Origin of the sequence: Halobacterium hubeiense (assembly GCF_001488575.1) — an archaeon.
Lineage (GTDB): Archaea > Halobacteriota > Halobacteria > Halobacteriales > Halobacteriaceae > Halobacterium > Halobacterium hubeiense.
On the sequence record NZ_LN831302.1, the window covers coordinates 165,312 to 280,654 of the forward strand.

A 115,343-nucleotide genomic window follows, 5' to 3' on the forward strand; every position below is an offset into this window, starting at 1 on the left:
CGGACCAGTCTGGATCCAAGATCAGCCACATGATCCAGGAGAACATTCACTTGTTCAATATGCACTGGCGGAGCACGGTATCCATGCTATTAACCCACGCTACCCTGAAGGATTAGTTACATTCAGTGCATTCAACGATGGCCAACCACGATTTCAGTTCTTAGTCAGCAACCAGAAGGTGACCAATCAAAAGATATCGCTACATCCACTATTCATGTCCGGGTCCGGTGGAGAAATAGACCGCGAATCACTTACATTACATAAGAAGGTCACATCCTCAGATACAGATTGGTACATTTACCGTGTCTCACAGAATGATACGAATTAAATAGCGTATCCCCTTACCAACCGGGTGCATCACCATAAATAGTACCTGAATGATAGAATTTTAACAGAGCCAGTTTGCAGTGTTTCAACGACCCTTTGGGCGAAGTAGAATTGAAACAGGGATGAGGTGTCGGCGCAGGGAGGGAGTGCCTCGATTCCAATCAAGCTATACTGCACCCACTATGCTGCCCGACGGAGGTTTGGCGGGCGGTTCGGTTTATTAGGAGACTGAGATGAGTTCACTATGTTCGCCTTCGTAGCCACAGTGATGGCATTTGTACGAGTGGTCAGCGAGTTCATCGTAATCGGTGTTATTGAAATGGGCAGGTTGGTTTCGGCATACCAGTGGGTCATGGGACGTTGCTAATACTTGAGCCTGCTTCAAGCTTCCAACTATTCACTCACTATCTCTGAATTGAATAGAGTGTTATCCACAGCCAATACGTCATATTCCACCCCACTTACGTCGAATTGCCGCTTGATATGCTTCTTCGGCGTCGGTAGCAACGTTACCCCAGTCGAACTGCTGAGCAACCATTTTCGGATCCGAAGGCGGAGCTGCTCCGTGAAGGGCTCGCATGAGTGTTGTCGCAAGCGCATCGGCGTTCGGGGCCACGAGAAAACCACCGTCCTGAATGACTTCATCGGCCGCCGAATCTGGATGCTCCGCACCAATAACAGTACAGCCGGCGGCCATCGCCTCCGCGTACGTGATGCCGAACCCCTCGCGGGTCGAGGGTGACGCGAACACGCGGGCGCCGCGCATGTGCGCGAGCACGTCCTCGTAGTCGTCGAGGAAGCCGAGGAAGGTGACGCGGTCGGCGCTGTCGAGCGCGGCGGCCTGCCGTTCGAGACCGTCGCGCTGGGGGCCGTCGCCGATGATGCCGAGCGTCGCGTCGGTGTCGACGGCGTCGAAGGCGTCGAGGAGTACGTCGACGCGCTTGTCCTCGATGAGCCGGCCCGCGAACAGCACGTCGAAGGCGTCGGGGGCCGGTTCGACGCGTCGAATCTGGTCGTAGTCGATGCCGTTGGGTACCGTCCGAATGCGTTCGCGGGGCTGTCCGCGGGCCGCGAGCCGGTCCGCGGTGACGCCCGAGACCGCAATCGGATACTGGGGGACGCGAGCAGTCGCGTGTTCGACGGCCTTCCCGAACGGCCCCAGCGTGCCGAGGTACTCGTTCCAGTAGTCGCCCCAGACCTCGTGCCACGTCGTCACGAGCGGCGTTCCGGTCCCCGCGAGTGCGAGCTTCGCGGCGAGCACGGGGAAGTACGGGAACACGGAGGCGACGACAACGTCGTGGTTGGCGGCGTTCCGCCGCAGCGGGCGAACGATGTCTTTCGCGAACTCCAGCGCCTCGCCGATGGAGCGCTGGCCGTCCTCGCCGTAGAGGTCGCGTTCGGGGCTGACCGCGCGCAGCGTCATTCCCTCGTGGGTGGTTTCGCGTGGGCCGTCCCAGAAGTGCCGGCCGTAGACAGTCACGTCGTGGTCGCGCTCGACGAGTCGCGTCCCGATTTCGTGGATGCGCTTCTCGGCCCCGCCGGTCACGAACGGGTAGACGACATTCGAGACGAACGCGACGTCCATTATGGAACCATACAGACTGAACGAGTAACTCCCTTGCGGTAGCCCGTTCAAATCGGATAACATAAAGTCATAACTTTGCTCGTGCCATCCGGACACTCAATGAGTGACTGGGAACACATCATACTCCTTTCTGCCGACGCACTCCGAGCTGACCATCTCTCTTGTTATGGATATCATCGAAACACATCGCCGGAGATTGACGAGTTAGCAGCTGACAGTATCCAGTTCTCTAATGCGTATAGTGCGAGCTCTCATACGCGCGAAGCAGTCCCGTCGTTGCTTACCGGCCGCTATCCGGAAAATGCCGTAGACGAGAACTATCACTTAGCTGCGAAGCCCATCTCCTCGATTGCTTCCCAAGCTGGCTTCGAGACAGCTGGCTTCCACTCGAACCCCTTCCTATCACGCTCCTACGGTTTCGGTCGGGGATTCGATGAGTTCGACGATGATCTTCATCTCGGGCAGCACAAGTTGGTTGCGCTGGCGCAACGAGCTATCGACAAGCTTCGAAACCGGCACTATGCTCGCGCCGACGAAATCAACAAACGCGCGCTCAATTGGATTGACTCTCTGAACGAAGGGGAGTCATTCTTCCTCTGGAACCACTATATGGACACACACGGGCCGTACGAGCCCCCGGGCGAATATGGGACTGTATTTCGCGAAGAACGTGTCTCCGATAGTGAGGCGCAGGCACTATACCAGCGTGCGATAGACGATCCGCAATCCATCACCGAAGGCGAACGACAACTGCTCGTTGACTATTACGACGGCGAGATTCGATATAACGACGAGAAAATCGGGTCGTTCCTCGATGCACTCGCGGAGCGAGGGCTCTTGGAGGATTCGCTCGTCATATTCACAGCAGACCACGGGGACGCGTTCGGTGAACGTGGCTACTATGAGCACCCGCGGTTTCTACATGAAGAACTAACACATGTCCCACTACTGGTGCGGTCGCCGGGTGGCACGACAGGAGAAGTCACGACTCCGGTAAGTACGCTCGACATCACTGCAACGATCGAGGCCGAAATCAGTCCGAAGGAGTGGTCTACTGGCAAATCTCTGCTCACTATCTCCGAGGGTGACCGAGCTGTCTTCTCTCAAGCACAAGGAGAGAACGATGAAAGCCACCTCCGTCGGTACGGAGTACAAACCAAACAGAACACCTGTTTCTGTGAATACAACCGTGAAACAGGTGACATTGACTTTGGCGAATGTACTGACCGTTCGCTCCGTGATGAATTACGAACTCATATTGATGAAGATCGCGGCCATGGTGAAGATGAAGACGGAATAGAATCGGAAGATGTCGACCCTGAGATAGAGCGACGACTAGACGCCTTGGGGTACAAGGACTAGTAGCTACTAATGGTGGAACGAATATCAGCCGTCGTCGTTCAAGACCGGCTCAATACATACGGTGGTGGTGAACGTGTTGTTCACCAACTCACAGAAACGATACCAGGAAACGTTGACATTGTTACGGGCGAATACGAACCGGAATCGACGTACGACTTCGATGACTCTTCCGTCACAGAGATACGGTCGAATTCGTTCGGTTCGTTTATCGCGTCACGATTGACCATCGACTGGAACGAGTACGACGTGGCGATCCTAAGCGGGAATCGTCCACAGTTTATACAATGGCTGAATCTCCCAATTCCGGTTATCAGGTACTGTCATTCCCCGACGCGCACATTCTGGTCGTTACGAGATCGTTCTTTCCGAGAATCTAATTTGGCTGAGAAGGTTGTTCGAGCGGGAATTGCACCGGCCTATCGGAGAATCGATACAGTCCTAAACCGAAGACATAGTCACATTGTCGCGAATAGTCACAATATTCGATCCCAGGTAGACCGATTCTATGGCTTAGATGCGACAGTAGCGTATCCACCAGTTGATGTTGAGAGCTTCGAATACGCGGCACACGAGGATTACTGGTTGAGCGTGAACAGGTTAGTCCCGAAGAAACGAGTTGATTTGCAGATTGATGCGTTCGCTGGGACTGACGAGAACCTCGTAATAGTTGGATCAGTAGACGAGCACTTCGACGAGTTTGGGTCCCAAATGAAGTCGCGAATCGACTCGACGCCGAACGTGGAACTCGAAGAATTTGCTACTGAAGACCACCTTCGTTCTCTCTACTCGCGCGCGAAGGGCGTCGTATACACTCCGTATTACGAGGACTTCGGTATCGTTCCTGTCGAAGCGATGGCTAGCGGAAAGCCCGTAGTAGCGGTAGCTGAGGGTGGACCAATTGAGACGGTGCACGACGAACGAACCGGATGGCACGTTTCGCCGGACGTAGTAGAGATACGGGAACGCGTCACGTCGGACTTCGACCCTGACGAATTCCGAGCGCAGTGCCTTGAGCGCGTTCGCCGGTTCGATAGACGAGAATTCAAGGACACTATTAACGAGGTCATCTCCGAATACGCTGTGTGATGGGGTCCCTCGGAGACGACCGGGTTTAGCGTTCAGCTACGCCGTCTCGCTACTGTTGCAGGCTGTAACCTCATACAGCGCCATGTCCGCGTTCTCATACTCAACTTCGAGGTACGGTTGGTCGAAGTGCTGCGGGACGCGGACGTTCTCAGGATTATTCCAGTACTGCCCGAAGTAATCACGCTTGTCGACGAAAACCCAGTCAACGCCCAACTCACGTAACTGTTGACAGTTGGCTGGATCTTCCCACCATGCCCACGCTTTCGCTTGCGTCTGTCTTTCTCTGTCGGGAATCGTGAAGTCCCGCGGGTACGTCCGCAATACTTCACCGTCGTGATAGTAGTTAACCAACTCGTTAGTTAACGGCGGCGCTAGTATTTTCCCATCAACATTTATCTTCTCCATGCCATCGGTGAGTTCGGAGTCAGGATGAACAACGTATCCTGCACCACCGAACGGTGCTACTTGATACGCTAACATTGGAATAGAGAGAACGACGGCGATGGCGAGGAGGACTCCTCGAATATCTAGATCATCAAGAATGCGTGGCAGCTCCAGCCGCTGCTTTGCTGTAGATACCACGACTTCGAACCCTACTCCAAAAACCATCGCGAACGGAATGAATAGGTGCCTGATGGCCCGCTCTGTTCCTTGAGGCTGGACGAAATGCGTAAATAATATCATCGAGAGCTGTGCGAGCACCCATGCGAGAAGGATGCGTAGGGCAATATTCCCTCTCTCACGTGGCTTGGTCAAACCATATATGAATCCGATACTCCCCGTCAGAATTACAAATGGATTCAACATCGACAATTGTGAAACGAGGTTGATGAATGTGGAGTCGGAAAACTGCTCTATTGACCCAGAATTGCCGTTATTTGATTGAGGGGGTGGACTACTCCCTGTAGATGATGGAGGGTCGGAACTAGTAGGCGACGACGTACCCTGGTCGAGGGATAGGAATTCTAAGACCCGATCTGTTATTGAACCTAGGAGACCGACTCCACGCTCGAACAGATACTGACCGTAGTTTTGCCACATTAACCCGATATTGAGAACGATGGCTGGTGCATACAATATGACGCGAATATCAACTAGGAAAAATGCGAAACCGAGGAGTGCGATTACCTCCAGGAAGACTAGGTGATGGAACCCGCCGATGAGTAATAGTAGGATAGATCCAGTCAGTAAATGAGTTAGATCCTCAGTGCGCTTCCACTGGAACAATGTAAGTAAAAATAGCGGGAGGAAGACATAGGCGCTAATGTAGCTATTTATCGTCCAACTATACGTCGCCTTGAATGGAATAGTAGACATTACGACTAGTGCAAAAGCAGCGTATAACCCCGCTTTCTGCCCAAAGAATTCCGCAGTAACGTAGCAGACTGTAGTAATTCCGAGAGCGGCAACGAATATTGTCGCAATACTAAAAAACCAAAGTGGGTCAACGGGTAGGTGGAAAGCTAGGCTACCGAGCTGGTAGAATAACTCCGGATTCAAGCTCTGTATGTATGGTCGTCCAGCTGCAATGTCCTTCATTACCGACACACGCTGGAAGAAGTCCGGACGAAGAGGAAAGCCGTTGACAACCTGGAATAGGAGGCGATAGGAGAGTGTTACGAGAAATACTATGACGAGATTTTTTCGGGACACACTCATCTACGCCCGTCCCTGCGCCGTGAGTTTATAGCTACCTATTCCGACGAGAATGAGATAATGGCCAATGGCCAGAATCCAGATGATTTGGGACAACGTAGACGCTATTGCCGTCGACAAATAAAGCACAGAGACGACTACAAAGAGAATAGTACCTTGTCGGGGATTCCCGGAGCCAAATGAATGAATTCCGAAAAGCGCAATTGCAGGGTAAGGGAGCATCATCAGCATGTACTCTGGTAGAAGCCCAACCATAGACGAATACTTCTGCCCGAAGAGAGTTACAATCCAGAAGTCGGAAAAAAGAATCCCTATGGCGGCTCCACCGATGCCAAGTACAGAACAGAGTATTACCGATTCAATAATAGAATCCTCACTCTCTGTCGTCGAGTCCGGGAACATTACTCGACTCACCGCTCGGGTAATGATTGTATACGCCTTCCCAAACACGGTTAGAACTCCCCAGAAACCGACAATTGCGCCCGTGAACCTCGCAGAAACTATCAACATGTCGAAGGTTGTCGGGATGAGCAGGAGACTGTTGATGCCGATAGAGTTTGGAAGGTCGGAGAAGGTTCGCTTGATACCCGAAAGAGTGGGCTGGAGTTTCGGGCGTGGTGAGTTCGGTAGTATTGCGATTGTACTGACTAGGCTGGCGAGAGGGAACAACAGGACCGCGATAAGAAGCGATACATCCCCCTGGAGAAAGATTATCCCTGAGACGGCCAACAGAAATACTGCTTCAAATATCTCTGAAACTGCAACCTTTCGAAAGTTCCTGGCCTTCTGATGGAACCCAAGTATTGGCTGATATATTGATAGGATTGGCACTCTCATTAAGATTGGAACGAGAAGAACGATGGCCGTTAGTTCGAGGTGCGTTAACAATATTGGCTGGAGTAGGAGTACGGTACACGCGAAGCCAGCGGCGAGGATCAAACACGCGACAGTAAGGTCAATGAGATTGACCTCTTCAAGAATTTTTGTGGCAGTATAGCCGATTGCTCCGACCAGAAACCCCATAATCATTAGTATGGATGCAACTGTCGAAAATTGCCCATACTGTGTCGGGCTTAATGTCCTCCCGAGTACGATACGAAGTAGGTAGAGCCCGGCGCCGCCAAGTACTGATGCGGTTAGAATTAATATATTATCCTGTATAAATTCCAAGCTTGGCCATAACGAGGATATACCTTGTTCCGATATCCTGCCCATATTATCGAATTCGATTATCCATGTCTACGATTAGTTAGAGTTATCTCTCAATTAGAATACCGGCGAAGAACGCGCCGAACATCGTCTGCAAGCCGAGCACGATGGCGGTGAACGCGACGATATCACCCGTAATCGAGGGAAGCGTCGTAAACCCGCTGGCGGCCCACTGATAGAGCAGGCCGAGCGCAGTCAGCGACCCGAACGCGAACAGGCCGAGGCCGAGGAGGACGCCGCGTTCGAGCGTGAAGTGCTCGTTGAGCCACTGCGTTATCACCCCATCAGGCCGCTGGATGGGGTCGCTGGCGACGTCCGTGAGGAACCCGAAGCTCCCAACTTGGTAGCCGGCTAGCGTCAGCAGACTGCCCGCGATGAGGGAATGGACGCCAATGCTTTGCCCCATCACTTCGACGTTGAACACGCTAAGCGCCATTACGACGACGCCGACCGCGCCCATGATGGAGCCGGGGAGCGAGAACAAGTATCCCGGCGCGTTCACGAGCATGAATTTGACGTGGCGCCACCCGTCGTGGAAACTCTCTAATTTTGCCTCGCCCTCACGCTCATGGTACGTAATCGGGACCTCCTCAATGGTGAGGTCTTTCGCGCCAGCGTCCATGATCATCTCGCTGGCGAACTCCATCCCATCCGACCCCAACTCTAGCGCTTCTAGCGCTTCTTGGGAGAACACGCGGAACCCGCTGTGGGCGTCACTAACTCCTGCGTCGTAGAACGCGTTGAGGAACTTCGTCAGGAGCGGGTTGCCGATGTGTTCGTGCAGCGGCGGCATCGCCCCATCCTTGATTTCGCCCTCTAGCCGGCTGCCCATCACAATGTCGGCATCACCGTACGCGACGAGTTCGAGGAGCTTCGGAATCTCCTCGAAGTCGTAGGTTGTGTCAGCGTCGCCCATAACGATGTAGCTGCCGCGGGCGTGGTCGAACGCGTACCGGTACGCATACCCGTAGCCTGGCTTGTCAGGTTCGACGACGATCGCACCCATCGACTCAGCGATGTCCGGGGTGCGATCTGTTGAGGCGTCACTGATGATGATCTCGCCGGTGACTCCCAGCTCTTCGAGTGCGTTCGTCGCGCGCTCGATGCACTCGCGGATCCCTTCCTCCTCGTTCATCGTCGGCATGACGATGCTGATCGCCGGCGTCGACTCACTGTCTGCGGGCAACAGCTGGCCTGCCTGGGGCGTGGTCATATCGAGTGACTCCGAGAGCGTCGAGTTGACCGGCTCGCCCTCATGCCCTCCATCGGGTGGTTTCGAAGACGTAGTTTCAGACGACATATATTTGGTGGCCCATTCGGTTGTTACGTAGCTATCTGACGTTACAACATTATAAAGACTGTGAGGCGGGTTCGTGACCTGTGACAGGCAGCGAACGTTCAAAAGCCTCACCACAGCAGGTATTTTGAACGTGGCTGCCAGACTACCTAGTTCGACCCCGTAGTTCAGAAAGATACGCTGTAGTCACGCGGACGCCCGGCGCACCACACTCAAATCCCCCGTCAACAGCCCAAGGAAAACCTCAGGTCCAAGGTCGGCAATCGTGTGTGTGTGTGTGAGATAGCCGATGCCAAACGCTACCCACGCCTGGGGACGATCGAACCGACGACTGAGCCACGCCACGCCAGCGATAAGAACGAAGGCAGTGAACAGCGAGTGTGCGAACAACCGTCCTGACGGCAACACTGTGACGGTCCACGCAAGTGGTTTATCGATGAGGTCTGGGAGCTGGCTACCGATTACCCAAGGAACTCGTTGCAGCACTCACAGAGTTGGGGTACCAGCCGGTCGACCGGGCCGGCAGCCATCTCAAACTTCGATATGTGCATCCGGAGACCGACGAGATTCGAAATGTGACGGTTCCGATGGGCAAAGAGATCAGCGGCGATACACTCCGCAATATTGCCAGCCAGTGTGGCGCGGACGATTTCCAAGCGTGGTGCAACTGGATCGACGACCTTCTGTCCTGCTTCAGTTGCAACAGTGGTGTGTCTCGTCACCTGAACCATTGACATCCTCCTGCGCCTGAAGGCGCGGGTATTCTTCTTGATTTCCCTTCCATTCCACGGACAAGAGTACGTTACAGCGGCCGTGACAACGACCGCCAGGCCGCCAGCGGTCGAGCTCACCAGCGACCGAATCGAGAAGGGCGGCTTGCCGAGGATGTCGTATATCTCACCGTGGACAGTTGTGACACTGAAGGACTCGATGATTAGCCGCCAGCCCGCGAAGGTCACTGACGCGACGGTAGACACGGTTTGGAACGAACTGAACGGCTATCTTCAGACGTGGAGAAATTGACACCATTCCACTCCTGAAGGGGTGGGCTTCCGCTCGCTACGTGTCAAAGCATGCTGGGAGCGCGCTTCGGTCAGCTACCCGTTTCCGGAGTCAGTCCGACCGGTCTCACTACGTTCTTCGTCGGCGCCGGGCAGCGACGACCGTTCCTGCTCAGTCGGGTCGAAGTCAATCACTTGCTTCTCCTTCGGCATCGCCTCCACTGTAATCCCACGCCACTCCCCGTCAACACCAACTAACGCCTCCGCAAATCCAGCATCCTCGTTCCCCGGCACTGCATCCTGCACGAACCGCATCTGGGCGTAGTTCAACCCGAACTCCTCAGCCCACTGTTCGTCCATCCCGTCCAACCGGTGGAACTGCTTGACCGCACACTGATCCAGAATCGCCTCACTCTCAGCGTGCTCGAAGAACTCATCAACCGTCTGCGTCACCAACCGAATCGAGAGGTCGTGGTGGCGATGATGGCGAAACACCGTCTCGAGGAACGCGAGACTCGCGGCGTCCTGCATGAGATAGCGGGCCTCGTCGATGTAGAACACGACCTCCTGCTCTGAGACTTTCGCGCGCTCGTACACCAGCGAGATCAACAACTGCATCGTTAACGCCGTCGAGCTATCCACGCTCCCCTCCTGCTGGGCGAGATCAAGATAGATCACTTTCTCGTTGCGAATGTCGAACGCCGAGGGCTGCCCGAGATTCGAATGCCGCCCACTCTCTTCGAACGGCCGGAGCTGGTCGAGCAGCCACGTCGCATCCCCAGCGAGCTTCCCAGCCTCCTCATCAGTACGCACAACAAATTCCTCAGGCTCCTCGACCATCTCCTCGAGCACGTCCATCACGTCCCGGATCGTCGGGCTGGGATTGTCGTGGGTCGAAATATCATCAGTAATCCCACGTTCGTTGTACGCTCGCGTGAGCGCGAGCTCCAGCGTCGTCCGCCGATCGCCAAGCGAAACCCCGCGTAACGCGAAGAAGTTAGTAAGAAAGCTCATCGCGTCATCGAGCTTCTCGTTGAACGGACTGGCGTCCTCGCCCATCGCTCGCTGGACGCGCGCCGGCGTTTCCCGCAGCTCCAGGGGATTCAACCCGAGCGTCCCACCGACCGTGATGCGTTTCGCGTCCAACGCCTCAGCAACGCCTGCCCAGTCGTTCAACGGCTCGAGAATCACGCCAATCCGATCACTGCTCTGTTCGATCGAGCGGATGAAGTTCTGCTTGGAGCTGAACGACTTCCCCGAACCTGGGTCCCCAATTGTGAACATCGCGTAGCCGTTCTCCCTGCTGAACGGGTCGATGACGACCGGACTGCGCGTGTCCTTGTGGATCCCGAACTCCACCCCGCCTTCCTCGAGAATCGTCGCCTGCTGTGGAGACGCCAACAACGCACCCACGGCACCCCCGAGGGCAATCGACGCCCGCCCGAATTCGTTGCTCCCGATGGGGGCGGCCGACTGGACGGCGAGGTCCTGCCGACAGATCGCGGTCTTCGGTGTGAGGTTCGCAGGGTCGTCCCGGAGCGCACTCTTCACCGTCTGGACGGCATCCCGCAGCTCGTCTTTGTCGTCGGCGCGCACCGTCACAAAGAGGCTCTGGTCGAACACCTGGGCGCCGTTTTCGACGGCCGTGTACGTCGCCGCCGCCTCGTTGGCGCGCTCCTGCAAGTACGCGCCCCGCACGCTCTGCTCGAGATCCGCATCCACCTGGAGGTCGTCCGCGATATCCTGCAACTCGTCGCGGGCACGCTCCTGATTCCGCGGCGTGACGTGCGCCGTTACGTCGAACTGCACGTCGGTGAGTTCGAACAGCTCGCTGAGATACCCGTCACTCGGATAATCTGGATAATCAGCGATGTACAGCGTCGACGTCCACTGTTCGCCAACGCGGGCGGCACGCGTCTCCCACTCGATCGCATCTGGGGCCGTCACGGTCTGCTGGGACTCCGCCACGTCATCCAGCAGCTCTCCCTCCACGCGTCCCTTCTCAAGCGTCGCCTCGTCGAGGACAGCCGCGAACGCGACCTGCTCCTCGTCGTCCTCGGTGTACCACCGCCAGAGCCCGACTCCGACGAGGACGGCTCCCACGGCAAGGGCTGCGTACAGGACAGCGCCCGCGAGCGACGCCGGGTCAGGTAGCCACTGGCCGAGCTGGCGATCGAGCCCGCTGGCCTGAAAAAGAGCATTATGTATCATGGTCGCCCTCCCGACGCGAGCGGCCCATGATTGGGTGGTCGCGGACGACGCGCCCCGCGTCGCCGTAGTCGTGCTCGCGGCCGTTCCAGAACGCCAGATTCAGGACGAACAGCTCGACCGTGCTGAGTCGCCGCGCGGACCACCCGGAGGCCTGCTGGATGAACTCCGCGCGAACGTCGTTGATTCGCTCATCGAGTTTCTCGAACATCTTGGCGCGACGCTCAACCTCGGTCAGATCCTCACGGCGCGTCACGAACGGCCGGAACAGGAACCCAACAATCGGGAACTGCGTCAGCTTCTCCGCTGGCGTCGCTTCGTCGCGGTAGCGGTCGTAGATCTCCAGTGGCGCGACTTCGACGCCGATGTAGTAGTGCAGCTGCTGGCTGCCCCGGTCGCGCATCTCCTGCGGGCGGGTCTCCCGGTATTCCTCGAGGAGTGCCCGGAAGATTGGGTTCTGTTTGACGTCCTCGTCGTTCAGCCGGTCTTCGATGGTCTCGGTGATCTGTTCCACGGGAAACGACCGGGTCGTCGCGTGGAACTTCAGGGGCCAGTCTAGCTCCCGGTTGGCGAACGCTGCGCCCGCTTCCTGGAGCTGCGCCCAGTCGTCTGACATCGCGAAATCCATGTTCCCCGGCTGCACCTCGACGAACGCCGCCATCGCACCATCCTGGCGCTGGATCGCACCTGCGCCTGGCCACGCGCGTTCGACGTTCGTGAGGTCTTGCGTGCGTTCGTCGGGTTTGAACGGCGTGTAGTTCGCGAGCCCGCCCTCGTTACGTGTCGTTTCAGTGGCTCCATCCTCGTCTGCGGGCGCGTTGAACGTGACTCGCGGTCGCTTGGCGTATCGGTAGACGTCTTTGGTCCACGTCCACGCGTTCAGGTGATCCGGTGACACGTAGAGGACCGCGACGCCAAACCCGAAGCCGCCAGCAACGAGCGGGAGCGCCAGCGACTCGACACCCGTGAATCCCGCAATCAGTAGACCAACGATGGGGAAGGCGATGAGGACGCCAACGTCGCCCTCGTCGATGTTGAGGACGGGGATGCGGCCTTCCTCGCCGAACTGGTCCATAATGCGCCGTGCCGCCGCGTTCTGGTCGACCATCAGTGGATCCCCCGGTCGAAGTCCATCCCATGGTCGTCACTCGACGCCGTCTCCTCACTGGGGTCGTTTTCGGTCCGCCGATACGACGGGGATGAATCGCCATCATCGGTGTGTCCGCCACGCGCTGCGGCTTTCTGCGCGACGGCGTGGCCAGCCGCCGCTTTCGGCCCCCAACGTGCGGCTGTCGTTGCGAGGCCAGCCCCACCAATGTACGCGCCAGCAGCGACGCCACCGATGAGGGCGGCGCTTTTCGTCGCCCCGCCAAGCACTTTTGCCGTGAGTGGCGTCGCGAACGCGAACGTCTTCCACGTGACGTAGAGTGCGATTAGCGGGAGGGAAGCAGCAACCAAGTATCGGAGAAACGGGCTACTTGGTGAGAGCGAGTTCTGTGCGGAAAGAAGACTGTAGCCTTTGAATACGACTGCAGCAGGTAGTGGAAGGATCGCCAGAGGCACGAATCGCTTACTAAATCCTATCGCGATATCAGAAAGAACTGGGACGTTACCGTACGCGACCGCGAATGAGATAGGCATCCCGTATACGTAGACGAGGAGCAGGACCTCGCGGATATAGTAGAGAGCTTCGAGTGCCCACATGGAAATTCCGCCAATAAGAGCGAAAACCAAGGACAGTCCGGGATTCATCACAGAGACATTTAGGAGGTTTAGCATCGTGTCACCGAGAGAGTTCAGACTGGGTATCAACGCAATTGTGAACCCGTCAATGAGGTAGAGGGCGAGAATACTAACCCAATACCAGGTAATTATCAGAACAGCCCCGACCCAGGCCGTCTTCTTCGCCCGTCGAGCTTCATACGCGCTTCCAATATTGAAGATTCGAATAGTGTGTCTGGCTTGAACGCACAGCACTAGAATGAGAAGCGAGATTAGCATGATCTCGCCACCAACAAGTGCATCTTGGATAGCCGGCCATGGATCATTCGTAGGGGTGCCAAAGACAAACGCACCATCGGTTTCCGGCGTGGGAGTCCCAAACATCTCCTCCGCGAGCGATTCATAGCCAGAACGAAGGCCGTTGAGGAAGAGCTCGATAATCCAGTCAACGACGTCTTTGAACCCCTCCAAAACGACATCAATTAGGTCAACCATCGTTACACCTCACTGATAGTGATGGCACAGTCTTCCTGCTCATTCGACGCTGAATACCGAATATTGTAAGATTTCGAAACGCGGTCTCCGCCGACCCGCGTTTCGAGAATCAGGTCGAACTTGCCGGTCTGTTCCTCGTTAGTACAGGAAGTTCCACCACCGGGAACGAAGGCAAATGGCGAGCGCGAGCTGTAAATCGTGAGCTGCTCGTCTGCGGGAAGCAAGACTTCACCAACTTCCGAGTCTGTTTCTGAATCGTATATCCCACTAACGTCCTCAGCACCCGCGTAGTTTGTCCCTTGTTCGTCGGAGGGATACGGAACATCGCCGATGAACAGTAGTTTTGTGATTGCCTCTGGCCCAGTTCCTTGATTGCTAACGGTGATGAACGCCTCCTCACTGATTTCGTCTTCCGCTCCGGTCCACATCTCCTCAGGCTGATTTCTCCCAATACCCATCTCCACAATTTCCAGAGTTGGTTCGATTGGGATCGTCGTCTCGACAATAGTTTCATCTTCACGAAGTGCAACGATGTCGTACTCGCCTGGCGGGTAGGTCGTGCCAATCTCGAACGAGACCTGCTGGACGCCAGCCGCGACCGATTGCTGCGCGAAGAGTTCGCCGTTCGGCTGGATGAGATTGAGGCGGTCGACGTCCGCCTCCGAGACGAGAGCAACAATAACTGTGGTCCCATCCACGGCGACTCGCTGGAGCGGGCCACCAGCAGCAGTCGTGCCATCGCTGGCAGGCGAATTCTGGGAGAGGCAGCCCGCGAGACTCGCGACTGCAGCACTGGCAACTGTTTGGAGGGCGGTGCGGCGATCGATACGTTGGACGTTTCTGGGCATGGGTTACTGGAAGCGGGTGTTGAAGCCGAGCAGTCGGAGCAGTCGCGTGCCGGCGTAGAACACGACGGCGAACGGGAGTAGCCGCCAGCCGACGCCGACAAGCAGCGCAAACCAGCCATCGATCGAGCCGAGTGGATGCCACCGTGCCGTCGCCGTTGCGGGGGCGTACGCGGGGTCGTGGCTGAGCCACGAGCCAGGCTGATAGCGCGCCGTGTACACGCCGGGCTCGTCGACGGTGACGGTCGCAACCCCAGAGCGATTCGTTTCGATGCGCTGGCCGTTGATGGTGATTGTGCCGGTTCGCGTCTCGCCACCAATCAGATGCAGGCGGTCACGGTCGGCCAACTGAATTGGCGCACCCGTTCGCGCATCGCGGAGTTCGACGCGGAGCACGGCCGCCGTTTGGTTCTGCCGCAGGACGGCAACGGAGAGCGCACTCCGGCGCAGCTGTCGGTCGGCGCCATCCCCCAACGCGACAGTCTCGTTGACGCCGCGTACGATTCCGGTGACGTGGAGTGACTCCCGCTCAATACGATCGGTGCGAGCAGCGAGCCCGTACGTCGCCTGATAGGATTGGTTCACGACGTCGACGGAGACGTTCTCCCCGATCGTCCCGGCGGGCGTTGCTTGGTCGCCACCCCACGTCGAGAGCAACTCGGGGCCATCCTGGACTGGCTCGACGCGCGGCCCGATCCGGGACGGATAGGCGTGGACGCCCACCGGGAGCGCGGGTGAGTCAACCACCGACCGCCCCGTCGCGGTCGCAGTGACGAGCGTATCCCAGTCCGGGTTCCGGGCGGTGTAGAACCGCCAGATGCCACGCACTCGTGCGCCGCGTTCGGGGAGCGTAAAGCCCTGCCAGGGCCGCGTCTGGAAGACTGCGACGCCAGCATCCCCGTTCGGATACGACGCTGAGTGAGCGGTCGCCGACAGATTGTACACCGCCACGGGGAGCGTGTCCGACACGTTCACGGACTCCTCGTGATAGGTGACGTCGACGCTGGTCGTGTTGCCGCGATCGATACGCGTCGTCTGCCGCAAGCGAACGTCGATCTCGGCGGTGAACGTGAGCGTCGCACTGCCATTCCGCCCCATCTGGTAGGCAAGAATGGGCGTGTGGGCGCCGTCCCGTTCGACGAGCGACTCACCGTCGGCCTGCAGCTCGACGGTATCGATCTCGTGGCTGACCAGCGACCAGTCGACAGTCGTCGATCCCGAGGCGTCTCCGGGAGGGACGCGAACGCGGTAATCGACGAACCCACGCAGCGTGCCGTTCGGCGCAATATACAGTGGTGTCGTCCCAGCTGCGAGGTGGGCGCGCGTCGACGGCTGCACCGCAAATATCGTCGCGTGGGCGTCCGCGATGAACGCGCCATCTGTGAGCTTTGCGTGCGGTGGGTGGATGGACGTGTTCGGGCCGCCACCGTCCAAATCCTGGAAGTCGTTGCGCGTCCACGTCGCGGCCGTCGAGGGCGGCCGCGTGAACGTGACGTCCGTCCCGTTGGCGACCTGCTGGACGGCCGTCCGATTCTCGCCGTACCGCTCCCGGTACGCCGACTGGTTGATGTAGGTGTCCGGGTCGCGCGACCACAGCGTTGCCGACTCGTTCTCCGTGAGTCCATTATCCTCGGTGCCGGGCCGTGGCGGGTCGGCGGCGACGACGCTGGTGATGCCGCCGGCGACGACCAGCGCAGCCACGACGACGCGCGCTCGCTGCATGACGGCTACCAGGGGACGAGGTCGACGCACGTCGCTAGTGGCAGGTTCATCATTGAGCCGGCGACCGTGTACAGCGGGCCGAGGACGACGAGGACGACCGCGGACTTCATCGCGGAGCGCTTGTGCACTTTCAACCCCTTCTTGCGGTCGGGGCTGAGCGTGAACATCTCCATGAGGGAGTCGGCCTGCCAGACGACGGCAAGCCCGACGATGCCCAGCGCGGTGGTGAGCTGGAAGAACCCCTCGATCATACTCGGGAGGTTGTCCGCGCTACAGACTGCGCTGCTCTGGGCGGCCGCTGGCTGCACCAGAAGCAAACTGGCGAGGACGATGGTGGTGGCGGCCGTGCGCGGGAGATGGCTGGCTAATGGTGCGTCTGGACTAGTGGACTCGGAGGGCGTGTGGTGAGCCATGGTGCGGTGGTGGCGTGCTAGCTGGGGGACGGTACCGAGAGCGCGACTGTATGTTATATGTCAACACATAGTAGGAATGTAATTGGGGAGTGTGTATATATTTTCTCCTAGTATACAGAAAATAACCTAGAACCGACCAGTCAGTCTCTAAGGTAGTTGTAGCAACCTCCCTTCACAGCAGGTCCACCGCCGCCCGTCCGTCGACCTGACAGGCAGCGAACGCACCGACAATATGTTATATTGTTGGCTGGTCTGAGCGGGCGGCTTAACAAGAATTATACAATATGGCGGTTTCATTCGGAATATGCACGATCTCACTGGCTTCCAGCGAGACTTGCTGTACGTAGTTGCTGGCCTCGATGAGCCACACGGCCTCGCCGTCAAAGACGAACTCGAGGAGTACTACGAGTCCGAAATCCATCATGGACGCCTCTACCCCAACCTCGACACGCTCGTCGACAAGGGCCTCGTCGACAAAGGCCAGCTCGACCAGCGCACCAACTACTACACGCTCACGAGTCGTGGCAGTCGGGAAATCGCCGCGCGACGGGAATGGGAACAGCAGTACGTCGACCTCGAAGCGTAAGCAGAATAGCCGTCTCCGAGTGAGCGAGCAGGCGTTAGCCGTCCGGGGTGACCGGTCCTTTGTACGCGGAATGGACGTGCTCGCCGTCCCGCCACTGCCAGTAGTAGTAGCGGTTGTCGTTGATCTCCTTGACCGTGATTGTCGCCTTCGCAGGGACTGCATCCGGCCGGTCGTCAGCTTCCGGTTCCGCAACCGTCTCCGTGGGTTCTTCGTCTCGATACGTCGCGAGTTCATCGGCGTACGTCGCAACCTGCCGTAGCTGTTCGGGCGAGCACGCCTCCAACGAATCGACGAGCTCGTCGGGCAGTCCTGTCGGTGGCGTTGGTGGCTCTGGCATGGGAAGGTCAGTTTAACCAACAGCAGCTCGCTCACGGGGAGCGTTGTTGGTTAAGGCTCGTGCGCGCCTGGTCCGGGAGTCGACCATCGGGCCGCGGAACCCGGCCAAGTTTGAGTTCGACGTCCACGCGCCGCAGATGCTTACAGCCGCCCTCCGGTGTGCGATACTCCCAATCCGGGCACGTGCACGTCTCCTCGGCGACGTCGACTTCGTACCAGTTTCCGGACGCGGACTGCACCTCGTAGCAGCCGCCTTTTTCAAGGAGGGAGACGGCCATCGCCTCCTCAAGCGCTCGCTTCGTCCGTGGTTCGAGATCCGCTCGTGCGATGCCCTGTGGAACCGTTTCAGGAACCGCGCTGAGTTGCTGGGAAGACATGATTCAGTAGCGGCGCGAGTGCGCCGCCACCGCTCCGCGGGCGCAGACAAACACGACCGCGGTTGCGGGGTTTGCACAAGAATTTGACGAGGTAGTCGTTATTCCGGCAGCTCACGGCTGCTTCGCCACTATCTACGTATACTACAGCCCCGCTTTGCACGAGCCAAACGGGTATGTGTACTCCCTCAGTACATGATAGATATGAGCCCAGGACGAGATGAAGCAGGGCGGTTTGAGGAAACCATCACAGAACAGGATGTTCTCAAGGTATTTGACTACGAAGACGATCGCGTTCTCACGGCGACAGAGGTGGCAGAGGGGCTACGGCGGTTCGGAAAGCAAATCACTGCGGAGGGAGTTCGAAACCGGCTCGAAAAGATGAGTGACGAGGGCCTCGTCTCACGCAAAAAGCTTGGAGCAAGAGCGGTCGGTTGGTGGGCCGAAGTTGCGCCAGAACTTGAAGCCAAGACCGCCAAGACGGTCGAGAAGCGGAACACGACCAGCAACTGGGATCCACTCTAAGGCCACGGGCCTCCGCGTGGCACCGACGTGATTAGTCGTCAGCTGTGTAGGCGCCGCTTCGATGTTCGATTCGGTGGATTTCGAGTGCAAGCTCGTCGTAATCAAGAATGCATGCGAGTCGATACTGTCCAACGCGGAGCTTCTCGAATGGACCGCCAGTAAGGGGCTCAAGGTAGTCGCTGGGCTCTCGCCATGGGTCATCGACGATTTCATCGAGCTTCGAGACAATCCGATCCTGCACGTGGTGTGTCAGCAATCCACCGCTGAAGCGGTGGGCTTGTCGGTGGACTCCCGTTCAAACTCCAAGCTGGAGTGGACACTAGATGTGTCGCTTACGTTCAACGTCCCCGACTTCAGGGCAAGCTGACCGTTGCCCAACCCATCGGGGCGTTTGCCCGGTGGTAAAGCTAACAACCGAAGGCCGACGTTCTTCGCCGCGTTGTAATCACCGTCCACCTCGTACCCACACTCGTTGCACACGAACCAGCCCGTCTCGCTGTCGCGATTCGTGCTGGACTGGTGGCCACACTTCGAGCACGTCTGCGAGGAAAACGCCGGATTGACCGACTCGACTCGAATCCCATACTCGGCGGCCTTGTATTCGATTTGCTCCTGTAGCTCGCGGAACGCCCAGTTGTGCATCTGCCGCTTCAGACGGTCGTCGTGGGCGTCCATCCGCGAGCGGATGTGGGTCAGATCTTCGACGGCGATGTACGAGCAGTCGTGTCGCAGGGCTTCTTCCACAATTCCGCGCGAGATGGTGTGCAGGCGGTTCAGGACGAAGCGATTTTCACGCCCCGACAGTCGCCGTAACACCTGCTTGGCGGAGCGTGTGCCTTTGTTCTGAAGGCTCCGTCGCACGCGGAAGTAGTGGTTCTGCCCCCACAGCAGCTCGCCGCCGTCAAAGAACCGTCCCGTGCTGGTCACGGCGACGTTCTTGAGGTTCAAATCCACGCCAAGCACGCGCTCGCCGTCGCGCTGGTCTACCTCTTTCTGGATGACGACGTGAAGGTAGAACGCCTCCTCGTCGGGACGGTAATGGAGCGTTCCCATCCGGCGCTCGTAGTCGTCGTCTTCAAGGTACGACCGCTGGTACTCACCAAGCACGAAGTCGGCTTCGACGCGCCCGTTGACCGTCGAGAGTGTGGCGTACTCGTCCTTGATAGTCAGGGTGCGTTTATCGTAGACGGCAGACGGTTCATCGAACGAGGGGAGCGGTCTGCTGTTGCCGTTCTCCCAGTCCGCGACGGTGGATTTCATCGCTTCGACGGCTTTCGAGTAGGCGCGTACCACGAGGTTTGCGGGCAGGTCGGTTCTGTCCCGCAAGTCGTGGTACACTTCGTCGTGGATGGTGGACTTGTTGAGAATCAGGTCGCCGTCGTCGTCTCTGCCGTGGTCGATGGTGTAGTTGGCGGCAGTGTTGAACTGCTGGATGGTCTGATGGAGGTCGTCGCGCCGCTCCTCGGGTACGCCGAGTTTGATGGGAACGGTACGTTTGACCTCCATCGCAGTCTCACATGCGGCCGCTTTGTTTATGTATTCTGTGTCTGTGTTGGGGAGTCGGCCCCGCCATCATCGGTGGGTTGGCCCACGGAGCTTACGCGCTTCCTCCCACCCCTAAAGGGGTGGGCTTCCGCGCTGTCCCGCTGTGAGATCCTCGAACTGCGTGGCCGCACGAGGCGCGAACATCCACTCCCACTCGTCGTTGTTACTCGCCATCCGTGTCGTCGTCCATCATCGTCAGAACGTCTTCACGGGAGACAAGTTCGGCCTCACCGGTCCGGAGGTCGTGTTCACTCGCAGCAATCTGCTTCCAGCCCTCGCGTGAGAATTCGGGGTGCTTGATCGCGTCCCGTGCCGCGTACCGCAGGAACTCACTGCGCGAGTTGAACCCCTGTTCCTCCCAGGTCGTGTCGATATCGTCGAGGAACGCCTGTGTGAGTCGGAGATTGATCTGGACGGTTTCCGGGCCGTCGTCACCCGTCGAGGTCTCGGCGTCGGACATGATATACTAATGCTTTACGCGTGCATAGCAAATAAATGTTCGCCGCGGAGCCGTGTTGTCGTGTATTCTACAGGCTGAGCAGGCCGAGTGCCTCGGGGCTTGACCCCGAGGGTGAAGGCCGTACGCTCTGCCCAGAACAGGCCACACCTCGTGCCATCACTGCCGTAGCCGACAGTTACAGAATTTCAACGATGAATGCCCACCGGCTTTCCCGTGGGAGACAGTCCATCTTGGCGGTGTTGAGTTGCCTTTTGAGGCGACAGCTTGGCGACCACGGAGAACTACGAGTTCCGGTCGATCCACGCTTTGAATTCTTGAACGTTCTTCATCCCTAACTTCAGCGGTTTTACCATCCTTCTCGATACCTGCGGTGGGCGAAGTGAGCCAGACAACGATTTCATAACACATTCGAGGCGAAAACCCACGGCTGTAGTCGTTGGAGGAAGCCGACCATGGGGAGCTAAACCACACTGGGGCAGACCCATTCCCAATCATCGCAGGTATCGCCGCCGTTGCCATCGCTGCCATCGCGCTCCGTCGTCGGCGAGCAGACGACACCCTCCCCGAGAACTGAACGACCTGACGGACGCACGACAGCCTCGACTCGTTGCTGGACTCTTGTTGCCTTCCAGTCTGCGCGTCGCACCGGCTAGATCTTGTGCGAGACCTGGCGCGTCCCGGTCAGCACACAACTGAACCCGCCGACAAATTACGCATCTGTTGTAATTAGGCCGTATAATGATGTAGAATATGGACAATCGTCGATATTAAGGCGGTTCGCACGAATAGAACGAGTATGAGTACCAGACACATGGATGAGGCGACCGCTGAGGCGATCGAAGATCTGCCGCCGAGCGCGAAGCTCGTCGCGAAAGTCCTCGAACACAATGACGGCCTCACGCAGCGCGAACTTGCGGAAGAAACGCTGCTCCCCGACCGTACCGTCCGGTACGCGCTCACTCGTCTCGAAGAGCAGGACGCCGTCACCGCCCGCTTCTCCTTCACTGACGCTCGGAAACGCGTCTACTCGCTTAACTGAGCGCTGGTCGTACGTCGCGGGAGGCGAAGCGCGTGTAGCAGGCCGCCCGCGACACGTTGATGGCGATTGGCTGTCTCTCCATTCGGCCGCTACGCCGTGTCGTCCTGCTCCGCGAGGCTGTCCGCCGCGACATTCGTGCCGTGCTGTTGGTGAGTCCCTGCCACGCCAGCGGTCTGTACTGCTTTGGGGGGACGTTCGACGACTGTGTTGGGGACGGACTCACGCTAGTGAGCTGGTATCCAATCCAACTGGTCTGCCCTGCTCCCACTTGACCGCGCGGACGGCGTCTCCAAGTGAGGCGAGTCTGTGCTCGACAACAGCCAGCGGGTGTGCGTCGATGAACTGCGCAGACTGGTGGACAACAGTTGTCGTGCCGTTGTTCACCTGCAGGTGGACTGGCCCGAGAGCATCGTGTGTCTCGTCCTGATGCCAGCCCACCAGCAGACTCCGGTCTGGCTCGACCCAATTGATCCAGTAATACTCGTGGGCTGCCTCCGTCTGCAGCTGTACCCCGATCTCAACCCGTGCACTCGGCACCGGATACGCGGCGTCCTCCAGGAACTGCCGCGGGTTCACGTCCCCAACGACACGATACGGGCCGGCTTCGCGTGGTTCGGCACGTCGCCGCCGAACGTCGTCAAACGAACCACTGAGGCGGTTCCGAATGCGGTCGTGGAGCCGCTTGCTCTGCAAGTTCGCCCGGTTTGCGAGAAAGACAACCATCCTTAAACAGCGAGGGAATCCCCGGCCTTTAGGCCGGGAGGGAATCGCGTAAGCGCTACTACACAGTCCAACGCTCAATCGCCATTATCGGAATCCAACTCCCGTTGCGCGTGGAGTAGCATCCCCTTCCACGTTAGACCGTGACGCTTCTTCGTCTCTTTCAGCGACTCGTACTGTTCTTCGTCTACCTCGAAGTTGATGTGGGGCATATCTCATTCTTTCTCCCCGTTACACTTAAGTTTATCTACGTTGTATCTACGGGTGTGTCCGAGACGGTGACGAAGACGCTACAGGCCACGCTCGCAACGCCCACCACGGGCAAAGAGCAACGCCTACAGCGCCTCTTGGACACCTACCGCGAAGCACTCCACGACGCCTTCGACAACAGGGCGGATACAATGTCTGCCGTCAACGATGTTGTGACGCCCTACGACTTGCCGTATCAGGCCAAGGACGCGCTCAAGTCCTACGTCCCGAAGCTTCGGGATACGTACAACGCCGAGGAGTTGGACGACGAACATCCAGCTCGGCTCGTCAATCGAGCGGCCACATTCGACCACTCGGCGGAGCGCGACCACGGCTTCGTCTGGCAGGTTCCGCAACCCGGTCGCGGGACGAACTTCTGGATTCCGCTTCAGATCAACCCCGAACAGGAATCACTCTGGTTCGACCTGCTGAATGGGGACGTGACGGCGGGCGAACTACGCCTTCAGCGACACCGCACGTCGTGGGAGTTGCACGTCACCGTCGAATACTCGGTCGAAGAACCGACCGAGTCGGACGACCCGACGTACATCGGCTTCGACGTCGGCGAGAGCGCGTTGATTACGGGCTGTGCCCTCAAACGCGACGTGCCACGGAAGCCGATGCTCGTCAGCGGCAGTCGAGCGCGACACCTTCGCAAAGAGATGCATACCACGCTCAAGCGACTGCAAGAGCGTAACGCCGCTCAGTGGCGTGTGGACGAACGATTCGACCACTACCAGAACGCCCTGACAGATATTGTCGAGAAGGCGTCTCGGGAGGCCGTCGAATATGCCCGACAGTTCGAGGACGCGGTTATCGTCCTCGAAGACTTGTCGTACATCCGCGAGCATCTCGACTACGGGAAGTGGATGAATCGCCGCCTCCACAACTGGGCGTTCGCCCGGCTACAGGGCCGCATCGAAGACAAAGCGGCCGAGGCAGGGATTCGCGTTGAGTACGTCAACGCGGCATATACCTCGCAGACCTGCCACGCCTGCGGTCGTCTCGGTCGGCGAGATGAACAAGCGGAGTTTGTGTGTCCGCACGACGATTGCCACGTCTCGAAGTTCCAAGCAGATATTAACGCGGCGGCGAACATCGCCGGTCGCGCTAACCCGTGGGGAGAGAGCGTCCGTTGGGAACCCGGACGCGATGACTCGCCTCGGGATGGGAGCGCCTGTGACAGCGCCACAGTCCTCCGAGAGACGAGTCCGAAACCCGGACAGATGACGCTCTCGGCGTACTCGGACTGAAACCTGCCAGCCCGGATTTCCCCTCGTAGGGGAAGCCCCGCCGTTTACGGCGGGGAGGATGTCACTAGGCGAATGTCGAGGGGGAGTCAGTCCGCGGTGACGAGAGTTCGAGAACGTCGTCATACAGCTGGAGGGCGTGTTTCACGAGCCCGAGTTCCGTATCGATTGCCTCCCACGTGGCAACCACATTCCGTCGCTCACGAAGCTCTGCAGCCGAGAGCTCCTCGGTAGCGAGTTGTTCCCGGAACTCGTCGAGTGAGCTGACGTTGTACTCCGTCGCTACTCCCTCCTGCTCGGCCTTCAGCTCCGTGAGCTGCTGCTCTAGTTCGTCGCGTGAGTGCGCCTCAATCAGGTCCGTCACTTCGTCGAAGAGCAGTCGCACGGGATTCAGGTCGTAGGCCTTCGTCCCGTCGACGGTCGTTTCCGTGACCCAGTCGTCACTCTGCAGTCGCTGAAGCTCATCGTCAGCTGTCGCGCGCGACACGTCTGCCCGGTCCGCGATCTCCTGGACTGGCGTTGGTTCATCCAGCAGTTCTACGACGTGCCGGACGCGCTCACGCCCGCTCATGTCCTCCCACGACTCCGGATTCGGTTCGGCCATTCGTCTAGCACTTGTCTCGTGCAACTCAAATAATTTCCCCCCCACTCAAATATTCAAAGACTGCATCGGATCGACAGCTGACGCTATCTGCAACCGAGTAGCTACGCCGAGTCGTCCTGCTCCGCAAGGATGTCCGCCGCGACATCCTCGACGTGCTGTTGGTGAGCGGCCGACACGCCAGCGGCCTGTGCAGCCTCGAGTTGGCCATTAACAACCGCGTTCTGCTGGGGTCCCCACACGCCGACGGGCTCGGACTGGATGTATTCGACCCAGCGCTTGACTCCCTCGATGCGCTGCTCGCGGACGCGTTCGTGCTTCTCGTCGAGTTGCTCACGCACGTTTGAGTCGTTCATACTCATCTTCGACACCGAGCCGAGTTACGGAAAGTCAAGGAGAAAGCCCCGCGCTTCAGGGCGGGGATGAATCCGACACTACCTTTCACTAACCACGTTCGAGGGCCGGGCCGGATATTCCACGCCAATCCATACTATTAACTAATCTTATCGACATAGGTTACGTATGGCGAAACAGGTCGTCACCCGCACCTATACTGCTTCCATACGGAACCAGCAACAGGTGTCCGACGACCTTGATTCGCTTGGGTTCGCAGCCTCGAAACTCTGGAACGTCGGACGGTGGGTCTGTGACAGAGTGTGGTCTGAGATCGGCCACATCCCCAGTCACACCGAACTCACCGCGTACCTCAAAACCCACGACCGCTATGATGACCTGCATTCGCAGTCAAGTCAGCGAGTCCTCCAAGAACTCGCTGAGGCGTTCACCGGCTGGTACGGTAAACGACGCAACGGAGACACGAGAGCGAATCCGCCGAAGTACCGCAAGCACGGCGACGACCACCCACGAAGTACGGTCACGTTCAAACAGAAAGGCTTCAAGCTCGACACCCAGTACAACCGCGTCCGACTCAGTAAAGGGTCGAACCTAAAGGAGTATTGGTCGGACTTCGTCCTCTGCGAGTACCAGACCCGGCCTGATGTTGACTTCTCTACGGTGGAGAGCGTCCAACAAGTCCGAGCCGTTTGGACAGGGAATGAATGGGAACTGCAGTTCGTCTGCAAGGTCGAAGTCGAAGTGAGCGAATCGCCCGGCGAGAAGACAGTAGGTGTTGACCTCGGCATCAACAACTTCGCCGCCCTCGCCTACGAAGACGGTCACAGCGAACTGTATCCGTTGAACTGCTTGAAGCAGGATGACTACTACTTCAGCAAGCGACTCGCCCAGTGTGACGATTCGGACTCCGAGCAGGCCACGCGGTTAAACCAGAAGAAGTCGGCTCGCCGTACCCACTACTTCCACACTCTTTCAAAACACATCGTCCAGCGGTGTGTTGACGAGGGTGTTGGAACGATTGCCGTGGGTGATCTATCCGGTGTCCGTGAGGATGAGGAGAACGGTGAGTCGAAGAACTGGGGCAAGCACGGCAACCTTGACCTGCACTCGTGGGCGTTCGACCGCTTCACCGACCTGCTCGAATACAAGGCCGAGATGGAAGGCATCTCGGTTGAAGAAGTGTCTGAGCGAGATACGTCGAAGTCGTGTTCGTGCTGTGGTCGGAAGCGTGATACAAACCGTGTTGAGCGTGGGCTGTACGTCTGCGATTCGTGTGATGCGGTGGCGAATGCGGACGTGAACGGTGCTGAGAACATTCGACAGAAAGTATCTCCGAGTCTCGCCTGTGATGGGGGAGATAGGAGTAACGGCTGGTTGGCACAGCCATCGACGTTCCTGTTTGACAAGGAAACTGGTGCGTTCGTACCTCAAGAACAGGCTACGTCGTAAACCATAATATCCCAACGCGGTCGGGAATCCTCGCCCTTCAGGGCGGGGAGGATGTCAACCATGTTTCGAGCCGCGACCCACTACGTGTTTCTTCGAACAGCGTGTACAGGTGGACTGCATCCTCGATGTCCTTCTGCGTGCCGAGGTGGAGTTTGTAGGCGACCTGTAGTTCGAGCGGGCCGATCGGGATTATTCTGCCGCCGGTATGAGCGGTGATCGCATTGTTAAGCGAGGCGGTATCGAACTCGTCACAGACCGTCTCCTGGCTGTTCGTTGTGGCCCGGCCACCGCACTCCGGCACTGGTTATCAGTTCGTACGTCCTCGCCGAAGGTCGGTATTCGCGATGTATCGCTGGACGCCGTCCATCACCCACGAGCCGGGACGCACGGAGAGTTTGCGTGGCGGCGCGAGTTCCTAGCTCTCGTCGGTTGCAGCGTCGACGGTTCTGTAGAAGGCCGCAACGAGCAACAGATCCTGGCGTAGGTCGGTAAGTACAACCAGCTGTCTGATTTTCCACGCAACTCTACCGATCACCGTAAACCCGAACGTGGATCGCTGAAGGCCCACTCCCAAGGGTAAGCAGGTTAAGAACCGTTCAGCGCCGCCAAATACGGAAAAGTTTGCGCGGGGTTTAGGCCGACTGGTCTTCCAGCGTGACTTCTTCCTGCGTGATAACCGTTCGCGTGCCTTCGCCACCGATTCCGGTAACAGTCACTTGTACATCTCCCTCACTACCTACGCTAATGGTGTTTGCAGTATCATCTACACTATCCCCGCCGCTATCGTATTCGATTGATGCGGATTCACCGACCTGTTCGAGAGTGACATTCCCCTCGACACCCTCTACCGACACTTCCAGCTCAGATGCGGTGCCTTCGCTAATCCAGGTCGCAGTTGCAGTCCCGTCGTCATTTTGGCTCACGTCCGCGCCCGCTTGGACGGTCTCGTTGACGGAGTCACCGAAGCCGAGCACGAAGCTGGCGATGACAGCAGCCAGAATAACGGTGATAGCAACCATGAGGATGACCCCAATGACTGGCGACACACCGCGTTCGTCGCGATCTGGGATCTCAAGTGTAATTTTCTTCATATGTTTGGTATGCACGCAACCCAAAGGGATACGGTGGCACTCCACGAACAAATTCGCGGAGCTAGCCCCCTCCGTTCCCCGGTTGGATTCGCGCGTAGCGTCCCGTATCAACCGCACATACTTAAAGCACACCACCACTTAACGAGTTACTAACCAAAACTATCGCACCTGATTCCTCGCATGCCCCTCCCTACACCGCAAGCGCTCGCCCGAACGTACCGTACACCTGGATACGAAGACCCGTGGGAGTGCGTTACAGACTACCAGCGCGTGCTCGAATACACGGCCGAGCATCCAGACCGTGGGAGCAGTGCAGTAGCCACTCGACTCAACTTACCGCGTAGTCGCATCCGGCCATGGATGAACGATAGTCGCCCCGACGTCGTGCGGGGCATTCAAACAGCAGAAGCGAACGGCTGGCTTGCCGACCACGCCACCCCCGACACAACAACGGCACTCGTTGCGCTCGCTGCGTGGGCACTCAGCGGCGGCAGCATCAACCACGGTGAGGGTGGCGCGCACGTTTACTTCTCGCTCGACCATGACGACGATGACTACTTTGCCACGCTCGCCTCGACTGCTGGCTTCGAATACCATGTCGTCAACGAAACGACGTCTGAGCGAGCGACTGAAGCACGGCCGGCCACAGATGGCTCCGTGCTCGCGCGTGTGTTGATCGCTATGGGTGTGCCGCGTACGGCGACGGAGAAGCAGGACACAACCAGTCTGCCAACGTTTGTCGACACGCTAAGTGCGGCGTTGCGACTGACCTTCGCTCGGGTGTACGTGTTGAATCGCGGCGCGAAGCATCCGGATAAAGATACGTTGACGATTCGTGTGAAGCGGCCTGACGCGTATCTCGATGAACTCGTAGAGGTACTGCGGGCTGCGTCGGATGAGCCAGTGACGCGAACAGGGAAGACAGTGACAGTATCGGCAGCAGCGGCACGGGTTTTGCTTCCTGCGCAGCGGCTGTAGTGTACCTACTCGCATAGAACGGGTGGAGTGGTTCTCGACTTCGTTTTCGACAGCTTCCCAAGCGATATTTCCGCAGATTTACCGACCAGCCGTTTCAGCGAGGTTGTGGCTGCGCGCGCAGCGACCCCTGGGAGCGAGCACGGAGCGGTGGGTGGGGCGGCGGGGCGTCCACGGGCGGCGGTCACCACGAAAAAGGAGGGCCGTGCCTGCTCAGCGCAGGGTGTCCCGTGCGTGCTCGACGCCGACACCCGGCTCGGTGGTGCCGTGTTCGGCCTCGTAGGCGTCGACGAGCTCCCGACTGTACCGCGCAATCCGATTCTGAGACGTCTCGACCACCGCGCTTGCCGCCGTCGCGACCTGCGACTGCGTGAGGTGTTTCTCGGAGAGCAGCCGGTCCGCCGCGTACACCGAGGCCCCGGCCACTGTCGACCGCGGCGTCCCCGGCCCAACCGGCACCGCATCACCGAGCGCCAGCAGGTGGTGGGCCAACAGCCACGTCCGCACCGCCCGCGCCCCCGGCATCGCATCGTCATCGAGCGCCTCGATGACCGCCATCACGGCCTCCGGCCTGATCGCCGGCGCATCGACCCCGCATTTACACCGGATCTTCCGCCCGGCCGCACACACCCGCTCGTGGGGTGCCTTCGTGTACCGGGCCACCGCGACATCGATCTTCTCCCGGTCGACTGATGAGGCCCGCACCGCCAGCAGGACGGCGCCGCCGGCGAGTGCCTCCCAGGCCATCCGCCCGCCCGGCAGCCGTGCTTCCGACGCCCGCCGAAGGAACCGTGCCGCCTGCCTGATGACGTGCTCGGGCAGGCCCAGATTCCCGCCGATCATCTCGACGTCCCGCAGCCCCTCGTTGAGCCGCTTCGTCCGCTTGCGCTGCCGGCCGAACTGCATCCGCTTGTGCCACTTGCGCAACCGCTGGACCGTCTCCCACTGCTCGTCGCTCAGGGGATTGCCGTGCCCGTCAGTGTTCCGCCCGATCTTCGTGTGCAGACCCTTGTCCGTCCGCAGCGGGTCTACCGTCTCGATGCTCTGCTCGGCATTCCCGATCATGCCCAGGTCCGTCAACGTGGGGCTCCGGTCAACCCACTCCGCGGCGACAACCAGCCCGCAGTCCGTGCAGAACGACTGCTCGTCTTCGGTGACCACCTGCCCTTCGCACTCTGGGCACGCCGCCCGCGCCGACGGCTCGTGTTCGACCGCCCGTTCCGGGCGCTGCGCGTCACTGTTTGAAGTCTGTGCCGCCAAAACCGTTTTCGCGCTTGCATTCGTAGTCGACATTGCTGTATTCCGAAGGCGCTCGCGACAGCGCCCGACACCGCGGCCCCTAACCGCGGTTTCCTCGACGACGACGCCCGACAGCGTCGGCTGCGCGCTCTCGCTCGCGCCTTCGCGAGCGCCCCCACTGGGGCGCGAGCGAGAGCGCGCCCGCACGAAGAGAGCCAACCAGCCGCGCGCGGCGTCCTGCCGAGCGCTGCGTGGCCGACCAGCGGGAGGCCACGAGCTAGCGAGCGGGGAGTGCGTGCTCGACCAGCGGGAGAGCACGGAACGGCGAACGGCGACCACCGGGAGCCGTGAGCAAAGCGACCCGCGAGCAGCGAGGCAGGGCTTGGAAGACGAACGGAGTGAGTCTTCCAGCGACCCGCCCGGAGCGAGCGACCAGCGGAGAAAGCGTGGGGGTGAGCAGCCACGCCGCGCAGCCCCCGCGCTTTCCCGCTGGCGTCGGGGGCACATGCACTTTAGCCCGGAACGGGCGCGGGTGGTGCGGAGAGCGCCCGCACGCCCGGAATGGTCGGTCGCGAGCGACGCGGAGGGCGGAACGCGGCGAGCGGGGCGGGCCGCTACGTGCACACCTGTCCAGCCGACCGCGACACGCGGCGTTCCAGCTACCGGCCTGACGGACGCAGAAAGGGCGAGGCCGCCTCGGCAACCGGGAGACTGCGTCTCCCGAGCTCGCGGCGAAAAGCGCCGCGAACGTCCCCCGCCCCCGCAAGCACCGCAGCCACGAGGCGCTACGCGCCTCGCTTTGTGAGCACAACATCGAGCCGGCCGCATGCCAGGGGCCGCATGTATTTCATCGTGCCGCGAGCGCTCACCGTCGACGACCGTGCTCGGCTACCAGCTCTCTGAGTGCTCGAATACCGTACTGTTCAGCCCGCACGACCGCCTCAAGATATCGGACTGCGCGTTGCAAGTGCTCGTCCGAGGTGCCGAACGAGGGTAGCGGCGGCCTGTACGGCAGGACGGCGTCGACGACGGCCGCGTTCGACAACGACGGTTCGTCATGGTTCACGAACTGGTTGACGATCCCCGCGAAAACTGAGCGACAATTCTTTGAGTACCACCCGCGTACCACGAATTATGAGCACGGATACGGGCGACAACGGCGACGGGGACATGGTCAAATTGAACGTCAAAGTCCCGAAACGGCTTCTGGAGGAGATCGACGAACTGGCCGAAGAACTAGAGTACACCAACCGCTCGGAGTTCATCCGTGAGGTGCTGCGCGACACCACGGAGCCGATTCTGACGCCCGGCGCGCAGGACGGCGTCTCGGAGGGCTACGCGGACGTTGCAGCGGGGCGGACGATGTCCACGGACGAGGCCCGCGAACGCCTCGATATCGACGACTGAGGGCTGAACGGTGACTCACGAGGTCGTTCTGACGGAGACGTTGGTCGAAACGCTGGAACAGTTCGAAACCGATGACGTCGAGCGGATCATCAACAAGCTGGAGGACATCGGCGACTTCCCGGACCATTTCCTCGACCGGTTGAAGAACCATCCCGGCTACAAGCTTCGCGTCGGCGACTTCCGAGTCCTGATTGATTGGGACAAGGACAACGAGACGCTGTACGCCATCGACGCCTTCGAGCGGAAGAAGGAGTACCGCGAACTCGGCACGTACCGAGAAGTGTGGGGGAGCTGGAGAGACGACGAGTAGGAGTCAGCGACCCACCGCTGAAGCGGTGGGCTTGTCGGTGGACTCCCGTTCTGCCGACACTGGGGTGTCGGACGCCACGTGACCCGCCTCGGGGGCAAACCCCGAGACACGCGGCCTGCTCCGCCTGTAGAGTCCGCAAAACAAGCCGGTTACTGCAGGGCACAACTCTATCGATCGGAGTATTTTCGGTTATTCGTCATGTGCAAGCTGAAGTGTGAACCACCACGAAACCGATTCGGTAGTAGGGCTTGCTGCCGCGTCTTCGCTGGAAAATCGAACCGTTTCCTCCCACCGATATGTTCCCGGTTGGAGGTAGCCCGACACTTGATAATCGTCCCAAATCTCGTACGCCTTGCTGACAGACTCTCCCGCCTCGTACTGCTTCATAGAGATTGCAAGGCGGATACCCCGACCCTTGAGGTCGGGGAGGAAGCCGACACTCGATGACGCAAATCACACGCAATGGCAAGGCCGACTCCCCACGCTTTAAGAAATACTTTCAAGTATCTCTAATAGCACTAATGAAGTATGGAGGTCGTCCGCAACATCCAGATAAAGCTCGACGTTCCCGAGGACGTTCACAGCGTTCTCGATGAGACGTTCGAGCAATTCCGTCAAGCGGCGCAACACGTCGCTGACGCTGGATGGAGCGGCGACCCCACGGAAATCGAGGACACGAAGAACACGCTCCACGACCAAACCTATTCAGAGGTTCGGGAGCAGACAAGTCTGCAAGCCAGCCTCGCCCAATCCGCTCGCAATCTCGCCGCCGACGCACTCGGCAACTGTAAAGACCGCATCCTCGACGACGGCAAGAAGGCAAGCAAACCAGAGTTTCGAGGTAGTGTCGTCGTGTATAACGAGCGCACCATCACCTACAATGACGACCACGTGACCCTCGCAACCGTGGGCGACCGCGTGACCGCCGAGTTCGTCACGCCCGACGACGAATCAGGGACACCGTTTGCGGAGTACTGGACGGAGGACTGGGAGAAAACCGAGGCCACGCTTCACAAGCGTGACGGGACGTACTACCTCCACGTCGCAGTCGAGAAAGACGTCGAACCCGCTGATTCTGGCAACGATTCGACCGAGAACGGAGTGGTTCTCGGCGTTGACTTGAACGTGGACGGCTCCCTCGCCGTCACCAGCACGGGAGCGTTCCTCGGAAACGCAGACTACCTCAACCACAAGCGTGACGAGTACGAGCGTCGGCGCGGCAATCTCCAACAGACGGGAACTCGCTCCGCACACCTCACCATCAAAAGCATCGGATCACGGTTTGCTCGGTGGAGTGCGGACTATCTCCACTGCGTGTCGAAAGCGATTGTGCAGGAAGCCGTGGAGAACGACTGTACGGCGATTGCGTTCGAGAACCTGACGCATATCCGCGAGCGTATCTCCAACGCCAGTAAGTTCCAGCAGTGGGCGTTCCGCGAACTCCAACGCCACGTCGAATACAAAGCCGAAGAGTACGGAATCGACGTAGACGATGTTGCCCCTGCGTACACATCGCAGCGGTGTAGTCACGGCGAGTGCGGCTTCACGCATGAGGACAACCGTGATGGTGACGAGTTTGAGTGCCTGAAGTGTGGAAAGGAACTGCACGCGGATTACAACGCCGCTCGGAATATCGGGTGGCGGCTTGTCCAGCACTGGCTCAAGTCTGGTGCTGGACGGGCCACCAGTCAACTGGCCCTCAAGTCAGGGACGCTGAACGCGAATGGCGATTACACGCCTTCCGCCTTGCGCGGATAGAGCGGGAGTCCACTGACAAGCCTCGGGGCTTGACCCCGAGGCGGTTGACACGTGGTCAACTGTTCAGCCATCTATGAACCTTCTGCGGGGACAAAGACTGACTTTACGGAAAATTCGAGGCGAAAGCCTCGCCCTTCAGGGCGGGGATGAAGCCGACAAACTCTCTACAACGGACATTATCAAGTAGACCGGCGTCGTACCGTGCGGTAAGACAACTCGCGTAAACTTTCAACAGGAAGACTCGGGGCCGCTTCCCGCTGATACGGACGGTTCCACGCCCACCACCGGTAAACCCGGTGGGGAGTACGTGGTTGAGATTCGTTCGCCGTCCTCATACTACCCCTACCTGTCACTGGAGACGGTCGGCAACGACCGCGCAAACGAGGGGGCGACAGCATACCAAAACACGCCCCGTTCGCGGTTGCACTCCGCCCTCGTCGGCGGAGTACGGTCGATGGCACGACCCGTGTCCGCCCACCGTCCAAAGGTGGGTGGTTGCCCGGTATTCGGACGCCTCGGTTTAGGCGGTATCGGGTACGGCACAAGCGGATACCGCGTCCCTCTCGGACGCTGAATACGCCATACCCTCGTTTCGGGGGCCGACGTGTAGCGCACGAACCCGGTACTCATCCGCCGTGGATGGGGAAGTTGCCTTCGGGGTAGCGTTGGACGGCCCGACGCCCCACGAAGGAATCCTCGCGCTTTAGCGCGGGGAGGATGTCAATGACAGCGGGAGACGCACGTCTACTTACCAGCTCGTTTATCTAGACCGACGGTGAAACGAACCGCTGACTGGACAGATCTGTGACACCCGCAGTTAGCACGCTCCCAGTCGGGGGTGAGCAGCGGCGCCGCGCAACCCCCGTGCTTTCCCGCTGGCACCGAGGGAATATGCACGGTAGCCCGGAATGGCGAGCTTGCTCGCCGCATGCCCGGACTGGGCGGTCGCGAGCGACGCGCGACGCGACCGCTGCGTGGTCGACCCCGGAAGATCACGACAGTGAGCGGGGAGTACCGTGACCCGCAAGCAGGGAGCGCCGCGATGCGAACGGCGACCGTAGGGAGCCGTGAACAAGCGGCGGGCGGCAGCGGCGAGCGGGGCGGGCCGTCACGTACGTACCCGTTCAGCCGGCTACGTCGCTCGGTGAGCCATCGACCGGCCTGGCGGATTCAGAAAGGGGCGAGTCGCCTCAGCCGCCCCCAAGCACCGCAGGCACGAGGCGCACAGCGGCGTTCTCGTGAGCGCAGTGAACGAGAGCCAGCGAGACGTAGTCTCGTGCGGTCGCGGGATGTCGAGCGGCCGAGGGCTTTCGAGGGTCCTCTCCCACCGAATCAGCCTAGCACTCAGTCAGCTGTCGCCGGCGACTAGGTCCTCGATGAACCGGAAGCCGTTCACGAACGTCACCGAGTCACCGTACCCCTCACTCGCGAGCACGGTTTCGGCTCCCTCGCCGGCCGCGATGTCGGTCGTGTAGATGTACACCTCGGTCGCCGTCCCCGCGCTGAGATGCTGGGCAGCCAGGGCGGCGAGGGCGGCGTCTGCACGCTCGACTTCGTCGGCGGGTCGGTCGTCGGCGTTCGCGATGTACCTCTGGACGCCATCCATCACCCGCGAGACGACCGGCTCGGAGAACTCGAGCGGCGCCGCAACCGTCGCCCAGCCCTCGTCGATCGCGGCGTCGACGGTTCTATGGCACTCCTCAACGGGTAACAGGTTCTGGCGCACATCGGTCAGGACAAACAAACTAATTTTCGCTTGATAGTTCTACGTTAGTAGACTTGATATTGGATAATGTTCCGTGCCGCCATCTCTGAAGGCGATACGAGAATTTGGGCTGGTCTGGTTCGTGGTCCGCCTCAGTAACGCTCAGTCTGTAGGTGATAGACTGTCTGTCCGCCTCTTGGTCATCAAGAACAACGTTTGTCCCGTCCGCTGCGAGACCGACAACTAATACGAGGCTGTGTGTATCAAAGTTTGTCTGCCTGTATGCTGCCGGATCTAACAGCATATCCCAGTTGAGGACAGAAACCTGGTCTTTACTATTGAAAATGTAGGCCCGCGCAAGCGGTTTTTCTGCTTGAATATCTGGTTGCTCAGGATAGAATACAGTCTCCCTTCGGAACCCGATTCCTCTGTCAATCTTTGGCCGGACCCGAACGACACTCGTACATCCCGAGAAGAGGAGAGTAGACGTTGACGCTCCTGCAAGTATGGCCCGGCGAGAAGGCATCTTGCGAGAATTTACAGATTCATGATGTAAGTATCTAATCTTTTCCCTTGTGGGAACTGCCTCACGACCCCACATTTTCACTCTGTCTCCAGGGGAAGATGTGGAAAGTGTTGTCGTGATCCAGCGCTTGCCGGATTTGGACTCGTCATCACTTGGATCGGAACTATACCATACGAACTCCGCGTGCAAGTGGATTCGTCTGGATTGAATAGCTTCGTGCCACCACCCCTTCCCACGTGATAAATTCGCATACCGACTAACCAGTCGTTTCACCAGGAGTAGTACCTGATTAATAGGTATTCAACGGGGCCGCGTCGACGGGCGGGTTTTCGACATCCAGATCGTCGACGGTCAACTCTTCGTACACTCGTTCAGGGAGGAGGTAGGTGACGTCGTTCCGGCGAGCGAACCGCCGAACAGCCTTGTACCGGTTGTTCGAGGGGTGCCCCATCGCGACGAACAGGCCGGTGTCGGCGATGTGGAGCCGGCTCACGCGTCGTCAGCGCCGTCGCCGTCGTCGATATCCAACTCGTCGAGTCCCGCCCCTGCTTCCTCGATGTCGTAGTGTTCGTGGACGACGGGCCGGAGCGCCTGGAGGATCATCTCCGCAGCCAGCGGCGAGATGTCGAGGTCCTCCGCCATCAGTCGGTGGGTCACCTCGCCGCGCTCCCGAGCAACCGCGTAGGTGAGCGCCGTCGCGAGGCCGGCGACGCCATGTCGGTCGATGTAGGTGTCGATGTCGGCGTCCGTCTCGCGGCGGCCAACGGCGTCGATCAGTGCCGGCGTGATCGTGTACTCGCGGTCGCCCGCGGCGGTCGTCACGGTTAGGTCGATCTCTCGGCCGGTATACTTGCGTGGTTGCTCGTCGTCGGTGACGGTGAGGACGCCGGCGTCGACGAGCCGGTTGACGTAGCTGTAGGCGGTTCCCTGTGCGAGCTCGAGGTCATCCATCACGTCCTGGACAGTCGCCTCCCCCTCCCGAGTGAGGTACGCGTATAGCTGGGCGAGCTGTGGCTCCTCCAGGAGATCGGCGACCGCGAGGAAGTCCTGGACGATGTCGCCGTCGGCGCGATTTGAAGTGCGTGACACGGTGGTTCTTGATTACAGTTTACAGCGAAACAGTAAATAGTGTTTGGGTCACTCCGCCGGCGTCGCAACGAGATGCTCCTCCCGGTCGCGCGTCCAGTACGTTGCGAGTCCGACTAAACTATCGCGGGCGCACAACGTTGACCGGGACCGGACAGCGACAGCCTCGGCGTCACTCCTCCGCAAGTAACGACCGGGCCCGCTGCACGTAGCTGTTCGCGCCCCAACTGCGAGCGTCGCTTATCTCGTCGAGACGTGTCCGGGCATCGGCCGCTGACAACTGCCCGGTTCGAACGAGGATTGAGAGCAGCGTTGGCGTCGTGACGAGTCGGGTATCGACGAGCGAGGCATGAATCAGGCCGAGCTGGGTGAATCCATCACACAGCAACAGCGAGACGTCGAGGTCGTTCGCGAGGGTGACAGCGGCGTTCTCGCCATCGTCGAGTGGAAATTCGCCGTCGAGGTCGACCGCTCGTGTTGTAAACGCATCAGTTCGGTCGAGGACAGCGGTTGCAGCACGTCCATGCTCGTCCTCGTAGGAGGCGATCTCCTGGAGTTCCTTGATGACCGCCGTCGGAACGATGACGTCGTAGCGGGACAGACAGCATCCGAGTGGGTCGGGATCGTTCTCAGCGACAATCCCGAGGCTCACGAGCGCGGAGGCGTCTGCGACAAGCTGGGCCATCTATGCGTCGGCGACCTCGTCGAGAAAGTCGTCGTCTAGCTGCTGTTTCAACACGCGGAGGTTCGCGGCTTCCTCGGCGCCGACGAGCGCTTTCAGTTGCTCGAAGGAGATCTCGTTGTCGTAGTAGGCGGCCGCGATCTCCTGCGTGAGTGCGTCGTCGTGGGCTGCCTCCTGGAGATACTCGCGGAGCGCGGTCACGAGAATGTCCGTCCGGTCTTCCCCGAGCACGTCCGCGAGCGCATCGGCTCGGTCAATCAGTCGGTGTGGGGCCCGAAACTGGACGCGTTTCTTCTCGCTACTCATTATGTGTACAGTGTGAGCCAACTCACTTAGTCGTTGCCGTGTGTACGATGTGAACATCATGAAGAACTGGCCGACGCACATGCCGCTGCAGGCGGGCACCACTCGTCTCCCAGCTATGAAACGTCGAGCAACCCAAGCGTTCGACACCGCCAACACGCACGAGCAGTCTTAACCAACAGTCGCCGGACAACACGGATATTGTTGGTTAACACGCTAAATTCCACCTAGCCCAAACGTACAACTACCTGCGTGCCACATACCCACACACCACGTATCGCCCACCAAACAAGTCCCCCTGTTCGCAACGCATGCCCCCCGAGCAGTTCACGACCGACCGCCAGTACCTCCACGTCCAGCCCAGCACCGACCCGCTCCAACCAGCTGCTGTCGCCCGCTCGATCACGCGGCTGCATCGAACCACGAACGAGACGCCGACCTACGAGTGGCTGTTCGTCGCGACCGGCGACACCGGCCCGACCGGCGACCGCCACATCGACTGGTACGTCGGCGGCGACGACCTCCAGCCGGTCAAACGCACGCTCCGCCAGTCCCTTCCGACGTCCGTCGACCTCGTCGAAACCACGACTTCCTACCAGCAGGCACTCGGCCTCGACAGTCCACCCGAACTGAACGCTGACGACGCTACAGATGACGACGCGGTCGCGGGCATTGAGTGGCAGGGCGTCGGCGACCGCCCCGACGACTGGCAGACGCCACTCCCAGCGCTCGAAACCTTTGCCGGCGACCACGAGGGTGATTGGCCGCTCGCAGACCTCGTTGATGGCCTCGCAACGACCGACGCCCCCGTACTCGTCCAGATCTTGGTCACGCCAAAGGCCGATTGGACACAGCGGAAAGAAGACCGCATCATCGATCTGGAGTTGAACGGTGACTTGCGCCGTCACGCACTCGGCCAGGCGATTTTCGGCGGGATCGCGGACACGATTACGGAGGCTACCGACCACGACACAACCCGGTCTCCCTCGTATCGACGCCATGATTCGGAGACCGGCCAGCACGCCGGTCGTCGGGACGCCGCTACGCCCGCCGGCCGGGACGCGCGCCGCCGCGTTGAGGACTCGACGGTGGCGCCGTCGAACGCGCGCCGCATCGAAGCGCTCCAGACCGTCGACACGCGGCAGTCGTTCGTCGTCAACGCCCGCGCTGTGGCCATCGCGCCTGAGTCGGCGACTACTGATACGACCATCGACGCGATCTCCTCGGGCTTCCAGGCTCTGCGGGGCGACCACTACCGCGTCACACCCACGACGCACCCACCAAATAGCGACGGTGCTCGCGACCTCCTCGACACCATCTCTACCCGAACCACAAGGACGAGTCCGAGCCGGCGCAAACACATGCTGCCGTGGGTCGAGAACGCGAGTCCAGCCATCGTCGCCGACCCCGCCGCCGTCGGGGCGTTCTGCGTCATCGACGGGCCCACGCTTAGCCCGGCTGCGAGTCGCGCGCTTGAACCGACGCCCGAGGATCGTACGGGCATCGAACTCCCGCCTCGGACCATTCTCGACCGGTATCTCGACGAACCCGGCATGACCGTCGGTCACCCCAAGACCGCCGACCGCACGACGTTGGACGCGATGCTGTCGCTCCCACCAGCCGTGCAGCCGCTCCACACCGCACTCTTCGGGTCCACAGGCGCCGGCAAAACCGCCGTCGGCCAGCGCATGCAGCTCGCGAACCACGCCGCCACCGACGGCGCCACCGTCTACATCGACGCGAAAGGCGACGACGCCCCCGAAGCATACACCAAAACCCACTACGAACGCTACAATACGCTGGAGGACGTCCACTATTTCGACTGCACGGAGTATCTGCCCGCACTCCCGTTCCTGACAATCAAGCCACTCCTCGACGCTGGGTTGGACCGCGAGTGGGCCGTCAATACGATTGCCGAACATTATATTGACTTGCTCGCCGCCGCCATGGGCCCCGAGCAGTTCTACAGTGCTGAGGCGGCTGTGGAGGTCATCCAGCAGTTGGTGCGTGCGCTGTTCGACCCCGTGCATGGCAGTGAGAGCATCAGCCAGCAGGAGTTGCTGGCGGCGGCCACACAGTTCCACGAGACGAGGAATCCACCGCCAGTCTCGGATGGCACGCTCCACCAGAAACTCGCGAGCACGGCCGCAAACAACCCCAACACGTTCGACAGCATCATGAGCGCTGCCACCCGCCGGATTGGGACTGCGACGAACGACGCTCGCCTCGCCCCCCTCTTCGAAGCGCACGCTGACGAGCAGTTTGATCTCCGGCGCGTGCTCGACGAGGACTGCGTCATCATCGTCGACCTCCAGGGGTATGGGGAGCGCTCCCGGACGCTGCTCGCCGTCGCCATCCTCTCGCAGTTGTGGCGTGCGCTTCAGCGCCGGCAGGCAACGACGGAGCGAGCGAATCTCCCGCTCGTGAACTGTTACATCGAGGAAGCCGCCGACCTCGCGACGACTGGCATCCTGGATACGCTGCTCTCGCAGGGTCGCGGCTTCGATCTCGGGGTGACGCTGGCGATGCAGTTCCCCGAACAGTTGCGCGACTCCCACCCCCGCGTGTACGCCGAACTGTTGAACGATGTCGGCACGATCATCACGGGTCAGATCGGCGTTGACCGCCGCCTCACGGAGCGCCTCGCCACCAGCGAGTACAGCGCCGACCGCATCGAGACGCGACTCCACGACCTCCAGCGCGGCGACTGGCTCGTCAGCCCCGCGGCGCCGTTCGCCGAACGCCAACCTCAGCCCTTCCACGTGACGTCGCCGCCGCTCCCCGCCGGCCACCCCGAGGGCAGCCAGCCGCTGACGGGGCGCGCCAGCCGCGCCTTCGAGCGCGCCGTCCAGACGGCCAAAACCCGCACTCGCGACGAGTACGGCGTTCCTGTCGGGCGTGCCGCCAGCGGGAGTACCGAGCCCGCGGCCGTCGACGACGGCGACGCGACCGGGTCGACGCGCCCGGCCGCCACCGCCACCATCCCCCACACCGAGCGCTTTCCCGAGTGTCTCACGTACATCGACGAATCTCCATACCCGATTGTCTGTGAGACCTGCGGGGACGACGGCACGAAATACCCCTCGACACCCGAGGGGCTGCGCCGTGCCATCGACTGTCACCATTCGCTCGAAGAAGTTGACCGCGCGAACATTCCGATCTGTTCGCTGGATCTGACGCTCACGAGCGGCGAACGCGCCGCCAGCGACTACAATGATGCCCAACTGCGCTTCCTCACGGCGGTCTACATGGCCCACCAGCAGCGCTTCGACCGCGAACTGGAGTACGACATCGTCTGGGACTCAATGACCAACCTCGAGGCGTACGTCGGGATTGACGCCGACGACGTCCAGGCACTGGTCGACGACGGCCTCCTCCGCGTGGACTGTCGCCGCCCCCACAAACTGTACACCGTCACCCCCGACGGCCGGGACGTGATTGACGTCGGCCACCGCGAAGGCATCGCCCACGGCGACGGCACGGGCGACCTCTCCGAATCCAGTCTCCACGTCGCCATGGTCGACGTCGGCGCCCGCCTCCTCGCCCAAGAGCTGGTCGGCCCCGACAAACCTGGGGCCCGCGTCCAGCGCTACTACGGCCTCGAGGACGGCCGCCTCGACGCTGCCGTCCTCGCCGCCGATGGGACGGTTGTGGCGACGCTGGAAGCCGAACGCATCAACAACGATCGTGGTGAGGCCATCCCCCGCGACTTCGACCAGATGGCCGCCTGCGACCCCCAGCAGGCGTGGTGGCTCGTCAAAACCCGCAGCGACGCCGCCGCCCTCCTCCGCGCGCTCCACGACCCCCCAGATGGTGCCCCTCGTGTGCCCCGCACGTACAGCGAAAACATGGCCCCCCGCAGATACAGCCTTGCGACGCCCGGATTGACCGACGTCTACACGTTCGAATACGCCCGCGACACACTCCTCGACGAAACTCGTCCCGGCTAACCCATCCGCCATTCGGATGGGGGGCGCTCGACTGGCTCCGACGACGGCTGGTGGCTGTGGCAGGCTACAGAGACGCGCTCGTCCGCAAGAACAGCCCTAGATAGTGTGCGGACCACCACAGTTCGAGCGGGGAGTGCTGGCGGGCTGGATTCGGTGACTGATTGGCTGGCGAGTCAGTACTTCAGGGGGTGTAACGGCGGGTTAGAAATGTCTGGCGAGTTTTTCTTAGTGAACGAAGACGTTTTGCTGAAGCGTGCGAATCGCCCGATGGGCTGGCTCTGTACAGTCGCTGTGGAGGGCTCTTCTACCGGTATGTGTCTGTGTAGTATCATTTCCGTCGCGCTTCGTGGGGTGACCGCTGAGTGCCGAAAGTCGGGGACGGCGAGTTGATTCGAGGGAGAACACGGTTGTCGACGACGTCTCGACGACTCGGGAGCGGCGACTCGAAAATCCCCAGACGGCGTGGTTCTGTACAACACTTCGAGGGGGAAACACGTCGTCCTCGCGGTTGAGGCCACCAGCTTGCACTCCGGGTTGGTTGACTGTGCGGCCGCAGCGAAAGGGACGTCGCTGTACAATCAACGCGGACGGCCCGACACGGACTGGCGGTATCCCCGCTGTCAGCGTCGCTCACAGCCAGCTTCGACTGCAGCATCCGCGATACCGTCCACCTGTCCATCCCACTACGCACTGTGTCCCTCCCAAGCTGACCCGCTCCGACCACATCTCAACTGACATGAATGCCGACCAGCGACTCTGTTGTCCACCCCAGCAGAACTACAGACGATTCAATGAGGGGTTCTTTGCGGAGGGCGTGGTCTCTGTAGTCGCCAGAACAGCGCGTTCAGGGGGCGTATTACGGAAAATTCAAGGCGAAAGCCTCGCCCTTCAGGGCGGGGATGAAGCCGACCAACAGTATTCAACCGCCGTCGATGGCATAGACGCGGTTCCAACACAATTTTTAACCGGTCCGACCATGATAGTATACATAGATGGTAAAGAGTACCCGTCACGCGAAATACGAACTCTATTACCACATAGTGTTCGTGCCGAAGTATCGGCGTTCGCCCCTGACGGGGAAGACGAAGGACCGTCTCGAAACCATCTTCACGGAAATCTGTGAGGACAAAGACCTCGAACTGGCCGAGTCCGAGGTCATGCCCGACCACGTACACCTGTTCATCGGGAGTCCACCGAAGAACGCCCCGTCACTCATCGTCAACTGGGTCAAGGGCATCTCGGCGCGGAAGTATAACCAGCGATACGACGACCGCGTGAAGTGGACTCGTTCGTACTACGTCGGTACGGCGGGTAGTTCCTCGAAGGGCGCTGTCGAACAGTACATCGCTGAACAGGAAGGTGGTGACGAATGAAGCGCGTCAACACCTTCGAGGTCGTGCCACAGACCGAGAACGACAAAGAGTGCCTTCTACGGCTACTCGACGCCTCCGCCTCCCTGTGGAACGAACTCACCTACGAACGCCGTCAGAACTACTTCGGTGACGGCGACGTGTGGGACACCTCCGAGTACCGAGGACGCTACAACGGTGTCGTCGGAAGCGCGACCGTTCAACAGGTCACGCGCAAGAACAGCGAAGCGTGGCGGTCGTTCTTCGCGCTCAAAGAGAACGGAGAGCATGCGAACCCACCGTCGTACTGGGGCAACGAGGAGGATGGACGAGAACTCCGTACCTACATCCGAAACAACCAGTACACGATTCAGTGGGGCAAGCGTAGCCGTCTCGAACTCCCCGTTGGGCAAGAGTTGAAAGACGAATACGGACTCGGCTACCACGAACGCCTCCGTCTCGAAGTCCGAGGCAACCCGAAGTGGGACGGCGAACAGGGTCGTCTGGAACTTGAGTACGACGGGGTGAGCGACACGTTCAGGGCTTTCCAACCAGTCACAGTCCCTGATTCTCGACTGGATTCACCACTGGCTTCGGAAGAAGCCGCCCTCGACGTTGGCGCAAACAACCTCGTCGCCTGTTCTACGACTACTGGGAACCAGTACCTCTACGACGGTCGGGAGTTGTTCGGACGGTTCCGTGAGACGACTGACGAAATCGCCCGCCTGCAGTCGAAACTCCGCGAGGGACGCTACAGTTCCAAGCGGATTCGACGGCTGTATCGACAGCGGACGAAGCGCCGTGACCACGCACAGAACGCGCTGGTGCGCGACCTCGTTGAACGGCTGTACGACGAGGGCGTGGCGACGGTGTACGTGGGCGATTTGACCGACGTGCTGGAAACGCACTGGTCGGTCAGGGTGAACGAGAAGACGCACAACTTCTGGGCGTTCAAGAAGTTCATCCACCGTCTCGCGTGTGTCTGTGAGGAATACGGCATCAGCCTCGAAGTCGAGTCGGAAGCGTGGACAAGTCAGACGTGTCCCGAGTGTGGCGACCACGAGGAGACGGTTCGCCATGAGGATACGCTGACGTGTCCGTGTGGGTTCGAGGGACACGCAGACCTCACGGCGTCAGAGACGTTCCTTCGGGAAAACAGCGGTACGGAAGTCAGGCCGATGGCACGGCCCGTGCGATTCGAGTGGGACGACCACGATTGGTCGGGGAAACCACACCCTCACGAAAGTCCTAAAGAAGTGCGCACAAACCCGCAAGTTGCCTCCGTGGGTCGGTAGCCGAACCCCCAACGGAGGAATCCTCGCGCTTTAGCGCGGGGAGGATGTCAATGGGTGTCGTTCTGTGGGGCGGGCGTGGGCCCGTCACAATCGGTCTTGAACCTCCTGTAGGTCGTTCCGATTCACCATGACAAAATATAATTCAAGTATAGAGGAAATATAAATAATATATATTGGCCAGAGAGCATTTCCCGGGTCGCTCCGACAATCCCAGGTGCCCCTACCCGAACGGCGGCCGCAGAAGCCACCAACCCACCTGGTTCGGTGGCGGCGGTCGTCGGGTCCGGCTGGAACCAGTCCAGTCACAACCGACAACAACTATGGAACATCCAACAGACAAACTCCGCGCAGTCCTCCTCACTGCGCTAATGATCGGCTCCGTATTCACGGCCGGCATCGCGTTCACGGGAACGGCTGTTGCCGCCGGCGATATTACTGGCGGCGCCAACGACTCAGGCACGGTTACAGGTGCTGCCGTGGATCCTGCACAGGTCGCTACAGGCGAGACAACAAACGGACACAACTTCAGATTCACCGTCGCAAACGTTAATGGGTCCGGCGATACGGACACAATCCGCGTTAACTTCCCTAATGAGTTCGCGGAGGGACTTTCGTACAATTACGCCGACCTCGAGTTTACCAACGACGATGACCTTCAGATCGATGGCGGCGAAAATCTTGTTGACGGCCCTGATAATGACGGCGTTGACGATACTCTCCCCATCGAAACCTCACCGGAAACGGACGGTGACGTCGAGGTTGTCCTGAACATGAATACGGACGCCCCGGCTGAGGCCGGCTACTACGATATCGCGGCTAGTTACGAGGAAAACGACGGAACAACCTCCTCGAATGACGCATTCGCGACTGTCACCGTCGGGGACCCAACGACAACTACCTCAGACCCAGGGACGACTACTAACCCAACCACTTCAGACCCCACCACGACTACTAACCCAACCACTTCAGACCCCACCACGACCACTAACCCAACCACCTCGGATCCGGGTGGAGAGACCTACGAGGGCCGGCTCGACTTCGGAGACAACCCGTGGGACACCTCTACTGGTGAAGGGGATGTCAGTACTGGGGCGACGGTCTTTCAGGGCGAGGATGACATCCAGTTCGTTGACGAGAACGGGAACGACGTGAGTGCCACGTCACTCGAACGGGCCAGCGGCGCCGACGAGGGGGTCCCGCTCGCGATGCCGATCCCCCAGGACCAGACAACTGGGTCCTACGATCTGAACGGGCCGGCAGCGGGTGACGGTGGCCTTCGCGTGACCGTCCAAACCCCGCGCGTGACGACGCTCGAAGTCCAGAACAACGCCGAGTCAGACGTCAGCGGTGGCATCCTCACCACGAATCAGGACGACGCCTCGGTCTACGTGGAGTACAACTACGAGAACGCCGAAGACATCGAGCTGATCGTCGAAAATGAGGACGGCCTCGACGTCACCGACGAAATCGTCGAGGGCACCGACACGATGAACGGCGACGGTCGCATCGACATCAACCCGAATGCTGTGGACGCCGGTGACTACACGTTCACCGTCGAGGGCGTTGACGACCTCGACTTCGGGGACGCCACGGAGACAGTTCCCGTGACGATTTCGTCGTCGCAGACGGCGTCGCTGAACCTGGCGGCCGACGAGGTCGTGCAGGGTGAGAACCTGCAGTACACGGTTGAGAACAGTCCGGAAGGCAACTTCCACGCGGTCACCATCGACGCTGACGACTTCCGTAACGGGATCTCCGCGAGCAACGCGGCGAACATCCTGCGGAACGTCGGTGACACCAGCGAAACCGGCGTGGTCACCGACGGGGGCCCGACCACGGCTGGCAACGCTGGTGACGTCGACATCGACGACGTCAACTACGCGTACGCGATCGTCGAGATTGACGGCGGCAACGGTGTCGGTTCCATCAACTCACAGCACCTCGACGACGCGTCCGTTGACGTTGACCTCTACCCGGCGTCCACTACTGAGGACACGTACGTGAACGACGACGGCGAGCTCAGCAACGCGACCGAGCTCGAGAGCCTGGAGACGGACGACGACGAGTCGTTCGACGTGACCCAGGGCACCGTCTCTCTGGACAGTCCGACTGGTGCGTACGTTGTGGGCTCCGAGAGGACTGTGAACGGGACGGCGAGCGCTGGGATCGACGAGGTCTCCCTCTACGCACGCAGCAACAACGACTTCCAGCTCGTCGAAATTGACGGCGATCGCTCGATCGAAGTTGAGAGCGACGACACGTTCACCGAGGATGGCGTCGTCCTTACAGAGGACGGCGACGAGGGTAACGATCTCCTTTCGCTGCCGGGTTCGTACCGGCTCGGCGTCATCAGCTCGGAAGACGCTGACATCGACGGGAACGGGGCCATTGACTCGACTCTCACCACGTCCGAGTTCAACAGTGGTGTGAGCAGCATCTCCTCGCTGACGGTGACGGACACCGAGCTCAACGGCTCGTTCCAGACCTACAACGGCCAGGTCGCAGTTGAAGACGGTGAGGTCGGCGTTGAGGGCACCGCGCCTGGCAAGGACAACCTCGTTGTTGCGTTCGTCGACGAGCGCGGGCAGGCAGTCGCGCACACGATCTCCGTCGACAACGACGGCATGTTTGACAACGACGGTCTCAGCCTCGGCAACCTGAATGAGGGCACGGTCTCCGCCCATATTCTGTCGTCCGGCCGTGACGGTACGTTCGGTGAGAGCGGGACCTATGAGTCTGCTTCCGCTCTCGAAACCCAGATTGAGGGCGAAGACGGCTGGGCGAGTGGTTCCAGCAGCGGGGAGCAGGTTCGCGAGCAGATTCTCGCGAACACGGTTGACGACACGGCAAGCGACGACCTGATCGTCACCGAAGAGCTCCGCCTCGCGAGCGCGCTCACGACCATCGAGTCTGTCGACGGCGTTGAAGCCGGCGGCACGCTCACGGTCGAGGGCCAGACGAACCGCCAGCCTGACGACAACACCATCACCGTCGAACTGCTCGACCAGGATGGTGACTCGGTGACGCTCGCTAGTACCGACGAGTGGGGCAGCAACGGGCAGTGGTCCGTTGAGATGAGCCTCGCGAACGTCGAGCCTGGCGAGTACACGCTCGAGTCCGACGACGGTGACAACACCGACCGTCAGGACATCGAGATCGTCGAGGAAGTCGAAGAGACCACCCAGCAGCCGACGACGGAAGTGACCGAAACCGCAACGGCGACGGAAACCGCTACGGCGACGGAAACCGCTACGGAAACCGCAACTGCAACGGCAACGGCCACGGAAACGTCTGAAGACGGATCCGGTAGCGGCATCCCCGGCTTCGGCATGGGCATCGCGCTCGTTGCCGTGCTCGGCGCCGCGCTGCTGGCGCTCCGCCAGAACTAACGAATCACGACCTGACCGCCCGTAAGGCGGTCACCGCAGTCCCACCCACCACACCTTTTTCGTTCACGTACGACGCTTCCAGCCGAGCACAGCCCTCGCTAACCGCCGCAGCATGAACCCAGGCACTCCGGTGAACCTGGCCGTCTCGGCTGAACAGGCGCAATCTCACGCCGTTCACGGTATGGATGCGTGCCGTCATTCCGTGGAACAACCGGCCATTCAACTGCCTATGGACCTCCCTGAGTCCGAAAGAACTAGAAGTCCGATAAGTAGACTACAAACCTGAAACGCCCACTGCTCCGGATTCCACCGCCTTCAGCCCGAGGAGGATAGAAATCTCTTGTGAGGGATCGGTCAGAATGGGCGTCCACGCTGAATCCTCCCTGTTTACGGGTGGGTAGTTCGGGTTCACACACGAGCCGATGCAGGCTATCGGTATCGCTGCCAGGCAGGGGACACGCATGGGGCCGTTAACAGATGGGCGACCGAAGCCGTTGCTGCCGGTCGCTGGGAAACCGATTCGCGAGCACGTGCTTGACGCCGCCGCGCCGTACGTCGACGGCTACGTCGTGGTCGTCGGCTATGAAGGCGACCAGATTCGGGCCCGCGTCGGCGACACGTATCAAGGGTTCCTGGTTGAGTACGTCGAACAGGCCGACCAACTGGGGACCGCACACGCCGTTGGCCAGGCCGAACCGTTCGTCGACGAGGACGCACTCGTGCTGAACGGGGACGTCTACGTCACGGACGCGCTCGTCGAGCGTCTCGCAACACAGCCGGGAACGATGGCGGTGATGTCTGTCGAGAACCCGCGCTCGTACGGCGTCGTCGAACTCGACGGCGAACGCGTGACCGGCATCGAGGAGCAGCCGCTTCCCGAACTCGCGAAGTCACAGTTCATCAACGCGGGCGTGTACACGTTCGACCCGAGCATCTTCGCGACCCGCTAGACCGAGAGTCACGGCGAGCAGGCGTTGACGGACACGCTCTCGCTGCGCTTAGACGACCAGCCGATTCGCGCCGTTCAGTACCGTGGCCGCTGGCTCGACGTCTCGGAACCGTGGGGCCTCCTCACTGTCAACGACGCGCTCATTGCTGACCGCGAGCCCGAACAGCCACAGCACGCAGCTATCGACGACTCAGCCGTCATCGCTGACGAGACCGTGGTCGGGGACGACGTGGTCGTCCACTCGCAGGCGGCAGTGATCAGCGGGGTGACCGTGGGTGACAACGTGAGCGTTGGCGCCGGCGCCGGCATCCAGCATCGAGAGAACGAGATACCGGTAGTAGTAGGGGTTGTTGCCGAGCAGGACAACGTGCTCGCCGCGGAACACGCGCGGGTAGACGAAGACGCGGAACGCGACGACGACGAGCAAGCAGGCTGTGATAGCTCCCAGTACGTGCCGGGGAACGTCCAGTCGCGACATGTGGGGCCCGGAACCGGCCTGCGGTGTCGTCGCTGTCTGTGGGTTCGATATCCCCGAGCGCCACGCGGACGGCGTGCCGGTCCGCAAGGCGGTACCCAGCGGCCGTCTCAACGATGATGTCGTGAGCGACGAGTTCGCCAAACGTCCCCGACCCAAGTGGGCTGTCGTCGAATGTCGCCTTCTCCTGTTTGTGGTCGGTCTCGACGGGTGTCGGAAGCGCACCGGCCAGCTCGGAGTCGTTGTTGAGGCGGGCCGTAGTCTCCTCGCGGACATCGGTCATTGGCTTGACGGACGCTAATCTGCAGGCTACTGTGTTTGACTGTGAGTAGCCTCAGGCAACGCAGGCCAAGTGTCTCGTTGACTACCGCGGTTCCCCTCTCCCCTCTTCTTGTCCGTGGACTGCGCTCGTATTTGACCCGAATCAGTCCGCTTTGCAGTTGGCTCAGGGGGAGAGCAGGTTGGTGCCGCCGTCGTCAGTGGGTGGAGCGCGGTCGGCGTCATCCAGCTGGTCGTCGAGTGCCGCTGGATCGACGGCCGTGGTTACGGCGTCGAGGATGCGTTCGCGGCGTCGAACAGCGGCCGCATCCGCATCGTAGAACCGGACGTACTCCGCGCGCGTGTGCTTATGAAATGCATGCTTGATCGCGAAGTACCCCTCCGGGACGTGGCCGCCACAGATCTCACACTCGTGGCTCGCGTGGTCGGTGACCTGATGTGCCAGCAGCGCCTCAACGGTGTCGAATACGATCCCGCAGTCAACGATTCCACACTCCCACGCAGACATAGCGAATCCTATCGTGATAACGTAGATTAAAGCTTTGCTTGGGCGGCTCTCCGGGCTCGTGCTCGGTGGCTTCGTTGTTCCTCGATTGTGTTTCCGGTGTGAGCCGCTCAGCTCTGGCGCCTGGCGTCGGAGTACCCCTTGCGTTTCGCTGCGGCGTGGGACGCAATCTGTTCCATACGCAATACCGTGGTAATTTGTGTCATGGTGGCTTGTAGCGGCCGATACAGACAGAAAGCATTTACCAACGGATGCTCATAGTTGCGGGTACCCCTACCCGAACGGCGGCTGTGAAAACCCCGATTCACCGTTTCGGCGGAATCAGGTGGAAGCGGTCGTCTGGTCCGACTGGAACCGATCCAGTCACGAAGACAACACATGACTGATACAACAAATAAGCTCCGCGCGGTCTTCCTGACTGCGCTGATGATCGGCTCCGTATTCACGGCCGGCATCGCGTTCACAGGAACTGCCGCCGCGGCAAATGCATCCAGCCCAAACAACATCCAGGTTGGTGGGCAGGACAGCATTGAGCTGAGCGAACCGACTACGCAAACAGAAGATGTCACGTTCGACATCAGCAACCTGAACCCGGACAACTCCGGTCAGACCGTCGAATTCACGGTGTCCCTTGACGCCGCTAACTTCGAATTCAGTGACGCTAACCAGGTTCAGGTTAGTAACGATGTTTCGATTAGCCAGAATGAGCAGGTGAACGGTAACGGCGAAATCACGTTCAACCTGGAGCCCAGCAGTAGCGGCGTTGATGCTGGCACGATCACCGTTGATGGTGCCGTCATCGACGCGACCGCTGCTAGCGCTGGTGCTTCCTCCGACGTGACGGTTACCGTCGACGACTCTGGCGCAAACGATGACACTACGGCCTCTACCACCCTCAGCAGCGCGGTGACGGTTGCTGAGTCGACTGGTCCGGCAGACGGTCGCTCCGACTCGGACGGCGACGGTAAGTACGAGACCGTCGGTCCGAACTCGGTTGTCTACCAGGGTGAAGGCGACCTCGACTTCGCCAATGACCTGAGCGCAAGCAGCTTCGAGCGCGCAAGCGGGTCCAACGAGGGCGTCCCGCTCGAGATGCCGATCCCGTCCGACCAGACGACCGGTACCTATGACGGTCCGTCCCCCTTCGGTAACGGCGGCCTGACCGTCTCGACGCCGCGTGTCACGACCCTTGAAGTTCAGAACAACGCCGGTTCTGACGTCAGCGGCGGTATCCTGAACACGAATCAGGACAACGCCGTTGTTGAGGTCGAGTACAACTACGACAACGCTGAAGACATCGAGCTGACCGTCGAAGATGAAGACGGTCTCGATGTCACCGACGAAATCGTTGACAGCGCCGCTACGCGTAACGGCGACGGTTCGATCGCGATTAACCCGTCCGCTGTTGACGCTGGCGAATACACCTTCGAGGTTGCTGGTGTTGATGACCTCGACTTCGGTGATGCTTCCGAGAGCGTCTCCGTGACGATTTCGTCCTCGCAGACGGCTTCCCTCAGCCTCGCTGAGGACGAAGTCGTGCAGGGCGCAAACCTCCAGTACACGGTTGAAAACAGCCCGGAAGGTAACTTCCACGCAGTCACAGTCGACTCCAGCGACTTCCGCGACGGCGTCTCCACCGAGAACGTCGCGAACCTCCTCCGCAACGTCGGTGACACCACCGAAACGGGTGTCGTTAACGACAACGGCGCAGTCGAGACCGACCTCGAAAACGCGGACATCGACAACGTTGACTACGCGTACGCAATCGTCGAGATCGACGGCGGGAACGGCGTCGGCTCGATCGAAACGCAGTACCTCGACGATTCGTCCGTCGACGTTGACCTCTACCCGGCATCCGCTGACGCAGCTGATGATGGGTACGCACCGGACGGTAGCCTCGACAACGTGACGACGCTGAACGGCCTCGAGACTGACGACGACGAATCCTTCGAAGTCACTGAAGGTGAAGTCTCGCTCGACAGCCCGACCGGCACGTACGTTGTTGGCTCCGAAGTTGACATCAACGGGACGGCCAACGAGGGCACCGACGAGGTCGCTCTCTACGCCCGTGACAACAACGACTTCGAACTCGTTACCATCGACGACGATCGCACGATCGAAGTCGACAGCGACGATACCTTCGAAGAAACGGACGTCGTGATCTCGGGTGACACTGACGGTAACAACCTCCTCTCGCTGCCGGGCACGTACCGCCTCGGCATCATTGACGCGACCGACGCTGACACGAACAGCGACGGGACCGTCGAAGACACGCTCACCACGTCCGACTTCAACAGCGGTATCAGCAGCACGTCCTCGCTGACGGTGACTGATACCGAGCTTAACGGTTCGTTCGTTACGTACAACGGCCAGATCGCCAGCGACGACGCGCAGGTCGACGTTGAGGGCACCGCGCCCGGCAAGGACGAACTGGCTGTTGCGTTCGTGGACTCCCGCGGGAACGCGGAAGCCTACGACATTACGGTTGACAGCGACGGGACCTTCACCGAGGAGGACCTCGACATTAGCACCCTGAACGAGGGTAGCGTCTCCGCGCACATCATCTCGTCCGGTCGCGACGGCGTCTTCGGTGACGGCGTCGAGAACTCTGCATCCGCGTTCGCGGACACCATTATGGGTGACTACGCGAGTGGCGCAAGCACCGGCAACCAGGTTCGCGACCGCATCCTCGCGAACTCGGTTGACGACACGGCAAGCGACGACCTGATCGTCACTGAGACCTTCCGCCTGTCGGACGGCCTCACGACGATCGAGTCCGTCAGCGGTGTCGAATCCGGTGGCACCCTTACGGTTGAGGGTCAGACCAACCGCGTCCCCGACGACAACACCATCACGGTCGAGCTGCTCGACCAGGATGACGAGTCCGTAACCATCGCGAGTACGGACGAATGGGGTACGGATGGTCAGTGGTCCGTTGAGATGGACCTGGCGAACGTCGAGCCTGGTGAGTACACACTCGAGTCCGACGACGGTGACAACACCGACCGTCAGGACATCGAGATCGTCGAAGAATCCCAGGAGACCACCCAGCAGCCGACCACGCAGACTACCGAGGAGCCGACCACGCAGGAGCCGACGACCACCGAGGAGTCGACGACTGCAGCGCCGACGACCACCGAGGAGTCGGCCGGCACCACGGAAGACACTAGTGGCGAATCCGGTAGCGGCATCCCCGGCTTCGGCATGGGCATCGCGCTCGTTGCCGTGCTCGGCGCCGCGCTGCTGGCGCTCCGCCAGAACTAACGAATCACGACCTGACCGCCCGTAAGGTGGTCTCCCGACTCAACGCGGATTCTTTCTTTTGCGCGCTACGCCCCGTAGCGACGGCGCTATCGCTACAACTGTCGGCCAAGTAATTTGCTACGCATACTCCCCGCCCGCTCCACAGCCTCGCTGTATCGCCACCAACACGCCTAGTGTCGCTTGAGCTGTCTCACCCCGTAGCGTCCACCGTTCTCCTCGCTAGAACTCACGGCTATCCACGGCGTGCGAGACGCCCGTGGATGCATCAACCGAACTGGCGGCAGTCAACCGCCGGCAGGACCGCGACGTGGATTTCGGGCTGCTCGACGACACCCTCCTTTCGGGTGGCAAAAAGATAACCCGTTGCCACCCATATAGCCTGACACGACCGCCCAACCCTAACTCATGGCCCACCACACCGCAACGTCGACGACCTGCAGCATCTACCCGGTCGCACTCGGCCCAACCGGAGACAAATGAGCGCAGTCACTCGCTCTGCTGCGACGATTGTAGCCGCGCTCGTCGTGCTCTCGCTGGTGACTGCAGCACCCGTCACCGCCCAAACGGCGGACGAGACTGCCTCCGTCACCATCGGCCAAATCAATGTCGAGCCGGCCAACCCCACGACCGACTCGCGAACCGTGCTCACGCCCACGATCACGAACTCCGAGACGGCGACCGGCAGCGCGAAGCTCACGGAAGTGAGCATTCGCAGCGGCTCGGTCCTCAACACCGCGGACAACCTCGGCCGACTCGGCGCCGGGGATTCGACCGAAGTCCCGCTCGCTCACACCTTCGACACGCCCGGCGAGCGCCGCATCACCGTCTCCGCGCGTGGCACCAACCCCGACGGCAGCGTCTTTGTCGTCCAGAAATCCGTCTATCTCACCGTCGACGACCGTTCAACGGATGTCGACATCTCCGCGCGCGCCCAATCCGTGAACGGCTCGACGGGCGTCGCTGCGACGCTCACGCAGTACGGCACCGTCCCCGTCGAATCCGGCGAGATCCAGCTCCGATCACAGGGCGAGACCGTCGACCGCGCCCCTCTCTCGAACGTCTCCGGCAGCCAATCACAGACCGTCACGTTCGACGGCGACACCATCCCCGCGGGCGAACTCACCGTCCGCGCCCAGTACACGCTCACCGACGAATACCAGAGCCGAAGCACGGCGACGACGCTCCAGTACAACCCACAGCGTGCCGCCGACATGGCGCTGACCGCCATCGAAACCACCGCCCGAGGAACGACGTACACGATCAGCGGTGATGCGTCGAACCTCGGCGGCGCCGACGCCAACGCCGTGCTCATCGACGTTGCCGCGGCTGAGGGGCTCTCTGCGAACGGCGGTTACTTTGTCGGCACCGTCGAAACCAGCGAGTTCGCTACCTTCGACCTCACCGTCACCGCCGACTCCCCAGTTGAGACGGTGCCCGTCCGCGTCAACTACTCGGCCGACGGCGAGCAGTTCTCCGAAACCGTCACCGTCGACGTGAGCGACACGAATGCGGGCCTAACTGTCGACCGCGATCCCCGCCCACAGTCCGGCGGCTCGCCACTCGGCGGCCTCCCGGTGACCGCACTCGCGGTCGGCGTCCTCGTTCTGGTCGGCATTGGAATCGTTGCCTACCGCTGGCGTCGCTCATGAGCATCATCGAACTCGACGACGTGGTGAAACGCTACGAGAGCGGTGCTGAGACCGTCGAAGCGCTAAAAGGCGTGGATTTCCACGCCGACCGTGGCGAGATGGTCACGATCGTCGGCCCCTCCGGCTCCGGCAAGAGCACGATGCTCAACATGATCGGGCTGCTCGACTCTCCCACCGAAGGGACCGTCTCCCTCGACGGCCGGAACGTGACCGACCTCACGGAAGACGAGCGCACTGAAGAGCGCCGCTCCAAGCTCGGCTTCGTCTTCCAGTCATTTCACCTGCTGCCGATGCTGACCGCCGTCGAGAACGTCGAACTCCCGTCGATGTGGGACACCACCGTTGACCGCCACGACCGCGCCATCGACCTCCTTGAGCGGGTCGGCCTTGGCGACCGCCTCCAACACACCCCCAAACAGCTCTCGGGCGGCCAGCAACAACGCGTCGCTATCGCCCGCGCACTCATCAACAAACCCGATATTTTGTTGGCTGACGAACCAACCGGGAATCTCGACCAGGAGACTGGCGGCACGATTCTCGAGGAGATGCAGCGGCTCAAAGACGAGGAGAACATCGCCGTCGTCTCGATCACCCACGACGAACAGCTCGAACAGTTCTCCGACCGCGTCGTCCGCCTCGTTGACGGGGTGGTCCGCTCGTGAGCATCCTCGCCCGATTCCCTAGCGTGTTGATGGCGTGGCGGAATCTCGGCCGCAACCGCGTCCGCACTGCACTCGCGGCACTCGGCATCGTCATCGGCGTGATGTCGATCGCGTCGCTCGGCATGGCCGGCGTCGCCATCAACCAGCAGGCGACCGCCCAGCTCGGCACTATCGCCAACGAGGTGACGATTACGCCCGGCGAAGACAACCCCGACGACGGCGTCACACAGGAACAACTCGAGGAGATCGAGGCGCTCGTCACGGACGCAGCCGTTGTCGAGCAGAAAACCAACAATACGGACGTTTCCGCCCGTGGCCAAGACGCCCGCGTCAGCGTTACGGGCGTTACCGAAGCCGACGAACTCTACACCGTCTCGGCTGGTGAGGCGCCACCGCGACTGCAGTCCGGAGCGTTACTCTCGAATACGACGGCCCAGGAACTCGGGCTTGAACTCGGTGACCCGGTCGAATACGACGGCCAACTCTACCGCATTCGAGGATTACTCGAGTCCGAGAACAGCTTCGGAGCGGGTGGTGGTGGCGAGCTGGTGTTGCCGCTGTCAGCGCTCTCGGAGCAAGACCACTATGATTCGGTGACCATTATCACCGCGGGGAGCGACGACACGGCGGCGATCGCTGACCGGATCGACGCCGCGTTCAACAGCTACGGCCGCACCGAGGACGTGCAGTTGAGCATCTTCACCAGCGCCGACATCCAGAGCGGCATCAGCGGGTTCATGAACACCCTCGAGTTGGCGCTGCTCGGAATTGGGTCGATCTCGCTCATCGTCGCTAGCGTCGCCATCCTGAACGTCATGCTGATGAGTACGGTCGAACGCCGCGGGGAGATCGGCGTGCTGCGCGCCGTCGGCATCCGGCGCGGTGAGGTACTGCGCATGATTCTCACGGAGGCGGCGTTCCTCGGGACGCTTGGCGGCCTGGTCGGCGCGCTCGCGTCGCTGGCGATCGGCTTTCTCATGTTCGGCGCGCTCACGGGCGACCCGATGGGCGTTCTGGCATGGGCCAGCGCCCGCTATCTCGTCTACGGGTTCGCGTTTGCGGTCGGCGCGAGCGTCCTGAGCGGGCTGTACCCCGCGTGGAAGGCCGCAAACGAATCCCCCGTTGAGGCTCTCCGTGGTTGATTTGGGGCCGTCAGCCACGGCGTTCCCACGATAGGTTTGCACTCCGAGTGACCCATCGGCGGTAGTTCTTCCACATCGGACTCGGGCCGTTTCGGTGGCGAGAGCGCTTTTGCCTGCTACTCTTGGGCTGGCGTCTGCCTGAATGGACGCTCGAATCCAAACACTTAGAACGCGAGCGTCGCTACAGTCTGTTGCCCCGCCTGCCCGACGACCGGCCGTGTGTCCTGTGACTGGCCTGTCGCGCTCACGCGGCCTCCGGGTGGGCGGTGGCTCCCATCACCAGGCTGATGGGTGTTCGCCCTCCATCCCCAGCAGGCGCCGCCTGGTGTGCCGCTACGCTGCGGGCGAACACCTATCGCTACGCTCCGGAACAGCCGTGCCGCTTCGGTCCGGTGTCTGCTGACCGAGGCCACGGCTGTCGCTGGCCAGACCGACGGTGCGTCCGAGTGCGTCGTCGCAGACAACTCGACGTATCCTTTGCCGTCCGGCCGGCAACCACCGGCTTCGCTCACGCGGTAGCGATACGCTTCGCTACATCTTCGACGAAGTCGATATTGTCGCTGGCTGCATCGAACGTTGCGAGCAACACTCCACTGGCTAGCTCTGTAGTGGTTTCCACGTGCGTGGCGTCTTCGCCAACAAAAACATAGTTTCAATGTGCAGCAGCCTCAACTAGGCCGCTAATGAACCGCTCCCGTCGCTTCGGTGCGCTTTTCGTCAGTCTTCTCTGCGTCGCTGCCATCGCAGTCCCAGCCGTTAGCGCGTCCATTTCGGAGCCGGAGACTGTCGCTGAACCGGCCGCCGACGACACACACAGCTACAGCCAGCAGGCAGCCGCTCCGAACATCTCAGTCACGGTCGGGGACACACTCCTCCCTGCCGGCGAGACGATCACTACGACGAACGACCCGACGCTGACCCTGGCTATCGCCGCTGACGCAACGATCGAGATTATCTCCGTCCGTGTCGACGACGAAACCCGCCGTTCGTACGTCCCTAATTCGAGCACGTTCTCCGAGACGACGACGCTCGACCTTGACGCTGGAACTCACCAACTCTCGGTCGTTGTTCGGACAACCGAGGGAACGACCACGTATGACGCGACCGTCATCGAGGATTCGGGGGCCCCACTGATGACATTCGAATCACCGATCTCCGCTGGATTCGTCGGGCCGAATGGAACATACGAGCAACTTAACGACACGTACACACTGAACAAATCAAGCGTCGAGCTTCGGGGGCGCATCCACGACCAGTCGAACGTCGAGCAGGTCATCATCGAACACGAGTACCGCTATCAGTACGGCAACGAACCCCGGGACACGGACACCCGAATTGAGATCACGGAGCCCAATCAGACGATCTCACGCACCCTCCGCCTCGGGCCGACACAACCCGATGTCGGTAGCGGCGTGAACACGCTCAACATCGAGCTCCGCGACGAGTTCGGTCACATTCGCGAATACGAGACCACGCTTCGCGTCGAGGACTCGGACCCCCCGAATATCAGCGTCCTCGAACAGTATCCTGTCGCGACGCGTTCGGCCGTCCGCATTGACGCAGAGGCAACTGACCGCGTCGGACTGGCATCCGTCGGCCTCCGCATCGGCCCGGCCAACGGATCGGGCCAGCAGTATCTCTACACCGAGCGCCAGCCGACCAAACAGGCAATCAGCAAAGTCATCTCCCCGACTGTCGACGTCTTTGATGGGACACGCAACATCACGCTCGTTGCGACCGACCAGGCCGGTCAGACAACAACCAGAGAACTATCGGTTAACTACACGGAGCTCGTCACGCCCAAAATCCAGTTCAACCGCTCGCTGTCCGGCTCAGTCGACGAGCGCACGGTCCAGGCAGCCGGCACGGTTTCTGACGGCCAGATCACTCGTGTTCGGGTTGAAACACTCTCCCCGGATGGGGAGACGATCGATATTAACTCCGTCTACAGCGGCGGTGTCACTGAAAACCTCACCTTCAGAGAGCGCCTCGACGCCGGGAGCTATCCCGCTGCGGTCCGCGTCCGTGTTCTCGACGTGACGGGAACCGAACACATCCAGCGGCTCGAGCTGTCTCAGTCTGAGCCCGCTGACCCTCTGACTCGCTCCACCGAACAGTCCGCCGACCGTAGCACGGATTCGCCGAGCGGTACCACGCTGGGCGCCGTCGAATCCAGTGACCCGATCCAGCCGAGCAGCTCGACCCAGTCTTCGTTGCTTGGCGGCCTGCTCTCGTTCATCGGTCAGCATGCGCTCGCTATCGGAGCGCTCACCGCGGTCGGTATCGGTGGCGCAGTCTACCAACAACGCCGCGGCTAACGAGGTCGTTGGTAGCGCTCTCGCTCTCATCCACGCGGAGCCATACCCGCCAGTTCCCGACGTGACATCGGCCACCACAGCAACAGCCACGGCACGTGGCCGCACGCTTCTCGGGCGAGACACTCTACTAGGTAGTCACGAGGCCAACGCTCCGGATCGCCGCCTAATCGAAAGTACAAGCTCTTTTCTCCCCGGCGCCTCGACTGCACGTATGCGTCGTCGTCCACTCCTTACTGTCGCAGTACTCGGTATGCTACTGTTCGCCGGTTGCGCCGGCCTGGGTAACTCACCCGCAACGACATCCGAGTATCCGGAAACCGTGTCGATTACTGATGACCGGATTGACCGCCACGCGGCTGCGTTGAACGACACGAGCTTCACGTCCGTCGTTGCGATCACACAGGCTGGCGAGACTTCCTCTCGCATCGAATATCGGATCGACCCCGACGCCCAGCGGTATCTCCAGCATTCGATGAACTCGTTCGCTAACACGACCGTGTACACGGACCGGACCCGGACCCAACAGCGGTTCCAGTACGGCAATCAAACGCGTGTTACACAGTCTGACCAGGCTGTCAACGTCACGTCCGCACGTCGCGGCGTGCAACCGATCGCCACGTACGTGTCGCCAAATGCCACGTTCGAACGCAACGGAACCCACACGTTTGACGGCGATGAGGTGATGGCGTATGAGACCGCGGGCACCGACGCACTTCGGCACTCGTTCCGTAACTCGACGGGTGCAAACACCACGGTTACGGACTTTTCGGGTACCGTTGCCGTTGACGACCGCGGCCGAATTCGTCAGTTTACTGGCGAATTCGAGTACACGCAGGGCGAACAGACGATGCAAACGACGCTCACTGCGACCGTTCGCCAGCTCAACGACACCGATATCGAAGAACCCGACTGGATATCGAAGTGAACTACCCTACCCTACTCACTCGCCGCTGACGCGGCTCGTTCCTTGAAGATAGGGCTTCCTGCTTCAACGACGCGCTTTGCAGACACCGAACGGGTGTCCATAGGGAGCGCAGTCTCCACAGGCGTTCGTTCGGAGTGTCCCACCCCTACATCTTGTAGACCCCGAGAAAGAATGTTCCATGCCGCGTTCGCATCCCTGTCCGCCTCAAACCCACAGTCCGGACACGAGTGTTCACGGCCCCACAACGGCTTCTCCGTCGAGACGCCGCACGCCGCGCACTTCTTGGTCGTCCCTCTCGAATCAACTGCGACGAAGTGCGTCCCTTCGCGTTCGCACTTGTACTCAAGTAACGAGAGGAACGTTCGCCACGCAGCAGACGCGGTGTTGCGGCTGTTCGACGGCGATTCTATCATTTCTTTGACGTTCAGGTCTTCGACCGCCACGAGGTCGTACTCCCGGGACTTTCGCCTCGTATCTCCGTCATCGTGGTGAGTTGGCCTCGCCGTCGTCGGTGGGTTGTTTCACTGACCGGTGGTTCGCAGGGCTTCGATCCGTGGTGCGTCCCGGACCCCTGCGAACACCACGAGGACGCCCAGGCTATCGCTGTTCGGCAGCGGATTGTCGCCGGTGCGGAGCTGCACCGACCCGATCTCCTCGGCTAGCCAGCTTTGCCCGTCCGAGATCGCTGACTGATGCAGCCATGCCGGTGGCCCGGCGACGATTAGCAATGCGCTTGCTGCTCCATCCAGCGGGCAGTCGAAGGTTAAGCGTCCCCGCGTCGCCCGCCGAAGCGTGGTTTCGACGCCCTTGATCGCTGTAATCTCGTCGACGGCCCCGTCAGCCGACCCGACGAGGCCACGAATGCGGTCGAGCATCGACTCCAGACCGGACTGTTGCTCGCTCTGCAGGCGCTGTTCGGCGTACCCGATCGTCGCTAATCCGCCTTCGTTCAGTGTGGCGATGATCTCGCTGGCATCGACGACGCGCTGACCCACAGTATCGGCGGCTGCAACTTCACCAGCGCTGAAGAGGGCGCCGAGTCGCTCCACAAGCACCTGATTTAGCTCTCCAGCGACAGCTGTGATGTCGTCGTCCGGATCGAGCCACACGTCGTTGTCAAAGACGATCTGTGCGTCGACCGCGCTGTCGACTGCTTGGAGCGCCCGTGCCGGGTTCTTATCGGGAATCGCCTCATGGGACGCAGGGAGGATGGTGACCGCATAGATGGGGTGGTCGTACAGCTCCTGAAGTGCACCCGCGAGTTTGGCGGTGACGCCAGCGCCGGTGCCACCGCCAAGCGATGCAATGAGCACGGTCGCGGCGGCCTCGGAACTGACGGCGTCTTCGGCGGCGCGTCGGCTTTCGAGACGGTCGGCTTCGAATGCCGCTGTAGCGCGCTCTGGATCGCCGTCCGCCCCGCTCCCACCGGTTTTGACTTGGCCGAACAGCTGCCGTGCGTCCTCGGGGACGGTATTGAGGTTGGCGAGAGCCGCTTGATCGGTGTCTAAGGCACATACACCGTCGAGATACGACACGTCTCGCGAGTCGTCATCTTCGAGGAGGGCGTCGACGATGCGTCCGCCTGCACCGCCGACACCGATGGCTGCGACGCGCATAGATGGTGTTTCGCGCGAGCGCGTAAACAGTTGACTCCCCGGTGTTCCCGTACTCATCTCTTATGGTGTCACCCCCGCACTGATTAGGCCGACCTAAAACAAAGCGCTTATACTGTTTTAGGCAAGCCTAAATGATGATGTTGGACCTCAGCATTCCACCGTCACGAAACGCATACTCGGTGATCGTGGTTGCGCTTCTCTGCACCTCGTTGGCCGTTGGCACGGGAGCCGCTGCCGGAAGCTCGGACCTCTTCGTCACGATTTCGGACACCACCATCTCCGATGATGAACCTGAGACCGGCGACACAATTACGATCACGCCCACGATTCACCACTCGAGCGCGAGTGAAGGCGGGTTTCGAATCACCGAGGTGGTGGTAACCGCATCGACTGGCGAGACGCTCTCGAGTGTCGACAACCTCGGCACGATCGGGGCTGACGAGTCGATCGATGTGCCGCTTCGGGCGACATTCGATACAGCCGGCGAAAAACACCTGACGATCACCGTTCGTGGTGTTCAAACAAACTCCAGCGGCGCCGTCGAAGTGATCGACACTATCGACTACCCGGTTTACGTGAGTGTCTCCGAGCCAACGAGCGACGACCCAGAGCCTGCACCCCAGCTCGACATCGACGCCGATACTGCCGTTGCTAACACAGCCGTCCCGGTCAACGTCACCGTTTCGAACGGCCGCGAATCTGACCTCTCGGACCTATCTGTCCGGCTGAACGCCGTTAACCAGTCGCTTGACACGGAGACGCGGTTGAAGCCGACCCTTGCAGCCGGGAACCTGACGACGTTCTCCTTCGAAATTCAGCCAGCTGCGGCCGGTAACCTCACACTCCGAGCGGTCCTCGACGCCGAGGAAGAGACAGTTGAGACCACCCGCTCGATCCCCGTGCGGGAACTCCGCTCGGAAATCGCCGTGGATGCGACAGTTCTTACGCAAAACGACTCCCGCTACCTGCAATACCGAGTCACCAACCTGGGGAACGCACCCGCACACGACGTCACGATCGTCGGCCAAGCGGGTGAGACACAGCTCCCCGCTGCCGGTATCGGTACTGTTGCCCCTGCCACGTCGCAGACCGCGCTCATCCCCGCGGATGTTCCACCAAACACGTCGGTCACTCTCCAGAGTAGTTACACGGTCGGCACCGAAACGAACCAGCACAGCCGCACTATCGACAGCGTGTCGGCTGTGAACGCGCAAACCGCAGACGACGGTGGAGTTCAGGCAGCACAACAGTTCCCGCTCATCGGCGGTCTCGCCGGCGGTTTCCCCGGTTCACTCGTCGGATTCGTCCTCTTTAGTGCCTGCGTTGGCGTTGGCTGGGTTGGCTATCGCCGCTTCCGGACCGCCGACTGATTGCGGGCAGCTGTTACTGCTCGGCGCTGTTCCACGCTGCAAGCTATAAACCACGATTTTTAGCCGTCTCGCTCCCGAAGCGACGTTATGGACGACACCACCCTGACGGAGTCGCTCAAGGAGCTGGGATTATCGACGTACGCCGCGGAAACCTTCCTCGGATTACAGCGGGTTGGCCCTGCAACGGCCAGCGACATCGCCGCCATTACTGATGTTCCGCGTTCGCAGGTGTACGGGGCAGCCGATGAGTTAGAAGAGCTTGGATTGGTGAACGTTCAATCCTCGAACCCCAAAGAGTTCCGGGCTGTCTCCCCGAGTACAGCCGGTGAACTGCTACGCTCTCGGATTGCTCAACAGACGACGGAGATGGTGAGCCAACTAGAAGCGATTCGGGCGGCAGATGGTCGGCCTGAACAGGGGGAATCGGATTCAATCTGGCGGGTGCAAGGACTGCAGAACACCAATCAGAAGGCTATTGACTTCCTCGAATCCGCGGACAGCCGAGTGCATTACTACGTCACTGCTGCTGCGTTTCTCCCGAGCGCCGCGGTTGACGCTCTTGAGGCGACCGCCACAGACGGCTGCACCGTCTCAGTATTTGCTCCGGCTGATACTGCCGTTGCTGAGCGTCGACCGGGACTGGTCGCGGACACGATCGGTTTCGAGCATATTGATCCTCCGGCCGCGTTTGCGGACAACTGCACCCGGCTTCTGGTCGTCGATGACAGCGCAGTCCTGATCGGCGTCACAACGCCACAGGCCCCTCGCGAGGAGCTATGCTTCTGGAGTGCCGGTGAACAGGTCGCCCCGCCACTTGCAGCGGCTTTTCGCGCCGTGCTGCGTCAGTAGTGGGCCATCGCACACGTAGGGTCGGCGGGCGCTAATCTCGGAATCGACCACACCCACCACGAGTTGAGTCTGTAGCGGGCCCTCTCCCGGTGCGTGAGCATACCGTGACCGGGGCTGGTCTCGGCAGGAGAAGCCCCCGATCGATGACGTCAATGTCTCATCGGCTGCCCGAACACGCGTACTGTCGGCCCCTTGAATGGGGGCGAGCAGCCGTCTAGGTGTCCGAACGGCGGCCTGAATTCCCTGTCTCCAGTCTGACCGGGCGAGCGGTTAGGTAAAGGACAGCGTGATCAGGGGAGCTGTCGCCACTTCGTTCCGCACTCCGGGCAGGCTCGAACTGTGCCAACCTCGTCGGGCTCGTTCTTCGTGACCAACTGTTCCTCGCACTCCACACATTCCAAGCGCTCGTACATGTCTTTCGAAATTTCACCCTCGCGAAGGGCCCGTCGAACGGAATCCATACATCCGACTCCGCGCTCGCGGGGAAAAACTCTGCTGGTCATCTTTGCGGTAGCGAGGAAACCCCGCCGCTTGCGGTGGGGAGGAATCGCAGTGGTACCAGCGCGGAAGCTCCCCTCGTCATCGGTGGGCGGATATCAATCTGCCGGCGACTCAGTTCACCAGAACCGTCTCCAGATAGGCGTGGATCGCCTCGCGGACCGGTTCCACGTCTGCGTTCGTCGTAACTCGTCGTGAGAAAATACCGTTCAAAAGCGTTGAGACAACCGCCGCCACGCGTTCCGCATCGACATCAGCGAACTGGCCACGGTCGATCCCCGCTTGAATGACGTCCGCAATGTGGTCCTGCTGGAGACGCGTAATCTCCGTAATCTTCTCTCGGTAGGCGTCATCGTGGGTTGCCCGTGCCCGAATCTGAATGAACACTCGGAGTGTCTCCTCCGATGGTGGCGAGAATCCTGCTAGCTCTCCCTCCATCTGTCGCCCAAATGCGACTTGATCGATGAAGCACTGTAGTTGCTGAAGAGAGTCACCATCTTCCTGTTGAACCATTCGGTATTTCATTTCCTCGATGACGTAATCAACGAGTGCGAGCAGGAGACTGTCTTTATCTGAATAGTGGTGGTAGACAGACGCTTTTTGGAGTCCCACTTCGTCGGCGATACGGCTCATTGACAGACCACTGTAGCCGTGTTCTTGGAGAACAAGAAAGGCTGCTCGGAGGATCTCCTCACGAGTGTCTTCGGGGGGTCCTTCGAAAGGGCTATCTATATCCATAGTTGAATTCTGCGCTACGTAATCTTTGAACTTGCGGGTCTTGGTAGGTAAACCGGAACAATAATTTGCGCTTCGAACCGTTCACTCTTTAGTAATGTCGGTGAGGGCTGGCTTGAGGTGTTGATTTCGATGTCTATACTATTTAATACAGTGAACAGGTCTGTGTCACCTCACTTAGGGCGTGCTTGACTAAACAGCTGAAAGATCATTTAGTTGCGGCCAAGAAAGGAAAGATTGAATACCTGCCGACCGTTCGGTAGGCACAAGTTGAGGAGCAAGAGAGGGCGTCCCGAGAAGTATGTACTGGGGATGAGCGTGCCCATACGTCATGGGTCATGCTATCGACAGATAGTGTGATATATGACTTAAATTGAACGCTCATCAATCAAAAAATAACACACCGAAATACGCTAGTAACTAGATGATTGACAAACCGCACGCTCAGAAATACGTTTCCGGAATAACCGTTACCGCTCTCGCACTAATGGTCGTGCTTACGGCAGTCCCGATGCCAGTACAGGCCGCCGAAAGCACAGTTACTGGGAAACCAGATATTAGTGTCTCATCACCGAACGGGCCGGTTGAAGCTAGTTCTACACAAACGCTCACAGTTACGCTCTCAAATACGGGGACGATCCTTCAGGGTGGTCAAGCCAGCTATGAACAAGAAGTACAGACTGCTGAGGGGCTGCAAGTTCAGGTTTTAGAAGACCGGATTAGTGAACCAATCAATGTAAATACCGGTACACATACTGTTAGTAGTCTCCCAAGCGGGACCGCTGCCCGGTCACAGTTCCAACTTGAACTCGGCCAAGTGGAGCCTGGTACGTACCGGATTCCTATCGAAGTATCGTACGAACACACGCGCTCCGTTTCGTATGGTCCATATCAGGAGACGTTCCGAAAGACGAGCGAAGAAAACGACATCCGGTATATTGAGCTGACAGTCGAAGAGAAACCACAGTTCAAACTCGTCGCTGAAGGTGAGAACAACGTCTTCGGCGGTGATACTGGCCAGCTTGCATTCACCGTGAAAAACACGGGGACGCAAACCGCCACTGATGCGTCCGTACAGCTGCGCAGTCAATCGCCGGCACTCTATTTCGGGTCCCAATCCAGCCCGCAGTCCTCGACGAGCCTCTACATCCCGTCGATTGCACCCGGCGAAACCAGAAATCTCTCCGCTCAAGTTGGCGCCGAAGCGAACACTGAAGCTGGTCACTACCCCATTGAGACGACACTTGCGTACACCAACGAGAACGGCGTGACCGAGCAATCTGATACGTTAACAACCGGGGTCTTAGTTCAGCCTGAGCGCCGCTTTGCACTGACAAACATCCAAACGGAACGCTTCCGCGTGGATGAATCCGAGGCAACGATTCAAGCCGAGGTCGTTAACACCGGCACTGGCAACGCAAATAATGTTGCTGTTCGCCTTACCTCGCTGCCAGGTATCACTGCAACTAACGGGGAGGCCGCGGTAGGGAATCTCGCGCCGGGTGAATCAAAACCGGTGTCGTTCACCGTGTCAATTCCCGAGTCGGCAGAACCAGGCACGAACTCCTTCCCGTTCGCTGTCGAATACGAGAACCCGGACGGTGACCTCCGAACGACAACGTCCCCGATTCGGAAAGCACTCGAAATTGGTGCCGAACAGAATCCGTTCAAGGTCGTCAACGTCAGCACCGATGTGTCCCCGGGTGGAAGTGACACGGTCGCCGTTCGAGTGCAATACCAAGGTGACGACCCTGTGTCGGCGACGAATGCAAAACTGTTCGTCAGTGACCCACTATCGACCTCTGACGACGGCGCGTATCTCGGTTCCATGGAACCCGGTGAGACGAAGGTGGCAACGTTTACAGCGAGTGCCGGCTCCGATGCGCTCGTCAAAGACTACGACGCGTCAGTCGAGATTCGATACGACGAACAGGATGGGGATACGAAGTACACTGACGGTCTCCCGATCGGCGTCGCGATCTCTCCGGCTTCAGGCGGGCTACCGGTGCCGCTCCCGGTGATCGGCGCCATCGTTGTTGTGGTTCTCGGAGCCGGCTACCTCCTGTATCGGCGCCGTTAATCGCCCCACTAATCGACTAACTAATCTATGGCTAAGTTACGTGGCATATTCGCCTCGATCGGTGATCGAATCCAGGCCCGCCCAGTAGCGACACTTCTGATTGCGGCGTTGTTAATTCTCGTCGCAGTCGGTGGCGCCGCACAGATCACGAGTGTCACTGGGGATGCAGCCTTCGTTGGCAGTGACCCCACGTACGAGGCGTTCTCTGAATCGTTCGACCGTGGCACAATTGCGGTCCTAGTCCGGGGTGATATCACTGAGCCGTCGACAATCGAGGCGATCGACAGATATGACCGGCAAATGGCGAAGACCGACGATGTCTACATGGTCCAGAGTCCGGCCGATCAAATCCGTGCGGAATACGGCCGGATTCCGGAATCGCAGGCAAAAATCGAAGCCGTCATCGGTTCTCCCGACTACACGACAGTCCAGATCGTCACTGACACTGGCCTGTCACAACAAGCGGAACGCCCAATTTACTCGAAAGCAGTCAGTACCAGCGAATGGGCGCGGTTCCCCGCCAGTGCAACGGTGACAGTCACCGGGAGCGCAGCGTTCTCTGCGCAGCTCTCGACGCTCATCCAGCAGAGCACCCAGCAGTTACTCGGCCTGGCAGTCGGGCTGATGATTCTCGCCCTGTTCTTCCTCTTTCGTGGTGTACGATTACGCTTGTTGCCGATCGTCGCCGTCTTCACGGGTGTCATTTATACCTTCGGGGCGATCGGCTATGGTGGCATTCCGAACTCGACGATGACGAGTGCGGTGTTCCCGATTCTCATCGGTTTGGGAATCGACTATTCCGTGCAGTTCCACGAACGGTATGAGGAGGAACTGGAAACGTATCCGCCCAGGACCGCGCTTCCGAAGGCGCTCGGCGGGGTTGGGCCACCAGTCCTGATTGCGATGCTCGCCGCGGCACTTGGATTCGGCGCAACCTGGGTGTCCGCGACTTCCCCGGCGATTATTTGGTTTGCTCAGACTTCGATTCTAGGTGTCCTGCTAACGTTTCTCGCAGGAATTCTCGTCCTGCTGTCGGGACTTACCCTCTACGTTCGCTGGAAAGCTGACCCGGCCGAAACGCAGCCCGATGGTGGTGAGAGTGCAGAGCCGGCCCAAGATGGTGATGCAGACATCGGGTTTGTCGGACGGACGCTTGGCCGCGGCTCACGTGTACTTGCGACCCACCCCGTTGCCGTGCTACTGCTCGCGCTCGTCCTGACGGGCGTCGGCTTCCAGATCGGAGGGTCACTAGACACGATGGCTGACACTGAAGAGTTCATCCCGCAAGATCTCCCCGCATACGTTGACCTCCAGCAGTTCCGGGCTGAGACTGGTGGTGGCGGCTCCACCAGCTACGACGTGCTCGTTACGGGGTCGGAGTTGAAGCATCCGGAGACGTTGCGGTGGATGACTGACCTAGAACACGTTGCAACACAGGCGCCACTGATAGAGGGTGTCGATACTCCGGCAACGCTGGTGAAACAGTACAATGGTGGCGAGATCCCCCAGACGGAGGCTGGCGTCAGCCGCGTGCTCGAACAGATTCCCGAACAGCAGCGCCAGCAGTATTACAACGATGGCCGAGCACATATTACGATCGTGTCGCCACAGGATATGACCACCGCTGAAGTGTTGTCGTTCCTGGAGAACGCACGCGGCTCAATCTCGTACAGTTCTCCACCACCGGGAGTTACTGCAGAGCTTACCGGAACAGCCGCGATCTCTACGCCCGCGATCATGGAGCAGATCGAGTCACGAAACACCACCACAGGGTTGGGTGTGCTCTTTGTGTTCGCACTCCTCTTGCTGTACTACCGTGATCTCGTGAAAGCAGTTGCCCCACTCGTGCCAATGGTGTTCGTGATCGGGTGGCAGAACATCTATATGTTCGCGCTTGATCTACCGGTCTCTCCACTCGGAGCAAGCCTCGGAGCTATGACCGTCGGGATCGGCGCTGAGTACACGATCATCGTGATGGAGCGTTATTATGAGGAAAAACGGCGGGACGGCGTGAGCCGACTTGATGCTGTCCAAGTGGCCGCCGGCCGCGTCGGGAAAGCAATCAGTGTCTCCGGGATGACCACGGTTTTCGGCTTTTCCGCGCTCATTCTCTCTCCATTCCCGGTTCTCAGTAGCTTCGGCTTCCTCACTGTCGGCGTGATCTTCCTCACGCTGATCGCGTCGCTCGCAACGCTCCCGCCAACCCTGATCGTCTTAGATACAGTCGCTGAGCGAGTGACCACATATTGGGGGACTAGTGCAGAACACACCGGAACTTAATCTGTCTCGTTCGTCTCTTTTCCTGTTTCGAGCCGAGTTACTGTGTTGCCACTGTTGTACCCGACACCAGTAACTTGATAACCAAGCATACGGTTGTGACTAAATAGTCAGTCAGCTACGAGCGGGTTTGTGTACGCCCATAACTACCAAAACACAATCATCCACAAGTGACCACTAATGAACGCCAATCACAACAGCGGTGTTAGTCCATGAACTCGAACTATTCCACAACTATCCTTGTCGTTGCGCTCGTCCTGGCCTCGGTCGCCATTGCCGGCGTTCCTGGCGCGGTTAGCGCCCAAGAATCTGGGGAAGTGATCGGTCAACCGGATATTTCCTTCGCCACGGCAACCGGCGAAGTCTCAGCTGGGACGGCCGACGAGCTCAGCATCGCGATCACAAACCGCGGCTCCATCGATAAGGGCGGCCCATCCCAATACGAAAACCGAGTAACGACTGCCCGCGGGATGACGATGAGCCTCGATGACAGCAACGTGCCGATTGACGTTCAAGCCGGTGAACTCTCCATCGGGAACGTCCCAACTGGCTCTAGCCAAACGACAGTCCCAATTGAGATCGCTGAAGATGCTGCATCGGGGACGTACAAGATTCCCGTCGAATACGAGTATCAGTTCTCGCGAGTCGTTGACTACGACGCGTACGGAACTGATTACAGTGACTTCACGCGCACGCGCACCGGATCTATCACGGTGGCGGTAACTGACGACGCCCGCTTCGAAGTAGTGGACATTACCGGCACGGCCCAGATCGGCGATGATAGTGATGTCTCGATGACGCTGCGCAATACGGGCGCGGAAATCGCTCGTGGAGCAACAGTCGGTGCGACTTCCCGCAGCAACGCATTGACCTTTGATTCCGGTGGCCCGAGCGCAACGTCGTACGTGGGTGACTGGGAGTCCGGTGAGACTCGGAACGTGTCGTATGGCATCTCCCTTGCGCCTGATGCGACACAGCGTGGGTACACGCTCGATCTCACGGTCGAATACCAGGATGCGAACGGAATCAGCCAGTCATCTGAGCCAATGACAGCCGGCGTTGAGGCCATCGATGAACAAGCGTTCGCGTTCAGCGATGTGGACACCTCACTACGCGTGGGAGAGGACGGCGAAATTACGGGCACCGTCACGAATCAGGGCCCACAGTCCGCAAAGAGCGTCGTCGTTCGCTACGCCGATGAATCCGCGACAATGGTGCCGATCGAAGAATCCGTCGCCGTCGGCTCGCTCGACGCGGGCGAGTCCGCATCGTTCCGACTGCCGATTGAAGTCACGAGTAGCGCCGAGGCGAGTCCGAATCTGATCGACTTCGCGGTTAACTACCGGAACGCCGATGGTGACCGACGGGCGTACGATAAGCTCGACGTCCGCGCTGATGTCGCCCCCGAACGCGACCAGTTTACTGTTGAGCTCGCCGAACAGACGATCGAGACGGGCGGCTCACGCACGATCGCTGTCGACGTGACGAACAATCTGAATGAAACCGTCACGGACATCGAAGCGCGGCTGTTCGCTGACGACCCCCTCGATACTGGTGATGCAGACACCGGCTACGTCGAGTCTATGGAGCCAGGGGAAACCGTCACGGTGTCCTTCGAGCTGACGGCGGCGTCATCGGCAACGCCGGATAAGACCTACCCGATTTCGTTCGACTTCCGGTACGACGATCAGCGGGGGAACAGCCAGTTGACGGACACCATGCGCGTCCCGATCAACGTCGTGGAGAGTAGTGGTGGCGGCCTCCCGATGCCGCTAATCATCGGCGCAGTCGTCCTCATCGGGGGGGCTGCAGCAGTGCTCTGGTATCGGAGGCAGTAACTGATGGGAATCGGAGACCGGATTGAGGCGGCGACGAGACGACTCAACGACACGATCGTCTCTCGTCCGCGTGCGGTCGTGTTGGCGTTTCTTGTCGTTACAGCCATGTTTGTCGGTGGCTTCGGGCTGATCTCGACTGAAACCGACTCGACCGAATCATTCACCGATGGTCTTGAAGCTCAACAGGCTCTCGATTCGGTCAACGCGGAGTTCGAGGACCCATTCCGCCCGGAGATGGAGTCCACGCAGCTCATCCACACGGGGGATAACGTCCTCACGAAGGAGGCGCTTGTTCGAAACATCCGCCTCATCGAAGAGATCGAAAGCCGCGACGACCTTCGAATGGCGTCGGCTTCCGGCCCGGCGCCGGTTGTCGCGCAAGCGATCGACCCCTCAGCGACAACGGTCGCTGAACAGCGCCGCGTGCTCGAAGCTGCGTCGGCAACCGAAATCCGACAAACGATCCGCAGCTTATCGGACAACGCCCAGTTCACCGGCGTTATTTCGGAGGATTTCAACCCGACGTCCGTTTCTGCGACGGCGTCGATCACGTCCGTCTCTCACGATGTTCCTCAGGGATTCACGGATGATGACCTGACCGCGGTCCAGACGTCCATTCAGTCGCTTGCGAGTAGTGAGCCCGGCGATATCCGTGCGTTCGGTGCTGGGATCACGAACGCGGAGATGAGCAACGTCATCGGCGACTCGCTGGTCATCGTGATGCCGGTCGTCGTCATTCTCCTGTTGATCTTCCTGGTGGTCGCATACCGGGACCCGATCGACCTGCTGTTGGGGTTGTTTGCCCTCTTGATGACGATCATCTGGACGTTTGGGTTCCTCGGCTACTCCGGGATCCCGTTCAATCAACAGATGATCTCCGTCCCCGTATTGCTGCTGGCAGTCGGGGTTGACTTCGGGATTCACATCATCAATCGCTATCGGGAGGAGACAGTCCAGGGCTTCGAACCGGTCAAGGCGATGCGGACAGCGAACAACCAGTTGATGATCGCGTTCGTGATCGTCACTGTGACGACCGTGTTCGGGTTCGGCGCGAACGTGATTTCGGACCTCACCCCGATTCGCAACATGGGGATTGCGTCGAGCGCAGGGATCATCTTCACGTTCCTCATCTTCGGCCTGTTCCTCCCCGCGGCAAAGCTCGAAGTGGATAAACTCCGGGCCCGATTTGGCGTTCCCGAGTTCAACTCGGAGCCAATTGCATCCGAAGACTCTGCCCTGGGTCGTGCACTATCGCTGCCCGCCGTTGTAAGTCGGTACGCACCGACTGTCTTTGTGCTGGTCTTACTGCTTACGGGCGGTGTCGCCGCCGCCTACGGTTCTGGAGTTGACACGTCCTTCGAGACGGAGGACTTCCTCCCACCCGAACAACAACCAGGGTACGTGACGGGGCTGCCGGAGCCGTTTGCGCCCAGTGACTACACCGTCACGGAGACGACGAACTTACTCGAAGACAAATTCGCAACGAACCAAGACCAATCGGTGACAATATACTTTGAAGGATCGTTTGAGGAAGCTCATGCGCTCGAAGCGCTTGCCAGCCCGAATGATGACCCACCTGAGGAGCTCGCGGTCGGCGCTGGTGGTGGGGCGCAAGCTCAAAGCATTCTCACGGTCATACAGTCGCACGCCCAGCAGAACCCCGAATTCGCTGAACTTATCGCACGAAACGACCAGAATGACAACGGCATTCCGGACCGGAATCTCGACCGCATCTATGATGTGCTGTTCGCGTCCAGCGCAAGCGACCAAGCATCCCAGTATCTGACTGAGGACCGGCAGGCCGCCCAAGTCGTCTATTCCATAGATTCAGACGCCTCACAGTCAGCAGCTGCCGACGCAACCCGGCAGTTCACTGAGGACTTCCGGTACACCGCGACGGCGACAGGCCAAGTCGTGGTGTTCGACGCCGTGACGGGGATTATCTTCACGTCCGCGATTGAGGGACTGGTGCTTGCCATCGGCTTGACCGCCATCTTCCTCGTGATTGCTTACGGGGTGTTGGAGCGGAAACCGATGCTCGGCGTTGTGAACGTGTTCCCCATCCTCATCTCGATTGCGTACCTGATCGGAACGATGCGATATCTCGGGATGGCATTAAACGCGTTGACAGCAACCATCCTCTCGATCTCGATCGGACTCGGGATCGCCTACTCCGTTCACACAACGCATCGATTTATCGACGAGTTCAACGAGAGCGGCGATGCACACATGGCGATGGTGCGCACGCTTTCGGGAACTGGTGGGGCGCTGTTAGGCAGCATGCTAACCACCTCTCTCGGGACGGGTGCACTTGCACTCGCCATCACCCCCGTTCTTGGCGACTTCGGGCTTCTGATGGCGATTAGTGTGGTGTACTCGTTCATCTTCTCCATCGTCGCATTACCACCCGCAGTATTGCTGTGGTCGCGGTACCGTAACAGCGAACCACTCGCGATAGTACGCTCCCGTTGACATCCACCTACGGCTGAAGCTGTGGGGCCCCCCACTGGGTTGAACCCACGGACACAGAGAGGTTCGCAGGTTCGTCGTCACGATGGACGACGAACCTGCGACTCGGGCCGTGCCAGTACAACTCCCGTCTCGGACAGCGGTCTCTCAAACTTGCCTAACAGTTGTTATAAATACGATTTCTTTATTCGTCGTGGACGGCATCATATGCCGTTCCACGCCTACTTACTCGGCAATCACTGAATAGAAGATCCCGTGTTTTCAACTACTGCTAAGGCTCGTTTCCCAACATTCAGCGCCGCGCTCTTGTCTGCATCGTCGTCCAACCCACATTCAGGCTGTAGAACACCGCGCACCCGAGCGCACGCTCCCCTCTTAGTTCAACGCCGGTGAGACACGCGTCGGCTGCATTCCATTCGTTTATGGCTGTGCTCGAGAACCCAGGGTTTGCGGTAATGTCTCGCGGTGAAACTGTGACTAGCCCGCCCATAAGAATATCATTCCCAGCGTTCACTCTACTCATATATGCGTGTTCAGACGCTTCACGCTGCTCTCGCCGCGCTCGTTGTTATTGGAACAGCGATCGCCGGGACGGGTCTACTGACGGTGCAGGCGACCGCAGGCCCACCAACGCCGCAGGTGATGGATGGCACGGCACAGTCAACGAACATCGCTGCTGAAGCGCCGCGTGGCCGGTGGGATCCCACCACAGGGACGGGAGAACTGATACTGGATAACCGGAGCTATTATACCGTATTTCAGGGTGAAGATGATATCGAGGCATGGCGGAATACGGATGGTGATGTGGTCTCCGGGACGCTGCTCGAGGGGGAGTCCGGAGCAAGCGAAGGCGACCTGCTTGACCTCACTAGCTCCATTCCAGCTGACCAGGCCACCGGGCGTTACTCCTCGGCGGAACTCACCGCTCGTGTTCTGGAACCCCGCATCTCGCAAGTTACACTCCGCAACCAGAATGGCGTCGAGATGGGTGCTGACGCTGCGATCCCGACGAATAATCCAGTGTTGGTGACGGCTGATTGGAATTACGTGCAGGCTGAAGATATCCAGATTGCCGTGGTTGACCAGAGTGAGGGGATTACGATCGAGAAGGAAGTGCTTGCGGCTTCGCCTTCAGACGCCCAAGCGGCGCAGTTGCCTGCGGACTTCTCGACGACGAATCTTAGTCGGGTGACCCAAGGTCTCGGAACGACGGGCCACAATACCGCCTACTGGCTCTTAGATTTCACCGAGGTTGACGAGGGAGCCTACACCCTTCGGATCAAGGGGTCGGATAGCCTGACTGCTAACGATGCCGCGTGGACAACCGAACTGAGTGTTGGTGAACCGACGGCCCCAACCGAAACCACGACCGCTCTGACGTCGACGACGCCACAGACGGAAACGACGGCTCCAGCCACTCCATCGACCGAGCGACCGTCCGAAACGCCGACCACAGAGGCGGTGTCTCCACGGACACCAACGAGGAGTCAGACATCGACGGTATCGCCCACGCAAACCACGACAGAAGTGGATGGGGCAGGGTTCGGACTAGCTACGGGACTGCTAGCTGGACTCGTAGTCGCTGCCGTCGTGACCCTACGTCGGCTGTAAGCCGACCGCGCCGACCGACACAAAATAAGATATCTCGAAGCCCCACGCGGGGTACGAGTCCCGGCTTCGTGGCGGAGCCAGTGCTGTCGGTCACAAAGCTTAGATTCCCAACCGTCAGGGTTGCCATGCCCGGCTAACACCGGGTGGGAGCACGTCACTGTTCGGCCTCAACTTAACACGGTCCCGCAGTTGCCCAAAGTATTTATCCGGACAATCACTTCGTTTAGACAACCAAGTGTCTCCCGGGGAATGTTGGAGGACGTATGACGGCGAGTCGACCACTACTGCGTTCGGTCTCTCAGGGGGCCGTCTCGACACCCCGGTTGATACGCCACTAGCCGCTTAACTCATGATGTATACTCTTTCCCAAGGTAGGCTGATCCGTCAGTTGCTCGTCGTGGTGGTGGTTACAGCAGCGGTCTGCGCACCGGTTGTCGGAGCTGCCAGCCCTGGCCCGGCATCGGTCTCCCACGAGTCCACTACGACCACCCCGAACTCGGAGAATCTCACAGCCATGAACGGCACCATACTGCGGTCCACGCAGTCGACCGCTGGAGCTTCCTCTTCCGATGGCTGGAGCCAGACGAGCTACGAACAGCCAGCTGGCGACATCGTCACCGTCTCGCTGAATCTGTCCACGATGACAGCGACCGACGGTGTTACTGCTGAACGTGGCTCGGCCCGCGATCACGCCTATATTCAACTTGGGGGGGTTTCAAGCGGCTTTCTCGACGTGCTCCGTGTCGAGGACGCTGACAGCGATGGAGATGTTACGTTTTCGATCAATACGCGGACGCTTGGGACGAGCGACAGTATCAGCGCCACAGCTAGCGACCTCGTTTACCACAGTGACGGTGACGTCATTCGGAGCAGCGTTCACGGCCGGCTTTCAACCGCTGACGACAGCCCCACCTTTCTCGGGCCGGACGGCTCCGAACTGACCGGATTTGGCGAATACCTCGCTGCATTAGGGCTCATCGACTCGGCATCGGCCGATCGTGGCATTGACCAACTTCGGCGGCCGTTGCAGCCGGGGAACTACTCTCTCCTCGCCAGTACAGCCGGTGAGTTCCGCGCCAATGCCACATCCGATTCTCGTGGCTCCGCTGAGTACACATCCAAACCGACGTCGCCCACCATCGAGGCAACAACGATCGAACTGACGAAGCCAGGCCTCGGCGAAATGTCCATCCAAGCTGCGCCGGCAGGGCCGGCAAATGCCGCTCCCAACCACACGGCATTGGTAGACTCCGCGACGGAGAGCCGGACAGTCACGGCGACCGACCGGATCGTGATTACCGCCGAGGCGACCGGCATTTATGGCCATCTCGTCGCGATTGAGGGAGGGTTCGAAGCGCTCTCAACAGGGTTCGATCCCGGAACTCTCTCGCAGTTGGAAACTAGAACCGGGGAGGGAGTTGAGTTTGCGGTTGAGTCGACTGACGGGCCGGTGCTACGCGGTCCCGGTCCTTCGGACGGACTTGAATCTCCACTTGAGGTGTTGGACCTCTCCACGCTTGACGCAACCGCTGTCACTGTGTATGCGGACAATACGGCGGGGAAACTCTACATTGTCGTCGATCCGCGGGCAACAGATACCTTCGCGTTGACCGACGACGCTAGCCGAAATTTCTCCGCTGCCCTCGAGTACCGCACCGACGCAACGTCGCCATTCCTCTTTGACCGTGAGGACCAGCACATCCAGTCGTACTATCGCGGCTTGGTGGGCGGTGCTGGCGGCGATGTCGATACACCCGCCTTCCCGTACTTTGAACCTGGTGAGAACACCACCGCGACGACCCAGTTCTCGCTCGTCGAACCACGCGTCCGGTTCGAGGGCACGGATGGGTGGGTGGAGTCGGGTTCCCCGGTTGTCGTCGACCGACAGTCTCCGACCCATATCCGCGGGAAAACGAACATCGCGCCCGGGACGGACGCGGAACTTCAACTGACATCCCGAGCGGCAAACACGTCATTCACGTCGTTGCAGCGGTCACCTGTCTCGATCGCCCCAAATGGAACGTTCTCTGGCACGCTCGACCTCTCCGAGGCAGCGGTCCGTGGGACATCGACTCTCTCGCTTCTGATTGATGGTACGGAGGTTGCTCGCACGGAGTTGGTGGTCGTTTCGGAGGTTCAGCAGACGGCGAACCAGTCTGTGCAAACGACTGTCGTTTCCGCTGAATCCGAGACGGACGCAGAGGAATCAGGCGGGACTACACCTAGCCTCACCCCGCTCACCGCCCTCATTGTGGTAGCCGCCGCGTTCGCGTGGCTGTTTATATCCCGGCGGTAGCACGCACCCGTCACCCCCCGATCGGGCCCAGCTGTGCGGAAGCGCGAGAGCTCGGGTGCCCGGGAGTTCCACCCGTTATATCCCAACGTTCGGGAATCCTCGCGCTTTAGCGCGGGGAGGATGTCAAGATGGCTGTCACGCCAGCTAATTCCCCTCTTCAGCCCGAGAAGCGACTGTAATCTACCGACGCACTAACTCGGGACTGAGGTCTTACCAACACGCCTATACTCGGGACGCCCGTCGCGTCGTACAATGGTATCCGCGTTAACTGACGCGCTCGCGTGGATCGTCGTCGCGGCGTTCGCCACGAGCGCAGTTCTCCAGGTGGACTACCGCCAGTACAGCAGGTACACGGCGGTTGCCGCGTGGACGCTGTTCGCGGTGTTCTGGGGGCTACTCGCGCCGTACTACTTCTTCGAGCACTTGAGCATCATCGAGGGTGCGTTGAGCGCGGTCGCCGTCCCCGCGTGTCTCTACACCGCGTACCTCGTCGGCACCGGGAAACGCCAGCTGGAGACGCTGACGCGCTCGATCGCCATCATGGGACTGTTGTTCCTGCCGTTCGAGACCATCGAGCCGGCGCGCCGGTTCGCCATCGAGACGGTCGCCCAGCAGGCCGAATGGCTGATGGCACAGTTCGGCTACTACCCGCCGGTCGTGGAAGGCGAACACGGCTACATGGCGAAGTTCGTGTTCACCGGCGAGCACGTCGTCACGGGCGAGTCGTGGAAGTTCCCGACGACCGTCCTGATGGCGTGTACGGGCATCGGCAGTATGTCCATCGTCGGCGGGCTCGCGCTCGCGGTGAAAGCGCCGTGGAAGCGCCGCGCCCAGGCACTCGCAATCGCGCTCCCGGTCATCTACGGGCTGAACGTGATTCGCGTGGCGTTCATCGCCGTCGCCCACGGCGAACAGTGGTTCCGCAACCCAACGATGCAGGACATCGTCTTCGCGGTGTTCCCGAGCGACGACCCGAACATGGTGTCGTACCTGTTCGCCGACCGTATGCTCGCGCAGTCCGCGTCGGTCGTCGCACTCGTCGTCCTGACGTTCGTGCTGCTGCGCATCGTCCCGGAGCTCGGCGGCGTCGTCGAAGACGTCGCGTACATCGCGACCGGCAACGAGTACGACATCACCGAGCAGTTCGCGGAGTAACGCCGCTCGAACTGATTCTCGGGGGCTGTGGCGGTCTCGTGACGAACTGCTCACGCTCGCCGCGTTACATCAGATTACATACTGTCGCGTATGCCGATCGACATCCAGTCCTTCGAGGAGGGCGACGAAGCCGACCTCCGAGCGGGCGGCCGAACGAACGCCGAGGAGGTGCTGGCGTTCCTCGCCTCGTCGCCGGACCAGGCGTACACGCCGAGCGAAATCCACGACGGAACGACCGTCGCACGCGGCAGCCTCGGCGTCGTCCTCTCCCGACTGGAAGACCGCGGCCTCGTTCGCCACCGCGGCGACTACTGGGCTATCGGTGACGTCGAAGCCCTCGACGTGACGCTCAGTTCGATGGCGACGGCGCGAGCTGCGACCGAACGGCTCGGTGCCGAAGACCCCGACGAGTGGGGCCCGGGCGTCGACGACGGTGACGAGAGCGAATAGCTGCCGGTCGAAGGCAGAGGTCACTTCGTAGCCGAGGATGACGGCAGTGTCACCGGTGTCGACGAAGAGACTGTACTCGCTCGCGCCAGCGACACGAGGTCCTACGCACGCTCTCAGTTCGCGGCGCCCCTCGCATTCCACGAGGACCGCTGCGCCCCATCGAAGCTTCCGACTCGCTTCTCCACAACGGGTTCGGCGTCGAACTCACCGAGGAAAGCGAGTCGCGTTGAGGCACGAGGCAGCGTCGCGGACGAAACAGTGAGCGGCGACGTGTGAATGCAGCGAGTATCGCCTACGAATCAGGGCGAGACGATATCGACGGGATGGTACCGTCGAACTCGTAGTCGCTCGCCCAGTTGATTGCTGGGTGGTCGATTTCGGCCGAGAAGCGGAGCTCCATCTTCTGGTCGGTCGCTTCCGCGACGTCAATCCAGTAGAGGTCGTCCGTTTCGGGGTAGCGAACGACGAAGGCATCGACCGCATCGTGGTACGTACTCTCGTGGTACTCGCCGTCTCTGGTGGTCTGGGAATGCGTGTTGAATCGAATTGTCCCCGTCTTCGTTTCCCAGGCTGTTTTGCACTGGATGCGGAGGAGCCGTCCATCGTCGTCGACGATGAGGTCGTACTTGTCGTTGTCCCCAAGGGGATGGAGACGCTATACCCGTTGGAGATGAGCGTGTGGAGGATCTTGGACTCGGTTGTGTCACCGACGGCCTTCGAGTTCGGACACATGGGCACGCAGCGCAATTTTCGTCGCTTTGGCAGATGAACCTCCGGACGGCCATGAAGCGACAGCGAACACTCAGTCGTGCGGGAACGAGGAAATAGACTGGACGAACCAACTGCTGTTCGATTGGGAAACAGAGAAGCGCCCGGAGCGGGATTTGAACCCGCGTCACGGCCGTGACAGGGCCGTATGATGGGCCACTACACCATCCGGGCTTGCTGCACTCATTCGTAGCCGGCTTGTATTCTTAAGACTTTCCAAACGGTGGGCGGTGTGCGTCGTGGTGGCGCGGGCCGCGACCGGAATCGTAGTTGACAAGACCTAAGTGCGCCGCGGATGAATTGGCCTGTAGTATCTCGTGAGAGGTAGTTCTCCCCCCATCCAGGCACATCCATGGTAGACGTAAGCCAACACGAACTCGTCCCCGAGCACACCGTCCTCGACGAGGAGGAACTCGAGGACGTGCTCGTGGACTACGACATCGACCGGACGGACCTGCCGAAGATCAAACGGAAGGACCCTGCCCTGCCGGACGACGCGGAGGTCGGCGACGTCGTCAAAATCGTGCGGGACTCGCGGACCACGGACAAAGCTATCGTGTACCGACTGGTGATCGAATAAATGCAAATCGAAGACCGACGTGAACTGTCGCGGGCGTATTTCTCGAAAGAACGACTCGCAGAGCACCACTTCAGGTCGTTCAACTCGTTCCTGAAGCGCGGCATGCAGGACGTCGTCACCGAGAAGGAGCGCATCGAGACGGACATCGGTGACAAGGAAGACGAGGAGCCGGTGTGGGTCGAACTCGGCGACGTCCGCATCACCACCCCGCGCGTGCGGGAGGCGGACGGCTCCGAGGAGCTGCTGTACCCACAGGAAGCCCGGCTGCGCAACATCACGTACTCCGCGCCGGTGTTCATGGAGATGAGCATCGTGCGCGGCGGCGAAGAGGAAGAAGAGCGCGTGCTGGACACGACGGAGACGAAGGTCGGCCGGATGCCGATCATGGTCGGCTCCGACAAGTGCAACATCGCGGGCTTCTCCGAGGAGGAGCTCATCGAGATCGGCGAAGACCCCGCCGACCCCGGTGGCTACTTCATCGTGAACGGCAGCGAGCGCGTGCTGATGACCAGCGAGGACCTCGCGCCGAACAAGATTCTCGCGGAGTACGACTCCAAGTACGGCGACGAGATTCAGGTCGCGAAGACGTTCAGCCAGCGCCGCGGCTACCGCGCGCTGGTGCTCGTCGAACGCAACCGCGAGGGGCTACTCGAAGTGTCGTTCCCCTCGGTCTCGGGTTCGATCAACTTCGTGACGCTGGTGCGGGCGCTGGGCCTCGAATCCGACGAGGAGATCGTCCACCGCGTCAGCGAGGACCCCGAGATTGTGAAGTTCATGCTGGAGAACCTCGAGGAGGCCGACGTCCAGACTCAGGAGGAGGCCATCGAGGAGCTCGGGAAGCGCGTCGCCTCCGGGCAGGGGAAAAACTACCAGCTGAAGCGCGCGAACTACGTCATCGACCGCTACCTCCTGCCGCACCTCCACGAGGAGGGTATCGAGGACGAGGAGACGCGCATCAACAAGGCGTACTACCTCTGCCGGATGGCCGAGGCGTGCTTCGAGCTCGCGCTCGACCGCCGCGAATCCGACGACAAGGACCACTACGCGAACAAGCGCCTCAAGGTCTCGGGCGACCTGATGAAGGACCTGTTCCGGACGGCGCTGAACAAGCTGGCGCGCGACGTGAAGTACCAGCTCGAGCGCGCGAACATGCGGAACCGCGAACTTACCGTCAACACGGTGGTTCGCTCGGACGTCCTCACGGAACGGCTCGAACACCCGATCGCGACCGGGAACTGGGTGGGCGGCCGTTCGGGCGTCAGCCAGCTCGTGGACCGGACGGACTTCATGGGCGTGCTTAGCCACCTGCGCCGCCTGCGCAGCCCGCTGAGCCGCTCGCAGCCCCATTTCGAGGCGCGTGACCTGCACGCCACCCAGTGGGGGCGCATCTGTCCCTCCGAGACGCCGGAGGGACCGAACTGTGGCCTGGTGAAGAACTTCGCGCAGGCGATGGAGCTCTCCCAGAACGTCGAGGACGAACGCGAACTCAAACGCGAACTCTCGTCGATGGGCGTCGAGGGCATCCCCGGAATCAGCACGGAAGCGACACCAGCGGACGACTAACATGAGCACGGAACGAGAAGCGAAAGTCTACGTCAACGGCAGTCTCGTCGGGACCCACGAGGACCCCGAGGAGCTGGCAGCACAGATCCGGGAGGCGCGCCGACGGGGAGAGGTCTCCGAGATGGTGAACGTCTCCGTGAGAGACCGCACGAACGAAGTCATCGTCAACGCGGACGCGGGCCGGGCGCGCCGCCCGCTGCTCGTCGTCGAGGACGGCGAGCCGCTCGTCACTGACGACGAGATGGACGCCATCGAGAACGGCGACATCGACTTCGAGGACCTCGTTCACGCGGGGAAAGTCGAGTTCATCGACGCCGAGGAAGAGGAAGACATCCTCGTCGGCGTCGACGAGGACGAACTCACCGAGAAGCACACCCACCTCGAAATCGACCCGCAGCTCATCTTCGGCATCGGCGCGGGGATGATTCCGTACCCCGAGCACAACGCCAGCCCCCGCATTACGATGGGCGCGGGGATGATGAAGCAGAGTCTGGGCCTGCCAGCGGCGAACTACCGCATCCGGCCGGACACCCGCCAGCACCTCCTGCACTACCCGCAGAAGGCAATGGTGAACACCCAGACCACCGAACAGATCGGCTACGACGACCGGCCGGCCGGGCAGAACTTCGTCGTCGCCGTCATGTCCTACGAGGGCTTCAACATCGAGGACGCCCTCGTCATGAATCAGGGCTCCGTGGACCGCGCGCTCTCGCGCTCGCACTTCTTCCGCACGTACGAGGGCGAGGAACGGCGCTACCCCGGCGGTCAGGAGGACCGCTTCGAGATTCCGAGCGACGACGTGCGTGGCGGCCGCGGTGAGGACGCGTACACGCATCTCGACGACGACGGCCTCGTCAATCCCGAGACGCAGGTCGACGACTCTTCGGTGCTGCTCGGGAAGACGAGCCCGCCGCGGTTCCTTGAGGAACCCGAGGACATGGGCGGGCTCAGCCCGCAGAAGCGCCGCGAGACGAGCGTCACGATGCGCTCCGGCGAGGACGGCGTCGTGGACACGGTCACCCTCATGGAAGGCGAGGACGGCTCGAAGCTCGCGAAAGTCTCCGTGCGTGACGAACGCATCCCCGAGCTCGGGGACAAGTTCGCGTCCCGCCACGGTCAGAAGGGCGTTGTTGGCCACCTCGCGCCCCACGAGGACATGCCGTTCACGCAGGAGGGCGTCGTGCCCGACCTCGTGCTGAACCCGCACGCGCTGCCGTCCCGGATGACGGTCGGCCACGTGTTGGAGATGCTCGGCGGGAAAGCCGGCAGCCTCGACGGGCGCTCCGTCGACGGCACGGCGTTCACCGGCGAGAACGAGGAGGAACTGCGCTCGACGCTGGAGGAGCGCGGCTTCAAGTCCTCCGGCAAGGAAGTGCTGTACTCCGGCGTTTCCGGGGAGAAAATCGAGGCCGAGATCTTCGTCGGCACGATTTTCTACCACAAGCTCTACCACATGGTGTCGAACAAGCTCCACGCCCGCTCGAAGGGGCCGGTCCAAGTCCTCACGCGGCAGCCGACGGAGGGGCGCGCCCGCGAGGGCGGCCTCCGCGTCGGGGAGATGGAGCGCGACACCGTCATCGGCCACGGCGCCGCGATGGTGCTCAAAGAGCGCCTGCTTGACTCCTCGGACCGCGAGGAGATTCACGTCTGCGGCAACTGTGGCATGACCGCCGTGGAGAACTACGAGCAGCGCCGCGTCTACTGTCCGAACTGTGAGGAGGAGACGGACGTGCACAGCCTCGAGATGAGTTACGCGTTCAAGCTCCTGCTCGACGAGATGAAAGCGCTCGGCATCGCGCCGCGACTCGAACTGGAGGACGCAGTATGAGCACAGGACAATCACCCATGGAAATCGGGGAAATCAGCTTCGGGCTGATGGACCCGGAGGAGTACCGGGACATGTCCGCGACGAAAGTCATCACCGCGGACACGTACGACGACGACGGCTTCCCTATCGACATGGGGCTGATGGACCCCCGCTTGGGCGTCATCGACCCCGGGCTGGAGTGCAAGACGTGCGGCCAGCGCTCCGGGAGCTGTAACGGCCACTTCGGCCACATCGAGCTCGCTGCGCCCGTCATCCACGTCGGATTCGCGAAGCTCATCCGCCGGCTGCTGCGCGGGACGTGTCGGGACTGCGCGCGCCTCCTGCTCACCGAGGAGGAGAAAGAGGAGTACCGCGAGGACCTCGACCGCACGCGCAGCCTCCGCGAGGACGTCTCCGACGTCACGAAGGCCGCCATCCGGGAGGCCCGCAAGAAGGACCACTGCCCGCACTGCGGGGAAGTCCAGTACGACGTCAAGCACGAGAAGCCGACGACGTACTACGAAGTCCAGCAGGTCCTCGCCAGCGACTACAGCGAGCGCATCGCGGCCGCGATGCAGCCCGACCCCGACGAGGACGACTCGGGCATCAGCCCGCAGGAGCTCGCCGAGCAGACGGACATCGAGATCAGCCGCATCAACGACATCCTCTCCGGGGAGTTCCGGCCGCGCCGCGAGGACCGCGAGGCCATCGAGGCCGCCATCGGCGCGGACCTCACTACCGAGGACATGAACAAGCTGATGCCCTCGGACATCCGCGACTGGTTCGAGGACATCCCCGGAGAGGACCTCGCCGTGCTCGGCATCGACCCCGACAAGAGCCGGCCCGAGTGGATGATTCTCACAGTGCTGCCGGTCCCCCCGGTGACCGCTCGGCCGTCCATTACGCTGGACAACGGCCAGCGCAGCGAGGACGACCTCACGCACAAGCTGGTGGACATCATCCGCATCAACCAGCGGTTCATGGAGAACCGCGAGGCGGGCGCGCCCCAGCTCATCATCGAGGACCTCTGGGAGCTGCTGCAGTACCACGTCACGACGTTCATGGACAACGAGATTTCGGGAACGCCGCCCGCCCGCCACCGTTCGGGGCGCCCGCTGAAGACGCTCAGCCAGCGCCTCAAGGGCAAGGAGGGGCGGTTCCGCGGCTCGCTGTCCGGGAAGCGCGTGAACTTCTCCGCGCGGACCGTCATCAGTCCGGACCCGACGCTGTCGCTGAACGAGGTCGGCGTGCCCGACCGCGTGGCGACCGAGATGACCCAGACGATGGTCGTCAACGAGCAGAACGTCGAACGCGCCCGCACGTACGTCCGCAACGGCCCCGAGGGCCACCCGGGCGCGAACTACGTCACGCGACCCGACGGCCGCCGCGTGCGCGTCACCGAGAAGGTCTGCGAGGAGCTCGCCGAGCGCGTCGAGCCCGGCTGGGAGGTCCAGCGCCACCTCATCGACGGCGACATCATCATCTTCAACCGGCAGCCGTCGCTGCACCGGATGTCCATCATGGCCCACGAGGTCGTGGTGATGCCGTACAAGACGTTCCGCCTGAACACCGTCGTCTGTCCGCCGTACAACGCCGACTTCGACGGCGACGAGATGAATATGCACGCCCTCCAGAACGAGGAGGCGCGGGCGGAGGCGCGCGTGCTGATGCGCGTCCAGGAGCAGATTCTCTCGCCGCGCTTCGGTGAGAACATCATCGGCGCGATTCAGGACCACATCAGCGGGACGTACCTGCTCACGCACGACAACCCCCGCTTCAACGAGACGCAGGCCTCCGACCTGCTGCGCCAGACCAGCATCGACGAGCTCCCCGAGCCCGCCGGCACCGAGGACGGCGAGCCCTACTGGGAGGGCCGACAGATCTTCAGCGAACTACTGCCCGACGACCTCAACCTCGACTTCACGGGGACGGTCGGCGAGCCGGTCGTCATCGAGAACGGCCAGCTCCTCGAAGGCACCATCGCCGAGGACGAAATCGGTGGGTTCGGCGGCGAAATCGTCGACACCATCGCGAAGGTCCACGGGAAGACCCGCGCGCGCATCTTCATCAACGAAGTCGCGTCGCTGGCGATGCGCTCGATCATGCACTTCGGGTTCTCCATCGGCATCGACGACGAGACCGTCTCCACGGAGGCCCGCGAGCGCATCGACGAGGCCATCGGGTCGGCGTACGACCGCGTGCAGGAACTCATCGAGACCTACGAGAACGGCGACCTCGAGTCCCTGCCCGGCCGCACCGTCGACGAGACCCTCGAGATGAAGATCATGCAGACGCTCGGGAAGGCCCGCGACTCCGCCGGCGACGTCGCCGCGGAGAACTTCGACTCGGACAACCCCGCAGTCGTCATGGCCGACTCCGGCGCGCGTGGGTCGATGCTGAACCTCACGCAGATGGCCGGCTGCGTCGGCCAACAGGCAGTCCGCGGCGAGCGCATCAACCGCGGCTACGAGGACCGCACGCTCAGCCACTTCGAGCCGAACGACCTCTCCAGTGAAGCCCACGGCTTCGTGGAGAACTCCTACACGAGCGGGCTCACGCCCAAGGAGTTCTTCTTCCACGCGATGGGCGGCCGCGAGGGGCTGGTGGACACGGCAGTCCGCACCTCGAAGTCCGGCTACCTCCAGCGCCGCCTCATCAACGCGCTCTCCGAGCTGGAGACCCAGTACGACGGCACGGTCCGCGACACCAGCGACACCATCGTCCAGTTCGAGTTCGGCGAGGACGGCACCTCGCCCGTCGAGGTGTCCTCCAACGAGGAGGTCGATGTCGACGTCGAACACATCGCCGACCGCATCATCGAATCCGAGTTCGACTCCACGGAGGAGAAAGAGGCCTTCCTCGGCGTGCAGGAGCCGCCGACGAACCTCTCCGAACACGGCGCGTCCTGGGAGGTGGAATCCGATGACTGACATCACTCCTGCCATCCGCGAGCACGTCGAGGGCACGGAACTCCCGCGACGGCTCAAGGAGCGCGTCTACGACACCATCGAGGACCGCGACGACGTCACCATCCCGGAAGCCAAGGACATCGCGACCGCGGTCGAGTCCCAGTACATCGACACGCGCGTGGACCCACTGGAGCCGGTCGGGACCGTCTCCGCGCAGTCCATCGGGGAGCCGGGGACGCAGATGACGATGAACACGTTCCACTACGCGGGCGTCGCGGAGATGGACGTGACACAGGGCCTGCCGCGGCTCATCGAGCTCGTGGACGCCCGGAAGACCCCGGACACGCCCATCATGACGGTGTACCTCGAGGACGAGTACGCCGAGCAGCGCGAGCGCGCCCACGAGGTCGTCTGGAACATCGAGGCGACGAAGATTCTCGCGCTCGGTGACATCTCCACGAACGTCGCCGACATGGTCGTCCAGATCGACCTCAACGAGGACACCCTCCAGGAGCGGTGGCCGCTGATGGACTCCACCACCGAGATTGCGGGCGAAATCGCGGAAACCATCGAGGGGAGCCTCGGCGTGCAGGTCACCCAGCAGGGGACCGTCCTGGAGTTCGGGCCGAGCGAGCCGTCGTACCGCGAGCTGCTCCAGCTCGTCGAACAGCTCCGCGACATCGTCTTCAAGGGCATCGAGGACGTCTCCCGCGTCGTCATTCGCCGCGAGGAGACCGACGAGGGCGAGGAGTTCGTCCTCTACACGGAGGGCTCGGCGTTCAAGAAAGCCCTCAGCATCGAGGGCGTCGACGCCTCCCGCACGTCGTGTAACAACATCCACGAGGTCCACAAGACGCTGGGCATCGAGGCCGCCCGCGAGGCCATCATTGAGGAGACGATGACCACGCTCGAAGAGCAGGGTCTCGACGACGTGAACATCCGCCACCTGATGCTGGTCGCGGACATCATGACCAACGACGGCACCATCCAGTCCATCGGCCGGCACGGTATCTCCGGGAACAAGGACTCCGTGCTCGCGCGCGCCGCCTTCGAGGTCACCGTCAGCCACCTGCTGGACGCCGCCATCTACGGCGAGTCCGACGACCTCGACGGCGTCATCGAGAATGTCATCGTCGGGAAGCCGGTCCAGCTCGGCACCGGCGACGTCGACCTCCGGATGGGCGCCAGCAACTCCGACTGATGACAGTCAGGCTCTCCGACGAGGCGCGCCGCCTCATCGCCGCGTTCGAGGACGAGACCGACGCCAGCGCTGTCGACTGCGTCGTCGACGACGAACAGGACCGCGTCATCTTCGTCGTCGCCGCCGGCGAGATGGGGTCGGCCATCGGCCCCGGCGGCAGCCGCGTCGAAGAGCTCGAAGAGAAGCTCGGCCGCGACGTGATGCTCGTCGAGGACGCGCCCACGCCGGAGGGGTTCGTCGCGAACGCGCTCTCCCCCGCGGCCGTCTACAACGTCACCATCAGCGAGAACGACACCACGGTCGCGTACGCCGAAGTCGCCCACGAGGACAAGGGCGTCGCCATCGGCACCGGCGGGAAGAACATCGAAGCCGCCAAACAGCTCGCGAAACGGCACTTCGACATCGACGATATCCAGCTCACGTAGTACTTTTTGCGCTGCGCTCGGCGGCTTCGCCCCCTCGCTCGGCAAAAGCTACGCTAAAAACACTCCTCCTTCGTGGTTCGAGAGAGCGGAGCTCTCTCGTCATCACGAAAGAGCGCTATGCGCTCTTTCGAACGACTTCGTTTCACTCCGCTCAGTCGTCGGCCCGAGCGCTTACTGCTCACGGCTCGCTGCGCTCGCCGCTCGCGCCGTTCGCGCTCGGTGAATCGCGGCCCTTCCGGGTCCTCCGGACCGCTCGAGCCGCGAATGCAAAACAGTCAGCTGTCCCTCTGCTGCAAGCATCGGCGAGCGAACGGTTCGGAGTTCTCGTGAGCGAAGCCGCTCGCCACGCGACCGTCGGGAGTGCGGGCGCCGAGGGCCCCCGAAGCGGGGTTCGACGGCGCGTTTGGCCGAGGTTTTGCCGAGCGAGCGGCCAGCGGCGGCTCCCGTAGCGTAAAAGGTCGAAGCGAAAGGCCGAGTTTAAGTGCCTCCGCTGGGTAAACGGCTGTATGTCGAACGGCAAGTACGCCGCTCGGAAACTGAAGAAGGACCGCCAGCAGCACCGGTGGTCCGACTCGGAGTACGCGCGGCGAGAACGGGGGCTCGGCAAAGAGTCCGACCCCCTCGAGGGTGCACCGCAGGGTCGCGGGATCGTCCTCGAGAAGGTAGGTATCGAAGCGAAACAGCCGAACTCCGCGATTCGGAAGTGCGTGCGGGTGCAGCTCATCAAGAACGGGAAGCAGGTCACCGCGTTCTGTCCCGGTGACGGCGCTATCTCGTTCATCGACGAGCACGACGAAGTCACCATCGCCGGCATCGGCGGTGCGAAGGGTCGTGCGATGGGCGACCTCTCGGGCGTGAACTACAAGGTCGAGAAGGTCAACGGCGTGAGCCTCATCGAACTGGTCCGCGGGAACGCTGAGAAGCCGGTGCGATAATCATGAGCGAGGAAGAAGCCCCCGAACCCGAGGCGCCCGCTGGTACCGACGAGGACGACGTCAACGCGAAGCTCTTCGGCAAGTGGGAGGTCTCGGACATCCAGTACCGCGACCCGAGCACGCGGCGCTACCTCTCCGTGACGCCCATCGCGCACACGATGGGGCGCCACGCCCAGAAGCAGTTCAAGAAGAGCGAAATCAGCATCGTCGAGCGGCTCGCGAACCGCCTGATGAAGACCGGCGCGAACGCGGGCAAGAAGCAGCAGGCGCTCGGCATCGTCCGTGACGCCTTCGACATCGTCCACGAGCGCACCGAGGAGAACCCGATTCAGGTGCTCGTGCGCGCCGTCGAGAACTCCGCGCCCCGCGAGGAGACCGTCCGCCTGAAGTACGGTGGCATCTCCGTCCCGAAGGCCGTCGACGTCGCGCCCCAGCGCCGCGTCGACCAGGCGCTGAAGTTCATCGCCGACGGCGCTCACTCGTCGTCGTTCAAGACGCCCGTCGACGCCGCCGAAGCGCTGGCGAACCAGCTCATCGGCGCCGCCGACTACGACGTGCAGACGTACGCGGTCGGGCAGAAAGAAGAGAAGGAACGCGTCGCGGCCGCAGCCCGCTAACGCGGTCCCGTTCGGTTCTGCGAATCTTTCTCCAGTTTCCAGCGGCGGCGTTTCGCTGGCCTGCGGCGATACCTGAAAACAGTTAACCCTGCGTTCCACAAGCGTCAGGTATGCGATGTAACCGCCGTTCGTTCCTCGCTGCTGCGGGCCTGGCCGGCGTCGCCGGGCTGGCCGGCTGCACGTCGCCCGACGAACCGAGCGACACGCCGACCTCCACCGAATCGCCACCGGTCACGACCGTCGACGACCCCTCCTACGACCTCGGTGTGACCCACGACGTCGAGAACTGGAGCGAGTACGACCCCGACTGGTCGCATCCCACCGAAGCGCCGAACCTCGACGTCGAAGTCGAGACCGTCATCGAGGGGCTGGAGATTCCGTGGGACCTCTCCTTTGCGCCGAACGGCGACCTGTTCATCAGCGAGCGCGTCGGCCGGATATCGCGGTACACTGCCTCCGACCTGGAAACCGTCGCAACCCCGGACGTGATCGACCACGCCGCCTCGATCGCTCCCGGCGAGGAGGGCGGCTGGTGGGAGGCCGGCAGCGAGGGCGGCCTGATGGGGCTGGCAGTCCACCCGAACTATCCCGACGTGCCCCTCGTGTACGCCATCTACACGTACGCGGGTGGGGCCGCAGTCTCCGGAGGCGACCGGTTCGTCAATCGGCTCTCGTACTTCGACGTTTCCGCGGACAACCCCGGGGAGACCGAGACGGTCGTCATTGACGACATCCCCGGCAACGAGATCATCCACAACGGCGCGCGGCTCACCTTCGGCCCGGAGAACTACCTGTGGGTGACGACGGGTGACGCGGCGTCGGTCAACCCCGACCTCGGGACGACCCAGCCGCTCCCACAGGACCCCTCTTCGCTGGCAGGGAAGGTGCTCCGAATCGGCCCGGACGGGAGCGCGCCGGAAGCCAACCCCGACATCGACGGCGGCGACCCCCGGGTGTACACCTACGGCCACCGGAACCCGCAGGGAATCACGTTCATGCCGGACGCGACGCCCGTGGAGACCGAACACGGGCCGGGCGCCCACGACGAGGTGAACGTGCTTGAAGCTGGGGGGAACTACGGCTGGGGGCCCGAGGGTGAGCGCGCACGTACGGCCGATGAGTACCGGGGCACCGACTACGCGCGCCCGGTTGTGAACACCGAGGAGACGTGGGCGCCGCCGGGCGCGGTGTTCTACACGGCGGACACGGTGCCGTCGTGGCAGAACCGCCTCCTCGTCGGCGGGCTCATCTCCCAGCGCATCAACCTTGTCACCGTCTACCCGACGGACGGCGAGCCGGCGTCCGCGGAGAACGGCGGCACACGCTTCGATGCGGACTGGATGAACTCCGAGTACAGCGCGGTCCACCACACGGTGCTGGAAGACGAGCTCGGGCGCATCCGGCACGTCGAACAAGGGCCGGACGGCACGCTGTACGCGGTGACGTCGAACCGCGACGGGCGCGCGCAGGGCGACCAGTTCCCCCGCGAGGGCGACGACCGCCTCGTGCGCATCACGCCCGCTTAGTCCGCTGCAGGTCCAGTTGTCGTCTCTTGGGCGTCGACGTACGTGCGGATTGCGTCGACGAGCCCGCGGCGACAGTCGCTCTCGTCGGGGTCGGCCGCGAGGTCGACGAACCGCTCGCGGAACGCCTCCACGTCGATTTCGGGAGCGTCCTCGGCGGCCGCGTGCGCGAGGTCGTAGATGCGGTGGTCGTCGGCGACGGCGTCGTGGCGTTCGAGCAGCGCGAGCGCGAACGCGGCGTTGACGGCGGTCATCGAGGGGTCAGCGCCCGCGGTGAGGCGCTGGCCGACCGTCGGGCCGGCGACCGGCTGGTCGGCGAGGGCGGCCGCGAGCTCGGATTCGAGGAACGCCACGAGCTTGTCCGTGGGGCCGACCGAGAGCGTGATGTCGTCGGCGTAGATGTCCTTGACGTGGTTGGCAATCTGGTAGCAGTGCGTGAGCACGCGGCGCTCGACGCTGCGCCCGGTCAACGCGAGGAACAGAACTTCGTCCATCGAGAGGACGTGGCTGGGGTGGTCGCGTTCGTGGCGGAGCATGTGGGAGAACTCGTGGAGCGCGAGCTCGCGTGCCATCGCGGACGTGGCGGCCTGCTGGGAGATGTTGAGGACGTGGTGGTCGTCGTAGTGGCCGGCCCACGTTCGCTCGTCGGGGTTCTCGCGGATGTGCACCTCGACCGGCTGTTCGAGGTCGTGTTCGGTCTCGAAGACGTCGCGGGCGCCGAGAAACGGTTCGGCGGGGCCCCCGCTCGTCACGCGCAACTCCATGGTAGCTGTTCACAGGGTATTGGCGGCAAAGACTCTTTCGCCCCCAGAAGTGGTCGCGGGCGACGAGACGAACCGGACGCGCTAGGGGCTACGCGTCGTGTTCCGGCGTGCCGTGCTCCCGGCAAAACACTACCCTTTTGAACCCGCTGGCAGTATGAATGCCCAATGGGCCGACGAAAGAAGATTGTCGAAAAGTGCGAACGGCTGATGGACGAGCCGGAGCAGATCCGGAACATCGCCATCGCCGCGCACGTCGACCACGGGAAGACGACACTGACGGACAACCTGCTGGCCGGCGCCGGCATGATCTCCGAGGACACCGCGGGCGAACAGCTCGCGATGGACACGGAGGAAGACGAGCAGGAGCGCGGCATCACCATCGACGCCGCGAACGTCTCCATGACCCACGAGTACGAGGGCGAAGACCACCTCATCAACCTCATCGACACGCCCGGCCACGTCGACTTCGGCGGCGACGTGACCCGTGCGATGCGCGCCGTCGACGGCGCGCTCGTCGTGGTGGACGCCGTCGAGGGCGCGATGCCCCAGACGGAGACGGTGCTCCGGCAGGCGCTGCGCGAGGGCGTCAAGCCGACGCTGTTCATCAACAAGGTCGACCGCCTCATCTCGGAGCTCCAGGAGGGGCCCGAGGAGATGCAGGAGCGCCTCCTGAGCGTTATCCGCGAGGTCAACGAGCTCATCCGCGGGATGACCGAGGAGATGGACGACATCACCGAGGACTGGACGGTCTCCGTCGAGGGCGGCACCGTCGGCTTCGGCTCCGCACTCTACAAGTGGGGCGTCTCGATGCCGTCGATGCAGCGCACGGGCATGGACTTCGGCGACATCATGGAGCTCGAACGCGCCGACAAGCGCCAGGAGCTCCACGAGCGCACGCCGCTGTCGGACGTCGTCCTCGACATGGTCTGTGAGCACTTCCCGGACCCCATCGAGGCCCAGCCCCACCGCATCCCGCGCATCTGGCGGGGCGACGCGGACTCCGAAATCGCGGACACGATGCGGATGGTCAACGAGGACGGCGAAGTCGTCCTGATGGTCACCGACATCGGCATCGACCCCCACGCCGGCGAAATCGCCGCGGGCCGCGTCTTCTCCGGCACGCTGGAGAAGGGCCAGGAGCTGTACGTCTCCGGGACCGCGGGCAAGAACCGCATCCAGAGCGTCGGCATCTACATGGGTGGCGAGCGCGAGGAAGTGGACGAAGTTCCCGCCGGGAACATCGCCGCCGTCACCGGCCTCAAGGACGCCATCGCCGGCTCGACGGTGTCCAGCGTCGAGATGACGCCGTTCGAGTCCATCGAACACATCTCGGAACCGGTCATCACGAAGTCCGTCGAGGCGCAGAACATGGACGACCTGCCGAAGCTCATCGAGACGCTCCAGCAGGTCGCCAAGGAAGACCCCACCATCCAGATCGAGATCAACGAGGACACCGGCGAACACCTCATCTCCGGGCAGGGTGAACTCCACCTCGAAGTCATCACCCAGCGCATCGAGCGCAACCAGGGCATCCCCGTGAATACGGGCGAACCCATCGTCGTCTTCCGCGAGTCCCCGACCAGCGACTCCCGCGAGGTCGAGGGCGTCTCCCCGAACCGCCACAACAAGTTCTACATCACCATCGAGCAGCTCGACGACGACGTCCTCGAGCAGCTCCGCCTCGGCAACGTCACGATGGACATGCCCGAGCAGGAGCGCCGCGAGACGCTCCAGGACGCCGGCATGGAGAAGGATACCTCCCAGAACGTCGAGAACATCATCGGGAAGAACATCTTCATCGACGACACGAAGGGTATCCAGCACCTCAACGAGACGATGGAACTCGTCGTCGAAGGCCTCGAAGAAGCCCTCGGTGACGGTCCGCTCGCCGCCGAGCCCGTCGAGGGCGCGCTCATCCGCCTCCACGACGCTCGCCTCCACGAGGACGCCATCCACCGCGGCCCCGCGCAGGTCATCCCGGCCGTCCGCGACGCCGTCCACCGCGGCCTCATGGACGCCGAGATCCGCCTGCTCGAGCCGATTCAGGACGTCCGCATCGACGTCCCCTCCGAACACATGGGCGCCGCGTCCGGCGAGATTCAGGGTCGCCGCGGCCGCGTCGACGACATGTACCAGGAAGGCGGCATGATGGTCGTCGAGGGCATCGCGCCCGTCGAAGAGATGATCGGCTTCTCCAGCGACATCCGCTCGGCCACCGAAGGCCGCGCATCCTGGAACACGGAGAACGCCGGCTTCCGCGTCATGGCCGACAACCTCCAGCCCGAGATCATCAAGCAGATTCGAGAACGCAAGGGCATGAAGACCGAGCTGCCCGAGCAGATCGACTACTTCTAAGTACCTTTTTACGCGGTTCGCGCGGTGAACCGCGTAAAAATCTACGCTAAAAAACCGCAACCGGCTGCGGAATCTCACGGTTCTCTCTGTGCGTTCACTCGGCGACCAGCGTGACCGCTATGCATCGGTAGGATTTGTGCGGGCCGAAGGCTTATAGCGCGAACGACCCCGAGTGAGAGTGTATGCACGCAGGCAGACGCGCCCGGCGTGGTATCGGCACGGAGCGACAGCACTCGCGCTCGCAGCCGACAACAACAGCCGGGGCGTCGCCAGCGGGGGGAGACGATGAGTGAGGCCGACGACCGCGCGCACACGCTCCGCCTGGAGCTCGTCGACGAGCCCGGCGAGCTGTTGAGCGCGCTCTCCCCCATCGCGGAGAACGGCGGCAACCTCCTCTCGATCTTCCACGAGCGCGGGTCGCTGACGCCCCGCGGCTACATCCCCGTGGAGGTCGACCTGGAGTGTTCGCCCGAGCGCTTCGAGCACATCGTGGACGCGCTCCGGGACGCCGGCGTCACCATCATCCAGGCGGACTCCGAGCGGTACGGCGAGGCCGTCAGCGTCCTGCTGGTCGGGGACCTCGTGGACACTGACCTCTCCGATACGCTCGCGGCACTCGAGGAGTGTGGGAGCGCGACGGTCGCGGACTTCTCGCTGACCACCGAGAAGGGCACGGAGGGCGTCTCCAGCGCGCGCGTCCGGCTGGCCATCGAGTCCGGGAGCACGGAGCGCGCGCTCGAACAGGTCCGGGACGTCGCGGCGCAGAAAGACCTCTCCGTCGTGGAGCCGCTCGTGGGGGAACTATGAGACTGGCCGTGATGGGCGCCGGCGACGTCGGCCGGTCGGTCGCGGAGCTCGCCGGCGAGTACGGCCACACGGTGACGGCGTTCGCAGACTCCGCGAGCGCCGCCGTCAACCCCGACGGCATCGACGTCGACGCGGCGCTCGCCCACAAGGACGACGTCGGGCGCGTCGGCGAAGGCGACCCGGCGGACGCGCTCGGTGCGGAGTACGACGCGCTCGTGGAGGCGACGCCGACGACGCTCGGCGACGCCCACCCGGGCTTCGAGCACGTGCGCGCGGCGCTGGAGGCCGACCGCCACGCCGTCCTCGCGAACAAGGGCCCGGTCGCCGAGCGCTACGACGACCTCCGCGAACTGGAGGCCGACAGCGACGGGTCGATTCGCTTCGAGGCGACCGTCGCGGGCGCCATCCCCGCGCTGTCGACCATCGACGGCGTCGGCGCCGAGCGCGTCACCGCCGCGCGGGGCGTGCTCAACGGCACGGCGAACTTCATCCTGACGCGGATGGCCACGGACGGCCTCGACTACGAGCACGTGCTCGCGGAGGCCCAGGACCTCGGCGTCGCGGAAGCCGACCCGACGTTCGACGTGGAGGGGACCGACGCCGCGCTGAAGTGCGCGATTCTCGCGAACGTCATCCACGGCGGCGGCTACTCTCTGGAGGACGTGGACGTCGAGGGCATCACGGACGTGCCGCCGTCGGCGCTGGAGCTCGCCGCCGAGGACGGCCGGACGGTCCGGCTCATCGGGGAAGTCACCGAGGACGGCGCCCGCGTGGGCCCGCGGCTCGTCCCCGAGAATCACACGCTGGCGGTGTCCGGGACGATGAACATCGTCCAGCTGGAGACCGAGCACGCCGGCCGCCTGAACCTCTCCGGGCGGGGGGCGGGCGGCCCCGAGACGGCGACCGCGGTGTTGAGCGACGTCGACCGGCTCTCGTAGCGCGAACCCGCCGGGGTCGTGTGGCGTGTTGCCACAAACCCCGAGACGGCGGGCGGGTGGTGCTGAGTGCGTACCGAAATGGTTTTAGTGCGAACTGCCGAATGATTCCCACAGAGCGCGCCTTTCGCGCGATACTAGACAATGAGCGACGAACGACACCAGAACCTGGCCGTCATTGGCCACGTCGACCACGGCAAGAGCACGATGGTCGGGCGCCTCCTCTACGAAACGGGGAGCGTTCCCGAGCACGTCATCGAACAGCACAAAGAAGAAGCCGAGGAGAAGGGCAAGGGCGGATTCGAGTTCGCCTACGTCATGGACAACCTCGCCGAAGAGCGTGAGCGCGGGGTCACCATCGACATCGCCCACCAGGAATTCAGCACCGACGAGTACGAGTTCACTATCGTCGACTGTCCTGGTCACCGCGACTTCGTGAAGAACATGATTACGGGTGCGTCCCAGGCGGACAACGCCGTCCTCGTCGTCGCCGCCGACGACGGTGTCGCGCCCCAGACCCGCGAGCACGTGTTCCTCTCGCGGACGCTCGGCATCGACGAACTCATCGTCGCTGTCAACAAGATGGACATCGTCGACTACGACGAGTCCAAATACAACCAGGTCGTCTCCGACGTCAAGGACCTGTTCGGTCAGGTCGGCTTCGCGACCGAGGACGCCTCGTTCATCGCGACGTCCGCCTTCGAGGGCGACAACGTCGCCGACCACTCCGACAACACCCCCTGGTACGACGGCCCGACGCTGCTGGAGGCCCTCAACGACCTCCCCGAGCCGTCCCCGCCGACGGACACCGACCTCCGTCTGCCCATCCAGGACGTCTACACCATCTCCGGCATCGGTACCGTCCCCGTCGGACGTATCGAGACCGGTGTGATGAACACGGGCGACAACGTCAGCTTCCAGCCGTCTGACGTCGGTGGCGAGGTCAAGACCATCGAGATGCACCACGAAGAGGTGCCCAAGGCCGAGCCCGGTGACAACGTCGGGTTCAACGTCCGCGGCATCGGCAAGGACGACATCCGTCGCGGTGACGTCTGTGGTCCCGCCGACGACCCGCCGAGCGTCGCCGAGACGTTCACGGCGCAGATCGTCGTGATGCAGCACCCCTCGGTCATCACGGCGGGCTACACGCCGGTCTTCCACGCCCACACGGCGCAGGTCGCGTGTACCATCGAGTCCATCGACAAGAAGATGGACCCCTCCTCGGGCGAGACCCAGGAGGAGAACCCGGACTTCATCCAGTCCGGCGACGCTGCGGTCGTCACCGTGCGCCCGCAGAAGCCCCTCAGCATCGAGCCGTCCTCCGAGATTCCGGAGCTGGGCTCGTTCGCCGTCCGCGACATGGGTCAGACCATCGCCGCCGGCAAGGTCCTGGACGTCAACGAAGCCTAATCCATGCAGCAGGCACGCGTTCGTCTCGCCGGCGTCAATCCCGACGACCTCGACGACATCTGCGACGACGTCCGGGAAATCGCGGACAAGACCGGCGTGAAGCTCAGTGGGCCGGTCCCGCTCCCGACGAAGACCCTCGAAGTCCCCTCGCGGAAGTCCCCCGACGGCGAAGGGACGGCCACGTGGGAGCACTGGGAGATGCGCGTCCACAAGCGTCTCATCGACATCGATGCGGACGAACGCGCGCTCCGCCAGCTGATGCGGATTCAGGTGCCCAACGAAGTCAGCATCGAGATCGTTCTCGAAGACTGACGCGGGCGACACGCGTCCTTCTCACTTATTCACGGCGCGTAGCGCCCGCTGAACGAGCCGCGCGCCGTGCGTGAGTCGTTCACTGGTGGGCCGCGAAACAGAAGTCTGAAATACGTCCGTCGACTTCAATCGGGTGCGGGCTCGTAGATCAGGGGTAGATCGCTTCCTTCGCAAGGAAGAGGCCCTGGGTTCAAATCCCAGCGAGTCCACTTCTCCGAACTTCGACCGCGAAGCGACAGCCCTGTCGCTTCCGTCGAAACCAGCGACCGTTCGTCGTCAGTCGTCGACCGTGGCCGCTTGGTACGCCGTCAGTTCGCCGGTCTGGAGAATAGACATCGCTTCTGTGACGAAGCCGGTGAGCCGGTGGGCGACGTCACGGTCCAGCGAGATGATGGTGCCCTCGTCTGGTCCTTCCGGGAAGTGGAGGATAGCGCCGTCCTCGTGGACTTCTGTCGTCGCGCCGAGCTCCCCGAGCGGCGGGTAGTCGTCTTCGCGGAGCAACGGCTGGTTGGATCGCGCGCGCTCGACGAGGTCGGGGAGTTCGTGTCGGAGGCGGTTGGTCGCCACGTCGTCGCGAACGTACAACGTCTCCCAGTCGTCGCCCTCGTAGTAGAACGCCGACCGGTACGAGTCGCTCGCGCGCTCTTCGACGAACCGGTGGAGCGCTCGGTGGCGTCGCTCGCTCATGGATGGAGACTGGCCTCCGCACGGTTCCTCTTTTTGGCTAGTTGACTAGTTTGCGTGGGGCGGGTGACGATGCCGGTCAGCCCGCTCCCGAGACGGCTGCAGGCCGAGAGTGCGCCGACGAGCTCACGACGAAGCGGTCACTCGCCCGTTTTCCGGCTGTACAGTGTGCACACGAACGGTACGTTAATGCGGGGAACGCGACAGTTTGGGGACGATGGCGCGCGTCCTGTCGGTGGTCGCGGTGCTCGCGCTCGTCGTCACAGCGGGCTGTCTGACCGGCGAGCCGACGGCCGTCGGACCGACGAGCACGGTGGAGTCGGCGCCGGACGCGCCGTTCACGGTGCCCGACCGGATCGCTGACCGGGAGTCGAGCCCGTGGGGGTCGGGGCCGATTACGGTCGTCGTGGACGACCACACGGGCGTCGTGTCGGACGTTCGCCCGGCCGTCGAGGAGGCGCTGGCGTTCTGGGAGCACGCCGTCTATCCGGGCGACCACTATCGGCCGGCGTTCGAACTCGCGGCGGGGAACGCGTCGGCGGACGTTCGCGTGGAGGTCGTTCCGGCCGTCGAGCGGTGCCGCGTTCACGAGGACGACGTCGCGCTCGGGTGCGCGCCGGTCGTGCCGGCGAACGCGACGGTGACCGGCGAGGTGACCGTGCAGGTGCGGGCGGGACACGCGCCGGCGACGACGCGCGCGGTCCTGAAACACGAGCTCGGCCACGTGCTCGGCTTCCGCCACGGCGAGGGGCCGGGGGACGTGATGGCGCCGAACCTCTCCGCGCGCGTGGACAGCGACGTCGCGGACGCGGCCGCGCGGACGTACTCGTGGGGGTCGGAGACGCTGCAGGCTGCGGTCGTCTCGGAGACGACGGCGACGGCTGCGGCTCGCGAGCGCGTCCGGGCCGCGCTCGGGTACTACGAGCGCGGGGCCGACGGCACTGTCGCGTCCCCGCCGGCGTTCGAACTGGTCGACGACCCCGGGGACGCGGACGTCGTCGTGGCGTTACGGGAATCCGTGGACTGTGAGGCGGTCGGCGTCGATTCGTCCTGTGCGCACTGGGACGGTCCGGACGTCGACGACGACGGCGTGCCGGAGTACTACACAGACGTCCGCATCGCCGTCGCGCCCGACGGCCACGACCGCGCCGGCTGGCACGCGGGCTACTGGCTGGGGAAGTCGCTGTGGACGAACGGCGTCCCCAGTCCGTTCCGGTCGAGCGAGCACCCGCCCGCGGACTCGTGGTGAAAACGCGAGTTATTCGGCTGTTTCTTCTTCGTCAACAACCTCGACGCCGCGGTTGTTCACGGCGTCGGGGTCGAGGCCGACCTCTTCGAGGAAGTCGCGGTACTCGCGCTCGGCGGACTCGCCGGCTTGCTGCTGGTCGCTGGCGTGGTCACAGAGCTCCACGAGGTTCTCGGGGACGTCGTTCTGGTAGACGATCCAGTGGTTGACGAGGTCGCTCATCCGGCGGATAGGGCTGGTGAAGTGACCGTAAATCTCGAAGTTCAGGGCGTGGTGGCCGCCGAACGGGTCGTTCATGTAGCGGGCGCGGGGCATCACCTTCATCACCGCCCACTGAATCTTCCCGAGCTGGCGCTCCGGGGCCTGCTCTAAGGTGGCGTTGACGGCCTTCCGGGGGTCGTCCCAGGAGTCGCCGGGGATGGAGACGCCGTCCAGCTCCTGAATCTCGCGGAGCGCGTCGTCCCACTCGTCCGGGGACGGCTGGGGGTGGACGCGGTACATCGCCTCGACGCCGCGGTCCCACATGAGCTCGTGGGTGACCGCCTTGTTCGCCTTCAGCATGCACTCCTCGATGATGGTGTGCGCGCGGTCGCGGCGCGGATTCAACACGAGGCTGCCCTCCTCCTTGCGCTGTTCGTGCATCTGGTCGGCGAGCTCGAACACGAGCGAGATTTCGTCGTGCAGCGGCGCGTCCTCGTCGTCGAGGCGTTCCTCGGTCTCCTTGTACGTCAGGCGCTCGTCGCTGTGGATGACGGACTTGTAAATCTCGATGTTGCGGTAGGAGAGGTCGTCCTTGTCGAGGTGCATCTCGACGGTGTGCGCGAGGCGGTCCTCGTTGGGGACCAGCGAGCAGACCGTTTCGGCGAGCACCGGCGGGAGCATGTGGATGGTGTAGCCGGGGAGGTAGATGGTGTTCCCGCGCTCCATCGCGGCGTCCCACATCTCCGAGCCGGGATGGACGTAGTGGGTGACGTCGGCGATGTGCACCCAGACGACGTACTCCTCGTCGCGTTCGAGGACGCTGATGGCGTCGTCGAAGTCTTGGGCGTCCACGGGGTCGGTCGTCCACGTCGGGAGCGGGCGCATGTCCGCGCGCTCGTCGACCTCGTCCTGAATCTCGGCCTGCACGTCCTCGACGCGCTCCTCCGCTTCCTCGATGACCTCGGGCGCGAAGCCGTCGTAGAGTTCGAACTTCTCCAGGAGGTCGTCGCGCTTGTTCTCTATCTGTCGGGCGAGCTCCGGGGAGATCTCCACGGGGCCCTGGTCCTCGATAGAGCCCGGAGCCGCCTCTGCGTCGTTTGACATACTACAGTGTAGCCGGCACCCGCAGTTAGGCGTGTCGCCACGGCTACTCTCGGCCCGGCTGTTCCTCGCTGGCGGCGTCGAGGAACCGGGCGACGAACTCGGCGTCGTCGACGCGGCCCGCGCCGGCGGCTTCGAGGCGGGCTTCGAGGCCGCGGCGGGGCTGCTTGGCGAGGCCGCGGAAGCACGGCTTGCAGAGGTACTCGAAGCGCTTGCCGTCGCGGTCCCAGCGGTCGCCGTGCTTGTCGTACTCGCGGGCGTCCTCGCGGGGCACCGACGCCCCGCAGGCGATACAGGAGACGGACTCGTCCCCGGAGCCCAGCATACGCGGTGGTTGCTCGGCCGCGCACTTAGCGGTTTGGCCGCGCGAGCCGCGACGGAGCGGCGGTTTTAAGCGTGGAGCCGCCCGAACCCACGGTATGGAAGTGTCCTCTCGTCACCACCTGCGGAGCGACGCCGTGCGCGAAATCGCCGACGCGCTCCGGGAGGGACTGAGCGTCGAACTGGACGCCGAGTCGTTCGAACTCGTGGAGATCGCCGACGAGGACTTCGACGTCGTCCTTGTTGACGGCGACCCGCTCGTCTGGTACCCGGAGGGCGAGCCGTTCGTCACCGTGCAGGGCGCCAACGAGTTCGACCCGTCCACCGGCGTCGTCACCGTCGACTCGGGCGCCATCTCGTTCGTCAGCGACGGCGCCGACATCATGCGCCCCGGCATCACCGAGGCCGAGGCGGGCATCGAGGAGGGCGACCTCGTCGTCGTCGAGGAGGAGAACCACGGGAAGGCGCTGGCGGTCGGCCGCGCGCTCACGAGCGGCGACGACATGGTCGGCGACTCCGGGAAGGTCGTCCAGAACCTCCACCACGTCGGCGACGAACTCTACGAGTTCACTGTCTAGCGACGCGTCGCCCGCTTCGCTGCCGTCTATTCCTCGTCGTCCGCTCCGTCTTCGTCCTCGCTTTCCTCGTAGCGTTCGAGCGCGTCCTCGTAGCCCTGCTTGGCGAGCCGGTAGGTCTCGCGGAGGTCCACGATGGGGTCCTCGCTGGCGTCCACGCGCAGGTTGTCGTAGTACGCGCGCTCGTCCTCGCCGGTGTCGACGACGTTGACGGCCGCGCTCTGAATCGTGAGGTCCTCGCGCTTGTCGCCGCCGGCGGCCTGCCCCGCGCCGAGCGCGTCGATGAGGCGTTTCGCGAGCGGTTCGTCGCCGAACGCGAGGTCCTCGTACTGCTCGGCGGTGCGCTCGACGACCGCCTCCCCGGTGAGGAGGTTGCCCGCGACGGTGTAGTTCTCGCCGCTGGTGTGACCGTACCAGCCGTTGCACTCGTCGCCGGAGAACGTGAACTCGCCGTCCCGGGAGACGCCGTGGAGTTGGCGGCTCGCGCTGCCGTCGTCGGCGTTCAGCAGGCCTTGCAGTGCGTCCTCGATGCCGAGGCCGTCCGCGAGGTACTCGATGCCCTTCGACCCGAGGCGCTCGTTCGTGAGGCTCTGCGTGGCGACCGCGCCGTGCTCGTTGACGTGCGGGCACGGCACGCCGACCGCGGGCAGCCGCGTGGTGATGGCGACGCCGAACCGGTACTGCTGGTCGCCGTCGTCGTCCTCGTAGGGTTCGCGAACGCAGATGCTGAAGGTCACGCTCGAACCGTGTCTGCCCGGCGAAATAAGCCCCGGTACTCCGGCAGTCCGCCCGACGGCGACCCGAAAGCCGTGGTACTTGCCGGCGTCTCGGTCGCTCCCGTTCGAGTGGACCTCCAGTATCCGGGGGAACGGGGAGCTACAGCCGCTCTTTCGTCGTTTTCGGTGTGTCCCGCGCCCGGGCAGCGCTTCCCGATTCGGCGCCCGTTAACTTCGCCGAGGGCGTGGACGTGAGACACCGTGAACAATCTGGTCGTGGCAGCGGTCGTCGGACTCGGCCTCGGCGCGTTCCTCCAGAAGGGCCGGTTCTGCTTCGTGAACGCCTTCCGGGACTTCTTCGCGTACAAGGACTCCCGGGTGACGAAGGGCGTGCTCGCGGCGACCCTCCTCACGATGGTGTTCTGGGGCATCGCCTACCAGCTAGGGTACTATCAGGGGTTCTGGACGCCGGCGTGGGGGCTCACCGGCCTCGTCGGCGGCTTCATCTTCGGCATCGGGATGACCTACGCCGGCGGCTGCGCCAGCGGCACGCTGTACCGCGCCGGCGAGGGGTACCTCCAGTTCTGGCTCACGCTCGCGTTCATGGGCGTCGGCTACGCGGTGTTCACCGTCGCGTTCCCGACGCTCCAGAGCACGTACTTCGGCCCCCTGCAGTTCGGCGAGGGCGTCAGCCTCTTCACTATCTCGCCGATTCCCGCGGGGCTGCTCGCGCTGCTGGTCGCCGCCGGCGTCACCGTCGTGTACGCGACGCTGGTCGGCCGCGGCGCGACGAAGGGCGACCCCGAGGAGCGCGCGACCGTCGCGTCCGCACAGCCGTCGGTGCTGCTCGCGCCCGCCGTCGGCGCTCGCCAGTTCGTCCGCGGCACCCGCCAGTACTTCGCCGGGCTGTTCGAAGCGTGGCGGACGCCGCTGGCGTCCAGCAAGCGCCCGTGGGACCCGCGGACCGCCGCGCTCGGCATCACCGCGGTCGCCGTCCTCTGGTTCACGCAGGTCTCCATCGTCGGCGTCACCGGGCCGGAAGCCCGCTGGACGGGCTACCTGCTCTCGCAGGTCGGCGTCGACGCCGGGAGCTTCGAGTACTGGGGTGCCGTCCTCTTCCGCGGCGCGGGCGTCGGCGTCACCACCGACATGGTGATGATCGGGTTCGTCATCCTCGGCGCCGGCCTCGCGGCCGCGTGGAGCGGCGACTTCTCGATTCGCGTGCCGAAGCGCCGCCGCCTCCCGAACGCGGTCGTCGGCGGCTTCCTGATGGGCGCCGGCTCCCGGCTCGCCCCCGGCTGTAACATCGGGAACATCTACTCTGGCATCGCGGAGCTGTCGGTCCACTCCTTTATCGCGGCGGCGGGCATCGTGCTCGGCGTCTACGTGATGACCCACTGGATCTACCGCGAAGTCGGCTGCGCAATCTGAACCGCCCGCCAACTGACCACCACACTACACACCAATGCCATCCATCGACGACGTCACCGACGCACCCGATGAACTGTCCGACGAAGAAGCCGAATCGCTGTTCGAGCAGGCCGACGAAGTGCAGGATATGATGGGCGAAGTCTGTCCGTACCCGCAGGTCGAGGCGAAGAAAGGCCTCCAAAACCTCGACGAGGGCGACCTGCTCGTGCAGGAGACCGACCACGTGCCCTGCACGGAGAACGTCCCGCGCGCCGTCGGCGACGACGCCGACGCCCGCGTGTGGCGCAGCGGCGACGGCGTCTACCGCATCTACCTGGAGAAGCAATGAGCGAGGACGTCGACACGATCGACCCCGAGACGGTCCGCGAGCGCCTCGCTACCGGCGACGACGACTTCGACCTCGTGGACATCCGCGAGACCGACGCCTACGAGGACGGCCACCTCCCGGGCGCCGAACACCTCACCGTCGAAGAGCTCGAGGACGTGGTCGCCGAGCGCGACTGGAGCGACGAGGTCGTCGTCTACTGCTACGTCGGCCAGACCTCGGTGCAGGCCGCGCGCCTCGTCGAGGAGTACGGGAACGCCGACGAGGTCGCGAGCATGGACGGCGGCTACGAGGCGTGGGAGGAGGCCGTCGAACCGCTGGCGAACGCCGACTAGCCGGCGCGTCTGACGCAAGAACTATGCCCGCGGCGAACCCCTCTTTCCGCCATGGGCTTCATGGACAAGATTCTCGGCGGGAGCGGGAGTTCCACCGAGGATTACGTCGAACTAGACGTCGACGACTTCGACACCGACGGCGGCGAAGCGAGCGTCACCGTCCACATCGCGGAAATCGACGGGCAGGAAGACGTCATCGCCATCAAGGACGCCGTCTACGACGGCGACGTCGTCATCGCGGACATCACGCGGCTCCGCACGGAGGACCGCACGGTCGAACACGTCGTCGACGAACTCCGGCAGGTCGCCCAGGAGGTCGGCGGCGACATCGTCCAGAAGGGCGACGACCAAATCATCGTCGTGCCGAACGGGCTCGCCATCAGCCGCACGAAACTCAACCGGCGCTGAGACGGCGCTGGCGGCGAGAAAACGGAGGAGTGTCGCGAACGAACGACGCTGACTGACTTACGCGACGTCGTCGGGCGCGTCGGCGTCGTCCTCGACGGCGCGCTTCATCGAGTCGCGGCGGGACTTGGCGTCCCGGCCGGTCGCTTCCAGCAGGAAGTCGTTTTTCGCGTCCACGGCGTCGGCGGCGGCCTCGGCGTCGCCGTCCGCGATGACTTCCTCGGCGGGGCGCTCCTCGAAGTCGACGGCGAGCTTGTCCTTCTTCCCGGAGTATTCGACGGCGCCGGCTGTGACGCGCTCGAAGACCGGGTTGTCGGGGTCCTCGACGACGTAGAGGTCGCTGCCCTTGAACTCCTCGGTGTCCGTGACCTCGCCGAAGTAGTCCTCGACCTCCGAGAGGAGGTCGGGCATCCGCTCTTCGAGGTACTCGCCGCGTCGCATCTTGTACTCCTTCATGAACGCGAGAAGGACAGCGAGGGGTTTAACGGCTTCGTCACCGGTCTTCGGCCAGGTAGCCGCGCTGGCACTCCGGGCAGATGTCGCCGGCGCGCAGGCTGGAGCCGGCGGCGTAGCGCTCGAAGCCACACTCCGGACAGTACAGCGCGAAGTCCAGCTCGTCGGCGGCCTCGTTGGTCTCCACCGGTCCCGCGCTCGTGAACCCGGTGTCGGCCTCGACGGCGCCGTCCTCGGCGCCGAACTCGAACGTCGACTCGTCGGTCTCGGTGGCGCTCACTTCCGCGTCGGCGTCCGCGGTCTCGGTCGCGTCGAAGCCCTCGTCCTCGCCGTCGGTGTCCGGCCACTCGCCGCGGTCGCGGTCGAGCGTCGACGCCGACTCCGCCTCGGGCTGGGATTGGGACTGCTCGACGTACTCGGTCTGCGCGCCCGAGTCGGGGTCGCTGCTCGGGCCGGCGTCGACGACTTCCGCGTCGTCCTCGACGGGCTCGGGGTCGGGGTCGGCTTCCGGTTCGGCGGGCTCGTCCCACTGGTCGCTCCCCGGCTCGTCGCTGGCGTCGGCGTCGTCGTCGAGGATGACCGCGTCGTCCTCGTCTGGCTCGCCCGCCAGCGCGTCGTCGGTCTCCATCCCGACTTCGGCCTGCTCGATGGCGTCCGAGGCAGACGTGAACGCGCCCTCGGCGGCGCCGTCGTCGGCGGTGGCCGCGGGTTCGCCGGCCGGCTCCTCGGTCGGCTCCGGCTCCGCGGTCGCGTCGCCGTTGTCGCGGCGCTGTGGCTCCAGCGACCGGACTTCCGTGTTCTCCGTGGTGACCTTCTCGGAGCCGCATCGCGCGCACTCCTTGAGCTCGCGTTCGGTCACGACCACTTCGTCGCCGCGCTCCTCGCGGTCCCGCTCGACGAACGCCTCGCCGTAGTCGTGTCCGAGCAGGGAGCACCTGAGACCCATTAGGACGGCAGTATCCGAGCCAGCGGCAAAAGACTACCGCTCGGGGATACTGCTAAGGCGCCGGCTGCCGTCGGTCCGCGTATGCACGTCAAACCCGAGTACCGCGACCGTCCCGAGACGGAGGTGGCGGTGCTCGACGCGCTCGTCGACCGGCCGGGCGAGGGGATGACGCTGTTCGAGTTGCGCTCGCACGTCGACGCGAGCATCGACGACCTGGAGGACGCGCTCGGCGCGCTGAAGGCCGACGGCCTCATCGACGCCGAGGAGACCGACGGCCGCACCGTCTTCCGGGCCGACGACCGCGTCTTCCCGGACGGCGACGAGACCGAGGAGGCCTCGATTCTGGACGAACTCCGGCGCCGCATCGGGCTGTAGCGGAGGAACCCGGTGGGTTTACCCGCGCGAGCGCCCGACCTACGGACAATGACAGTCGTCAGGGACCTCCACGAGGACCACGGCGCGTCGTTCCGTGACGTCGCGGGCCGCGCGCTCCCCGAGGAGTACGGCCGCCCGGAGCGCACGCACCGCGCGGTGCGCAACGTCGTCGGCGTCACCGAGCACGCCTTCGACGTGGTCGTCGTCACGGGCGAGGACCGCCACGAGTTCGTCGACGACACCGTCACCAACCACGTCCCGACCGAGGACGGCGAGGGCGTCTATGCGCTCCTGTTGGACCCGCAGGGCCGGATTCGCGTGGACTGCTACGCGTTCGCCACCGGCGACAGCCTGCTCGTGTTCTTCCCGGCCGGCGAGGGCGAGGCTATCGCCGAGGAGTGGAGCGAGCGGACGTTCGTGCAGGACGTGGACGTGGAGTACGCGACCGACGACTTCGGCGTGTTCGGCGCGCACGGCCCGAAGGCCACGGAGAAGATTGCGAGCGTGCTCGGCGGCGCGAGCCCGCCCGAGGAGCCGCTGACGTTCGTGCGCGGTGCGATGGAGGAGGGCGTCACGGTCATCCGCGACGACGACCTCGCGGGCGAGGAGGGCTACCTCGTCGTCTGCGCGGCCGCCGACGCTGACCCGGTCTTCGAGACGCTGGTCATCCGCGGACTGAACGCCACGCCGTTCGGCCGGCGGACGTGGGAGACGCTCACGCTGGAAGCCGGCACGCCGCTGTTCGAGACGGAACTGGAAGACCGAGTCCCGAACGTGCTCGGCCTCGACAACGCCGTCGACTACGAGAAGGGCTGTTTCGTCGGGCAGGAGGTCGTCTCGAAGGTGAAGAACCGCGGCCGACCCAGCAGTCGGCTGGTTGGCCTCACCGCCGAGGACCTCCCCGAGGCGGGCGCGACAGTCACGCAGGATGGCGACGACGTCGGCGAAGTCACGCGCGCGGTCGTCAGCCCGCTTCGCGACGAACCCATCGCGTTCGCCGAAGTGAACTACGACGTCGAGGGCGGCGACGTGACCGTCGCAACCGACGACGGCGACGCGTCTGGAGAGATTACGGACCTGCCGTTCGTGGACTGTACCGGGCGCTCGGCGCGCATCCCGACCTACGAGTAGTCAGCGGAGTAGCGCCCGCAACTGTTCTGCGGAGAAGAGGCTCGTCGGCTGGTCCATGTGGACGCCGATTTCCCCCTCGAACAGCCGCATCCCCGCGCGCTGCAGCGGCTGGGGCGCGGAGTACCCCTTGCGGACGAGGTGGCCGAGTTGGATGTCCCGGCCGAGTTCGTCGCGCCACGCGTTCTCGTAGGCGGTGAGCGTCGTCGGACGGTCGGGGTCGATTTCGCGCGCGGCGCAGTCCGCGGCCGTCATCCCGTAGAGGATGCCGCCGCCCGTGAACGGCTTCGTCTGACCGGCGGCGTCACCGAGCAGGAACCCGCGCGTGCTCGTCACGGTGTCCGGGGGGCCGATTGGGATGACGCCCGAGCAGCGGTGCTCGATTTCGACGCCGTAGTCTTCGACGAGCGCGTCGAACAGCGCGGGCACGTCCTCGCCGGGCGCGGCCGCCAGCCCGTACTCGACGCCGCCCTCGCCGCGGGGGATGCGCCACGCGAAGAACTCCGGGACGGTGAGGTGGACGTCCACGAAGTTCTCGTGGTCGGGTTCAGGGTCGAACGCGAGCGCGCCGTGCAGGAACTCGTCCGGTTCCGGGAGGGCGAGCGCGTCTCGCACGCGGGACCGCGGGCCGTCGCTCCCGGCGACCATCTTCGCGGTCACGTCGAACGTCTCCTCGGGGCCGCGCACAGTGAGTTCCACGCGGTCGTTGAATTCCGCGACCTCCGTGACGGTGTGTTGCTCGCGGACGTCAGCGCCCGCGTCCCGGGCGGCGTCCGCCAGCACCTTGTCCAACTGCACGCGGTCGACGGCGTTCGAGATGGCCTCGTCCTTGTAGAAGGGGTAGGCTTCGGAGTCGGCGCCGCCGAGGTGGAAGCGTGCCCCCCGAATCTCGTTCTGGAACAGCTCCTCGCGGGCTTCATCTGGAACGTACTCCCAGACGTCGAGGCTGACGTGCCCCGAGCACGCCAGCGGCTTCCCGAGTTCGCCCTGCTCGAAGGCGACCACGTCGTAGCCGCGTTCGGCCGCGCGGCGCGCGAACCGCGCCCCAGCGGGGCCGATGCCGACGACCGCGAAGTCGTACATTACCGTCGCGTACGTCGCGAGCGCGAAAAGAGGCTTCGCTTAGTATCCGAGCGTCTTCTCGACGAGCACGAGCGTCGTGCGGCCCTCGGTGCCCTCCTGGCGGTAGATGAGCTCCTTGGAGGGGTAACTCTCGACGCCGTAGGCGTCCTGGGCGCGCTGGTTCTCGAACTCGTAGGCGTACTCGTGGAGGCGCTCGCGGGCGGCCTCGACGTCCTCGACGACCTTGTTCACGCCGGCGACCAGCAGGAGGTTCTTCGCGGCGAAGGGGTACGCGCCGACGCGGCTGCCGGAGAGGTCGGCGGCGACGAGCGCGCCGTCCTCGCGGCCGATGCCGTTGACGCTGCCGAGGAAGTAGTCGGCGGTCTGGGCGTCGCGGCGCGCGGCGTCGCGCTCCTCGTCGTCGTCGATGCTCCAGATTTCCGCGGCGAGGTTCTCCCAGTCGTGGTCGCCGTCGTCGAGGTAGTCGTCGAACCCGACTTCTTCGAGCGTCGTCGAGTGGCCGTTCATCACGGACGCACCCGCCGGAATCTCGTCGACGAGCACGTCGAGCGCTTCGTCGGCGTCCGCGACGACTTCGACGTCGAAGCCGCTGGCTTCGAGGTTCTCGACGGCGGCGTCGAGTTCCTCGTCGGTCGGGTGGCTGTCCCAGTCGTCGTCCACGTCGACGTCGTCGACGTAGTCGGATTTCTGCTGGCTCACGTCCAAACGATGTCGCTTGCCGGGAAAGAAGGTGCGGGCACCGGCGAGTCGCGCCCAAACGAGTAACCCGCGTGTCACCGGGTTCGCGCCGGGCTACCGCGCGGTCTAGTCGTCCTGTGCCGGCGCGGCCTGCTCGTCGGCGGCGGGCTTCTCGCGGTCGCTGCGCGGCCCCTCCAAGTCCACGCGCGGGAGCTTGTCGCGGAGGTACCGTCCCGTGTGGCTGTCGTCGTTGCGCGCGACCTCCTCCGGGGTGCCGGCGGCCACGAGGTCGCCGCCGTGCTCGCCGCCCTCGGGGCCGAGGTCGACGACGTGGTCGGCGTTCTTCACGAGGTCCAGTTCGTGTTCGATGACGACGACGGTGTTGCCGCGGTCGGTGAGCCGCTGGAGCACCTCGATGAGCTTGCGCTCGTCGGCGCTGTGCAGGCCCGTGGTGGGCTCATCCAGCAGGTAGAGGGTGTCGCCGGAGTCTTTCTTGCCGAGCTCTTCGGCGAGCTTGACGCGCTGAGCTTCCCCGCCGGAGAGCGTCGTGGACGGCTGGCCGAGTTTCATGTAGTCGAGGCCGACGTCCATCAACAGTTTGAGGCGGCGGCCGAGCCGGCTGTCCGCCTCGAAGAAGTCGTAGGCCTCCTCGACGCTCATGTCGAGGACGTCCGCGATGGTCGCGTCCTTGAACGTGACGTCCAGCGTCTCGTCGTTGTAGCGGGCGCCCCCGCACTCCTCGCAGGGGACGTGGACGTCCGAGAGGAAGTTCATCTCGATCTTCTGGGTGCCCTGCCCGCCGCAGGCCTCACAGCGCCCGCCCTTCACGTTGAACGAGAAGCGCCCCTTCTCGTAGCCGCGCTGTTTCGCGAGCTTGGTCTCGGCGAACTTCTCGCGGATGTAGTCGAAGATGCCCGTGTACGTCGCGGGGTTCGAGCGGGGCGTGCGGCCGATAGGTGACTGGTCGATGAGCCGCACCGTCTCGACGTTGTCGATACCCTCGATGGCGTCGTGCTCGCCGGGGTCCACGGAGGTGTTGTCGTTCATCTCGCGGGCCAGCCCCTTGTAGAGGATGTCGTGCATCAGCGTGGACTTCCCGGAGCCCGAGACGCCGGTGATGGCGGTGAACGCGCCGATGGGGAGGTCGACGTCGAGGTCGCGGAGGTTGTGCTGGCGCGCGCCCTCGATGGTGAGCGTGTCCTCCCAGTCGCGGCGCTCCTCGGGCACCGGAATCTGCTCGCGGCCCGCGAGGTAGTCCCCGGTGACGGAGTCTTCGGCGGCCATCAGGTCCTCGACGTCGCCGTTCGCGACGACCTCGCCGCCGTGGCGGCCCGGCCCGGGACCCATGTCCACGACGTTGTCCGCGCGCCGCATCGTCTCCTCGTCGTGCTCGACGACGACCAGCGTGTTCCCGAGGTCGCGGAGTTCTTCGAGGGTGTTCAGCAGGCGGTCGTTGTCGCGCTGGTGGAGGCCGATGGACGGCTCGTCGAGGACGTACAGGACGCCCACGAGCCCGGAGCCAATCTGGGTGGCGAGGCGGATGCGCTGGCTCTCCCCGCCCGAGAGGGTGGAGGCTTCGCGGTCGAGCGTGAGGTAGTCGAGGCCGACCTCGGTCATGAAGCCGAGGCGCGCGCGAATCTCCTTGAGAATCTCCTCGGCGATGGTGCGGTCGCGCTCGTCGAGGTGGTCCTCCATCCCCTCGAAGTGGTCGAGGGCGTCCCCGATGCTCATCCGGTTGACTTCGGTGATGGGCGTGCCGTCCACGAGCACCGCGCGGGACTCGGGCTTGAGGCGCGTGCCGTCACACGCCGGGCACGTCGTGACGGACATGTACTCCTCGATGTGGTCGCGGGTGCTCTCGGAGTCTGTCTCGACGTAGCGGCGTTCGAGGTTCGGGATGACGCCCTCGAAGGGCTTCTCCTTGCGGCGGGTGCCGTTCTTCGTCTGCCGCTTGAACACGACGTCCTCGTCGGTGCCGTAGAGGAACGCCTGCTGGACGTCCTCGTCCAACTCCTCGAACGGCGTATCGAGGCTAATCCCGAAGTGCTCGGCGACCGAGTCGAGGCGCGTCTGGTAGTACGAGCGGTTGTAGCTCCACGCCTCGAAGACGTGCTTGACGGGCTTGCTCTCGTCGACGACGACGAGGTCTTCGCTGACCTCCTTCGTGTTCCCGATGCCCTCACACTCCGGGCACGCGCCGTGCGGGCTGTTGAAGGAGAACGAGCGGGTCTCGATTTCGCTGATGTCGATGCCGCAGTGCGTACAGGCGAGGTCCTCGCTGAACTCCACGACGAAGCGGTCCTCGTCGTCCTCGTCGGCGAGGTCGCCCGTCGAGCGCGCGGTCGCGCCGCCGAGTTCGAGGTCCTCGTCGGCGTCCGGGACGATGACCTTCAGGACGCCGTCCGCCTCGTCGAGGGCGGTCTCGACGCTGTCGTTGATGCGCGAGCGGGCGTCCTCGCTGACCGCGACGCGGTCCACGACGACGTCGATGGTGTGGTCGTAGTTCTCGTCGAGGTCCGGGTCGTCGTACGCGAGGTCGTAGGCTTCGCCGTCGACCTCCACCCGGGAGTACCCCTCGCTGACGAGCTCCTCGAAGAGCTCCTCGAAGGCGCCCTTCTGGTCGCGCACGACGGGCGCCGCGATTTTCGCCTTCGTGCCCTCGGGGAGTTCGAGGATGCGCCGCACCATCTGCTGGGCGGACTGCTCGCCGACCTCGCGGCCGCACTCCGGGCAGTGCGGGACGCCGACGCGCGCATAGAGGAGGCGCAGGTAGTCGTGGAGTTCCGTGACCGTCCCCACGGTCGAGCGGGGGTTGTTCGCGGCGTTCTTCTGGTCGATGCTGATGGCCGGCGACAGCCCCTCGACGGACTCGACCTGCGGCTTGTCCATCTGCCCGAGGAAGTTCCGGGCGTACGCCGACAGGCTCTCGATGTAGCGGCGCTGGCCCTCCGCGTAGATGGTCTGGAAGGCCAGCGACGACTTCCCCGACCCGGAGAGGCCGGTCACCACGTTCAGCGCTTCGCGTGGAATCGTCACGTCGAGGTCGTCGAGGTTGTTCTCCTCGGCCCCGCGGACCTCGATGTAGTCGTCACTCATTGAGCGTCTAGTACCGCGCGAACCGCTGAAGGTCTGTCGGTCACGGTTGGTTTACACGGTTACATAGATAGTTCGACGAACGTTTCGCGGCGCTGGGCAGAGTCTGGGTGGCAATCAAGGAAGTGAGTGGACTTCGGTTCGCCAGTTCGATCCACCGAAGTCTCATAAACTACCTGAAAGAACTCGCACTCCTGCTGAATCAAGAATTCTAGGGCGTCTCGACGCCGCAGCAGTTGTGTTCCGGCCCACGTTCCCTCACCGAAGCCACCAGCGACGTTGATAACGACGTATTCGTCGTCGTAGGGATTTGGCATTCGCGTCACAAGCCCGTAATCGAATTCGACTCGCCGCTCGTCCGATACCGGGTCATAGACCGTCTCGGGGTCGAGCCGGAGTGATGGGTCTCCGATTCCCGTCGAGGTCAGCGTACCCGTCACGGTGTCTGTTTTCGTTCTCTCGAAGTTGTAGTGAACTCCGGGCCGGTAGAGGAGTTCGTAAGTGACATCGTTCGGTGCCGGCCCCGCAATCGAGATGATGTGATTTGAGTGGTACGACGGGCCGAAGTTGCCCGACGAAACGAATGAGAACTCAACGTCGTCGAACTCACTATCGATTTCTGTGAGCAACTCGTGGGCTCCTTGGTGGTCTAACTCCTTCTTGTCGTCTCTCAGATATTCGATCTCGTGGTGGGGGAGAACGACCACGAACTCCCCGTCGGAAACTATCGGCTCCCAGAACTCTTGGAAGGGATCGGTGGCCGAATCATTGGGGACGACGTAGAGAGACGACTGCATAGCCGAGACTGTGCCCCGGTCAAATCGGTAGTGTAGTCGCTCTCAAGGAGCGTCACAATGCCGGCGATCAAGCTGAGTGGCGAGGGCTGCGAGAGCGCTACCGACTGTCGGGGCGCTCATCGGCAGATGTATTCGAGACCACCCAGTTATCGTTTGCCCGTTCATCGTACGGTGCGTATAAAACGGTCCTCGGACCGACGGATTGCGGCATTGCTCACGGAGCGTTCTCGGCTTGAGTAGGTCAGTCAGCACGCTACTTGATGAGGGTTGTATTCGGTGAAATCGGCTGGGAGAGGCGGTAAAGCCTTCGATGAAGGTTAGCAGTACGAGTTAGTCACCAAACGCCTCGCGGAGGTCGCCGGCGACGTCCGCGACCGCGTCGTGCGCGCGGTCGAGGTCCGGGTTCGAGAGCATCGTCGCGAACCCGTGAATCATCCCCTCGTACTCGACGTGGCGCGTCGGCACGCCGTCCGCGACGAGCTGGTCGGCGTACCGCCGGCCGCCGTCCCGGAGCGGGTCGAAGCCCGCCGTGAGCACGGTCGCGGGCGCGACCCCCGAGAGGTCGCAGGCGTTCGTCGGGTCGCCGTAGGGGTTGCGCTCGTGAATCTCGGAGCCGTAGTAGCACTCCCGGAACCACCAGAGGTCGTCCTCGCTGAGGACCTTCCCGGCGTGCTCGCGGACGGAGTCCTGGTCTTCCTCGATGCCGACGCCCGGGTACAGCAGGTACTGGTAGTCGACCTCGGGGCCGTCGCGCTCGGCGGCCATCAGCGAGACGACGGCCGCGAGGTTCCCGCCCGCGGAGTCACCGACGACCGCGAGGTCACCCGTGCCGGCGAGCGCGTCGCGGTTGTCGGCGGCCCACTCCAGCGCCGCGTACGCGTCCTCGACGGCCGCCGGGAACGGGTGTTCGGGCGCGAGCCGGTAGTCTACCGACATCACGACGCAGTCGCTCTCGCGCGTGAGGTGCCGGCAGAACAGGTCGTGGGACTCGACGCTCCCGAGCACGAACCCGCCGCCGTGGTAGAACACGATCGTCGGGAACGGCCCGTCGCCCTTGGGCCGGTAGAGCCGTACCGGGAGGTCGCCCGCGGGCCCGGGAATCGCGCGGTCGACGACGCGCCCGACCTCCGGAGGATTGCGGTTCTGCCACCAACTCGACGCGCGCTCCAGCAGCCGGAGCGGCCGCGCCCCGAGCGTGCGCAGCGACACCGGGAGCTTCTCGCGGCGTTCGAGCACCGCCCGCGCCTGCGGATGCAGTTGCTCGTCCATACGTGACAGTCGCGTGACTGCAGCAAAAAAGCCGGGCTGCCGGCAGCCCTCACTCCGCGATGTCGACGGCCTCCGCGCCCGCGAGGTCTCGCAGGCGCTCGGGCTCGATTGGCCAGACCGCGGTCGGCGTGCCGGCCGCCGCCCACACCTTGTCGTAGTCGAGCAGCGTCTCGTCCAGCAGGACCGGCACGTCCGTCGCGTGGCAGATGGGCGGCACGCCGCCGATGCTCCAGCCCGTCGCCTTCTTCACCTCGTCGGCTTCGGCCATGCGCGCGTCGCTGGCGTCCCGGTAGACCGCGACCGTCGCGAGGTCCACGCGGTTCGCGCCGCTCGTGACGACGACCACCGGCTCGTCGTCGGCGACCACGACGATGCTG

101 protein-coding genes, 2 tRNA genes and 4 pseudogenes (2 of these 107 cut by a window edge) are annotated in these 115,343 nt (G+C 62.4%); 58 read left to right on the plus strand and 49 right to left on the minus strand.

Features of this window, described 5'->3' with window-relative positions; genetic code table 11:
- A protein-coding gene (locus HHUB_RS16470) for a hypothetical protein (protein WP_157533964.1) crosses the window boundary here: on the plus strand, positions 1-328 show its end. The gene continues 986 nt to the left of window position 1, outside the view; only the last 328 of its 1,314 coding nucleotides appear in the window; its start codon lies beyond the left edge, outside the window; the stop codon is at positions 326-328.
- Between the two features lie 444 nt (positions 329-772).
- On the opposite strand, the gene HHUB_RS00800 is transcribed toward HHUB_RS16470, so the two are convergent.
- Positions 773-1,912 carry a glycosyltransferase family 4 protein gene (locus tag HHUB_RS00800; RefSeq protein ID WP_059055313.1) on the minus strand — a complete coding sequence of 380 codons (1,140 nt, stop codon included), beginning with the start codon at positions 1,910-1,912 and terminating at the stop codon, positions 773-775.
- A gap of 99 nt (positions 1,913-2,011) precedes the next feature.
- Between HHUB_RS00800 and HHUB_RS15960 the strand changes: the two genes are divergently transcribed.
- Both HHUB_RS15960 and HHUB_RS17480 read left to right on the plus strand, forming a co-directional pair.
- Positions 2,012-3,274 (plus strand): sulfatase, encoded by a 1,263-nt coding sequence (locus HHUB_RS15960; protein ID WP_082687132.1) that lies wholly within the window; start codon positions 2,012-2,014, stop codon positions 3,272-3,274.
- A gap of 9 nt (positions 3,275-3,283) precedes the next feature.
- On the plus strand, positions 3,284-4,360 hold the full coding sequence (locus tag HHUB_RS17480) for a glycosyltransferase (protein WP_082687133.1): 1,077 nt from the start codon (positions 3,284-3,286) through the stop codon (positions 4,358-4,360).
- 36 nt (positions 4,361-4,396) lie between these two features.
- On the opposite strand, the gene HHUB_RS16475 is transcribed toward HHUB_RS17480, so the two are convergent.
- The 4 genes from HHUB_RS16475 to HHUB_RS15970 form a co-directional block, all read right to left on the minus strand.
- Positions 4,397-6,019 (minus strand): hypothetical protein, encoded by a 1,623-nt coding sequence (locus HHUB_RS16475; RefSeq protein WP_157533965.1) that lies wholly within the window; start codon positions 6,017-6,019, stop codon positions 4,397-4,399.
- On the minus strand, positions 6,020-7,231 hold the full coding sequence (locus tag HHUB_RS00820) for a lipopolysaccharide biosynthesis protein (RefSeq protein WP_157533966.1): 1,212 nt from the start codon (positions 7,229-7,231) through the stop codon (positions 6,020-6,022). It lies immediately after the preceding gene.
- Positions 7,232-7,271: 40 nt separating this feature from the next.
- Complete coding sequence (locus HHUB_RS00825) at positions 7,272-8,525, minus strand: glycosyltransferase family 2 protein (protein ID WP_082687134.1); 1,254 nt, start codon at positions 8,523-8,525, stop codon at positions 7,272-7,274.
- Between the two features lie 183 nt (positions 8,526-8,708).
- Positions 8,709-9,008 (minus strand): metal-dependent hydrolase, encoded by a 300-nt coding sequence (locus HHUB_RS15970; RefSeq protein WP_082687135.1) that lies wholly within the window; start codon positions 9,006-9,008, stop codon positions 8,709-8,711.
- Here HHUB_RS15970 and HHUB_RS15975 point away from each other — a divergent pair.
- A complete protein-coding gene (locus tag HHUB_RS15975; protein ID WP_082687136.1) occupies positions 8,966-9,256 on the plus strand; it encodes a type II toxin-antitoxin system HicA family toxin in 291 nt (96 codons plus the stop codon). The two genes, HHUB_RS15970 and HHUB_RS15975, sit on opposite strands and share 43 nt — an antisense overlap.
- A 363-nt stretch (positions 9,257-9,619) precedes the next feature.
- Here the strand turns inward: HHUB_RS15975 and HHUB_RS00835 are convergent, their stop codons facing one another.
- The 6 genes from HHUB_RS00835 to HHUB_RS00860 are packed head-to-tail and all read right to left on the minus strand — an operon-like array spanning position 9,620 to position 16,928.
- Positions 9,620-11,734, minus strand: a complete 2,115-nt coding sequence (locus tag HHUB_RS00835; protein WP_059055326.1) for a VirB4 family type IV secretion system protein — start codon at positions 11,732-11,734, stop codon at positions 9,620-9,622.
- On the minus strand, positions 11,724-12,842 hold the full coding sequence (locus HHUB_RS00840; protein WP_157533967.1) for a hypothetical protein: 1,119 nt from the start codon (positions 12,840-12,842) through the stop codon (positions 11,724-11,726). Before HHUB_RS00840 ends, HHUB_RS00835 begins: the two co-directional genes overlap by 11 nt.
- On the minus strand, positions 12,839-13,948 hold the full coding sequence (locus tag HHUB_RS00845) for a hypothetical protein (protein WP_059055330.1): 1,110 nt from the start codon (positions 13,946-13,948) through the stop codon (positions 12,839-12,841). The genes HHUB_RS00840 and HHUB_RS00845 overlap by 4 nt, the downstream gene beginning before the upstream one ends.
- 2 nt (positions 13,949-13,950) lie before the next feature.
- Positions 13,951-14,796 carry a hypothetical protein gene (locus HHUB_RS00850; RefSeq protein ID WP_197570629.1) on the minus strand — a complete coding sequence of 282 codons (846 nt, stop codon included), beginning with the start codon at positions 14,794-14,796 and terminating at the stop codon, positions 13,951-13,953.
- Between the two features lie 3 nt (positions 14,797-14,799).
- Positions 14,800-16,515: a hypothetical protein gene (locus tag HHUB_RS00855; RefSeq protein WP_197570630.1), complete on the minus strand. Its 1,716-nt coding sequence runs from the start codon at positions 16,513-16,515 to the stop codon at positions 14,800-14,802.
- Positions 16,516-16,520: 5 nt separating this feature from the next.
- Complete coding sequence (locus HHUB_RS00860; protein ID WP_059055333.1) at positions 16,521-16,928, minus strand: hypothetical protein; 408 nt, start codon at positions 16,926-16,928, stop codon at positions 16,521-16,523.
- A gap of 304 nt (positions 16,929-17,232) precedes the next feature.
- On the opposite strand from HHUB_RS00860, the gene HHUB_RS00865 reads away from it, so the two are divergent.
- Positions 17,233-17,514 carry a PadR family transcriptional regulator gene (locus HHUB_RS00865; RefSeq protein ID WP_059055335.1) on the plus strand — a complete coding sequence of 94 codons (282 nt, stop codon included), beginning with the start codon at positions 17,233-17,235 and terminating at the stop codon, positions 17,512-17,514.
- A gap of 34 nt (positions 17,515-17,548) precedes the next feature.
- On the opposite strand, the gene HHUB_RS00870 is transcribed toward HHUB_RS00865, so the two are convergent.
- Complete coding sequence (locus tag HHUB_RS00870) at positions 17,549-17,851, minus strand: hypothetical protein (RefSeq protein ID WP_059055337.1); 303 nt, start codon at positions 17,849-17,851, stop codon at positions 17,549-17,551.
- 31 nt (positions 17,852-17,882) lie between these two features.
- Positions 17,883-18,167, minus strand: a pseudogene (locus HHUB_RS15985) (hypothetical protein); the annotation flags it as partial.
- Positions 18,168-18,428: 261 nt separating this feature from the next.
- Here HHUB_RS15985 and HHUB_RS00875 point away from each other — a divergent pair.
- Positions 18,429-18,749, plus strand: a complete 321-nt coding sequence (locus tag HHUB_RS00875; protein WP_059055339.1) for a winged-helix domain-containing protein — start codon at positions 18,429-18,431, stop codon at positions 18,747-18,749.
- A gap of 31 nt (positions 18,750-18,780) precedes the next feature.
- On the opposite strand, the gene HHUB_RS15990 is transcribed toward HHUB_RS00875, so the two are convergent.
- The 3 genes from HHUB_RS15990 to HHUB_RS00885 all read right to left on the minus strand — a co-directional run bounded on the left by HHUB_RS15990 (position 18,781) and on the right by HHUB_RS00885 (position 20,754).
- The gene (locus tag HHUB_RS15990) at positions 18,781-19,005 is read right to left on the minus strand and encodes a type II toxin-antitoxin system RelE family toxin (RefSeq protein ID WP_082687138.1); all 225 of its coding nucleotides are present in this window, start codon (positions 19,003-19,005) and stop codon (positions 18,781-18,783) included.
- Positions 18,999-20,255 carry an RNA-guided endonuclease InsQ/TnpB family protein gene (locus HHUB_RS17295; RefSeq protein ID WP_157533968.1) on the minus strand — a complete coding sequence of 419 codons (1,257 nt, stop codon included), beginning with the start codon at positions 20,253-20,255 and terminating at the stop codon, positions 18,999-19,001. Before HHUB_RS17295 ends, HHUB_RS15990 begins: the two co-directional genes overlap by 7 nt.
- Positions 20,256-20,457: 202 nt before the next feature.
- Entirely contained in the window at positions 20,458-20,754 is a 297-nt protein-coding gene (locus tag HHUB_RS00885) for a ribbon-helix-helix domain-containing protein (RefSeq protein WP_059055341.1), read from the minus strand.
- Positions 20,755-21,550: 796 nt separating this feature from the next.
- On the opposite strand from HHUB_RS00885, the gene HHUB_RS00890 reads away from it, so the two are divergent.
- Complete coding sequence (locus tag HHUB_RS00890; RefSeq protein ID WP_059055343.1) at positions 21,551-21,793, plus strand: MarR family transcriptional regulator; 243 nt, start codon at positions 21,551-21,553, stop codon at positions 21,791-21,793.
- A gap of 219 nt (positions 21,794-22,012) precedes the next feature.
- Here HHUB_RS00890 and HHUB_RS00895 read toward each other — a convergent pair whose 3' ends face one another.
- A complete protein-coding gene (locus HHUB_RS00895) occupies positions 22,013-22,516 on the minus strand; it encodes a hypothetical protein (protein ID WP_059055345.1) in 504 nt (167 codons plus the stop codon).
- Between the two features lie 263 nt (positions 22,517-22,779).
- On the opposite strand from HHUB_RS00895, the gene HHUB_RS00900 reads away from it, so the two are divergent.
- On the plus strand, positions 22,780-24,015 hold the full coding sequence (locus HHUB_RS00900; RefSeq protein ID WP_059055347.1) for an RNA-guided endonuclease TnpB family protein: 1,236 nt from the start codon (positions 22,780-22,782) through the stop codon (positions 24,013-24,015).
- Between the two features lie 64 nt (positions 24,016-24,079).
- On the opposite strand, the gene HHUB_RS17200 is transcribed toward HHUB_RS00900, so the two are convergent.
- Both HHUB_RS17200 and HHUB_RS00910 read right to left on the minus strand, forming a co-directional pair.
- A complete protein-coding gene (locus HHUB_RS17200) occupies positions 24,080-24,616 on the minus strand; it encodes a winged helix-turn-helix domain-containing protein (protein ID WP_238323975.1) in 537 nt (178 codons plus the stop codon).
- Between the two features lie 101 nt (positions 24,617-24,717).
- Positions 24,718-24,969: a hypothetical protein gene (locus tag HHUB_RS00910; protein WP_059058146.1), complete on the minus strand. Its 252-nt coding sequence runs from the start codon at positions 24,967-24,969 to the stop codon at positions 24,718-24,720.
- Between the two features lie 166 nt (positions 24,970-25,135).
- On the opposite strand from HHUB_RS00910, the gene HHUB_RS00915 reads away from it, so the two are divergent.
- Positions 25,136-26,416 carry an RNA-guided endonuclease InsQ/TnpB family protein gene (locus HHUB_RS00915; RefSeq protein WP_059055348.1) on the plus strand — a complete coding sequence of 427 codons (1,281 nt, stop codon included), beginning with the start codon at positions 25,136-25,138 and terminating at the stop codon, positions 26,414-26,416.
- A gap of 37 nt (positions 26,417-26,453) precedes the next feature.
- On the opposite strand, the gene HHUB_RS00920 is transcribed toward HHUB_RS00915, so the two are convergent.
- Both HHUB_RS00920 and HHUB_RS00925 read right to left on the minus strand, forming a co-directional pair.
- Positions 26,454-26,717, minus strand: coding sequence for a hypothetical protein (locus tag HHUB_RS00920; RefSeq protein WP_059055350.1), 264 nt, complete (start codon positions 26,715-26,717; stop codon positions 26,454-26,456).
- A 331-nt stretch (positions 26,718-27,048) separates the two neighbouring features.
- Positions 27,049-27,507 (minus strand): type IV pilin, encoded by a 459-nt coding sequence (locus HHUB_RS00925; RefSeq protein WP_059055352.1) that lies wholly within the window; start codon positions 27,505-27,507, stop codon positions 27,049-27,051.
- 360 nt (positions 27,508-27,867) lie between these two features.
- On the opposite strand from HHUB_RS00925, the gene HHUB_RS00930 reads away from it, so the two are divergent.
- Complete coding sequence (locus HHUB_RS00930; RefSeq protein WP_238323976.1) at positions 27,868-28,485, plus strand: hypothetical protein; 618 nt, start codon at positions 27,868-27,870, stop codon at positions 28,483-28,485.
- Between the two features lie 210 nt (positions 28,486-28,695).
- Here the strand turns inward: HHUB_RS00930 and HHUB_RS00935 are convergent, their stop codons facing one another.
- Entirely contained in the window at positions 28,696-29,643 is a 948-nt protein-coding gene (locus tag HHUB_RS00935) for a transcription initiation factor IIB family protein (protein ID WP_238323977.1), read from the minus strand.
- Between the two features lie 1,212 nt (positions 29,644-30,855).
- Between HHUB_RS00935 and HHUB_RS00940 the strand changes: the two genes are divergently transcribed.
- The 3 genes from HHUB_RS00940 to HHUB_RS00950 all read left to right on the plus strand — a co-directional run bounded on the left by HHUB_RS00940 (position 30,856) and on the right by HHUB_RS00950 (position 33,196).
- Positions 30,856-31,128: a ribbon-helix-helix domain-containing protein gene (locus HHUB_RS00940; RefSeq protein ID WP_059055358.1), complete on the plus strand. Its 273-nt coding sequence runs from the start codon at positions 30,856-30,858 to the stop codon at positions 31,126-31,128.
- A 10-nt stretch (positions 31,129-31,138) separates the two neighbouring features.
- Entirely contained in the window at positions 31,139-31,438 is a 300-nt protein-coding gene (locus HHUB_RS00945) for a type II toxin-antitoxin system RelE family toxin (protein WP_059055360.1), read from the plus strand.
- A 528-nt stretch (positions 31,439-31,966) separates the two neighbouring features.
- Positions 31,967-33,196, plus strand: a complete 1,230-nt coding sequence (locus HHUB_RS00950) for an RNA-guided endonuclease InsQ/TnpB family protein (protein WP_059055362.1) — start codon at positions 31,967-31,969, stop codon at positions 33,194-33,196.
- A gap of 1,348 nt (positions 33,197-34,544) precedes the next feature.
- On the opposite strand, the pseudogene HHUB_RS00955 reads toward HHUB_RS00950, so the two are convergent.
- The 7 genes and pseudogenes from HHUB_RS00955 to HHUB_RS00975 all read right to left on the minus strand — a co-directional run.
- Positions 34,545-34,880 (minus strand): annotated as a pseudogene (locus HHUB_RS00955) (hypothetical protein); the annotation flags it as partial.
- 61 nt (positions 34,881-34,941) lie between these two features.
- A complete protein-coding gene (locus HHUB_RS16485; RefSeq protein ID WP_157533970.1) occupies positions 34,942-35,616 on the minus strand; it encodes a hypothetical protein in 675 nt (224 codons plus the stop codon).
- 118 nt (positions 35,617-35,734) lie between these two features.
- A pseudogene (locus tag HHUB_RS00960) lies at positions 35,735-35,920 on the minus strand (hypothetical protein); the annotation flags it as partial.
- Positions 35,917-36,516 (minus strand): DUF7437 domain-containing protein, encoded by a 600-nt coding sequence (locus HHUB_RS00965; RefSeq protein ID WP_059055364.1) that lies wholly within the window; start codon positions 36,514-36,516, stop codon positions 35,917-35,919. The gene HHUB_RS00965 and the pseudogene HHUB_RS00960, both read right to left, overlap by 4 nt.
- Before the next feature lie 48 nt (positions 36,517-36,564).
- Positions 36,565-36,699, minus strand: a complete 135-nt coding sequence (locus HHUB_RS17660; protein WP_449271430.1) for a DUF7558 family protein — start codon at positions 36,697-36,699, stop codon at positions 36,565-36,567.
- Positions 36,686-37,198 carry a hypothetical protein gene (locus tag HHUB_RS00970; RefSeq protein ID WP_059055366.1) on the minus strand — a complete coding sequence of 171 codons (513 nt, stop codon included), beginning with the start codon at positions 37,196-37,198 and terminating at the stop codon, positions 36,686-36,688. Before HHUB_RS00970 ends, HHUB_RS17660 begins: the two co-directional genes overlap by 14 nt.
- Positions 37,199-37,501 carry a hypothetical protein gene (locus tag HHUB_RS00975; RefSeq protein ID WP_059055368.1) on the minus strand — a complete coding sequence of 101 codons (303 nt, stop codon included), beginning with the start codon at positions 37,499-37,501 and terminating at the stop codon, positions 37,199-37,201.
- A 308-nt stretch (positions 37,502-37,809) separates the two neighbouring features.
- Between HHUB_RS00975 and HHUB_RS00980 the strand changes: the two genes are divergently transcribed.
- The 6 genes from HHUB_RS00980 (at position 37,810) to HHUB_RS17610 (ending at position 49,025) form a co-directional block, all read left to right on the plus strand.
- Positions 37,810-41,448 carry a type IV secretory system conjugative DNA transfer family protein gene (locus tag HHUB_RS00980; RefSeq protein WP_059055369.1) on the plus strand — a complete coding sequence of 1,213 codons (3,639 nt, stop codon included), beginning with the start codon at positions 37,810-37,812 and terminating at the stop codon, positions 41,446-41,448.
- Positions 41,449-42,440: 992 nt separating this feature from the next.
- A complete protein-coding gene (tnpA, locus tag HHUB_RS00985; protein WP_059055371.1) occupies positions 42,441-42,821 on the plus strand; it encodes an IS200/IS605-like element ISHhu1 family transposase in 381 nt (126 codons plus the stop codon).
- Positions 42,818-44,092, plus strand: a complete 1,275-nt coding sequence (locus HHUB_RS00990; RefSeq protein WP_059055373.1) for an RNA-guided endonuclease InsQ/TnpB family protein — start codon at positions 42,818-42,820, stop codon at positions 44,090-44,092. The genes tnpA and HHUB_RS00990 overlap by 4 nt, the downstream gene beginning before the upstream one ends.
- Before the next feature lie 320 nt (positions 44,093-44,412).
- Entirely contained in the window at positions 44,413-47,481 is a 3,069-nt protein-coding gene (gene csg, locus HHUB_RS00995; protein WP_082687139.1) for an HVO_2072 family ArtA-dependent S-layer glycoprotein, read from the plus strand.
- Positions 47,482-47,903: 422 nt separating this feature from the next.
- Positions 47,904-48,431, plus strand: coding sequence for a sugar phosphate nucleotidyltransferase (locus HHUB_RS01000; RefSeq protein WP_082687140.1), 528 nt, complete (start codon positions 47,904-47,906; stop codon positions 48,429-48,431).
- A gap of 252 nt (positions 48,432-48,683) precedes the next feature.
- Positions 48,684-49,025 (plus strand): hypothetical protein, encoded by a 342-nt coding sequence (locus HHUB_RS17610; protein ID WP_370683901.1) that lies wholly within the window; start codon positions 48,684-48,686, stop codon positions 49,023-49,025.
- A gap of 325 nt (positions 49,026-49,350) precedes the next feature.
- Here HHUB_RS17610 and HHUB_RS01015 read toward each other — a convergent pair whose 3' ends face one another.
- The gene (locus HHUB_RS01015; protein WP_059055381.1) at positions 49,351-49,692 is read right to left on the minus strand and encodes a DUF7565 family protein; all 342 of its coding nucleotides are present in this window, start codon (positions 49,690-49,692) and stop codon (positions 49,351-49,353) included.
- Between the two features lie 375 nt (positions 49,693-50,067).
- On the opposite strand from HHUB_RS01015, the gene csg (HHUB_RS01020) reads away from it, so the two are divergent.
- The 6 genes from csg (HHUB_RS01020) (at position 50,068) to HHUB_RS01045 (ending at position 59,649) form a co-directional block, all read left to right on the plus strand.
- Positions 50,068-52,953 carry an HVO_2072 family ArtA-dependent S-layer glycoprotein gene (gene csg, locus HHUB_RS01020; RefSeq protein WP_082687142.1) on the plus strand — a complete coding sequence of 962 codons (2,886 nt, stop codon included), beginning with the start codon at positions 50,068-50,070 and terminating at the stop codon, positions 52,951-52,953.
- A 476-nt stretch (positions 52,954-53,429) separates the two neighbouring features.
- Positions 53,430-54,602 (plus strand): COG1361 family protein, encoded by a 1,173-nt coding sequence (locus HHUB_RS01025; RefSeq protein ID WP_059055382.1) that lies wholly within the window; start codon positions 53,430-53,432, stop codon positions 54,600-54,602.
- A complete protein-coding gene (locus HHUB_RS01030; RefSeq protein ID WP_059055385.1) occupies positions 54,599-55,264 on the plus strand; it encodes an ABC transporter ATP-binding protein in 666 nt (221 codons plus the stop codon). The genes HHUB_RS01025 and HHUB_RS01030 overlap by 4 nt, the downstream gene beginning before the upstream one ends.
- A 29-nt stretch (positions 55,265-55,293) precedes the next feature.
- Positions 55,294-56,406 carry an ABC transporter permease gene (locus HHUB_RS01035; RefSeq protein ID WP_059055388.1) on the plus strand — a complete coding sequence of 371 codons (1,113 nt, stop codon included), beginning with the start codon at positions 55,294-55,296 and terminating at the stop codon, positions 56,404-56,406.
- Between the two features lie 683 nt (positions 56,407-57,089).
- A complete protein-coding gene (locus tag HHUB_RS01040; RefSeq protein ID WP_059055389.1) occupies positions 57,090-58,724 on the plus strand; it encodes a hypothetical protein in 1,635 nt (544 codons plus the stop codon).
- Between the two features lie 211 nt (positions 58,725-58,935).
- Positions 58,936-59,649: a DUF7537 family lipoprotein gene (locus HHUB_RS01045; RefSeq protein ID WP_449271431.1), complete on the plus strand. Its 714-nt coding sequence runs from the start codon at positions 58,936-58,938 to the stop codon at positions 59,647-59,649.
- A gap of 11 nt (positions 59,650-59,660) precedes the next feature.
- Here the strand turns inward: HHUB_RS01045 and HHUB_RS16005 are convergent.
- Together HHUB_RS16005 and HHUB_RS01050 are read right to left on the minus strand one after the other, a co-directional pair.
- Positions 59,661-60,110: pseudogene (locus tag HHUB_RS16005) on the minus strand (RNA-guided endonuclease InsQ/TnpB family protein); the annotation flags it as partial.
- A 60-nt stretch (positions 60,111-60,170) separates the two neighbouring features.
- Positions 60,171-61,265, minus strand: a complete 1,095-nt coding sequence (locus tag HHUB_RS01050) for a tubulin/FtsZ family protein (RefSeq protein ID WP_059055393.1) — start codon at positions 61,263-61,265, stop codon at positions 60,171-60,173.
- A gap of 137 nt (positions 61,266-61,402) precedes the next feature.
- Between HHUB_RS01050 and HHUB_RS01055 the strand changes: the two genes are divergently transcribed.
- The gene (locus HHUB_RS01055) at positions 61,403-62,635 is read left to right on the plus strand and encodes a CARDB domain-containing protein (RefSeq protein ID WP_059055395.1); all 1,233 of its coding nucleotides are present in this window, start codon (positions 61,403-61,405) and stop codon (positions 62,633-62,635) included.
- Between the two features lie 87 nt (positions 62,636-62,722).
- Positions 62,723-63,484, plus strand: a complete 762-nt coding sequence (locus tag HHUB_RS01060; RefSeq protein ID WP_059055397.1) for a TrmB family transcriptional regulator — start codon at positions 62,723-62,725, stop codon at positions 63,482-63,484.
- A 290-nt stretch (positions 63,485-63,774) separates the two neighbouring features.
- On the opposite strand, the gene HHUB_RS17570 is transcribed toward HHUB_RS01060, so the two are convergent.
- Positions 63,775-63,987, minus strand: coding sequence for an HVO_0758 family zinc finger protein (locus HHUB_RS17570; protein ID WP_337589477.1), 213 nt, complete (start codon positions 63,985-63,987; stop codon positions 63,775-63,777).
- 109 nt (positions 63,988-64,096) lie between these two features.
- Positions 64,097-64,720 (minus strand): TetR/AcrR family transcriptional regulator, encoded by a 624-nt coding sequence (locus tag HHUB_RS01065; RefSeq protein WP_059055398.1) that lies wholly within the window; start codon positions 64,718-64,720, stop codon positions 64,097-64,099.
- Positions 64,721-65,141: 421 nt separating this feature from the next.
- Between HHUB_RS01065 and HHUB_RS01070 the strand changes: the two genes are divergently transcribed.
- The 8 genes from HHUB_RS01070 to HHUB_RS01100 all read left to right on the plus strand — a co-directional run bounded on the left by HHUB_RS01070 (position 65,142) and on the right by HHUB_RS01100 (position 78,893).
- Positions 65,142-66,797: a COG1361 S-layer family protein gene (locus tag HHUB_RS01070; protein WP_059055401.1), complete on the plus strand. Its 1,656-nt coding sequence runs from the start codon at positions 65,142-65,144 to the stop codon at positions 66,795-66,797.
- Between the two features lie 27 nt (positions 66,798-66,824).
- Entirely contained in the window at positions 66,825-69,077 is a 2,253-nt protein-coding gene (locus tag HHUB_RS01075; RefSeq protein WP_059055403.1) for an efflux RND transporter permease subunit, read from the plus strand.
- A gap of 209 nt (positions 69,078-69,286) precedes the next feature.
- Positions 69,287-70,912, plus strand: a complete 1,626-nt coding sequence (locus HHUB_RS17305) for a COG1361 S-layer family protein (protein ID WP_059055405.1) — start codon at positions 69,287-69,289, stop codon at positions 70,910-70,912.
- A 3-nt stretch (positions 70,913-70,915) separates the two neighbouring features.
- A complete protein-coding gene (locus HHUB_RS01085) occupies positions 70,916-73,384 on the plus strand; it encodes an efflux RND transporter permease subunit (RefSeq protein WP_059055407.1) in 2,469 nt (822 codons plus the stop codon).
- A gap of 522 nt (positions 73,385-73,906) precedes the next feature.
- Complete coding sequence (locus HHUB_RS16490) at positions 73,907-74,992, plus strand: hypothetical protein (RefSeq protein WP_157533971.1); 1,086 nt, start codon at positions 73,907-73,909, stop codon at positions 74,990-74,992.
- Positions 74,993-75,506: 514 nt separating this feature from the next.
- Positions 75,507-77,288 carry a BGTF surface domain-containing protein gene (locus HHUB_RS01090; RefSeq protein WP_157533972.1) on the plus strand — a complete coding sequence of 594 codons (1,782 nt, stop codon included), beginning with the start codon at positions 75,507-75,509 and terminating at the stop codon, positions 77,286-77,288.
- Positions 77,289-77,540: 252 nt separating this feature from the next.
- Positions 77,541-78,443 carry an archaeosortase A gene (artA, locus tag HHUB_RS01095; protein ID WP_059055410.1) on the plus strand — a complete coding sequence of 301 codons (903 nt, stop codon included), beginning with the start codon at positions 77,541-77,543 and terminating at the stop codon, positions 78,441-78,443.
- A gap of 90 nt (positions 78,444-78,533) precedes the next feature.
- On the plus strand, positions 78,534-78,893 hold the full coding sequence (locus HHUB_RS01100; RefSeq protein WP_059055412.1) for a MarR family transcriptional regulator: 360 nt from the start codon (positions 78,534-78,536) through the stop codon (positions 78,891-78,893).
- 292 nt (positions 78,894-79,185) lie between these two features.
- Here the strand turns inward: HHUB_RS01100 and HHUB_RS16010 are convergent, their stop codons facing one another.
- A complete protein-coding gene (locus HHUB_RS16010) occupies positions 79,186-79,509 on the minus strand; it encodes a group I intron-associated PD-(D/E)XK endonuclease (protein ID WP_238324034.1) in 324 nt (107 codons plus the stop codon).
- A gap of 253 nt (positions 79,510-79,762) precedes the next feature.
- Positions 79,763-79,835 (minus strand) — tRNA-Asp (locus tag HHUB_RS01110).
- 178 nt (positions 79,836-80,013) lie between these two features.
- Here HHUB_RS01110 and HHUB_RS01115 point away from each other — a divergent pair.
- The 9 genes from HHUB_RS01115 to HHUB_RS01155 all read left to right on the plus strand — a co-directional run bounded on the left by HHUB_RS01115 (position 80,014) and on the right by HHUB_RS01155 (position 91,224).
- Complete coding sequence (locus HHUB_RS01115) at positions 80,014-80,241, plus strand: DNA-directed RNA polymerase subunit H (protein WP_059055416.1); 228 nt, start codon at positions 80,014-80,016, stop codon at positions 80,239-80,241.
- Entirely contained in the window at positions 80,242-81,804 is a 1,563-nt protein-coding gene (locus tag HHUB_RS01120) for a DNA-directed RNA polymerase subunit B'' (protein ID WP_059055418.1), read from the plus strand.
- Position 81,805: 1 nt separating this feature from the next.
- Complete coding sequence (rpoB, locus tag HHUB_RS01125; RefSeq protein ID WP_059055420.1) at positions 81,806-83,632, plus strand: DNA-directed RNA polymerase subunit B; 1,827 nt, start codon at positions 81,806-81,808, stop codon at positions 83,630-83,632.
- Positions 83,629-86,541, plus strand: a complete 2,913-nt coding sequence (locus tag HHUB_RS01130) for a DNA-directed RNA polymerase subunit A' (protein WP_059055422.1) — start codon at positions 83,629-83,631, stop codon at positions 86,539-86,541. The genes rpoB and HHUB_RS01130 overlap by 4 nt, the downstream gene beginning before the upstream one ends.
- The gene (gene rpoA2 / locus HHUB_RS01135) at positions 86,534-87,721 is read left to right on the plus strand and encodes a DNA-directed RNA polymerase subunit A'' (protein WP_059055424.1); all 1,188 of its coding nucleotides are present in this window, start codon (positions 86,534-86,536) and stop codon (positions 87,719-87,721) included. Before HHUB_RS01130 ends, rpoA2 begins: the two co-directional genes overlap by 8 nt.
- On the plus strand, positions 87,721-88,146 hold the full coding sequence (locus HHUB_RS01140; RefSeq protein WP_059055425.1) for a NusA-like transcription termination signal-binding factor: 426 nt from the start codon (positions 87,721-87,723) through the stop codon (positions 88,144-88,146). Before rpoA2 ends, HHUB_RS01140 begins: the two co-directional genes overlap by 1 nt.
- Positions 88,147-88,652: 506 nt before the next feature.
- The gene (locus HHUB_RS01145) at positions 88,653-89,081 is read left to right on the plus strand and encodes a 30S ribosomal protein S12 (RefSeq protein WP_059055427.1); all 429 of its coding nucleotides are present in this window, start codon (positions 88,653-88,655) and stop codon (positions 89,079-89,081) included.
- Between the two features lie 2 nt (positions 89,082-89,083).
- Positions 89,084-89,698 (plus strand): 30S ribosomal protein S7, encoded by a 615-nt coding sequence (locus tag HHUB_RS01150; RefSeq protein ID WP_059055430.1) that lies wholly within the window; start codon positions 89,084-89,086, stop codon positions 89,696-89,698.
- A gap of 110 nt (positions 89,699-89,808) precedes the next feature.
- Complete coding sequence (locus HHUB_RS01155; RefSeq protein ID WP_059055431.1) at positions 89,809-91,224, plus strand: PQQ-dependent sugar dehydrogenase; 1,416 nt, start codon at positions 89,809-89,811, stop codon at positions 91,222-91,224.
- On the opposite strand, the gene HHUB_RS01160 is transcribed toward HHUB_RS01155, so the two are convergent.
- A complete protein-coding gene (locus HHUB_RS01160; RefSeq protein ID WP_059055433.1) occupies positions 91,221-91,985 on the minus strand; it encodes a DUF5781 family protein in 765 nt (254 codons plus the stop codon). The two genes, HHUB_RS01155 and HHUB_RS01160, sit on opposite strands and share 4 nt — an antisense overlap.
- 165 nt (positions 91,986-92,150) lie before the next feature.
- Between HHUB_RS01160 and HHUB_RS01165 the strand changes: the two genes are divergently transcribed.
- From HHUB_RS01165 to HHUB_RS01190, 6 genes are all read left to right on the plus strand, one after another.
- Positions 92,151-94,340: an elongation factor EF-2 gene (locus HHUB_RS01165; protein WP_059055435.1), complete on the plus strand. Its 2,190-nt coding sequence runs from the start codon at positions 92,151-92,153 to the stop codon at positions 94,338-94,340.
- A gap of 285 nt (positions 94,341-94,625) precedes the next feature.
- Positions 94,626-95,147, plus strand: a complete 522-nt coding sequence (locus tag HHUB_RS01170; RefSeq protein ID WP_059055436.1) for a hypothetical protein — start codon at positions 94,626-94,628, stop codon at positions 95,145-95,147.
- A complete protein-coding gene (locus HHUB_RS01175) occupies positions 95,144-96,085 on the plus strand; it encodes a homoserine dehydrogenase (protein WP_059055439.1) in 942 nt (313 codons plus the stop codon). Before HHUB_RS01170 ends, HHUB_RS01175 begins: the two co-directional genes overlap by 4 nt.
- A gap of 141 nt (positions 96,086-96,226) precedes the next feature.
- Positions 96,227-97,492 (plus strand): translation elongation factor EF-1 subunit alpha, encoded by a 1,266-nt coding sequence (gene tuf, locus HHUB_RS01180; protein ID WP_059055441.1) that lies wholly within the window; start codon positions 96,227-96,229, stop codon positions 97,490-97,492.
- 3 nt (positions 97,493-97,495) lie between these two features.
- Positions 97,496-97,804, plus strand: coding sequence for a 30S ribosomal protein S10 (gene rpsJ, locus HHUB_RS01185; RefSeq protein ID WP_059055443.1), 309 nt, complete (start codon positions 97,496-97,498; stop codon positions 97,802-97,804).
- Between the two features lie 137 nt (positions 97,805-97,941).
- Positions 97,942-98,013 (plus strand) — tRNA-Ala (locus HHUB_RS01190).
- Positions 98,014-98,080: 67 nt separating this feature from the next.
- Here HHUB_RS01190 and HHUB_RS01195 read toward each other — a convergent pair.
- On the minus strand, positions 98,081-98,491 hold the full coding sequence (locus HHUB_RS01195; RefSeq protein WP_059055444.1) for a hypothetical protein: 411 nt from the start codon (positions 98,489-98,491) through the stop codon (positions 98,081-98,083).
- A gap of 214 nt (positions 98,492-98,705) precedes the next feature.
- Between HHUB_RS01195 and HHUB_RS01200 the strand changes: the two genes are divergently transcribed.
- Positions 98,706-99,737, plus strand: a complete 1,032-nt coding sequence (locus tag HHUB_RS01200; RefSeq protein ID WP_059055446.1) for a zinc metalloprotease — start codon at positions 98,706-98,708, stop codon at positions 99,735-99,737.
- 9 nt (positions 99,738-99,746) lie between these two features.
- On the opposite strand, the gene HHUB_RS01205 is transcribed toward HHUB_RS01200, so the two are convergent.
- On the minus strand, positions 99,747-101,039 hold the full coding sequence (locus HHUB_RS01205) for a ribonuclease catalytic domain-containing protein (RefSeq protein WP_059055448.1): 1,293 nt from the start codon (positions 101,037-101,039) through the stop codon (positions 99,747-99,749).
- Between the two features lie 43 nt (positions 101,040-101,082).
- Positions 101,083-101,361, minus strand: coding sequence for a DUF7562 family protein (locus HHUB_RS01210; RefSeq protein ID WP_059055450.1), 279 nt, complete (start codon positions 101,359-101,361; stop codon positions 101,083-101,085).
- A 94-nt stretch (positions 101,362-101,455) separates the two neighbouring features.
- On the opposite strand from HHUB_RS01210, the gene HHUB_RS01215 reads away from it, so the two are divergent.
- Positions 101,456-101,935 (plus strand): RNA-binding protein, encoded by a 480-nt coding sequence (locus HHUB_RS01215; protein WP_059055453.1) that lies wholly within the window; start codon positions 101,456-101,458, stop codon positions 101,933-101,935.
- Between the two features lie 26 nt (positions 101,936-101,961).
- Here the strand turns inward: HHUB_RS01215 and HHUB_RS01220 are convergent, their stop codons facing one another.
- Positions 101,962-102,669, minus strand: a complete 708-nt coding sequence (locus HHUB_RS01220; protein WP_059055455.1) for a DUF1028 domain-containing protein — start codon at positions 102,667-102,669, stop codon at positions 101,962-101,964.
- Positions 102,670-102,909: 240 nt separating this feature from the next.
- Here HHUB_RS01220 and HHUB_RS01225 point away from each other — a divergent pair, with 240 nt between their 5' ends.
- Genes HHUB_RS01225 through HHUB_RS01240 form a run of 4 tightly spaced genes read left to right on the plus strand, consistent with a single transcriptional unit; the run spans position 102,910 to position 105,147 of the window.
- Positions 102,910-104,079, plus strand: a complete 1,170-nt coding sequence (locus tag HHUB_RS01225; protein ID WP_059055457.1) for a YeeE/YedE family protein — start codon at positions 102,910-102,912, stop codon at positions 104,077-104,079.
- Between the two features lie 34 nt (positions 104,080-104,113).
- A complete protein-coding gene (locus HHUB_RS01230) occupies positions 104,114-104,407 on the plus strand; it encodes a sulfurtransferase TusA family protein (RefSeq protein ID WP_059055459.1) in 294 nt (97 codons plus the stop codon).
- Positions 104,404-104,739, plus strand: a complete 336-nt coding sequence (locus tag HHUB_RS01235; protein ID WP_059055460.1) for a rhodanese-like domain-containing protein — start codon at positions 104,404-104,406, stop codon at positions 104,737-104,739. Before HHUB_RS01230 ends, HHUB_RS01235 begins: the two co-directional genes overlap by 4 nt.
- Positions 104,740-104,790: 51 nt before the next feature.
- The gene (locus HHUB_RS01240; protein WP_059055462.1) at positions 104,791-105,147 is read left to right on the plus strand and encodes a cell division protein SepF; all 357 of its coding nucleotides are present in this window, start codon (positions 104,791-104,793) and stop codon (positions 105,145-105,147) included.
- A 57-nt stretch (positions 105,148-105,204) separates the two neighbouring features.
- Here the strand turns inward: HHUB_RS01240 and HHUB_RS01245 are convergent, their stop codons facing one another.
- Together HHUB_RS01245 and HHUB_RS01250 are read right to left on the minus strand one after the other, a co-directional pair.
- On the minus strand, positions 105,205-105,600 hold the full coding sequence (locus tag HHUB_RS01245; RefSeq protein WP_059055464.1) for a DUF5611 family protein: 396 nt from the start codon (positions 105,598-105,600) through the stop codon (positions 105,205-105,207).
- Positions 105,601-105,637: 37 nt separating this feature from the next.
- Entirely contained in the window at positions 105,638-106,543 is a 906-nt protein-coding gene (locus HHUB_RS01250) for a DUF7093 family protein (RefSeq protein ID WP_059055466.1), read from the minus strand.
- A gap of 81 nt (positions 106,544-106,624) precedes the next feature.
- Between HHUB_RS01250 and HHUB_RS01255 the strand changes: the two genes are divergently transcribed.
- Positions 106,625-106,918, plus strand: a complete 294-nt coding sequence (locus HHUB_RS01255; protein ID WP_059055468.1) for a DUF6432 family protein — start codon at positions 106,625-106,627, stop codon at positions 106,916-106,918.
- 48 nt (positions 106,919-106,966) lie between these two features.
- Entirely contained in the window at positions 106,967-108,049 is a 1,083-nt protein-coding gene (ygfZ, locus tag HHUB_RS01260; protein ID WP_059055470.1) for a CAF17-like 4Fe-4S cluster assembly/insertion protein YgfZ, read from the plus strand.
- On the opposite strand, the gene HHUB_RS01265 is transcribed toward ygfZ, so the two are convergent.
- The 6 genes from HHUB_RS01265 to HHUB_RS01290 form a co-directional block, all read right to left on the minus strand.
- Complete coding sequence (locus HHUB_RS01265) at positions 108,050-109,129, minus strand: geranylgeranyl reductase family protein (protein ID WP_059055471.1); 1,080 nt, start codon at positions 109,127-109,129, stop codon at positions 108,050-108,052.
- Positions 109,130-109,168: 39 nt separating this feature from the next.
- The gene (locus HHUB_RS01270; protein WP_059055473.1) at positions 109,169-109,828 is read right to left on the minus strand and encodes a lactate utilization protein; all 660 of its coding nucleotides are present in this window, start codon (positions 109,826-109,828) and stop codon (positions 109,169-109,171) included.
- Between the two features lie 105 nt (positions 109,829-109,933).
- Positions 109,934-112,903, minus strand: coding sequence for an excinuclease ABC subunit UvrA (gene uvrA, locus HHUB_RS01275; protein ID WP_059055475.1), 2,970 nt, complete (start codon positions 112,901-112,903; stop codon positions 109,934-109,936).
- A 59-nt stretch (positions 112,904-112,962) separates the two neighbouring features.
- Entirely contained in the window at positions 112,963-113,697 is a 735-nt protein-coding gene (locus HHUB_RS01280) for a hypothetical protein (protein ID WP_059055477.1), read from the minus strand.
- A 330-nt stretch (positions 113,698-114,027) separates the two neighbouring features.
- Complete coding sequence (locus HHUB_RS01285; RefSeq protein ID WP_059055479.1) at positions 114,028-114,966, minus strand: alpha/beta hydrolase; 939 nt, start codon at positions 114,964-114,966, stop codon at positions 114,028-114,030.
- A 49-nt stretch (positions 114,967-115,015) separates the two neighbouring features.
- Positions 115,016-115,343: the 3' portion of a YbaK/EbsC family protein gene (locus HHUB_RS01290; protein ID WP_059055481.1), read on the minus strand. Its footprint extends 143 nt past the window's final position; 328 of the gene's 471 nt are visible here — the last part of the coding sequence; its start codon lies beyond the right edge, outside the window — the gene reads right to left on this strand; its stop codon occupies positions 115,016-115,018.

Coding starts and splice junctions, on each gene's coding strand:
- HHUB_RS00800 (WP_059055313.1), bottom strand. CDS start 1,912: ATGGACGTCGCGTTCGTCTCGAATGTCGTCTACCCGTTCGTGACCGGC.
- HHUB_RS15960 (WP_082687132.1), top strand. CDS start 2,012: ATGAGTGACTGGGAACACATCATACTCCTTTCTGCCGACGCACTCCGA.
- HHUB_RS17480 (WP_082687133.1), top strand. CDS start 3,284: ATGGTGGAACGAATATCAGCCGTCGTCGTTCAAGACCGGCTCAATACA.
- HHUB_RS16475 (WP_157533965.1), bottom strand. CDS start 6,019: ATGAGTGTGTCCCGAAAAAATCTCGTCATAGTATTTCTCGTAACACTC.
- HHUB_RS00820 (WP_157533966.1), bottom strand. CDS start 7,231: ATGGGCAGGATATCGGAACAAGGTATATCCTCGTTATGGCCAAGCTTG.
- HHUB_RS00825 (WP_082687134.1), bottom strand. CDS start 8,525: ATGTCGTCTGAAACTACGTCTTCGAAACCACCCGATGGAGGGCATGAG.
- HHUB_RS00835 (WP_059055326.1), bottom strand. CDS start 11,734: ATGATACATAATGCTCTTTTTCAGGCCAGCGGGCTCGATCGCCAGCTC.
- HHUB_RS00845 (WP_059055330.1), bottom strand. CDS start 13,948: ATGGTTGACCTAATTGATGTCGTTTTGGAGGGGTTCAAAGACGTCGTT.
- HHUB_RS00850 (WP_197570629.1), bottom strand. CDS start 14,796: ATGCCCAGAAACGTCCAACGTATCGATCGCCGCACCGCCCTCCAAACA.
- HHUB_RS00855 (WP_197570630.1), bottom strand. CDS start 16,515: ATGCAGCGAGCGCGCGTCGTCGTGGCTGCGCTGGTCGTCGCCGGCGGC.
- HHUB_RS00860 (WP_059055333.1), bottom strand. CDS start 16,928: ATGGCTCACCACACGCCCTCCGAGTCCACTAGTCCAGACGCACCATTA.
- HHUB_RS00865 (WP_059055335.1), top strand. CDS start 17,233: ATGCACGATCTCACTGGCTTCCAGCGAGACTTGCTGTACGTAGTTGCT.
- HHUB_RS00870 (WP_059055337.1), bottom strand. CDS start 17,851: ATGCCAGAGCCACCAACGCCACCGACAGGACTGCCCGACGAGCTCGTC.
- HHUB_RS00875 (WP_059055339.1), top strand. CDS start 18,429: ATGAGCCCAGGACGAGATGAAGCAGGGCGGTTTGAGGAAACCATCACA.
- HHUB_RS17295 (WP_157533968.1), bottom strand. CDS start 20,255: ATGGAGGTCAAACGTACCGTTCCCATCAAACTCGGCGTACCCGAGGAG.
- HHUB_RS00885 (WP_059055341.1), bottom strand. CDS start 20,754: ATGTCCGACGCCGAGACCTCGACGGGTGACGACGGCCCGGAAACCGTC.
- HHUB_RS00890 (WP_059055343.1), top strand. CDS start 21,551: ATGAGTACCAGACACATGGATGAGGCGACCGCTGAGGCGATCGAAGAT.
- HHUB_RS00895 (WP_059055345.1), bottom strand. CDS start 22,516: ATGGTTGTCTTTCTCGCAAACCGGGCGAACTTGCAGAGCAAGCGGCTC.
- HHUB_RS17200 (WP_238323975.1), bottom strand. CDS start 24,616: ATGGCCGAACCGAATCCGGAGTCGTGGGAGGACATGAGCGGGCGTGAG.
- HHUB_RS00910 (WP_059058146.1), bottom strand. CDS start 24,969: ATGAACGACTCAAACGTGCGTGAGCAACTCGACGAGAAGCACGAACGC.
- HHUB_RS00915 (WP_059055348.1), top strand. CDS start 25,136: ATGGCGAAACAGGTCGTCACCCGCACCTATACTGCTTCCATACGGAAC.
- HHUB_RS00925 (WP_059055352.1), bottom strand. CDS start 27,507: ATGAAGAAAATTACACTTGAGATCCCAGATCGCGACGAACGCGGTGTG.
- HHUB_RS00930 (WP_238323976.1), top strand. CDS start 27,868: ATGAACGATAGTCGCCCCGACGTCGTGCGGGGCATTCAAACAGCAGAA.
- HHUB_RS00940 (WP_059055358.1), top strand. CDS start 30,856: ATGAGCACGGATACGGGCGACAACGGCGACGGGGACATGGTCAAATTG.
- HHUB_RS00950 (WP_059055362.1), top strand. CDS start 31,967: ATGGAGGTCGTCCGCAACATCCAGATAAAGCTCGACGTTCCCGAGGAC.
- HHUB_RS00970 (WP_059055366.1), bottom strand. CDS start 37,198: ATGGCCCAGCTTGTCGCAGACGCCTCCGCGCTCGTGAGCCTCGGGATT.
- HHUB_RS00975 (WP_059055368.1), bottom strand. CDS start 37,501: ATGAGTAGCGAGAAGAAACGCGTCCAGTTTCGGGCCCCACACCGACTG.
- HHUB_RS00980 (WP_059055369.1), top strand. CDS start 37,810: ATGCCCCCCGAGCAGTTCACGACCGACCGCCAGTACCTCCACGTCCAG.
- tnpA (WP_059055371.1), top strand. CDS start 42,441: ATGGTAAAGAGTACCCGTCACGCGAAATACGAACTCTATTACCACATA.
- HHUB_RS00990 (WP_059055373.1), top strand. CDS start 42,818: ATGAAGCGCGTCAACACCTTCGAGGTCGTGCCACAGACCGAGAACGAC.
- csg (WP_082687139.1), top strand. CDS start 44,413: ATGGAACATCCAACAGACAAACTCCGCGCAGTCCTCCTCACTGCGCTA.
- HHUB_RS01000 (WP_082687140.1), top strand. CDS start 47,904: ATGCAGGCTATCGGTATCGCTGCCAGGCAGGGGACACGCATGGGGCCG.
- HHUB_RS01015 (WP_059055381.1), bottom strand. CDS start 49,692: ATGTCTGCGTGGGAGTGTGGAATCGTTGACTGCGGGATCGTATTCGAC.
- csg (WP_082687142.1), top strand. CDS start 50,068: ATGACTGATACAACAAATAAGCTCCGCGCGGTCTTCCTGACTGCGCTG.
- HHUB_RS01025 (WP_059055382.1), top strand. CDS start 53,430: ATGAGCGCAGTCACTCGCTCTGCTGCGACGATTGTAGCCGCGCTCGTC.
- HHUB_RS01030 (WP_059055385.1), top strand. CDS start 54,599: ATGAGCATCATCGAACTCGACGACGTGGTGAAACGCTACGAGAGCGGT.
- HHUB_RS01035 (WP_059055388.1), top strand. CDS start 55,294: ATGGCGTGGCGGAATCTCGGCCGCAACCGCGTCCGCACTGCACTCGCG.
- HHUB_RS01040 (WP_059055389.1), top strand. CDS start 57,090: ATGAACCGCTCCCGTCGCTTCGGTGCGCTTTTCGTCAGTCTTCTCTGC.
- HHUB_RS01045 (WP_449271431.1), top strand. CDS start 58,936: ATGCGTCGTCGTCCACTCCTTACTGTCGCAGTACTCGGTATGCTACTG.
- HHUB_RS01050 (WP_059055393.1), bottom strand. CDS start 61,265: ATGCGCGTCGCAGCCATCGGTGTCGGCGGTGCAGGCGGACGCATCGTC.
- HHUB_RS01055 (WP_059055395.1), top strand. CDS start 61,403: ATGTTGGACCTCAGCATTCCACCGTCACGAAACGCATACTCGGTGATC.
- HHUB_RS01060 (WP_059055397.1), top strand. CDS start 62,723: ATGGACGACACCACCCTGACGGAGTCGCTCAAGGAGCTGGGATTATCG.
- HHUB_RS17570 (WP_337589477.1), bottom strand. CDS start 63,987: ATGACCAGCAGAGTTTTTCCCCGCGAGCGCGGAGTCGGATGTATGGAT.
- HHUB_RS01065 (WP_059055398.1), bottom strand. CDS start 64,720: ATGGATATAGATAGCCCTTTCGAAGGACCCCCCGAAGACACTCGTGAG.
- HHUB_RS01070 (WP_059055401.1), top strand. CDS start 65,142: ATGATTGACAAACCGCACGCTCAGAAATACGTTTCCGGAATAACCGTT.
- HHUB_RS01075 (WP_059055403.1), top strand. CDS start 66,825: ATGGCTAAGTTACGTGGCATATTCGCCTCGATCGGTGATCGAATCCAG.
- HHUB_RS17305 (WP_059055405.1), top strand. CDS start 69,287: ATGAACTCGAACTATTCCACAACTATCCTTGTCGTTGCGCTCGTCCTG.
- HHUB_RS01085 (WP_059055407.1), top strand. CDS start 70,916: ATGGGAATCGGAGACCGGATTGAGGCGGCGACGAGACGACTCAACGAC.
- HHUB_RS16490 (WP_157533971.1), top strand. CDS start 73,907: ATGCGTGTTCAGACGCTTCACGCTGCTCTCGCCGCGCTCGTTGTTATT.
- HHUB_RS01090 (WP_157533972.1), top strand. CDS start 75,507: ATGAACGGCACCATACTGCGGTCCACGCAGTCGACCGCTGGAGCTTCC.
- artA (WP_059055410.1), top strand. CDS start 77,541: ATGGTATCCGCGTTAACTGACGCGCTCGCGTGGATCGTCGTCGCGGCG.
- HHUB_RS01100 (WP_059055412.1), top strand. CDS start 78,534: ATGCCGATCGACATCCAGTCCTTCGAGGAGGGCGACGAAGCCGACCTC.
- HHUB_RS01115 (WP_059055416.1), top strand. CDS start 80,014: ATGGTAGACGTAAGCCAACACGAACTCGTCCCCGAGCACACCGTCCTC.
- HHUB_RS01120 (WP_059055418.1), top strand. CDS start 80,242: ATGCAAATCGAAGACCGACGTGAACTGTCGCGGGCGTATTTCTCGAAA.
- rpoB (WP_059055420.1), top strand. CDS start 81,806: ATGAGCACGGAACGAGAAGCGAAAGTCTACGTCAACGGCAGTCTCGTC.
- HHUB_RS01130 (WP_059055422.1), top strand. CDS start 83,629: ATGAGCACAGGACAATCACCCATGGAAATCGGGGAAATCAGCTTCGGG.
- rpoA2 (WP_059055424.1), top strand. CDS start 86,534: ATGACTGACATCACTCCTGCCATCCGCGAGCACGTCGAGGGCACGGAA.
- HHUB_RS01140 (WP_059055425.1), top strand. CDS start 87,721: ATGACAGTCAGGCTCTCCGACGAGGCGCGCCGCCTCATCGCCGCGTTC.
- HHUB_RS01145 (WP_059055427.1), top strand. CDS start 88,653: ATGTCGAACGGCAAGTACGCCGCTCGGAAACTGAAGAAGGACCGCCAG.
- HHUB_RS01150 (WP_059055430.1), top strand. CDS start 89,084: ATGAGCGAGGAAGAAGCCCCCGAACCCGAGGCGCCCGCTGGTACCGAC.
- HHUB_RS01155 (WP_059055431.1), top strand. CDS start 89,809: ATGCGATGTAACCGCCGTTCGTTCCTCGCTGCTGCGGGCCTGGCCGGC.
- HHUB_RS01160 (WP_059055433.1), bottom strand. CDS start 91,985: ATGGAGTTGCGCGTGACGAGCGGGGGCCCCGCCGAACCGTTTCTCGGC.
- HHUB_RS01165 (WP_059055435.1), top strand. CDS start 92,151: ATGGGCCGACGAAAGAAGATTGTCGAAAAGTGCGAACGGCTGATGGAC.
- HHUB_RS01170 (WP_059055436.1), top strand. CDS start 94,626: ATGAGTGAGGCCGACGACCGCGCGCACACGCTCCGCCTGGAGCTCGTC.
- HHUB_RS01175 (WP_059055439.1), top strand. CDS start 95,144: ATGAGACTGGCCGTGATGGGCGCCGGCGACGTCGGCCGGTCGGTCGCG.
- tuf (WP_059055441.1), top strand. CDS start 96,227: ATGAGCGACGAACGACACCAGAACCTGGCCGTCATTGGCCACGTCGAC.
- rpsJ (WP_059055443.1), top strand. CDS start 97,496: ATGCAGCAGGCACGCGTTCGTCTCGCCGGCGTCAATCCCGACGACCTC.
- HHUB_RS01195 (WP_059055444.1), bottom strand. CDS start 98,491: ATGAGCGAGCGACGCCACCGAGCGCTCCACCGGTTCGTCGAAGAGCGC.
- HHUB_RS01200 (WP_059055446.1), top strand. CDS start 98,706: ATGGCGCGCGTCCTGTCGGTGGTCGCGGTGCTCGCGCTCGTCGTCACA.
- HHUB_RS01205 (WP_059055448.1), bottom strand. CDS start 101,039: ATGTCAAACGACGCAGAGGCGGCTCCGGGCTCTATCGAGGACCAGGGC.
- HHUB_RS01210 (WP_059055450.1), bottom strand. CDS start 101,361: ATGCTGGGCTCCGGGGACGAGTCCGTCTCCTGTATCGCCTGCGGGGCG.
- HHUB_RS01215 (WP_059055453.1), top strand. CDS start 101,456: ATGGAAGTGTCCTCTCGTCACCACCTGCGGAGCGACGCCGTGCGCGAA.
- HHUB_RS01230 (WP_059055459.1), top strand. CDS start 104,114: ATGCCATCCATCGACGACGTCACCGACGCACCCGATGAACTGTCCGAC.
- HHUB_RS01235 (WP_059055460.1), top strand. CDS start 104,404: ATGAGCGAGGACGTCGACACGATCGACCCCGAGACGGTCCGCGAGCGC.
- HHUB_RS01240 (WP_059055462.1), top strand. CDS start 104,791: ATGGGCTTCATGGACAAGATTCTCGGCGGGAGCGGGAGTTCCACCGAG.
- HHUB_RS01245 (WP_059055464.1), bottom strand. CDS start 105,600: ATGAAGGAGTACAAGATGCGACGCGGCGAGTACCTCGAAGAGCGGATG.
- HHUB_RS01250 (WP_059055466.1), bottom strand. CDS start 106,543: ATGGGTCTCAGGTGCTCCCTGCTCGGACACGACTACGGCGAGGCGTTC.
- HHUB_RS01255 (WP_059055468.1), top strand. CDS start 106,625: ATGCACGTCAAACCCGAGTACCGCGACCGTCCCGAGACGGAGGTGGCG.
- ygfZ (WP_059055470.1), top strand. CDS start 106,967: ATGACAGTCGTCAGGGACCTCCACGAGGACCACGGCGCGTCGTTCCGT.
- HHUB_RS01265 (WP_059055471.1), bottom strand. CDS start 109,129: ATGTACGACTTCGCGGTCGTCGGCATCGGCCCCGCTGGGGCGCGGTTC.
- uvrA (WP_059055475.1), bottom strand. CDS start 112,903: ATGAGTGACGACTACATCGAGGTCCGCGGGGCCGAGGAGAACAACCTC.
- HHUB_RS01280 (WP_059055477.1), bottom strand. CDS start 113,697: ATGCAGTCGTCTCTCTACGTCGTCCCCAATGATTCGGCCACCGATCCC.
- HHUB_RS01285 (WP_059055479.1), bottom strand. CDS start 114,966: ATGGACGAGCAACTGCATCCGCAGGCGCGGGCGGTGCTCGAACGCCGC.